Genomic DNA, 114145 nt, shown 5'->3' on the forward strand with positions numbered 1-114145 from the left:
TGTGGGGTCTCCCCATGCGAGAGTAGGGAACTGCCAGGCATCAAACAAAGCAGAAGGCCTCGTCGAAAGACGAGGCCTTTTGTCATTCTGGATCCAGCTAAACCCGACGATAAAAAAGGCCACCCATTGGGTAGCCTTAACAGGAAGCATGCGGCAATCAGTGAATAACCTGCGATAAAAACGCCCGCGTACGCTCTGATTTTGGCTGTGCAAAGAACTCATCGGGCGCTGCCTGCTCTACGATCTCACCGCGATCCATAAAGATCACCCGGTCCGCCACTGTGCGGGCAAAGCCCATCTCATGGGTAACGCACAGCATCGTCATACCCGACTGCGCAAGCCCAATCATGGTATCAAGCACCTCCTTCACCATCTCCGGATCCAGCGCCGAAGTGGGCTCATCGAAAAGCATGATTTTCGGCTTCATACAGAGCGAGCGCGCAATCGCGACGCGCTGCTGCTGACCACCCGAAATCTGCCCCGGAAACTTATGCGCATGCTCGGCAATCCGTACGCGCTCCAGATAGTGCATTGCCAGCGCTTCTGCCTCTTTCTTCGGCATTTTGCGCACCCATATTGGTGCCAGCGTGCAGTTTTGCAAAACGGTCAGATGGGGAAAGAGATTGAAGTGCTGGAAAACCATCCCCACTTCCTGGCGGATTTTCTCGATATTGCGAATATCCTCATTCAGCTCAATACCGTCGACCACAATACGTCCCTGCTGATGCTCTTCCAGGTGATTGATACAGCGAATGGTGGTCGATTTTCCTGACCCCGACGGGCCACAAAGTACAATCCTTTCCCCTTGCTTCACATGCAAATTAATATCTTTCAACACATGGAATTGCCCATACCACTTATTCACATTTTCGAGCGTGATCATCGCGTCGCCAGATTGCATTGTTGTATTACTCATCATCATCCTCAGTGCGGTGTACGCCCGGTGTTAAAGCGCTTCTCCAGATGCTGGCTATAGCGCGACATGCTGAAACAGAAAACCCAATAGACTAACGCAGCAAACACATAGCCTTCCGTCGACATCCCGAGCCAGGCGGGATCGACCGTCGCTTGCTGCACGCTGCTAAAGAGATCAAACAGGCCGATGATGATCACCAGGCTAGTATCTTTAAACAGCGCGATAATGGTGTTCACCAGACCCGGGATCACCAGCTTTAACGCCTGCGGCAGGATCACCAGCCCCTGCGTCTTCCAGTAGCCCAGCGCCAGCGACTCGGCCGCTTCATACTGCCCCTTCGGCAGCGCCTGCAAACCGCCGCGAACCACTTCTGCCACATAGGCGGACTGGAACAGGATCACCCCGACCAGCGCACGGATCAGCTTATCGATGGTGGTGCCTTCAGCCATAAACAGCGGCAGCATCACCGACGACATAAACAGCACGGTAATCAGCGGTACGCCGCGCCAGAACTCAATACACATCACCGACAATATCCGCACTACCGGCATCGTCGAACGTCGGCCCAGCGCCAGCAAAATCCCCAGCGGCAGGGCGCCGGCAATACCGACCGAGGCGATAATCAGCGTCAGCGTCAGGCCGCCCCACTGGCGTGTCTCAACGCGCTCCAGGCCAAGAAAGCCGCCAAACATCAGCCACCACACAACCAGCGGGTAGAGCACCACCCAGCAGGCAATGTAGCGTCCGCGTCGCGGCATCCCCTTCCAGAACATCGGCAGGATAGAGAGCAGGCCAACAATCAGCGCCAGGTTGATTCGCCAGCGCTGGTCGTGTGGGTAGAGCCCATACATAAACTGGCCGAAGCGTTGATGGATAAACACCCAGCAGGCGCCCGCTTTGGTGCAGTCCGCGCGAGTCGAGCCGACCCAGTTCGCCTGAAACAGCGCCCACTGCAGCAGCGGCGGAATAAGCTCCCACATCATCCACAGACAAAAGAGCGTCAGCAGCGAGTTTGACCAGCTTGAAAAGAGATTTTTACGCACCCACAGCAGCATGCCGTTATTTCCCGATGGCAGCGGGCGCGTGGAGGGCGACACAATAGCTTTTGTCATTATTAATCCTCAGCGCTCAATCAGGGCAATACGGCGGTTATAGATATTCATCAGCAGCGAAATGGAGAGGCTGATGAGCAGATAGATCGACATGGTAATGGCAATGGTTTCAATCGCCTGGCCGGTCTGGTTCAGCACCGTACCGGCAAACAGCGACACCATATCGGGGTAGCCAATCGCCGCCGCCAGCGATGAGTTCTTTGCAATATTGAGATACTGGCTGGTCAACGGTGGAATGATCACCCGCAGCGCCTGGGGAATAATCACCTGTCGCAACGTGACCGGATGAGGCAGCCCAAGTGAGCGCGCTGCTTCATGCTGCCCGTACGGCACCGACTGGATGCCGGCGCGAATAATCTCAGCGATAAACGCCGAGGTATAAACCGAGAGCGCGATAGTCAGCGCCGCCAGCTCCGGGATCAGCACCATGCCGCCGCGGAAGTTAAAACCGCGCAGTTGCGGAATTTCCCAATGCAGCGCCGCCCCGAACAGTGCATGCGCCATCAGCGGCAGCACAATAATCAGCCCCAGTGCAGCCGGCCAGGTTCGCCGCAACTGGCCGGTTTTGATCTGGTGCTTTTTATTGAAGCGGAACAGACCAACAATGAGTGCCGCCGCCAGCACCAGCGCACCGACAAAGGCAAGCATTCCTTCACCCATTTGCGGCGAGGGAATATAGAGGCCACGGTTGCTGAGAAAGACCAGCTCCATGGCATTTACCGCCTGGCGCGGGCCGGGCAGGTTGCGCAGGACCGCAAAGTACCAGAAGAAGATCTGCAACAGCGGGGGAATATTGCGGAACGTCTCGATATAGATCGTCGACAGCTTTCGCAGCAGCCAGTTTTCAGACAGCCTTGCAAGACCAAGGAAAAAGCCCAGCAGTGAGGCAAAGACAATACAGAGCGCCGAGACCAGCAGCGTATTGAGTAAACCGACCAGAAAGACCCGTCCGTAGGTATCACCCTGCTCATAATCAATCAGATGCTGAACAATGCCAAAACCGGCCGCGCGGTCGAGGAAGGCGAAGCCGGAGGTAATACCCCGGTTGTTGAGGTTAGTCACCGCGTTATGGAGCAGATAGAGGGCAACAACAACCACGGCGATAATCGCCAGGATTTGAAACAGCCAGGCGCGAACCGCAGGGTTTGAAAGGGAGAGCGCGCCTTTCACGGTTGGGCGGCGATGGGGCATAGAGAAAACCTCAGTAACCATAATTCTGGACTGGGCGTCACCGCAGAGTGACGCCCGTTACGGCAGTAGCGGATTAACGCACCGGTGGAGCGTACTGAATCCCGCCGTTGTTCCAGAGGTTGTTCTGGCCACGTTTAATTTTCAGCGGGCTTTCAGAACCGACATTACGTTCGAAGACTTCGGAGTAGTTACCGACCTTCTTAATAATGTTGTAAGCCCACTTGTTATCGAGTTTAAGATCTTTGCCGAAGTCGCCCTCTTTGCCGAGCAGGTGCGCCATATCCGGCGTAGCAGGGTTAGCCACTTTCTCATCGACGTTCTTCGAGGTAATGCCCATCTCTTCGGCATTCAGCATGGCGAAGAGCGTCCAGCGCACGATGGCGAACCAGTCATCGTCACCGCGGCGCACCACCGGCCCGAGCGGCTCTTTGGAGATCACTTCCGGCAAGACGATCCACTCTGCCGGGTTGCTCAGCTTGATCCGCAGCGCATAGAGTTGAGACTGATCGGAAGCCAGCGTATCGCAGCGGCCGGATTCCAGCGCCTTCGCCGACTCGTCAGAGCGGTCAAAGGTCACCGGGGTGTAGCTCATTTTGTTGGATTTAAAGTAATCCGCCACGTTCAGCTCGGTATCGGTCCCGGCCTGAATACAAACGGTTGCGCCATCAAGCTCTTTAGCGCTCTTCAGGCCCGCTTTGTTATGGGTCAGGAAGCCGATGCCGTCATAATAGGTCACGCCGGTAAAGGAGAGCCCCATACCGCCATCACGAGAAGAGGTCCAGGTGGTATTGCGCGAGAGCATATCCACTTCGCCGGATTGCAGCGCGGTAAAGCGCTCTTTCGCCGTCAGCGGGGTATATTTCACTTTGCTGTCATCGCCGAACAGGGCGGCGGCAACGCCACGGCAGATATCCACATCGATACCGGTAAATTTCCCGTTTGCATCCGCATAAGAGAAACCGGGCAAACCATCACTGATCCCGCACTGAACAAACCCTTTCTTTTTGACAGCATCAAGCGTTGTACCTGCGTGCGCCTGGTTGGCGACAGCAAACAGCACGCCGGCAGCGGCCAGGCTGGCGATCATCATCTTTTTCATAATGCATCCTGTGTGGCGAAAATTATCGTTATATGGGGCGTCCGGGTAACGCCTGAACCTGTCTGTGGCGAAGGCCGCAGTGGATATAGCAAAGGTGATGCCAGGTTGGTGTATGCAGGGTATTTAAGGAATCAAACAGGTTTCAGGATGAGTGTAGACAGGAAAGGAGAGAAGCAATGCCCCAGGCTGGTGCAAAAATAGAACGCACTCCACAAAATGGAGCAAAACAGCGTCTTTAATTCACTATTTATGCCAGACAAGTTTCGCAGGTGAATATAAGCATTAAATACGATGGGGTTGATTTGTGAAAGTAATCGCGTAAGAGAAACAACAGCGTCGGAATGGCATGATGAAATATAAAAAAGTGATGCCTGTAACCGGAATTGATGCACGTTTTTGATAGCAAAAGTGGCGAAATGAAAATTTACTGCACCGTTATAAAGCAAAAGCGCGGAAAACCGCGCTTAAGAGAACTATTTGGTGAGGGCCACAATACCGAGCGTTAAGCCAGCCAGGGCTGCCGCGCCGCCGGCGATAGCGCCTGCTGTTTCCCAGTTATCCTGCGTGGTGCCTTTCACACAGGTGTTGGTATGCACCAGGCGGCCCTGATCGTCATAGACCGGTACGCATGGTGAGTCGTGTGCACAGCCCGCGAGGAAGGTTGCCAGCAGGGCGACGGAGATCATTTTTTTCATTGTAATTACCTCTATGTAACCGCGACTCTTGATATCAACAGTCGCAATATCTGGTCAGTATCTATTGCTTGATTTTATCATTCAGCAAAACAGATTCATCGTGGCAATAATGTCCAGATATGTACTTTGTAAACTTGATGAAGTTAAAAAAGGTATTTAACTGAAATCGTGCAGAAATTATGGAGGCGAGATAAATAAAAGTGAGATTCAGAAAAAAGGAAGATAAAAGCGGGTGTTAAAAAGCGCAAACAGCGCTTAAGGGCATGAGAATAATCTAATTTGTCACTGACGTAAAATAAAAGCGCCCGCAGACGCTTTTATTTAATCCTTAAAATTCACTTTACCGTTTCGGCAGGGGCGAGGTTTTTCCCCTGAGCAGTAATCGTTTCTGCACTTACCGGTTTCCCCAGGAGATAACCTTGCAGAGTATTACAGCCCAGCTCGGTGAGAAATGCCTGCTGCTCCGCCGTCTCTACGCCTTCAGCCACCACTTTGAGGTTCAGCGTTCTGGCTAACGCGACAATCGCAGAGACAATCGTGGCGTCTTCGCCCTCCTGGCCCAGCTCGCGCACAAACGCGCGATCGATCTTCAGTTCGCACGCTGGCAGACGCTTAAGGTAAAGCAGGCTCGAATAACCGGTCCCGAAGTCATCAATTGACGCCTTCACGCCCGCATCGCTCAACTCGGTCAGCACCCGCACGCTCTCATCGGGGTTACTCATTGCCGTCGTTTCAGTGACTTCCAGAATCAGCTGCTCAGGCGGAACATGATGTCTGCTCAGCGTGCCCAGAATGGTTTCTACCAGCGCGCTATGCTCGAACTGTAACGTTGAAAGGTTAACGGCTATTGTCCAATCCATGTGCCCCTGCTCGCGCCATTTGCTGAGCTGGCGGCAAGCCTCATCTATTACCCAGTCACCAAGCGGGACAATCAGGCCGGTTTTCTCCGCCAGCGGCAAAAAGAGATCCGGGCTCAGCACACCCTGATGGGGATGATGCCAGCGCAATAGCGCCTCAAACCCGACAACCGGCCCGGAAGGCGCCTGGAATTTAGGTTGGTAGACGAGGCGGAACTCTTTACGCTCCAGCGCCATCCACAAATCATTCAGCAGCTGTAACTGGGTTTGCGCCAGGCGGTTCATGGAGGGCTGGAAAAAGTGATAGCCGTTACGACCCATATGCTTGGTGTGATACATCGCCGCATCGGCGTTGAACATCAACTCACGCTCATTTTTGCCATCGTCAGGATAGAGCGCAATACCGATACTGAGGGTCACCATCACATCATAGGGATCAATAGTAAAAGGGCGATCGACAGCGCGGATAAGTGAACTGGCGATCGTTGCGGCATCGTCCGGTGCGGCAATCTCTGCCAGCAGCACGAATTCGTCGCCACCAATGCGCGCCAGCGTATATTGCCCCTGCAGTTGCTGCGTGAGCCGCTCGGTCACCGCCACCAGTAACTTATCGCCGACATCATGTCCCCACGCGTCGTTAACCGTTTTAAAGCCGTCGAGATCCATAAACATCAACGCAAACGCGCTCTCTTCACGGCGCGCTTTATTGATCGCCTGCTCGATGCGATCTTCCAGCAGGACGCGGTTTGGCAGACGCGTTAAGGTGTCGTGCAGCGCCAGCCTCGCCAGCTCGCGGTTTGCTGCCGCAAGCGACGTGGCCAGCAGCGACGTCCGCGCCTGTAAACGGGCGTCGAACATCGAGACCAGTAAGGTAATGCCGAGCACGGAAAAGGCCATCATGCTGACCAGCACGGCAAGCCAGTTGTTATTGAAGCCGTGATGCACCATTGCAATGTGATGATGCTGGAAGGGGATCTGCGCCGCCATCATCCCGGTGTAGTGCATGCCGGTGATAGCCAGCCCCATTAAGATAGCTGCGCCAAAGCGCATAAGCGCAACTTGTGCCGCTTCGTGGCGCAGGCGGAAGGTGAGCCATAACGCAGCGAAAGAGGCCGCCAGGGCAATCACTATCGAGAGGGCGATCCACCCTTTATGCCAGACAATCGGCGGGGAAACCTGTAGCGCCGCCATACCGGTGTAATGCATCGCGGCAATGCCAAGCCCCATTACGACAGAGCCAGGAATAAGCCGACGCAAATGCAGCTTTGGCGCACTAACCAGCCACAGCGCAAACAGCGAGGAGCCAATGGCGATCGCCATCGATAAGCCGGTGAGAACGGGCTCGTAGCGCATGTTCATCGACATATTCATCGCCAGCATGCCGATAAAGTGCATCGCCCAGATACCGATGCCCATCGCCACGCCGCCGCCGCTCAGCCATACCCAGGATGAAGCACCACTGCTGGTGGAGACGCGTCCGGCCATGTTCAGGGCGGTATAAGAGGCCAAAATGGCTACAACAAACGAAACAACAACAAGGATATAGTCGTATTGGCTAACCAGCATGATGTCATCAACTCATTCACTAAGGGCGTTACGTATTGCTACGGTCGTAGAGGCGAAAAGGGCTGAGACATTATCACTGTCTGGGGAGGGCTCAAAACGATTTAAATCCCTGCGTAAATCAGGGCGATCGCTGCATTTTTACCAAATATCGCAGCAAGCAATCACTTAGAGAGAATCGCAGTTAACCAGTTTGAGTGGATTGACGGAATTCATATTGCGGCATTTATTAATGTCAGTGATCAGATACTCGATCCACTGCATGATTAAGCCATCCAGCGCAAAGATCGAGAGAGCGAAAACCAGCAGCCACCCATATTTGCGAATCATTCCGTCTCTCCCTTTTTTTGCAACCATTTGCGGAAAATATACACGATTTTGCGTTGAGGTAATGCCGATGAAAGCGCGCTTTTTAGCGTCATTTCAGGCAATAAAAAAGGCGCTTACCCATGCCGGTCAGCGCCTTTTTATCAATACCACTCACTGACGAATCAGTTCATGCCGTATTTTTTCAGTTTTTTACGCAGCGTACCGCGGTTGATGCCCATCATCAGCGCCGCGCGGGTCTGATTACCACGGGTGTATTGCATCACCATGTCCAACAGTGGCTGTTCTACTTCAGCCAGTACCAGCTCATAGAGGTCATTAACATCCTGACCGTTCAGTTGAGCAAAATAGTTCTTCAGTGCCTGTTTTACCGAGTCACGGAGCGGTTTTTGGGTTACCTGATCCTGAGAGTTAACGGTAGAAACGGTCAGTACGTCAGAATTTACGCGTTGTTCGAACATAGTTCTGTCAGCTCTTTATTTCTGTTTACGCAAAATTTTCGAAGTATGCCTCCAACGCCTCCAGCTGTTCGCTGGCATTCTCAATGGCGTTGAATGTGCGCCGAAACTGGTCATTCGGGGCGTGCTCCTGGAGATACCAGGAGACGTGTTTACGTGCAATTCGGTAACCTTTTGCCTGACCGTAAAAGTCATGCAGTTCCCGAACGTGCGCGCAAAGCAAGCGCTTAACCTCTGCCAGTGGCAGCGGAGCCAGCAGCTCCCCAGTGTCCAGATAGTGCTGGATTTCCCGAAAGATCCAGGGTCTTCCCTGAGCTGCGCGGCCTATCATCAGGGCATCCGCCCCCGTATAGTCGAGCACAGCTCTGGCTTTAAGCGGGTCAGTAATGTCGCCATTCGCGATAATCGGAATGGAAACTTTCTGCTTAACTGCCCGAATCGTGTCGTACTCAGCTTCTCCATTGAACAAACAGGCGCGGGTGCGTCCATGAATGGTCAGAGCCTGAATGCCACACTCTTCAGCCAGTTGGGCAATCTCTACGCAGTTACGGTGCTCAGGGGCCCAGCCTGTGCGAATCTTCAGGGTTACAGGAACATCCACTGCGCCAACCACCGCGGTGAGGATCGATTTCACCAAATCCGGGTGCTGCAACAGGGCGGAACCTGCAAGCTTGCGATTCACCTTTTTAGCCGGACAGCCCATATTGATATCAATAATTTGAGCGCCACTTTCCACGTTAATACGTGCGGCTTGGGCCATCTCTTCCGGGTCGCTGCCCGCAATTTGCACGGTGCGAATACCGGGCTCATCAATGTGCACCATCCGCAGTCGTGATTTGTCGCTTTCCCAAACCTGCGGATTAGACGACATCATCTCGGATACGGTTAAACCGGCTCCCATCTCGTAGCACAGCGTCCGGAAAGGTCTGTCAGTAATGCCAGCCATGGGCGCTGCGATCAGGCGATTTCTAAGCTGGTGGTGTCCGATGCGCATGAGTTAAGAAATGACCATACTGTGACTGCAAGGCGGCGTATATTACGCATTTTTTGCACGAGATGAAAGGCCAAACTTTGAGCAATCCACTGTTGTAGATCAAGGAATAGCCAGTCCTGGCGAGGCAAACAGGCATTACATCATAATTTTCATTGGGTTATAGCAAAGCTAAAATTTTTAGCTTGCTGATAAATTCACGAGATTTATCGTTTTTAATGGGGCAATAAGCAGCATAACTGCTGATTTTTAAGCCAAAAAAAAGCGGATTTTGCGAACCCGCTCTCATTTTTATGCTGGTATTTACAGGCTGCTACTCGACGACCAGCCGGCCATAAAGCTGCTGAGTAGGGCGGTTATTGGCGTGCCCGAGCGCAGATTTGAACTGGGCAAGCTGCTCAGAAGAGAGCGTCAGAGGCTGTTTCATTACCAGCCAGGTGACCCCTTCTGAACAGGGCGGCGTGGTCAGGGATCCGCTAAAGCGCCAGTAGGCCTTATCACGCGGCAGCAGCGCCGCCATATCGATGTGCTGCGCCGTTAGCGCTGTCGAGTCCCCGCGAGTGGGAAGATGCTGCGATAGCGCCGCCAGCTCGCGGTTAGCCGCCCCCGTTTCAAACAGCACCGCGACAACGGTGATATCGCCCTTTGCAGAGGTATGAACCAGGTGCATCTCCAGCGGGGCATGTTTGCCATGCAGGGTATGCTCACTGGGGGCGTGGAAGTGGAACTGCTGAAGGTGCGAGACAACTCCCGCCAGCTCTATGGTATTGAGGTTATCGATAAAATTGGCTTGCAGCGTATGGCCATTGTTTATCAGCAGCGCGGGGCTTTCACGGTAGTGGCTGCTAAGCGGTGAAAGGCGAGCAGTGACGATATTATCAATATCAATTGGTGACTGGTTTTTACCACTCTGGCAGGTCTGAAACTCGTGACTTAACTCACCCCAGTGTTCCGGCGAGGTTGCGCCTTCATAACTCCAGTGAGCGGAGCAGGCAAATAGAGGAAACAGGCTTGCCACAGCGAAGGCTGTTTTTACTATACGAAGTGACATAGTATTCATCCGATGAATGTTTGTAAATCAATGGCTTACCATCCGTTGATACAGCGGCGGCTCATTATAATCTTCACGGGGAATAAGTCACTACAAACGGCAGGGAAATAAAAAGCGTGGCCGGGAGGCCACGCTGTGGGGACTATTTTTTCTGACCCGTAATCCGGCACCACTCCTCTTTTTCAACCACCGGATCGAGGTTGAACAGGTTGGTATAGGCTTCACAAACGCTCTCTGCCTGGCTGGCAAGGATGCCAGACAGCCCCAGCAGCCCGCCCGCAACGGGCAGAACGCTAATCAGCGGTGCCAGCTCGCGCAGCGGGCCGGCGAGGATATTCGCGACCACCACATCGGCTTTCATCTCTGCGGGCTGATCGTCCGGCAGATAGAGTTCAAGGCGGTCTGAGACGCCGTTGCGCTCGGCATTATCGCGGCTCGCCTGGATCGCCTGCGGATCGATATCGATCCCGATCGCTTTCGCCGCACCCAGCTTCAGTGCCGCGATCGCCAGAATGCCGGAGCCGCAGCCAAAATCGATCACCGTTTTGCCGTTAAGATCGAGGCCGTCGAGCCACTGCAGGCAGAGCGACGTTGTCGGATGGGTGCCCGTGCCGAATGCCAGGCCGGGATCGAGCATCACGTTGACGGCGGTTTCATCCGGCACATCGCGCCAGCTCGGGCAGATCCACAGCCGCTCGCCAAAGCGCATCGGGTGGAAGTTATCCATCCACTCGCGCTCCCAGTCTTTATCTTCCAGCTGTTCAATTTTATGCGCGAACCCTTCGCCCAGCAGCGGATGAGAGGCGAGTTGGGCAACCACATCCGCCATCTCTGTTTCAGCATCGAACAGGCCGATCACATCCGTATCGCCCCACAGGCGGGTCTCGCCCGGCAGCGGCTCAAACACGGGGGTGTCGTGCGTGTCCTGGAAGGTAATGGAGACTGCGCCTGCTTCCATCAGAGCGTCGCTCAGATCTTCAGCATGCGCGCCGGTGGTGTTCAGTTTCAGTTGGATCCATGGCATGGCGTTACTCTTTATTGATTAGCAGAAAGGGAAGCAGCCTGCGGCACCGGGCGACCAAAACGGTTGCCGACCACAAAGGCTAACAAACTTAGCAGCAGCGAGGGCACAATCGGATGAAAGCCCAGGTACTGAATATTCAGGGTGGCGAGCACGGCATACAGCACGCCGCCGACAATCATGGCGCTGAGCGCACCTGCGGCATTTGCGCGCTCCCAGTAAAGCCCCAGCACCAGCGGCCACAGGAAAACGGCTTCAAGACCGCCGAACGCCAGCAGGTTCAGCCAGATGATCATCTCTGGCGGACGCCACGCTGCCAGCATCATCAGCACGCCGAGAATAAGGGTGGTTGCCGTCGAAATACGCTTCAGACTCGGCTCATGACGAATTTTAGTCGGCTGGGCGCTGAGCCACAGATCTTTAATGATGGTGGCAGAAGCCTGTAACAGATGAGCGTTGACGTTAGACATGATCGCCGCCATCGGCGCGGCGAGAAACAGCCCGGCCGCCCATGGTGGCAGCACTTCTACCATTAAGGTTGGGATCACCTGATCCGGCACCGACAGATGCGGCAGTACCGCCCGGCCCAGCGCGCCCGCCAGGTGCATGCCGAGCATCAATAGCGCAATCACAATGGTGCCGATAATAATGCCGCGATGCACCGATTTGCTGTCTTTATAAGAGATGCAGCGCACGGCGGTATGCGGCAGGCCAATCACGCCGAAGCAGACCAGCACCCAGAAGGAGGTCATAAAGGCCGGGGTGAGGATGTCGCTTGCGCCGTGCGGGCTGACCAGTTTCGGGTCGATCTGCCGCAGGGTATCCACCGCATGATGCAGGCCGCCCGCCGCATGGATCACGCCCGCCAGCAGGACAAGTGTGCCGATCAGCATCACCATTCCCTGCATGGTGTCATTCAGTACGCTTGCGCGAAAACCGCCAAACGCGGTGTAGAGCGCAATGGTGATGCCGAAAATCAGCAGGCCAGATTCATACTTGATACCGGCTGCGGTCTCCAGCAGGCGTGCGCCGCCGATAAACTGCACCGCAATCGCCCCGACAAAGGCCACCAGTAAACTGATGCTGGCAAGCCACACCACCGCCCGGCTCTGGTAGCGGGCCATCAACATATCGTTGAGGGTGATGGCGTTATAGCGGCGGGCAAGAATGGCGAATTTTTTGCCGAGGATACCGAGCGACAGCCAGATGGTTGGGACCTGGATCATCGCCAGCAGCACCCAGCCGAGACCGAATTTATAGGCAGCGCCCGGGCCGCCGATAAAGGAGCTGGCGCTGACATAGGTCGCCGTCAGGGTCATCGCCAGCACAAATCCGCCCATCGAGCGGCTGCCGAGGAAATACTCGCTCAGAAAGGTGCCGCTGCTGCGCTGACGCATAGCATAGAAGGAGAGGCCGAAAACGATGAACAGGTAGATCACCAGCACGGCAATAATTTCAGTTTGCATCCTTATCCTCCAGCGGGATATCACGGAAGATAAAACGCACCATCGCCCAACAGAGCAGCACAAACACCAGCGGCGTTAACAGGCAGGCCATCTCAAACCAGTGGGGTAAACCGGTGATGCCCTGCGCTGAATCCGGTATGTAAGCACACACTAACCAGGCAGCAAGATAGAGAAGGGTCAGCCACAGCGCCCAGCGGGCCTCAATGTGTGCCTGAACAAAACGGTTGTCCATTTTATTCCCTTGTGGATGAAGAAAGCGGGGATTGTACCTTAAGGAAAAGATGAGGGGAGAGAAAAAGAAAAAAGGCCGGAAGAACCGGCCTTTTGCGCGTAATCGCGATTATTTTTCCTGCAGACCGAGTTTCTTCTCCAGGTAGTGGATGTTGGTTCCACCGTGCTGGAAGTTCTCGTCGGACATAATGCGCATCTGCAGATCGACGTTGGTTTTAATCCCGTCGATGATCAGTTCCTGCAGCGCATTCTTCATACGTGCAATCGCCACATCACGGCTCTCGCCGTAGCAGATCAGCTTGCCGATCATGGAATCGTAATACGGCGGTACGGTATAACCGGCGTAGATATGCGATTCCCAGCGCACGCCAAAACCACCTGGCGCATGGAAGCGCGTGATTTTGCCCGGGCTCGGCAGGAAGGTGTTGGGATCTTCGGCGTTAATACGGCATTCGACCGCATGACCTTTGATCACCACCTCTTCCTGAGTGATGGAGAGCGGCTGACCGGCAGCGATACGCAGCTGCTCTTTGATCAGGTCAACGCCGGTGATCATTTCGGTTACCGGGTGCTCTACCTGAATACGGGTGTTCATCTCAATAAAGTAGAACTCGCCGTTCTCAAACAGGAACTCGAAGGTACCCGCACCGCGATAGCCGATATCAACACAGGCTTTCGCACAACGCTCACCGATGTAGCGGCGCAGTTCCGGCGTGATGCCCGGAGCCGGTGCCTCTTCAACCACTTTCTGGTGGCGACGCTGCATGGAGCAGTCACGCTCGGCCAGATAGATCGCGTTACCCTGACCATCCGCCAGCACCTGGATCTCGACGTGGCGAGGATTTTCCAGGTACTTCTCCATGTAGACCATGTCGTTGTTGAACGCTGCTTTTGCTTCCGCGCGCGTCATGGCAATGGACTGTGCCAGGTCGGCGTCTTTGCGCACAACGCGCATGCCGCGACCGCCGCCGCCGCCGGAGGCTTTGATGATAACCGGGTAGCCGATGCGTTTTGCATGGGCACGGTTAGCGTCAACGTCGTCGCCCAGCGGGCCGTCAGAACCCGGTACGCAAGGTACGCCCGCTTTCTTCATCGCGTTGATCGCAGACACTTTATCGCCCATCAGGCGAATAGTGTCGGCTTTCGGGCCGATAAAGATAAAGCCGGAGCGTTCAACCTGCTCAGCGAAGTTGGCGTTCTCAGAGAGGAAGCCATAACCCGGGTGAATCGCCACTGCGCCAGTGATTTCGGCCGCAGAGATGATCGCCGGGATATTCAGGTAACTTTTAACGGACGGTGCCGGACCGATACAGACCGTTTCGTCCGCCAGTAATACGTGTTTTAAATCGCGATCCGCCGTGGAGTGCACAGCGACGGTCTTAATGCCCAGCTCTTTACAGGCACGAAGGATTCGCAGTGCGATCTCGCCGCGGTTGGCGATAACAATTTTATCCAGCATGTGCGCCTCGTTACTCGATGACGACCAGCGGCTCGTCAAATTCAACCGGTTGGCCACTCTCGACCAGAATGGCTTTCACCACGCCTGATTTATCGGCTTCGATCTGGTTCATCATTTTCATCGCTTCAACGATGCAGAGGGTGTCGCCCACGTTAACTTTCTGGCCGATTTCGATAAAGGCTTTCGCATCCGGGCTCGGGGTGCGATAGAAGGTTCCGACCATCGGGGAACGTACGATGTGACCACTGATTTCTGCTGCGGCTGCCGGTGCTTCTACTGCGGCTGTCGTCGCGACAGCGTTCGCCAGGGCAGGCTGTTGTTGCATCATCGGCGCGGCATAAGCCTGCTGCATCATCGGGAAACTTGCGGCAGGTGCGCTGCGGCTGATGCGCACAGACTCTTCGCCTTCGGAAATTTCCAGTTCGGAGATGCCTGATTCTTCAACCAGCTCGATCAGTTTTTTAATCTTACGAATATCCATGAGTGGGTTCCGTACTCTTGTTTAGTGTGATTGTGACAGGCGTTTTACCGCCGTCTGTAAAGCGTATGAATAACCGTCCGCACCAAGCCCGCAGATAACGCCAACGGCAATATCCGAGAGATAGGAGTGGTGACGGAACGGCTCCCGCGCATGTACATTGCTGAGGTGAATCTCGATAAACGGGATATTCACCGCCAGCAACGCATCACGGATAGCAACACTGGTGTGCGTAAACGCGGCCGGATTAATCAGGATGAAGTCAGTTACGTCTTTAGCCTGATGAATACGGTCGATGATTGCGTACTCCGCGTTAGACTGAAAATGTGCCAGTTCCACATTAAGTGCCGCGCTTTCTGTACTCAAAGAATTAACAATCTCCTCAAGTGTCAGGGTGCCGTACTTCTCCGGCTCTCGCGTACCGAGCATATTCAGGTTCGGTCCGTTCAAAACCAATACATGGAACTTATCAGCCATTATGCTGCTATCTCCTGCGATTCTTCGGCAAAAAACAAAATATACCTTCGATTCGCGCTTGTCACCTTTTCGGAGCTTAAAAAAGTCCGATAAGCGAACCAAAGTCGCACATTATAACCATTTCGTTGCTTTTGGCAGCTAAATACTGGTCTTATCTGAGAAGATTCTAATTCATGTTACGGGAACGCGTCGCGAAAGGCGCTTTTTCTGCGGGGAACCGCGCAAAAACGGTGGCTAACGCCACCATTGGCGGAATTTTTTGTAACGCAACGCTAACAATACCAGCGCGGCAGCCGCGTAGATAACCGGCTGCGGGGAGAGGATCTTCACCGACCAAAGGTAGTGAACAGGTGCGAGGATCGCCACCAGATAGACGAAGTTGTGCAAAGTTTGCCAGCGTCTGCCCAGTTTACGCTGCGCCCACTGCGTCGACGTCGCGGCCAGCGCCAGCAAGATTAGCCAACTGATTGCGCCAAGGGTTAAATAAGGGCGGGTAACCAACTCTTGTCCGAGCAAAGCCAGGTTATTAATGCCCAGTTCCAGCAGCGTATAGCTCACCAGATGTAAGCTGGCCCATGCAAAGCACCACAGCCCAAGCAGCCGACGCGTACGGATCAGCAGTGGCTGTTTACCGTAGCGCGCCAGCGGAGTGATAAGCAGGCTGGCGAGCAGAAACTTCAGCGCCATTCTGCCGGTGAAATGTTGAATATCTTTTGCCGGATCGGCGCTGAAGTAGCCCTGGTTCGCTGCCCAGAAGAGCCAGAGCAGCGGCAGGAAACCAGCAAGATGTAGCGCAACTTTAAGCCAGGTGATCTGTTTTGCCGTTAACCGCACTTAGAAGTTCTCCCGCAAATCGAGACCGCGATAGAGGGAAGCGACCTCTTCACCGTAGCCATTAAACAGCAGCGTCGGCTGGCGTTTCACGTCCAGCGCGCCGCCCGAACCGATAAATCGCTCCGTTGCCTGCGACCAACGCGGGTGATCGACATGTGGGTTCACATTGGCATAGAAACCATACTCATTCGGCGCGGAGAGGTTCCACGTCGTCGGCGGGCGCTGGCTGGTGAGCTTGATACTGACGATAGACTTAATGCCTTTAAAACCATATTTCCACGGCACGGTGAGGCGGATCGGCGCTCCGTTCTGCGGCGGTAGCGCTTTGCCATAGACTCCAACGGTGAGCAGCGTAAGCTGATGCATCGCTTCATCTATACGCAACCCTTCTACATAAGGGTAGGCCAGCCCGCCGCCAATAAAGCGATCCTTCTGGCCCGGCATCTCATCGGGCGCATAACGTGTCTCAAAAGCGACATACTTCGCTTTGCTGGTGGGCTCCACCAGCGCCAGCAGTTTATGCAGCGGAAAACCAATCCACGGCACCACCATCGACCAGGCTTCGACGCAGCGCATGCGATAAATACGCTCTTCCAGCGGAAAGCGCGAAGTCAGCGCCGCATGATCGAGCGTCAGCGGTTTCGCCACTTCGCCATCAATGGTCAACGTCCAGGGAGCGGTCTTCATGCTGCCGGCATTGGCAGCTGGATCGGCTTTATCCAGCCCGAACTCATAAAAGTTGTTGTAGCCGGTAACCTTCTCTTCCGGCGTTAACGGTAGCTTACTTTGCCATTCGGCAGGCTGGGTGAATGTCAGCGGTTTGCCGGCCGGCGCTTTTGGGCGGTCATTGCCTTTAAACCAGTCAAGAAGATCGGCGTGCGCCACTGAAGGGAGTGTGGCGGCCGTTGCACCGATGCCGAGCATCTTTAATACCTGGCGGCGCTGCATAAAAAACACGGATTCAGCGGTGACATCTGCTTCGGTCAATTTTTTCTTCATTTACATCCTCTGACGGTGCCGCGGCTGGCGTAGGGAAAACTACGTTAACGCGAAGAAGAGCAAGTTAGCAATTAGTGAAAATTGCGTGTTAAAGACATTCTTTAAGCTTATTGATGATTGGAAAAAAATTTCTGAAGACTATACTCGCTGGGTGAAACGGTGTGCCATTTTCAGGCTTCACCGCAGTGCGCGCGCGTGTCGCGGCGAAGCTCAAAAGTTAGTGCTTACTATACAGACCTTCTTCAGGCGATATCGTTCTGTTCTTTACACGCGCGGAGTTAAATCAGGGATGCGATTAACGACGAAATTTAGTGCTTTTGTAACGCTTCTCACCGGGCTGGCGATTTTCGTCACGCTCATCGGCTGCTCACTCAGCTTTTATAACGCCATACAAGATAAAGTCGCCAACCGCGTCCAGGCCGTCGCTGCCGTTATCGACACCCGCCTGATCTCCACACCGCTTCCGCGCCTCTCAACGCAGCTTGATGAGATGATGGTGCCGGTCGATATCACCTCGATTGCCATCAAGCAGGGCCGCCATACCCTTTTAAGCCATACGCGCAAAGGGAGTTATCGCCCGGCGGGCAGTAACTCCGCCATGCGCGAGATTGAGATGCCGTCGATGAAGATCCCCGGCGTGACCTTCACGCTGGTCTATCAGGATCCGATGGCCAACTACTTCCGCTCAATGATGACCACCGCGCCGCTGACGGTGGCGATTGGTTTTATGATAGTCATTATTTTCCTCGCGGTGCGCTGGCTGCGGCGCCAACTCTCTGGCCAGGAGCTGCTCGAACTGCGGGCGACGCGCATTCTTAACGGTGAGCGCGGCGCACAGGTGCGCGGCAGCATCTATGAGTGGCCGTCGCGCACCAGCAGCGCGCTGGACGTCTTACTCACCGATATTCAGTTTGCCAGCGATCAGCGCAGCCGCATGGATACGCTGATCCGCTCTTACGCGGCGCAGGACACGCGCACCGGCCTCAATAACCGCCTCTTTTTTGATAATCAACTGGCAACACTATTAGAAGATCAGGAAAAGGTCGGCTCGCACGGCGTGGTGATGATGATCCGCCTGCCCGATTTTGACCTGCTGCGCGACAGCGACGGGCTTGCCTCTGCCGCCGAAGAGTATCTCTTTACCCTTATTAACCTGCTCTCCACCTTTATTATGCGTTACCCCGGCGCGCTGCTGGCACGCTATCACCGCAGTGACTTCGCGGTACTGCTTCCGCACCGCACATTAAAAGAGGCGGAGAGCATCGCCGGGCAGATCCTGAAAGCGGTGGATGGCTTGCCGCCGACCAAAATGTTGACCCGGGAAGACATTATGCATATCGGCATCTGCAGCTGGCGCGGCGGGCAGTCGACCCGGCAGGTGATGGAGCACGCGGAGGCGGCGGCGCGCAACGCGGTGCTGCAGGGCACCAATAGCTGGTCAGTCTATGACGACTCGTTACCGGAGCAGGGGCGCGGCAATGTGCGCTGGCGCACGCTGATTGAGCAGATGCTGAATCGCGGTGGGCCGCGCGTCTACCAGAAACCGGCGGTTAACCGCGACGGGCAAGTGCACCACCGGGAGCTAATGTGCCGCATTTTCGACGGCGAGCAGGAGGTGATCGCCGAAGAGTATATGCAGATGGTGCTGCAATTTGGCCTGTCAGAGGAGTATGACCGGCTGCAGATCACGCGCTTAATGCCGTTCCTCGGCTACTGGCCTGAAGAGAACCTCGCCATTGAGGTCACCGTCGAGTCGCTGATCCGCCCGCGCTTCCAGCGCTGGCTGCGCGATACCTTGATGCAATGCGAAAAATCGCAACGCAAACGGATTATTTTTGAACTTGCAGAGGCCGATGTGTGTCAACACATCAGCCGATTGCAGTCGGTCGTGCGATTGATCAATGGATTAGGCGCGCGCGTGGCGGTGGTTCAGGCGGGTCTGACGTTGGTCAGCACCAGTTGGATCAAAGCCCTGGATGTTGAGTTACTGAAGCTGCATCCGGGGTTGGTCAGGAACATTGAGAAGCGCACCGAAAACCAGCTGCTGGTACAGAGCCTTGTTGAAGCGTGTAAAGGCACACGAACCCGCGTCTTTGCGACCGGCGTTCGCACGCGCGGCGAATGGCAGATGCTGGTGGAGCGAGGCGTTGCGGGCGGACAGGGCGATTTCTTCGCGGCGTCCCAGCCGCTCGACACCAATGTGAAAAAATATTCACAAAGATATTCGGTTTGAACTGCTGTTTGAGTCGTTTTCACGTAGAATAACGCGCGCTGCCGTGGTCGGGGGGCGTGTGAGCCTGCCCGCCAGATTGTTGCAGTAAAAATGCCGGTTTGACCTTTGCCAGCTTGCAGGCGCAACGTGCCGGAACGACGGTTTTTTTACGCTTCCGGACAGAGTCATGTCGTTTTGCAACAAAGGAAACAAACTGCACTAATTTTCACCGTAGCTGAGACTTCTTGTGCCTTGTCGCTGCTGCGTGTGGTTGGTAAAGTAAGCGGATTTTTCTTTCCGCCCCAGCTTTCAGGATTATCCCTTAGTATGTTGAAAAAATTTCGTGGCATGTTTTCCAATGACCTGTCCATTGACCTGGGTACCGCGAATACCCTGATTTATGTAAAAGGACAAGGCATCGTACTGAATGAGCCTTCCGTAGTGGCCATTCGCCAGGATCGTGCCGGTTCACCGAAAAGCGTGGCCGCAGTCGGTCATGAAGCGAAGCAGATGCTTGGTCGTACGCCGGGCAATATCGCTGCAATCCGCCCGATGAAAGATGGCGTAATCGCGGACTTCTTCGTGACCGAAAAGATGCTGCAGCACTTTATCAAGCAGGTACACAGCAACAGCTTTATGCGCCCAAGCCCGCGCGTACTGGTCTGTGTGCCGGTTGGCGCAACGCAGGTTGAGCGCCGCGCGATTCGTGAATCCGCGCAGGGCGCTGGCGCCCGCGAAGTGTTCCTGATTGAAGAGCCGATGGCCGCCGCGATTGGCGCGGGTCTGCCGGTTTCCGAAGCGACCGGTTCTATGGTCGTTGATATCGGTGGTGGTACCACCGAAGTCGCCGTTATCTCCTTAAACGGCGTGGTTTACTCCTCCTCTGTCCGCATCGGCGGCGACCGCTTCGACGAAGCGATCATTAATTATGTGCGCCGCAACTACGGCTCGCTGATTGGTGAAGCCACCGCAGAACGTATCAAACACGAAATCGGCTCTGCCTACCCGGGCGATGAAGTGCGCGAAATCGAAGTGCGCGGTCGTAACCTGGCAGAAGGTGTACCGCGCGGTTTCACCCTGAACTCCAACGAAATCCTTGAAGCCCTGCAGGAGCCGCTGACCGGCATCGTTAGCGCTGTCATGGTCGCGCTGGAGCAATGCCCGCCGGAGCTGGCATCCGATATCTCCGAGCGCGGTATGGTTCTGACCGGCGGCGGCGCGCTGCTGCGCAACCTCGACCGTCTGCTGATGGAAGAGACGGGTATTCCTGTGGTAGTGGCAGAAGATCCCCTGACTTGCGTAGCGCGTGGCGGCGGCAAGGCGCTGGAAATGATCGATATGCACGGCGGCGACTTGTTCAGCGAAGAGTAATCCGCGTCAGATACGGGGCCTCGTGCTCCGTATCTGTCTGGCCTGAGAATACGCAAAGCCTATGAAGCCAATTTTTAGCCGTGGCCCGTCACTGCAGATTCGCCTGTTCCTGGCGGTTTTGGTGGCGCTTGGAGTCATCATCGCCGACAGCCGCCTCGGTACGTTCAGCCAGATCCGGACGTACATGGATACGGCCGTCAGCCCTTTCTATTTTATTTCCAATGGTCCCCGCGAATTATTAGACAGCGTGTCGCAAACGCTGGCTTCGCGCGATCAGCTCGAACTCGAAAACCGGGCGCTGCGCCAGGAGCTGCTGCTGAAAAACAGCGAGCTGCTGATGTTAGGGCAGTACAGGCAGGAGAACGCGCGGCTGCGCGAACTGCTCGGCTCGCCGCTGCGTCAGGATGAGCAAAAAATGGTCACCCAGGTGATCTCAACGGTTAACGATCCCTATAGCGATCAGGTGGTTATTGATAAAGGCAGCGTCAACGGCGTTTACGAAGGCCAGCCGGTGATCAGCGATAAAGGCGTTGTCGGCCAGGTTATCGCGGTTGCGAAAATGACCAGCCGCGTGCTGCTGATTTGCGATGCGACCCACGCGCTGCCGATCCAGGTGCTGCGTAACGATATCCGCGTCATTGCCGCCGGTAACGGCTGTACTGACGATCTGCAGTTAGAACATCTGCCGGCGAATACCGATATTCGCGTGGGTGATGTGCTGGTGACCTCCGGTCTCGGCGGACGTTTCCCGGAAGGCTATCCGGTTGCGGTGGTCTCCTCGGTGAAACTTGATACCCAGCGGGCGTACACGGTGATTCAGGCGCGTCCAACCGCCGGTCTGCAACGTTTACGTTACCTGCTGCTGCTCTGGGGCTCCGATCGCAACGGCGCTAACCCGCGCACGCCGGAAGATGTTCACCGCGTGGCGAACGAGCGTCTGCTGCAGATGATGCCGCAGGTGCTGCCTTCTCCGGACACCATGGGGCCGCCTGCACCGATGCCTGCGCCGGCGACCGGCTTAACCCAGCCGATGCCGCAACAATCGTCGGGAGGGCAGTAGTGGCAAGTTATCGTAGCCAGGGGCGCTGGGTCATCTGGCTCTCGTTTTTCATTGCGCTATTGCTTCAAATCATGCCCTGGCCGGATGACATCATCGTCTACCGGCCAAACTGGGTGCTGCTGATTCTGCTCTACTGGATCCTCGCCTTGCCGCACCGCGTAAATGTCGGTACGGGTTTCGCGATGGGTGCCATACTGGATCTCATTAGCGGATCCACCCTTGGCGTACGGGCGCTCTCCCTGAGCATCGTCGCCTATCTGGTCGCACTGAAATTTCAGTTATTCCGTAATCTGGCGCTCTGGCAACAGGCGCTGGTAGTAATGTTATTGTCGCTGGCAACAGAAGTGGTCGTCTTCTGGGCCGAATTTTTGGTGATCAACGTCTCGTTCAAACCAGAAATTTTCTGGAGCAGCCTGGTCAATGGCGTGCTCTGGCCGTGGATCTTCCTGCTTATGCGTAAGATCCGTCAGCAGTTTGCGGTGCAATAAAGGTTGATATGACAGCTATCTGGCTTGCTTCTGGTTCTCCCCGCCGTCAGGAATTGCTGACGCAGCTTGGGGTGTCGTTTGAGCGTATTGTTCCGGGTATCGAGGAGCAGCGGCAGGCCGGCGAGAGCGCCAGGCAGTACGTAGCGCGGCTGGCGCGGGAAAAAGCGCAGGCGGGCGTGGCGATGGTATCGCGCGATCTGCCGGTGCTGGGCGCCGACACTATTGTCATATTAAATGGGGAAGTGCTTGAAAAACCGCAGGACTCCTCGCATGCTCCCACTATGCTGCGTCAACTCTCCGGGCAGACTCACCAGGTGATGACCGCCGTCGCTATCGCGGACCGTGAGCAGGTGCTGGAGTGTCTGGTGGAAACCGAAGTGACCTTCAGAGCGTTATCAGAAAAGGATATTGCCGACTATGTAGCGAGCGGGGAACCGCTGGATAAAGCCGGTGCGTATGGTATTCAGGGGCTGGGCGGCTGCTTTGTCAGGAAAATTAACGGGAGCTATCACGCTGTCGTTGGCTTGCCGCTGGTGGAAACCTTTGAATTGCTGAGCAATTTCAACGCAGTGCGTGAAGGAAGAGATAATCATGACGGCTGAATTACTGGTCAACGTTACACCATCGGAAACGCGTGTTGCCTATATTGACGGCGGCATTCTGCAGGAAATTCATATCGAGCGCGAAGCACGGCGCGGGATAGTAGGCAATATCTACAAAGGTCGGGTCAGCCGGGTGCTACCGGGTATGCAGGCGGCTTTTGTAGATATTGGTCTGGAAAAGGCGGCGTTTCTACACGCCTCCGACATTATGCCGCACACCGAATGCGTCGCCGGTGAAGAGCAGAAGAACTTTACCGTGCGCGATATCTCCGAGCTGGTGCGCCAGGGCCAGGACCTGATGGTGCAGGTGGTGAAAGATCCCCTCGGCACCAAAGGCGCGCGTCTCACCACCGACATCACTTTACCCTCCCGTTACCTGGTCTTTATGCCGGGCGCCGCGCACGTTGGCGTCTCTCAGCGTATTGAGAGCGAAGCCGAGCGCGATCGCCTGAAAAAGGTGGTGGCGAGCTACTGCGATGAGCAGGGCGGGTTTATCATTCGCACCGCGGCGGAAGGGGTTTGCGAAGAGGATCTCGCCTCTGACGCGGCCTACCTGAAGCGCGTCTGGACGAAGGTAATGGAGCGCAAAAAGCGCCAGCAGACGCGTTATAAACTCTACGGCGAGCTGGCGTTAGCTCAGCGCGTCCTGCGCGATTTCGCCGATGCCCATCTCGATCGCATCCGCGTTGACTCGCGCCTCACCTTTGAAGCACTGCTGGAGTTTACCGCGGAGTACATCCCGGAGATGACCAGCAAGCTTGAGCACTACAGCGGCCGCCAGCCAATCTTCGATCTCTTTGATGTCGAGAATGAAATTCAGCGCGCGCTGGAGCGCAAAGTCGAGCTGAAATCGGGCGGCTACCTGATCATCGATCAAACCGAAGCGATGACCACCGTCGACATCAACACCGGCGCGTTTGTCGGCCATCGCAATCTCGACGACACCATCTTCAATACCAACATTGAAGCCACCCAGGCGATCGCCCGCCAGCTGCGGCTGCGCAATCTCGGCGGCATTATCATCATCGACTTTATCGATATGAATAATGAGGATCACCGCCGCCGCGTGCTGCACTCGCTGGAGCAGGCGCTGAGTAAAGACCGGGTGAAAACCAGCATCAACGGTTTCTCCCAGCTTGGTCTGGTGGAGATGACCCGCAAACGCACCCGCGAAAGCGTTGAACATGTGCTGTGCAATGAGTGCCCGACCTGTCACGGGCGCGGCACGGTAAAGACGGTCGAAACGGTGTGCTATGAAATCATGCGCGAAATCGTGCGCGTGCATCACGCCTACGACTCCGATCGCTTCCTGGTCTACGCCTCTCCGGCCGTGGCGGAAGCGCTGAAGAGCGAAGAGTCCCATGCGCTGGCGGAGGTGGAAATTTTCGTCGGTAAGCAGGTCAAAGTACAAATCGAGCCGCTCTATAATCAGGAGCAGTTTGACGTAGTCATGATGTAATTCGCGGCCATGCTGCGAAACAAGCGGGTCTGATAGGTTTGACAAGGAGAGAGGCGTGAGGCGACTGCCGGGGATATTACTGCTTACAGGCGCGACGCTGATCGTTATCGCGGCGCTGCTGGTAAGCGGGCTGCGCCTTGTGTTACCCCACCTTAATGAGTGGCGCGAGCCAATTCTGGCGCGCATCTCTGCACAAACCGGGCTTCCGCTTAAGGCCAGCGAGTTTCAGGCGCGCTGGCAAACCTTCGGCCCGGAGCTGGAGGTTCGCGATATTCAGGCCACGCTGAAAGATGGCGGCAGCGTTGAGGTAAAGCGCGTTACCCTGGCGCTCGACGTCTGGCAGAGCCTGCTTCACCTGCGCTGGCAGTTTCGCGATCTCACCTTTTACCAACTCGCGGTTAACAGCAATACCCCGCTTGAGAGCAGCGAAGAGGACAACACCCTCGGCAAAGATCGCATCAGCGATCTCTTTCTGCGCCAGTTCGATCACTTCGATCTGCGCGACAGCCGCGTAAGCTTTTTAACCCCCTCTGGTCAACGCGCCGAACTGGCGATCCCGCAGCTCACCTGGCTTAACGGCGACGATCGCCACCGTGCCGAAGGGCAGGTAAGCCTCACCAGCCTCACCGGGCAGCATGGCGTGATGCAGGTGCGTATGGATCTGCGCGATGACAACGGCCTGCTGAATAACGGCCGCGTCTGGCTACAAGCCGATGATATCGACGTCAAACCGTGGCTCAGCCAGTGGATGCAGGATAAGGTCGCGCTGACCTCCGCCCGCTTTAGCCTCGAAGGGTGGATGACGCTCAACAAGGGCGAAATTGAAAGCGGCGATGTGTGGCTGAAAAAAGGCGGTGCCAGTTGGCTGGGGAATAACACCACCCATCGCTTGACCGTCGACAACCTGACTACCCATATCAGCCGTCAGAAAGCGGGCTGGCAGTTTGACGTGCCGGTGACGCGCATTGCGATTGATGATAAACCCTGGCCGCAGGGCGCCCTCAGCTTTGCCTGGGTCCCGGCGCAGGAAGCGAAAGAGGCGAGCGATGAGCTACGCGTTCGTGCCACCAACCTTGAACTGAATAGCCTCGACGGGCTGATGCCGATTGCGCAGAAGATTTCCCCGGCGATGTATGACATCTGGAACACCCTGCAACCGGCGGGCAAGCTTGCGCGGCTGGCGGTCGATATTCCATTAAAAACGCCGGAAAAGAGCCGCTTCCAGGCGCGCTGGCAGGATCTCAGCTGGCATCAGTGGAAGCTGCTGCCCGGTATGGAGCACTTCGCCGGCACGCTTGAGGGGAGCGTTGAAAACGGGCGCCTAACCGCCGATATCTCACAGGCGAAGATGCCGTATGAGACGGTGTTCCGTGCGCCGCTGGAGATTGAAAAAGGGCTGGCCACGCTCAACTGGCAGAAGAACGAGCAGGGCTTCCAGCTGGACGGGCGCAATATTGATGTGCAGGCCACCGGGCTGCATGCGCGCGGGGATTTCCGTTATCTGCAACCGGAAGGCAAAGCGCCGTGGCTCAGCATTCTGGCCGGGATTAACGTCTCCGACGCCGGGCAAGCCTGGCGTTACTTCCCGGAAAACCTGATGGGCAAAGCGCTGGTGGATTATCTCAGCGGCGCAATTAAAGGCGGACAGACGGAAAACGCCACGCTGGTCTTCGCTGGTGACCCGAGCCTCTTCCCCTATAAGCATAATGAGGGGCAGTTTGAAGTATTGGTGCCCCTGCGTAATGCCACCTTTGCCTTCCAGCCGGACTGGCCTGCGCTGCAAAACCTCGACATTAGCCTCGATTTCCTCAATGACGGTTTATGGATGAAGAGCGACAAAGTGATGCTCGGCGGCGTGACCGCCAGCAAGCTGGCCGCTGCGATTCCGGATTACATCAAAGAGAAGCTGATCATTGATGCCGATATCAATGGGCCGGGCAAAGAGGTCGGCCCCTATTTTAAACAGACGCCGCTGCATGACTCGCTCGGCAGCGCGCTAGATGAGCTGCAAATTGATGGTGATGTGAGCGCTCGCTTACATCTGGATATTCCGCTGGATGGCGAGATGACGCTGGCCAAAGGCGAAGTCGCGCTGAAAAACAATTCGCTGTTTATCAAGCCCATCAGCAGCACACTGAAAAACCTCAGCGGCAAATTCAGCTTTGAGAATGGCAACCTGAAGAGTGAGCCGCTGACCGCCACCTGGTTTAACCAACCGCTGAACCTCGACTTCACGACTACCGAGGGCGCTAAAGCCTACGAGGTGGCGGTGAATCTCAACGGCAACTGGCAGCCATCACGTACCGGCGTACTGCCGGAGCAGCTTAACGATGCGCTGCGCGGTAACGTAACATGGAAAGGGGATGTTGGCGTGACGCTCCCTTACCACGGCGAAGCGAGCTATAAAGTTAACCTGGCAGGCGATCTCGGCAATATCGCCAGCACTTTACCACCGCCGCTTGAAAAGCGGGCAGGCCATGCGCTGCCGGTGAAGGTCAACGTGGATGGTAACCTGCACAGCTTTGCGCTGACCGGTAACGCAGGCGTGGATAATCACTTCAACAGCCGCTGGCTGCTCGGCAGCAAGCTGGCGCTCGATCGCGGCATCTGGACCTCGGAGAGTAAAACCACACCGCCGCTGCCGGAGCAGAGCGGGCTGGAGCTTAATCTGCCGCCGCTGGACGGCGCGCAGTGGCTGGCGCTGTTTAATCAGGGCGCAGCAAGCCATGTCAGCAGCAGCGCTTCGCTGCCGTCGCGCATCACGCTGCGCACGCCCGCCCTGACGCTCGGCGGGCAGCAGTGGAATAACATGAGCATCGTCTCGCAGCCGCAGTTTGCTGGCACCACTATTGACGCGCAGGGCCGCGAGCTTAACGCGACGCTGAAGATCAATAAAAACGCGCCGTGGCAGGCCGATATTCGTTATCTCTACTACAACCCGGCGAGCGCCGCGAAGACGAAAGATATCACTTCGCCAACCACGCTTTTCAGCGAGCAGCAGCGCATTGATTTCAGCGGCTGGCCCGATCTGCAACTGCGCTGTAAAGAGTGCTGGCTGTGGGGGCAGAAATATGGCCGTATCGAGGGCGATTTTGCTATTAAAGGCGATACGCTGACGCTGGCAAATGGGCTGGTCGACAGCGGTGTCGCGCGCCTCACCGCCGACGGCGAGTGGGTCAACCGCGCGGGCGGCGAGCGCACGTCCATTAAGGGCATTTTGCGCGGCGACAAGCTCGATTCGGCGATGGGCTTCTTTGGGGTACCGACGCCGGTGCGCGACGCGCCGTTCAACGTCAATTACGATCTGCACTGGCGCAGCGCGCCGTGGCAGCCGCAGGAAGCATCGCTCAACGGCATTCTGCGCACACGCCTCGGCAAAGGCAAAATCGATGATATCAGCACCGGACATGCCGGGCAGATCCTGCGCCTCTTCAGCGTCGATTCGCTGCTGCGCAAGCTGCGCTTTGATTTCAGCGACACCTTCAGTAATGAGGGCTTCTGGTTTGACTCCATTCGCAGCACGGCGTGGATCAAAGATGGCGTCCTGCACACCGATGACACGCTGGTCGACGGGCTGGAAGCGGATATCGCGATGAAAGGCTCGGTAGATCTGGTGCGTCGCCAGCTTGATGTTGAAGCGGTGGTGGCACCGGAAATCTCCGCGACCGTTGGCGTGGCGGCGGCGTTTGCCGTTAACCCGATTGTTGGCGCGGCGGTATTCGCGGCCAGTAAAGTGCTGGGTCCGCTGTGGAATAAAGTCTCCATTTTGCGCTACCGCATTACCGGCCCGGTAGACCAGCCGCAGATCAACGAAGTGATGCGCCAGCCGCGTGCCGACAAAAAGCAATGATTTGACGGCATCAGCGAATTGCCTCAAGCTCCTTGTATCGCACTTTTTTATTGCCCGATGTGGCGGCAACGACGAGAAAACATGATGAGTCTTAATCTGGTGAGTGAACAACTACTGGCAGCGAATGGCCTGAATCATCAGGATCTGTTTGCCATTCTCGGTCAACTGACCGCGCGTCGTCTTGACTACGGCGACCTCTATTTCCAGTCGAGCTATCACGAATCCTGGGTTTTAGAAGACCGCATCATCAAAGATGGTTCGTACAATATTGACCAGGGCGTGGGCGTGCGCGCCATCAGCGGCGAGAAAACCGGTTTTGCTTACGCAGACCAGATCAGCCTGTTGGCGTTAGAGCAGAGCGCACAGGCCGCGCGCACCATCGTCCGCGAAGAGGGCGACGGTAAAGTCAAAACTCTCGGCGCGGTTGAGCATCAGAGCCTCTATACCAGCATTGATCCGCTGCAAAGCATGAGCCGCGAAGAGAAGCTCGATATCCTGCGTCGCGTCGATAAAGTGGCACGCGCTGCCGACAAGCGGGTGCAGGAAGTGACTGCCAGCCTGACCGGCGTCTATGAGCTGATTCTGGTGGCGGCGACGGACGGCACGCTGGCGGCCGATGTGCGCCCGCTGGTACGTCTCTCTGTCAGCGTACAGGTTGAAGATGACGGTAAACGCGAGCGCGGTGCCAGCGGCGGCGGCGGTCGTTTCGGTTACGAGTGGTTCCTGCAAGAGGTGGATGGCGAAGTTCGTGCCGACGCCTGGGCGCACGAAGCGGTGCGTATGGCGCTGGTCAATCTCTCTGCCGTTGCCGCGCCTGCGGGCACGCTGCCAGTGGTGCTGGGCGCAGGCTGGCCGGGCGTGCTGCTGCATGAAGCGGTTGGTCACGGCCTCGAAGGGGACTTCAACCGTCGCGGCACTTCCGTATTCAGCGGCCAGATGGGGCAGCTGGTTGCCTCCGAGCTTTGCACCGTGGTCGATGACGGCACCATCGCCGATCGCCGTGGTTCAGTTGCCATTGACGATGAAGGGACGCCGGGCCAGTACAATACGCTGATCGAAAACGGCGTGCTGAAAGGCTATATGCAGGACAAGATGAACGCGCGCCTGATGGGCGTGAAGCCGACCGGTAACGGGCGTCGTGAGTCATATGCCCATCTGCCGATGCCGCGCATGACCAACACCTATATGCTGGCGGGAAAATCGACGCCGCAGGAGATTATCGAATCCGTGGAGTACGGCATCTATGCGCCGAACTTCGGCGGCGGCCAGGTGGATATCACCTCCGGCAAGTTCGTCTTCTCCACCTCCGAGGCCTATCTGATTGAAAAAGGCAAAGTGACCAAAGCGGTGAAAGGCGCGACCCTGATTGGCTCCGGCATCGAAGCGATGCAGCAGATCTCCATGGTGGGTAACGATCTGAAGCTCGATAACGGCGTTGGCGTCTGCGGTAAAGAGGGGCAGAGCCTGCCAGTTGGCGTGGGTCAACCGACGCTGAAGGTCGACAATCTGACCGTCGGCGGCACGGCCTAATCCTTACCGTTCACCCTCTTTGCGCAAAGAGGGTGAACGCTTTCACACCCTGCGCCCCTGCATGCTCTGGTAGACCTTCGCCACCTCGATAAAGTAATCCGTTAAATAGTTAATACAGACCTGCACTTTCAACGGCAGCTTATCTTTCTGCGTGTAGAGCGCGTAAACCGGGCGCGGATCCGACTGGTAGCGCGGGAGCAGGATCTCAAGCTGACCGCTGTTGATCTCATCGATCACCCACATCAGCGGCACGTAGGCGATCCCCGCGCCGGCGGTTAACCAGCGGGTTAAGGTCATCGGATCGTTGGTGACAAACCGCCCCTGTGGGATCAGGCGCGTGGCGATCCCTTCCGGGGCCACCAGCTCAAACTCATTATCCGGGCGCACGCTGTACTCCAGCCACGAGTGGTTCACCATATCGGCCGGTTTTTCCGGCGTGCCGTACTGGGCGAGATAGTTTTTGGCCGCGCAGACCACCATCGGCATGGTGCCGAGGCGGCGGGAGAAGAGGCTGGAATCCTGCAACGCGCCCACGCGGATCACCACGTCCAGCCCGTCGGCGATAAGATCCGGCGCCGGGATCCCCGTTACCAGATTCACCGACAGCCCCGGGTGCTCTTTCAGCATCTCGGCGGTCATTTTTGCCAGCACATTTTGCGCCATGGTTGAAGAGCTACCGATGCGCAGCGTGCCGATGGGCGTATTGTTAAAGGCGTAGAGCTGCTCGTGCACATCCTGCACCTCATGGAGCATCCTGCGACAGCCCTGATAGTAGATCTTTCCCGCTTCGGTCAGCCCAATGCTGCGCGTGCTGCGGTTCAGCAGCTTAACCTGCAGTTCATCCTCCAGCTTCGCCACGGTCTGGCTGATGGACGAAACGCTCATCTGCAACTGGCGGGCAGCGGCGGTAAATGAGCCCAGTTCCACCACTTTGGCGAACACCGACATGCGTTTTAAACGTTCCATTATTCACTCTGACTTAAAAGTGATTTAGATCACATAATATAGATAACAGCATAACAGTTACGCTAATATACTATCTATCCATAATATTCACGTCACTCTCGCCTGGCTCTCCTTGCCCTTTCCTGCGGTGGCGTACGAACGATTTATCACCTGCAAGCGTAAAAAAACCAAGGTCAACATGAGTCTGTTTCCCGTCATCGTGGTGTTCGGTTTGTCGTTCCCACCGATTTTTTTCGAGCTGATTTTGTCGCTGGCGATTTTCTGGCTGGTGCGTCGGATGCTGATCCCGACCGGGATCTACGATTTTGTCTGGCATCCTGCGCTGTTTAACACCGCGCTCTATTGCTGCCTGTTTTACCTGCTGTCGCGTTTATTTGTTTGAGGTAGAAGTGAAAACACTAACAAGAAATATCACCCGTACCGCGATCACCGTGGCGCTTGTTATCCTGGCGTTTATCGCCATTTTCCGCGCCTGGGTTTACTACACCGAATCTCCCTGGACGCGTGATGCGCGCTTCACCGCCGACGTGGTAGCCATCGCCCCGGATGTCACCGGGCTTGTCACCAGCGTCGATGTTCACGATAACCAACTGGTCAAACAGGGCCAGGTGCTCTTCACCATCGACCAGCCGCGCTACCAAAAAGCGCTTGAGCAGGATGAAGCCGATGTCGCCTATTACCAGGCGCTGGTCAATGAGAAGCGACGCGAAGCCGGCCGCCGCAACCAGCTAGGCATCCAGGCGATGTCGCGCGAAGAGATTGATCAGGCGAATAACACCCTGCAAACCGAACTGCATCAGTTAGCGAAAGCGCAGGCGACGCGCGATCTGGCGAAGCTCGATCTGGAGCGCACTACTATTCGTGCGCCGGCCGATGGCTGGGTCACCAACCTCAATGTTTATGCCGGTGAGTTCATCACCCGCGGCTCTACCGCCGTGGCGCTGGTGAAACAGAACAGTTTCTATGTGCTGGCCTATATGGAAGAGACCAAGCTTGAGGGCGTACGCGTCGGTTATCGCGCCGAGATCACGCCGTTAGGCAGCAATCAGGTGCTGAAAGGCACCGTCGACAGCGTCGCCGCCGGGGTAACCAACTCCAGCAGCACCAATGACAGCAAAGGGATGGCGACCGTCGACTCCAACCTTGAATGGGTTCGCCTGGCGCAGCGCGTGCCGGTGCGCATCCGTCTGGATAAACAGCAGGGCAACCTGTGGCCGGCAGGCACCACCGCAACCGTCGTGGTCACCGGCAAAACCGATCGCGACGCCAGCCACGATTCGCTGTTTCGTAAAATCGCCCACCGTCTGCGTGAGCTGGGGTAATCGCTATGGGGCTGTTCTCTATCGCCAGCCAGCATCTGCGCTTTGCCTGCAAACTGGCCGGCGCGGTAGTGCTGGCGCTGTTTGTCGGCTTTCACTTCCAGCTTGAAACACCGCGCTGGGCGGTGCTGACCGCGGCGATTGTTGCCGCCGGTCCCGCTTTTGCGGCAGGCGGCGAGCCTTATTCCGGCGCGATCCGCTACCGGGGTATGTTGCGTATCGCCGGGACTTTCATCGGCTGTATTGCCGGGCTGACCATCATCATTATGCTGATCCGCACGCCGCTGCTGATGCTGCTGGTGAGTTGCATCTGGGCGGGCTTTTGTACCTGGGTCTCTTCGCTGATACGCGTTGAGAACTCCTACGCCTGGGGGCTGGCGGGCTATACGGCGCTGATCATTGTTATCACCATTGAGCCCAACCCGCTGCTGGCACCGCAATACGCCGTGGAGCGCTGTAGTGAGATCGTGGTGGGGATTTTGTGCGCGATTGTCGCCGATCTGCTCTTCTCGCCGCGCTCGGTGAAGCAGGTGATTGACCAGGAGCTCGATAGCCTGCTGGTGGCGCACTACCAGTTGATGCAACTCTGTATCAAGCATGGCGACAGCGAAGAGGTCGATGCCGCCTGGGCGGCGCTGGTTCGCCGCACCGCCGGGCTGGACGGTATGCGCAGCAACCTGAAGATCGAATCCTCGCGCTGGGGGCTGGCAAACCGCCGTCTGAAGGTAATCAACACCCTCTCGCTGACGCTGATTACCCAGGCGTGCGAGACCTACCTGATTCAGAATACGCGCCCGGATCTGATCACCGATACCTTTCGCGAGCTGTTCGACGAGCCGGTCGAAACGGTGCAGGACGTGCACCGGCAGTTAAAACGTATGCGCCGGGTGATTATCTGGACCGGCGAGCGCGACACGCCGGTGACGCTCTACAGCTGGGTCGGGGCGGCGACGCGCTACCTGCTGCTTAAGCGCGGCGTGATTGGTAACACCAAAATCAGCGCCATCGAAGAGGAGGTGCTGCGGGGCGAAGCGGTGGTGAAAGCGGAGTCCGCCGAGCGCCACCACGCAATGATTAACTTCTGGCGCACCACGCTCTCTTGTGCCCTCGGCACGCTCTTCTGGCTGTGGACCGGCTGGACCTCCGGCAGCGGGGCGATGGTGATGATCGCCGTTGTCACCTCGCTGGCGATGCGGCTGCCCAATCCGATTATGGTGGCGAAAGATTTCGTCTACGGCATGTTGTGGGCATTACCGATTGGCGCGCTCTACTTCCTGGTTATTCTGCCCGCCACCCAGCAAAGCATGCTGCTGCTCTGTATCAGCCTTGCGGTGCTGGCCTTCTTTATTGGCATCGAAGTGCAGAAACGGCGGCTGGGATCGATGGCGACGCTGGCAGGCACCATCAATATTCTGGTGCTGGATAACCCGATGACCTTCAAGTTCAGCTTCTTCCTCGACAGCGCGCTCGGGCAGCTGGTGGGTGTGGTGCTGGCGATAACGGTGATCCTGCTGGTGCGCGATAACTCGCAGGCGCGCACCGGACGCGTGCTGCTTAACCAGTTTGTCTCGGCGGCGGTCTCGGCAATGACCACCAACACCGCCCGGCGTAAAGAGAACCACCTCCCGGCGCTCTATCAACAGCTCTTTCTGCTGCTGAATAAGTTTCCCGGCGATGTGGCGAAGTTCCGCCTCGCGCTAACACTGATCATTGCCCACCAGCGGCTGCGCGATGCGCCGGTGCCGATCAATGACGATCTCTCGGCCTTCCACCGGCAGTTGCGCCGCACGGCATCTGAGGTGATTGCCGCCGGATCCGATACCAAACGGCGTCGCTACTTTACCCAGTTGCTTGAAGAGCTGGCGGTCTATCAGCAGAAACTGCGCGAATGGAATGCCTCGCCGCAGGTGACGGAGCCGGTCGAGCGGTTAACCGGCATGCTACATAAGTATCAACACGCGCTAACCAGCAATTAATGACAAAGCCGACGCCCTAAGCGTCGGTTTTTTTATGACTATACTTCACAGGAGAATCAACACACCGCAGATCAGGAGAACTCATGAGCACGCAGGCATTGCAGGAGAGTGCGCTTTTTCAGACCGGTTATCTGGTCGATGGCGTCTGGAAAACCCTGGAGACCACCTTTGAGGTTCTGAACCCGGCCAGCGGCGAGGTGATCGCGCGCGTGGCGAAAGCGGGGAAAAAAGAGACCGAAGAGGCGATAGCCGCCGCGGCGCGCGCCTTTCCCGCCTGGCGGGCAAAAACCGCCAAAGAGCGCTCAACCATTCTCTATCGCTGGTATGAGTTGATTATCGAGAACAAAAGCTGGCTGGGGCGCTTGATGACCAGCGAGCAGGGTAAACCGTTGAAAGAGGCGGAGGGCGAAGTCGAGTACGCCGCCAGCTTTATTCAGTGGTTTGCCGAGCAGGCCAAACGCGCCAACGGCGAGATCATTCCGCCGGTTAAGCCGGGATCGCGCATTCTGGCGACCCGTGAACCTATCGGCGTGGTCGCGGCCATTACGCCGTGGAACTTCCCGATGGCAATGCTGACCCGCAAGCTTGGCCCGGCCCTGGCCGCAGGCTGCACCGGGGTGATCAAACCCGCCAACAATACGCCGCTGAGCGCCTTTGCGCTGTTAACGCTGGCGAAAAAAGCGGGTGTCCCGGATGGCGTGCTGAACGCGGTCGCTGGCACAACCTCTGAGATCAGCGATGCCATTATGGCAAGCCCGGAGGTGCGCAAAATCTCCTTCACCGGCTCAACGGCGGTGGGCAAAACGCTGGTGCGCAATGCAGCCGAGACGATGAAAAAGGTCTCAATGGAGCTGGGCGGCAATGCGCCCTATATCGTCTTTGACGATGCGGATATCGATGCCGCAGTGCAGGGCGCGGTGGCGAACAAGTTCCGCAACGCAGGCCAGGTGTGCGTTAGCGTCAACCGCTTCTATATCCAGGAGGGTGTCTATGACGCGTTTACCCGCAAGCTGAGCGAGGCGGTTAACGCGCTGAAAGTGGGTAATGGCATGGATGAAGGTGTGGTCGTCGGCCCGCTGATTGAGTCGTCCGCTGTCGATAAGGTACGTGAGCATGTTGAAGATGCGGTGGCGAAAGGCGCGAAAGTGCTGACCGGCGGCGAACCGCACGCGCTGGGCGGTAACTTCTGGCAGCCGACGGTGCTCGGTGACTGTAGCGATGGCATGAAACTGGCGCAGGAAGAGACCTTCCGCCCGCTTGCCGCCTGCTTCCGCTTTACCAGCGAAGAGGAGGTGATCAAACGCGCCAATGCCACGCCGTTTGGGCTGGCAGCCTACTTCTATACGCAAAACCTGCAACGGGTATTCCGCGTTTCGCAGGCGCTGGAGAGCGGCATGATCGGCGTGAACGAGTGCGCGGTATCGACCGAAGTCGCGCCCTTTGGCGGCGTGAAGGAGTCGGGTTTAGGCCGCGAAGGCTCCGTGCTGGGATTAGACGAGTTTATGGAAGTGAAAACGCTACATTTAGGCGGCTTATAAACAGTGGAACGGCAGATGATGGAGAGCATGAAAACCTACACCTTCGATTTCAAAGAGATCGCCGATCAGCGCGCCTTCTACCGCGATTTTTGTCGCCAGTTCGCCCTTGAGGAGGAGAAGGTGCACGATCTCGATTCGCTGTGGGATGTGGTAGTGGGGGAAGCGCTACCGCTGCCGCTGGAGATTGCGTTTATCCATCTGCCGGAGAAGAAGCGCCGCCGTTTCGGTGCGCTAATCCTGCTGTTTGATGAAGCGGAAGAGGAGCTGGAGGGCGCGCTGCATTTTAATGTGCGCTAGCCGTGCTCTATTTTCAGAATATATAAATATCACGCTGTGCTAGAGTTAATTCGCGGCAGGCAGAGAGCCTGTCGCGATAAATATAATAAGTAGGGGCTTATTACTATATTTTCAATGTAGAGCAATATTTTCTTCTATTACTAAACCAAAGGATGGTTAGTATGAAAAAGATATATTCGCTTGAAGTCACGCTATCACTCTGTTTATCTCTTTTTTTCCCTTCCTGCGCACTGCATGCGAAAGCGCGCATTGTTCAACGCTCCGTGGCGAATGCCGATATTCCTTATCAGACCTATCGTGATTTCGCGACCAATAAGGGGGCTTTTTATCCGGGAGCGCGGGATGTGCCCATTTATAATAAATATGGCCAGACGGTTGGCCTGTTAAATCAGGCACCGATGCCCGATTTCAGCAGCGTAAATAATAGATCGGGTATCGCTACACTTATTCACCCGCAATATGCAACGACGGTGCATCATAATCCCACGTCATATCTCAGCACCCTGGAATTTGGTCATTACCCTTATGAACTTGCGGACAGAGAGAGTATCCGGCTAAAGGACTTTAGCGTTATTCGCTTAAATAAAGTGGTCACGGAGGTGGCGCCCGCCACGATAGCCCCCTTAAACATGCCGCTCAAAACCCTGCATGACGAGGCGCGTTTTCGTCTCTTTTACCGCATGGGATCCGGCAGACAAAAAGTGAGCGATGCCTCGGGTAAGCGGAGCGATATCCAGGGGGCGTATCGTTTTCTCACTGGTGGGACCATCGGTCAGCCACGGATTAACCTTTATCAACTGTTAGTAATCAACTCCGGCGATGTTTTTGACCCTAAAAATGGTCCGCTGGCGAGCCACGGCGCACTGGGCGATAGTGGCTCCCCGCTCTACGCCTGGGATCGCCTGAACAACCAGTGGATCGTGGTCGGCGCATTAAGCATGCTCTATCTGGGGCCTATTGAGCAGACCGCGTACACCTTTGTTGACCCACAATTTATTCAGCAGACAAGGGATAAATATGCCAGTGCGGCGATAGAAAACCGGCAACGCAATGCGCTGTTTATCTGGCGATACGATGCGGCAACCGGGGCGGGCACGTTAACGCAGGGGAGAAGCACTTATGCCATGCAGGGTAAGGGCCCAGAGGGTACCAGTAGCGGTAACGATCTGACTTTTCGCGGCGCGAATGCTGTTCTGATGTTGCAGGATAGCGTCGATCAGGGCGCGGGAAGCTTAACCTTTTATGGCAACGCCAGCGTCTCGCCGATGGAGGCGCAGACGTGGATCGGTGGCGGCGTCAATGTCGCTGCCGGCGCAACGGTAAAATGGCTGGTGAACGGCACCGAAGGCGATAACTTGCATAAGGTGGGAAAAGGTACGCTGAGCGTTAACGCGCTGGGCATCAACCCTGGCGGATTGAGTATCGGTGACGGAACCGTGGTGCTCGCCCAGCGCCCCGATGCACAAGGCAGGGTGAAAGCATGCAGCCTGCTGCGCATCGTCAGCGGCAGGCCATTAGTGGTGCTTCGCGATGGTCAGCAGGTCGATCCCGACTCGATTACATGGGGCTTTCGCGGCGGCAGGCTGGACGTTAACGGCAATGCGCTCACCTTCCACCAGCTCAATGCCGAAGATTACGGGGCCGCGCTGATTAATCGTGCAGGAAAGCGGGCCGATATCCATCTGCGTTATCAGCGCGCGATCGACTCCATCCCAGTCTACGAGTGGTCTTACTCGCGAACCGGGCTGGTCGGCGAGCTGTATGGGTACCGTAATTCCAATACCGGCACTAATGATTACTTCATTCTTAAAACGCCTGAGTATGACTGGTTCCCGGACAATCAGCACAGCAATGAACATTGGGAGTTTGTCGGTCACGATCATCAGCAGGCGATCCGCACCCGTTATGAGCGCCTTAAAGATGAGGACTACATGTATCACGGGCAGCTGCGGGGAAACCTTAACTTCACTAACCGTGTCGCACCCGGAACGCGGGGCGCGTTGATTCTCGATGGCGCGGTCGACATAGCCGGCGATTTTACGCAGCAGTATGGCCGGCTGGTGTTTCAGGGCCATCCTGTTATCCACGCCTATAACACGCCGGAAATTATTGAAAAACTGCGTTCGCTGCGGGATTTTTCACTGCGCAGCGAGCCGGTCTCGTTTACGCAGCCTGACTGGGAGCGCCGCATCTTTCACGTCAATCGCTTAGTGCTCGATTATGCCTCGTTCGATCTGGCAAGAAATGCGTCACTGACCGGCAATATTGAGGCCAGAGGCTCGGCTATCACACTGGGTAGCGCTACGCCTTATATCGATATTAATGATGGCAATGGCGTGGTGAACGTGCCGCGCCGGGGCAGCTCAACGGGGGCGCTTGATGAGGAACTTAGCCGCTTCTGGGGGCACATTAACCTCTCCGCGCACTCGACGCTCGCCATTCGGGAGAAATTTACCGGCACGGTTTACGGACAGGATAGCCAGGTCACGGTTTCGTCGCGGGATGCGACCCTGGACGGATTCAGCCAGTTCAGCCAAACCCCGCTCACCCTTCTGGAGAATGCGCGGCTGACCGCAACGGGTGGCTGGAGCAGTGACGCTACGGTGAGCGTCGGCCCTTCCGCCTCGCTACTGCTGGCGGCCAATCCTGTCGCGCCGGGGCGCGTGACGCCAACACTCTATGCGCTCAAGAGCAGTGCAACCTATGAACTTAATGATGAAAGCACGCTTAACGTGGCCCCCTTTGCCTCGCTATGGGGACATATTCACGCCGTGGGCGAGGCGTTCATCCGCTTTGGTGAGAGTGATGTGCCGCGTCTTGTTGAGGGCGTGACACCCGGGCAGAAGGGGAGCGTGGCCAGGCTCTTTGGTTTTCAGAGCAGCTGGATTGGTTCACTCTCTGCGCCGCGCGCAAGTTTAAGCCTCAATGCGACGCGGTGGCAGCTACGCCGCGATTCCGGGGTCGGCAGGCTCTCAGCGTCGCGCTCGCTGGTGGGGCTTTCCGCTGGAAGACATCGCTTTAACACCTTAAGAATTGGTGAGTTAGAGGCCAGCGATACGGGGTTTGCCCTGCGTACGGATCTGCAAAGCAGCGATAAAATCGTGATTAGCCAGCGTGCGGCTGGGGGAAACAACGTTCTGTTTCTGGATGTGCTTAAACTCTCCCGACGCCTCCAGGGGCTGCATCTTCCGTTGATTACGGCCCCGCGCGGCACGCCTGCTTCGCTCTTTACGGCGGCAAAGGCGGTGAGGGGATTTAGCAAACTTGAGCCGATTATCAAACGGCAAGAGGATGCGCTAAACACACAGTGGGTTCTGACCGGTTTCCGGCAGACGCCCGATCCCGCCGCCGTTGCCAAAGCCAGACGCTTTTTTGCCATGAGTTATAAGCGGTTCATTACGGAAGTGAATAGCCTGAATAAACGCGCCGTGCAGTTGCGGGAAAAGGGCGGGCGTGCGGGAGCGTGGGCATTCACGCAACGCCATAACGGCACCGGCAAAGGGGGCGTAAGCCATCACGACGCCATGACCTGGTCGGGTATCGACAGAAAAAGCGCCTTGCCCGGCGCCGATCTCTATTCTGGCATCTATATGAGTTACGCCACCCAGCAGTTAAGTGGCGAGAGCATGCAGGGGAGCAGCCGCGATTTCGGCGCAGGCTACTACGCCACGTTGCTGAGCAAGTCTGGTCTCTATCTCGATGCGGGCGTGAAATATGTCCACTCGTTCAATCACGACTGGCTGGCATTCAGCGGTCTTAACGCACGGAATTACCGTACAAACAGCTGGTTAGGCGGCGTTGAAGCGGGGTATCACTATCCGCTGACCCGGCATGCCTACATCGAGCCGCAGGCGCAGGTTGTGCTGGGCAAGCTCTCTGGCGCCACGTTTCACTGGCACGATCGTGGTCTCCCTCTCTCCCTGCACCGGCAGAGCGCGATCCCGTGGGTGGGACGTACAGGGATCGTGGCGGGGGCGCACTTCTGCGATGATGATCGGGCGATTACGCTGCGGGCAGGGTGGCATTATGAGACGGAACTGCGGGCGGATGGCGATATCATCCTTCATGACGATGCAGGCAATATGCGGGTTAAGGCCGAACGTGACGGGCGCATACACTACCATGCCAGCGTTGATGGGCAGGTGAGCGATAACCTCCACATGGAGCTTGATGTTGCGCACTCAAGGTTTGGCAACATGGATGCGGAGCAGGCTATCAACGCGCAGGTTCACTACTATTTCTGATAAAAAAAAGCCCCTGCCAGGGGAGGCAGGGGCAAGTCGTCGGACAGACGACGAGGGTTTATTTGTACAGTTCAGCCGTCACGTGGGTATGAGAACCGGTGCGGGCTTCAATAATGCGGTAGCTGCTTGCGCCAGCCTGGTCGGCTTTCGCAGAGAGTTCCTGGCGGATATCCATCGGTACACCGGCAATCTGTGAAACAGAGACGGTGCCTACGGATTGCAGGTTGCTGGCCTGATCGCTGTTAACCAGCGTTGCGGCACTCGCGCCGAATGAGAGCAGGGAAGCAAGGCCAAGGGATGCGATAATCAGATTGCGTTTCATACTGTGTTCTCCTTAAGAGAGACTCAACGGCGAGAAGGGTTAAACGTCTTTTCTTATGCCTGGTGCCGTTGAGCGATTAATTCATAGGGTTTGGGGTAAAACTTATTTGTAGAGTTCTGCCGTCGCGTGCCAGCGGTCACCGCTGTGCGCTTCAATGATGCGGTAGGAGGATGCACCCTGCTCTTCCGCTTTTTTGCTCAGCTGCGCGTTCATGTCCATCGGTGAAGAGGCGATGGCGCCGACGGAGACGGTACCCAGAGACTGGCGGTCTTGCGCCTGGTCTGCATTGATCATGTCAGCGGCAAAGGCGCCGAATGAGAGTGCTGAGAGGATACCCATAGTTGCGATAGATGATTTGATATTCATAATGCTTACCTCGTCGTATTCTTTTCTTTGAATTTTTCCAGGGGCTCGTTTTGTGACCCCCATCACGAAATCAAGTATACACTAATCACGCGAATAATTAATACCAAGCTAATTATAACTACGCCGAATATATATAACGCACGGCGCTTTTTATAACCTGGCGGCATAAAAATTTTGCTTAAGGCGAAGAATTAGTTAACGAGGATTAATAAAATCAGCGAGATAGATTGCTTTGATTTTTTGTGCGGTGCTATCGGCTGCGGCAGGGTAATGAAACGAAAAATCGCACTATTTGTTAAATGATATGGGGTGGAAAGTCGCCTGAAAGGGAAGAAATGCCGAACATTCCCCCTCAGCGGGAACCGAGGGGAATGCGCGATTAAAGCTCTTGTTCGAAGAGGACGAGGATCGCTTCGTAGAGATCTTTAACGGTAAAGCCGCGGGCTGGCGTAGTGAAGATGGTGTCGTCACCGGCGATGGTGCCGAGGATCCCTTCCGCTTTACCCAGCGAGTCGAGCAGGCGCGCGATCAGCTGTGCGGCACCCGGACTGGTGTGGATAACCACTACCGCGTCGTTGTAGTCGATGTCCAGCACCAGGTTCTTCAGCGGGCTGGAAGTCGTCGGCACGCCCATCTCAATCGGCAGGCAGTAGACCATTTCCATCTTCGCGTTACGCGTGCGTACCGCGCCGAACTTGGTCAACATGCGTGAGACTTTAGACTGATTGATATTGTCGAAGCCCTCTTCTTGTAAGGCCTGGACAATTTCACCCTGGGAACTGAATTTCTCTTCTTTTAAAAGCGCTTTAAACGCCTTCACTAATTCTTCTTGTTTAGCCGAGCTTCGCATAAGTCACCCGTAATATGGCTGTGAAAACGACATTATTATGCATATTAATGAATTTTTATGCAAACATTCTGCAGATAAATATGCTGAAAAGTTATGGGGAAGGGCGCGGAGTTTAGCAAATTCTTTCGTTAAGGACATCAGCATGTGGCTTACGTCGCAAATAAGAGTAAAAAGTAAATTAAATGTTATAAATATGATGTTATTTTGGTGAATTCTACAGCTATATTATAAACTCGTTAAGTTAGTTGCTTAGCTTGCCGATCTGACGGTCATATTTAACCCTTTTATAAAATCGCTACAGTGGGCTGTGCCGCGTTATTTTGGCGCACTTATTGTCATAATTAGCAGGGTGAATTAAGGTCGCCGCAGCGGAGTAACAATATATTTAGCTAACCATAATAAGGAGTTTAGGATGAAAGTCGCAGTCCTCGGCGCGGCCGGCGGTATCGGCCAGGCGCTTGCCCTACTACTGAAAACACAACTGCCTTCAGGTTCAGAACTCTCCCTCTACGACATCGCACCAGTCACTCCCGGTGTCGCTGTAGACCTCAGCCATATCCCGACCGATGTAAACATCAAAGGCTTCTCCGGTGAAGATGCGACGCCAGCGCTGGAAGGTGCCGACGTGGTGCTGATCTCCGCAGGGGTTGCGCGTAAGCCGGGTATGGATCGCTCTGACCTGTTTAACGTGAATGCCGGTATCGTGAAGAACCTGGTGGCGCAGGTGGCAAAAACCGCGCCGAAAGCCTGTATCGGTATCATTACCAACCCGGTCAACACCACCGTCGCGATTGCGGCTGAAGTGCTGAAAAAAGCGGGCGTCTATGACAAGAACAAACTGTTTGGCGTGACCACGCTGGACATCATTCGCTCCAATACTTTTGTTGCTGAGCTGAAAGGTAAGAAACCAGCAGAGATTGAAGTGCCGGTAATTGGCGGGCACTCTGGCGTGACGATCCTGCCGCTGCTGTCGCAGATCCCGGGCGTGACCTTCAGCGAGCAGGAAGTTGCCGACCTGACCAAACGTATTCAGAACGCGGGCACCGAAGTGGTGGAAGCGAAGGCGGGTGGCGGTTCAGCAACCCTCTCCATGGGCCAGGCGGCTGCACGCTTTGGTCTGTCGCTGGTTCGCGCCCTGCAGGGCGAGAGCGGCATCGTTGAGTGCGCCTATGTTGAAGGCGATGGCGAACATGCGCGTTTCTTCTCGCAGCCGCTGCTGCTGGGTAAAAACGGCGTAGAAGAGCGCAAGGCGATTGGCCAGCTCAGCGCGTTTGAACAGCAGTCGCTGGAAGGCATGCTGGATACGCTGAAAAAAGATATCGAACTTGGTGTCGACTTCGTCAACCGCTAAGCGCGGCTGAAATGAGAAACCGGAGCCTGTGCTCCGGTTTTTTTATGGCCGTCAGTTGGTGGCCGGGTACTCCTGAATCGTGACGTGCAGCGTCAGCTTTTTGTCGTCACGCATCACTTCAACCGGGATCTCTGAACCAGGGCGGATCTCTGCTACCTGGTCCATGGTTTCCAGCGCAGATACCGCCGGCTTGCCGTTCACCGAGGTGATCACGTCATTGACCTGAATACCTGCCCGCGCCGCCGGGCCGTCTGGCGACACTTCATTAACCACAATCCCCTGAATCGGATCGATGCCGGTGCCCTGAGCGTGCAGCGGGGCAATCTCGCGTCCGCCAATACCGATATAACCGCGGATCACCCGCCCGTCACGGATAAGCTTGTCCATAATCTTGGTGGCCAGCTGGAACGGAATGGCGAAACCAATCCCCTCCGGCGTCTCGCCGTCGTTACTCTTATCAAACGACAGGGTATTGATGCCCATTAACTCGCCCAGCGAGTTGACCAGCGCGCCGCCGGAGTTGCCGTGGTTGATGGATGCATCGGTCTGCAGGAAGTTTTGCCGCCCGCTGGGGTTGAGGCCGATACGCCCGGTGGCGCTGATAATCCCCTGGGTAATGGTCTGCCCGAGGTTATAGGGGTTGCCGATTGCCAGCACTACATCGCCAATATGCGGCGTGCGCTTGGCATTGATGGGGATGACCGGTAGCCCGGAGTTGGCGTTCACTTTCAGCACTGCCAGATCCGTCAGGCTATCTGAGCCAACCAGTAAAGCTTCAAAGACGCGTCCATCCTGCAGGGCGACGATAATCTGATCCGCATCGTTGATCACATGCTTGTTGGTGATGATATAGCCGCGCTGATCCATGATGACGCCGGAGCCGAGGGTGCGGATTTCGAGGCGATCGTGCGTGGAGCTGTTCAGGCTACGGTTATAGACGTTGACCACTGCGGGCGCGGCGCGGCGCACGGCCGGGTTATAGGACGCAGGTGTCTCATCGGCGCTGTCTAACTGATGCGTCGCGAGCGGGTTATTCTGACGTAGCGACGGCATGGCGGCGATGATCAGGCCACCGACGACAACACCGATTGCAATCGAACGTAAAAGCTTCACATACATGATGGGATAGTCGTTAAAAGAAGGACCGCAGCAGCATACCATGAGTTATCCGGACATCACACGCAGCGGTGATGCCCGGACGAGGAAAGGGTTAACGCAGCAGCAGATAGATGCTGTCGTTACCCCGCACAATGTGCAGCGCCATTATCGACGGCTTGGTCTCCAGCACTTTGCGCATCTCGGCGATGGACTGCACGCGCGTACGGTTAACGCCGATGATCACATCATCTTTATGCAAGCCGGCCTGTGCCGCCGAGCTGCCTTTCTCAACTTCACCGACCCGGATGCCTTTGGTGCCATCCTTCAGCTGCCCGTCGCTCAACTCTGCGCCCTGCAATGCCGGCGAAATCAGCTCTGCGCTGGCGGAAGCGGAGGTGCTCTTATCCAGCGTCACTTCAACGTCGAGCGGTTTACCGTCTCGCAGCAGACCAAGCTTCACTTTCGCGCCCGGTTCAGTCGTGGCGATGCGCGAGCGCAGCTCCGCGAAGCTGTTTAGCGCTTTACCGTTGAGGCTGACAATCACATCCCCGGATTTAATTCCCGCTTTCGCCGAGCCGGAGTTGGGCAGCACTTCGCTGACAAACGCCCCGCGCTGCACATTCAGGTTAAAGGCTTTGGCGATATCGGCGCTCATCTCCGTGCCTTTAATGCCGAGCAGGCCGCGCTTAATCTCACCAAACTGAATCAGCTGGTGGGAGAGGGTTTGCGCCATATTGCTGGGGATAGCAAAGCCGATGCCGACGCTGCCGCCGCCGGGAGCGAGGATGGCGGTGTTAATGCCGATCAGCTCGCCGTTAAGATTGAGCAGCGCGCCGCCGGAGTTGCCGCGGTTAATCGAGGCATCGGTCTGGATAAAGTTCTCCAGCCCTTCGAGGTTAAGGCCGCTGCGACCGAGCGCCGAGACAATCCCGGACGTTGCGGTCTGCCCGAGGCCAAACGGGTTACCCACCGCGACGACAAAATCACCGACGCGCAGATTATCGGAGTCCGCAATGGCGATTTGCGTCAGGTTGCTGGGGTTTTGCAGCTGTAGCAGCGCGATGTCGCTCTGGTCATCGCCGCCGATCAGCTTGGCGTCAAACTCGCGACCATCATTAAGCTGCACGCTGATCTTTTGCGCCTGGTTGATGACGTGATTATTGGTCAGGACGTAGCCCTTTGCGGCATCAATAATCACTCCGGAGCCCAGCCCTTCAAACGGCTGCGGCTGTTGCGGCTGATCAGGCGCCTCATCACCGAAGAATTTTTTTAGCTCTTCCGGGACCTTCTGGCCCTGTACCGCCGTGCCTTCAACCTGCACGCTGACCACGGCAGGAAGCACTTTCTCAAGAACCGGCGCAAGACTGGGTAACGCCCCCTGGCCAGGCACCTGTGACGGCATCGCCGCCGTTGCCAACGGTGCCGAGAGAGATAAGCCGACACTTAACGCGATTGCACTCAACAGCTGGGTTTGTTTCTTCATCGATGCTGGCTCTCAGTAACCTGAAGTGGAAGGAAAGATGCCCAAAACAGAGTGATGTTATTGAAATTTCAACCGGGTAACAATGCGAAGAATGACTAAATGATAGCTGGAATGGGGAAGTTGCGACGGGCGCGGGGGACGCGCCCGTATAAATAAGGAGAGTGAGATGCCTTATTTGCGATTGGCGCGACCGCGCAGCAGACCCGATGCGCCTTCAGAGTAGTCACGCGGGATCTGTACCGGGGCCTGATCGTTGTTCGCTTCAGACTCTGACAGACGGTTGCGGAACGGATTCTCTTCCGCGGACATTTCCGGCAGCAGGCTGGAGGAGCTCTTCGCCATATGTTGATAGAGCTGACGATAGTCGTCCGCCATGTTGTCCAGAAGTTCAGCGCTGCGGGCAAAGTGGCTCACCAGCTCTTCGCGGTACTCTTCCAGTTCTGCTTTGTTTTTTTCCAGTTCATACTGCAAGGCCTGCTGTTGACGCAATTTCCGGTTTCCGAAACGCATGCCCACGGCACCAATAATAATGCCGACAACTAACCCAATTAGCGCGTATTCCCAGGTCATGACTTCTCCCATTGTTGTTCGATTCCGTAGGGGGTGGGCTGCAAGCTTCTTGCCTGCGCCGGAGAGTGCCACTATAACCGCTAAAGGTGCAGAAGTGGAATCCTGACGCTGCATCGCGTAGTGTAGAGCGGCCTTTTTTTCGTCAACCCTGTGGGGGCGGATCGATTTTCAAGGAACAACAATAACACCATGCAAAGCCTTTCCCCGACATCGCGATATCTTACTGCCCTGAAAGAGGGTAGCCATCAGCCGGACGATGTGCAAAAAGAAGCTGTCACCCGGCTGGATACGATTTATCAACAGTTGATTGCCGAACAGGAGCCCGCCGCACAGCAGAGCGGAGGCCTGATGGCGAAATTCAGCAAGCTGCTGGGCAAACGCGACAGCGCATCGCGCGAACCGGTGCGCGGCCTCTATATGTGGGGCGGCGTCGGGCGAGGCAAAACCTGGCTGATGGATATCTTCTATCACAGCCTGCCGGGCGAGCGTAAACAGCGTCTGCACTTTCACCGCTTTATGCTACGTGTGCATGAAGAGTTAACTTCGCTGCAAGGGCAGAGCGATCCGCTGGAGATTGTCGCCGACCGTTTTAAGGCGCAAACCGACGTCCTCTGTTTTGACGAATTTTTCGTTTCCGATATCACCGATGCGATGCTGCTTGGCGGATTAATGAAGGCGCTTTTCGCGCGCGGCATTACGCTGGTGGCGACCTCGAATATTCCGCCGGACGAGCTCTATCGCAACGGCTTACAGCGCGCCCGCTTTCTGCCCGCCATTGAGGCGATCAAGCAGTTTTGCGATGTAATGAACGTCGACGCCGGCATCGATTACCGCTTACGCACGCTGACCCAGGCGCATCTGTGGCTGTCGCCGCTTAATGAACAGACAACCCAGCAGATGGATAAGCTGTGGCTGGCGCTGGCGGGCGCAGCGCGCAGCCATGCGCCGGAGCTGGAGATTAACCATCGGCCGCTGGCGACGCTCGGCGTGGAGAATCAAACCTTAGCCGTCTCTTTCGCTACATTATGTGTTGATGCGCGCAGTCAGCATGATTACATCGCGCTGTCGCGCCTTTTCCACACCGTGATGCTGTTTGACGTACCGGTGATGACGACGCTGATGGAGAACGAGGCGCGCCGCTTTATTGCGCTGGTGGATGAATTTTATGAGCGCCACGTAAAGCTGGCGGTGAGCGCGGCAGCGCCGCTGCATGAGATTTACCAGGGCGAGCGGGTGAAGTTTGAGTTTCAGCGCTGTTTATCGCGCCTGCAGGAGATGCAGAGCGAGGAGTACCTGAAACGCGAGCATATGCCGTAATCCTTTTTTCATTGCCATCTGGCGCAGAAATCCAACAGCAAAAGACGAAAAGGGGTCGATCTTTGACCCCGACTTCTCTATAATCCTGCGACCCCACGTTACGGGAAAGTTTTTTTTCCCCAAAACTTTCTATGCGCCGGCATAGGCTATTCGAAGGGGTAGGTTTGCCGGACTTTGTCGTGTGAACCTCAACTGACAAACGTTTGGGTGTTCACCAACGTGAAACTAATTATTTGGGTAAGCTTTTAATGAAAACTTTTACAGCTAAACCAGAAACCGTAAAACGCGACTGGTATGTTGTTGACGCGACCGGTAAAACTCTGGGTCGTCTGGCTACCGAACTGGCTCGTCGCCTGCGCGGTAAGCACAAAGCGGAATACACTCCGCACGTTGATACTGGTGATTACATCATCGTTCTGAACGCTGAGAAAGTTGCTGTAACCGGCAACAAGCGTGAAGACAAAGTGTATTACCACCACACTGGCCACATCGGTGGTATCAAACAAGCGACCTTTGAAGAGATGATTGCCCGCCGTCCTGAGCGTGTGATTGAAATCGCGGTTAAAGGCATGCTGCCAAAAGGCCCGCTGGGTCGTGCTATGTACCGTAAACTGAAAGTTTACGCTGGCAACGAGCACAACCACGCGGCACAGCAACCGCAAGTTCTTGACATCTAATCGGGATTATAGGCAATGGCTGAAAATCAATACTACGGCACTGGTCGCCGCAAAAGCTCCGCCGCTCGCGTGTTTATCAAACCGGGCAACGGTAAAATCGTAATCAACCAGCGTTCGCTGGAACAGTACTTCGGTCGTGAAACTGCCCGCATGGTAGTTCGTCAGCCGCTGGAACTGGTCGACATGGTTGAGAAATTGGACCTGTACATCACCGTTAAAGGTGGTGGTATCTCCGGTCAGGCTGGTGCGATCCGTCACGGTATCACCCGCGCTCTGATGGAGTACGACGAGTCCCTGCGCGCTGAACTGCGTAAAGCTGGCTTCGTTACTCGTGACGCTCGTCAGGTTGAACGTAAGAAAGTCGGTCTGCGTAAAGCACGTCGTCGTCCGCAGTTCTCCAAACGTTAATTGTCCTCTGCTTCGGCAGAACGATTGGCGAAAAACCCGGTGCAAGCCGGGTTTTTTTATGGATAAAAATTGTGTTATCCACAGCAATCAATCGCTTATCTCCTCTTTTTCAGCATTTCCGGAATCCCCTCACCACAAAGCGCGCAAAATCTGGTAAACTATCATCCAATTTTCTGCCCAAATGGCTGGGATTGTTCGTTTTTTGTTTGTTTTTTGAACAAGAGAGACAGTGCGCGCGGGTAGCTAACTAACATCTGACCGGTCGATTAAGTCCGGTAGCAGTATTTCTGAATATACCTGGAGGTTTTCATGGCTGTCGCTGCCAACAAACGTTCGGTAATGACGCTGTTTTCTGGTCCTGTGGACATCTATAGTCATCAGGTCCGCATCGTGCTGGCCGAGAAGGGTGTCAGCTTTGAAATTGAGCACGTGGAAAAGGATAATCCTCCTCAGGATCTGATTGACCTCAACCCGAGTCAAAGCGTACCGACACTTGTAGATCGTGAACTCACCCTGTGGGAATCACGCATCATTATGGAATATCTGGACGAGCGTTTTCCGCACCCGCCATTAATGCCGGTTTATCCGGTGGCGCGCGGTGAAAGCCGTCTCTACATGCACCGCATCGAGAAAGACTGGTACTCGCTGATGAACGTCATCGAGAACAACAGCGGTGCGCAGGCCGATGCCGCCCGTAAACAGCTGCGTGAAGAGCTGCTGGCGATTGGCCCGCTGTTTACCCAGAAGCCTTACTTCCTGAATGACGAATTCAGCCTGGTTGACTGCTACCTCGCGCCGCTGTTGTGGCGTCTGCCGGTACTGGGCATCGAGCTGAGCGGCACAGGCGCGAAAGAGCTGAAAGGGTACATGACGCGCGTCTTCGAACGTGATTCTTTCCTTGCCTCTCTGACAGAAGCCGAGCGCGAAATGCGCCTTGGTCGGGGTTAATCATGGATTTGTCGCAACTGTCTCCACGCCGCCCGTATTTGCTGCGGGCCTTTTACGAATGGCTGCTGGATAACCAGCTGACGCCGCATCTGGTTGTTGATGTGACGTTGCCGGGCGTACGCGTGCCGATGGAGTATGCGCGTGACGGCCAGATCGTGTTAAACATCGCACCGCGTGCGGTGGGCAACCTGGAGCTGGGCAACGACGAAGTGCGCTTCAACGCGCGTTTCGGCGGTGTGCCGCGCCAGGTGGAAGTGCCGATGGCTGCCGTACTGGCCGTTTATGCCCGTGAAAACGGTGCTGGCACCATGTTTGAGCCAGAAACCGCCTACGACGAAGAGCTCGTCAGTCTCAACGATGATGGTGAGATGCCCGAGCAGGAGAACGAGACGGTGATGTCGGTTATTGACGGTGATAAACCCGATCATGCAGTGGATCAGGATAACGATCCGGACGACGATCCGCCGCCGCGCGGTGGGCGTCCATCACTGCGTGTGGTGAAATAACCTGAGAAAAGCAGAACCCCGGTTCTGCTTTTTTATTGCCCGCTGAATATGAAAAAGGAGGCCGCAGCCTCCTTTTTTTATCGTTGTCGCAAGATCACACTTCGAGATAGTTGAGGATGCCGTCTGCGGCTTTACGCCCTTCGGCAATCGCTGTCACGACCAGGTCGGAACCGCGAACGATATCGCCACCGGCGAAGATTTTCGGGTTGCTGGTCTGGAACGCGTTATCGCTCCCTTCCGGAGCAATCACGCGGCCCTGCGAATCGAGCTCAACGCTGTGCTTCGCCAGCCACTCCATGCTGTGCGGGCGGAAACCAAACGCCATTACCACCGCATCAGCCGGAACAACGTGCTCGGAGCCTGCAACGATCTCAGCACGGCGACGGCCTTTCTCATCCGGCGCGCCCATTTCGGTGCGCGCCATCTTCACGCCGCTCACTTTACCGTTGGCATTCACTTCAATCCCCAGCGGCTGCACGTTGAACTGGAACTCAACACCCTCTTCACGCGCGTTTTTCACTTCGCGGCGTGAGCCAGGCATGTTCTCTTCGTCACGACGATAGGCGCAGATTACGTGAGTGGCCCCCTGGCGCACCGAGGTACGTACGCAGTCCATCGCGGTATCGCCACCGCCCAGCACCACAACGCGTTTGCCTTCCATCGTGATATAGGGTTCTGACGGCGTTTCGCCATAGCCCATGATCTGCTTGGTATTGGCAATCAGGAACGGCAGCGCATCAAACACGCCCTGCGCATCTTCGTTTTCGAGACCACCACGCATCGACTGATAGGTGCCGACGCCGAGGAACACGGCGTCGTACTCTTTCAGCAGATCGTCAATCTGCACATCGCGACCCACTTCGGTGTTGAGCTGGAACTCAATGCCCATGCCGGTGAAGATCTCACGGCGGCGCGTCATCACCTCTTTTTCCAGCTTGAAGGCCGGAATACCAAAGGTCAGCAGGCCGCCAATCTCCGGATGACGGTCATAAACCACCGCTTTCACGCCGTTGCGAGTCAGCACATCCGCGCACGCCAGACCAGCCGGACCCGCGCCGATAATCGCCACGCGTTTGTCGGTCTGCTTCACGCCGGTCAAATCGGGACGCCAGCCCATCTCGAAAGCTTTATCGTTGATATAGCGCTCGATATTGCCGATGGTTACCGCGCCAAACTCATCGTTCAGCGTACAGGAGCCTTCACACAGGCGATCCTGCGGGCAGACGCGCCCGCACACTTCCGGCAGCGTGTTGGTCTGGTGCGACAGCTCGGCCGCCTCAAAAATACGCCCTTCATTAGCCAGCTTCAGCCAGTTCGGAATGTAGTTATGAACCGGGCACTTCCACTCGCAGTAGGGGTTGCCGCAGGCGAGACAGCGGTCAGCCTGCGCTTTCGCTTGCCCTTCCGAGAAGGGCTCGTAGATCTCGACAAAAGCAATCTTACGCAGCTTCAGCGGTTTCTTTGCCGGATCGACGCGCTGTAAGTCGATAAATTGGTAAACGTTCTGACTCATCTCAATTCCTTACTGCGCCTGCACGCGCAACTCTGCCGCGCTACGACTACGGTGACCCAACAGCGCTTTCACATCGCTGGACTTCGGCTTAACCAGGGCAAATTTGGCGGCAAAGGTCGGCCAGTTGGCCAGCATCTCTTCACCGCGCTGCGAGCCGGTGTGCTGTACATGCTCGGTAATCAACCCGCGCAGATGCTCTTCGTGGATCGCCAGATCGTCGACGCTCAGCACTTCCACCAGCTCCGGGTTCACGCGCTTGCGGAACTCGCCATCTTCATCCAGCACGTAGGCGAAGCCGCCGGTCATGCCCGCGCCAAAGTTGACGCCGGTTTTGCCGAGTACGCAGACGATACCGCCTGTCATATATTCACAGCCGTTGTCGCCAATGCCTTCAACCACGGTAATCGCACCGGAGTTACGCACGGCGAAACGCTCGCCCGCGCGGCCTGCGGCGTACAGACGACCGCCGGTTGCGCCATACAGGCAGGTGTTACCGATAATGCTCGCTTCGTGGCTACGGAACGCCGAACCGACCGGCGGACGTACCGCCAGCAGCCCGCCCGCCATGCCTTTACCGACATAGTCGTTGGCATCGCCGGTGAGGTAAAGCTCAACGCCGCCCGCGTTCCAGACGCCGAAACTCTGGCCTGCGGTACCGCTGAAGTAGGCTTTGATCGGATCCGATGCCAGGCCCTGATCGCCATGGGTCTGGGCGATATAACCCGAGAGCAGCGCGCCAACCGAGCGGTCAGTGTTGCGGATATCAAACCAGAAGGTTTTGCTCTGGCGCTCATCAACAAACGGTTTCGCCTGCTGCAACAGCTGGGCATTCAGCACGCCATTGTCGAACGGCGGGTTGCTCTCTGTGCAGTAGAGCGCTTTACCGGCGTGCGGTTCAGCGGTCTCCAGCAGTTTGGAGAGATCCAGCTTCTGCTGACGCGCGGTAAAGCCATCAAGCTCTTTCAGCAGGTCGGTGCGGCCAATCAGATCCACCAGGCGTTTCACGCCCAGTTGCGCCATTAGCTCGCGGGTTTCACGGGCGATAAATTCAAAGTAGTTGGTCACTTTGAACGGCAGCCCGTGGTAGTGATTCTTACGCAGCTTCTCATCCTGGGTTGCCACACCGGTTGCGCAGTTGTTGAGGTGACAAATACGCAGGTATTTACAGCCCAGCGCCACCATCGGGCCGGTACCGAAACCGAAGCTCTCTGCACCGAGAATCGCTGCTTTGATAATGTCCTGACCGGTTTTCAGACCGCCATCGACCTGCAAGCGAATCTTATGACGCAGACCGTTCGCCACCAGCGCCTGCTGGGTTTCCACCAGGCCAAGCTCCCACGGGCAGCCCGCGTATTTTACGGAGGAGAGCGGGCTTGCGCCGGTACCGCCGTCGTAACCGGCAATGGTGATCAGATCGGCATAGGCTTTCGCCACGCCGGTCGCGATGGTGCCAACACCCGGTTCGGAAACCAGTTTGACGGAGATCAGCGCCTTCGGGTTGACCTGTTTCAGGTCGAAAATCAGCTGCGCCAGATCCTCGATCGAGTAGATATCGTGGTGCGGCGGCGGCGAAATCAGCGTCACGCCCGGTACGGAGTAACGCAATTTGGCAATGTACGGGGTCACTTTATCGCCCGGCAACTGACCGCCTTCGCCCGGCTTCGCGCCCTGCGCCACTTTGATCTGGATAACATCAGCGTTCACCAGGTAGGCTGGCGTGACGCCGAAGCGACCGGAAGCGACCTGCTTGATACGCGACACTTTGTTGGTGCCGTAGCGCGCCGGATCTTCGCCGCCTTCGCCGGAGTTGGAGAAGCCGCCGAGGCTGTTCATCGCTTCCGCCAGCGCTTCGTGTGCTTCCGGGCTGAGCGCGCCGATAGACATCGCCGCCGTATCGAAGCGTTTAAACAGCTCTGTCGCCGGTTCAACGTCGTTAAGACTTACCGCTTCACTGCCCGGCGTAATGGCCAGCAGATCGCGCAGCGTTGCCGCCGGACGCTCGTTAACCAGCTTCGCGTACTGCTGATAGTCGCTGTAGTCGCCGCTCTCAACCGCTTTTTGCAGTGTGCGCACCACGTCCGGGTTATAGGCGTGGTATTCACCGCCGTGAACGTACTTCAGCAAGCCGCCTTGCTCCAGCGGTTTGCGCGCCAGCCAGGCACGTTTGGAGAGGTTCAACAGATCCTGCTGGAAGTCCGGGAAGCTGGCACCGCCGATACGGCTGACCACACCCTGGAAGCAGAGCTCGGTAACATCATCATGCAGGCCGACCGCTTCAAACAGTTTTGAGCAGCGGTAAGAGGCGATAGTCGAGATGCCCATTTTGGACATGATCTTGTACAGCCCTTTGTTGATGCCGTTGCGGTAGTTCAGCATCACCGTGCGGTAATTCTTCTCAATCGCTTTGCTGTCGATAAGCTTCGCCAGCGTCTCATACGCCAGGTAGGGGTAGATCGCCGTCGCGCCGAAGCCCAGCAGCACCGCAAAGTGGTGCGGATCGCGGGCGCTGGCGGTTTCAACAATGATGTTGGCGTCGCAGCGCAGGTTCTTATCCACCAGGCGCGCCTGAATCGCACCAACTGCCATTGGCGCCGGAACCGGCAGGCGGTTTTTGGCGATATTGCGATCGGAGAGCACCAGCAGAACGGTACCGGCGCGCACCATCGCTTCCGCTTTGTCGCACAGCGCTTTAATAGTCTCTTCCAGCGTCGTTGCCGTGGCGTCGAAGGTGATATCGAGCGTATCCGCGCGATAGTGCTCCTCGGTCATGGTGGTGAGTTGTTTGAAATCGGAGTAGAGCAGAATCGGCGATTTGAAGCTCAGACGGTGCGCCTGGCCTTCCGCTTCGCAGAAGACGTTCATTTCACGGCCGATACTGGTCGCCAGCGACATCACATGCGCTTCGCGCAGCGGATCGATAGGCGGGTTGGTCACTTGCGCAAACTGCTGGCGGAAGTAGTCATAAATGATGCGCGGCTGGCTGGAGAGCACGGCAAACGGCGTATCATCACCCATCGAGCCGACCGCTTCCTGGCCGTTCTCGCCCAGCACGCGGATCACCGAGTCCAGCTCTTCAAAGCTGTAGTTAAACTGTTTCTGGTAGCTGGTGAGCAGATCGTCATCCATCTCGCGGATGCCGACTTCATCGTCGGAGAGATCTTCAAACGGCACCAGGCGGCGGACGTTTTTCTCCATCCACTCTTTATACGGGTGGCGGCTTTTCAGATCGTCATCGGTCTCGGCGGAGTGCAGAATGCGCCCGCCGCGGGTATCGATAACCATCAGTTCGCCTGGCCCGACACGGCCTTTCTCAACCACTTCATCCGGCTGGTAATCCCAGATGCCCACTTCAGAAGCGCAGGTGATGAGCTTATCTTTGGTGATGACGTAGCGCGCCGGACGCAGACCGTTACGGTCGAGGTTACAGGCGGCAAAACGCCCATCGGACATCACGATGCCCGCCGGGCCGTCCCACGGCTCCATATGCATGGAGTTAAAGTCGAAGAAGCTGCGCAGATCCTGATCCATCTCCGGGTTGTTCTGCCAGGCTGGCGGCACCAGTAAGCGCATGGCGCGCACAATATCCATCCCGCCTGCTAACAGTAGTTCCAGCATGTTATCCATCGAGCTGGAGTCAGAGCCGGTTTCGTTGACGAACGGCGCAGCATCATGCAGATCGGGGATCAGCGGCGTCTGGAATTTGTAAGTACGCGCGCGCGCCCACTGGCGGTTACCGGTAATGGTGTTGATTTCACCGTTGTGCGCCAGATAGCGGAAAGGCTGCGCCAGCGGCCAGCGCGGCACGGTGTTGGTGGAGAAGCGCTGGTGGAAGAGGCAGATGGCCGATTCCAGACGCAGATCCGCCAGGTCCAGGTAGAAGCGCGGCAGATCCGCCGGCATACAGAGACCTTTATAGATGTTGACGAGGTTAGAGAGGCTACAGACGTAGAACTCTTTATCCTCCTGTAAACGCTTTTCAATGCGGCGGCGGGCAATAAAGAGACGGCGCTCCATATCACGCGGACGCCAGCCGGCCGGGGCGTTAACGAAAACTTGCTCGATACGAGGCAGTGAGGAGAGGGCGATTTCACCGAGTACGCCTTCGTTGGTCGGCACATCGCGCCAGCCAACGAGCGAGAGAGTCTCACGCTGAAGTTCTTCTTCTACAACACGACGCGATGCAGCCGCTTTTTCCGGATCCTGATTGAGGAACAGCATGCCGACGGCGTAGTTTTTGGCTAAGCGCCAGCCGCGCTCTTCGGCGACGATGCGGAAGAAACGGTCAGGTTTTTGCAACAGCAGGCCGCAACCGTCACCGGTTTTACCATCGGCAAGGATCGCGCCGCGGTGCTGCATGCGGGCCAGTGCGTGAATAGCGGTACGCACTACCTTGTGGCTAGGTTCGCCTTCTATGTGGGCGATCAGGCCGAAACCACAGTTATCTCTCTCAAGAGATTTATCGTACAACATATCAGTGAACCTCCCCAGGCTCTGCGAGAGCCCTCCCGATCGTTACGCACAGGCGCAGAAAGAGCATGGCGACGGGGCAATGGCCTCGTATGTCGCCCTCTTCATTTCCTTTTCGCATCGATTCACAAGTGTTGAGGACTTGCTTAAGAGGGAATCTCAATTACTGCATAAATATGATGAGCAGACTGCTCATCCAGAAAGCTTCCAGCGGATTTCCAACTTATCGGGAATCCGCACACAGGTCAAATGCCGAGCTTATTTATCCAAAAATGTGCTAACAGACATTCATCGTGTTGATTTAAAAGGATGTTTAATCAGTTTTACTTTCAGTTATGGCAGCATAATGCGCTGGGAGAGTGTGATCTGACTCACTGTAGTAAAGCGCTGTTTCCGCTCTTCTGTTCTGACCTGACTTTTATTAGCAGATTATTATCCTGCTTCTGTGACCAGTGCCGCATAATCTCACTGTTTTTCAGGTAGAGACCTATTTCTGCAAATTTACCTTTCAGCATAAGGAAAAGTAATCACCCTGAGGGTGAATGAAATAGCGGTTATGTTGACTGATTATGCAATGGATAAAGCTTTCCCGGGCGATTGATCCAGGTCATCGCCGATGAAAGCTAATAGTGGCAGGCTACGCCCTTTGATTTGGGCGGCCTTTCAGATTATGCAGTTACAGAAATTAGTCAATATGTTTGGTGGGGATCTTGCCCGGCGCTATGGCGAAAAAGTTCATAAGCTGACGCTGCACGGCGGCTTTAGCTGTCCAAACCGCGATGGCACGTTAGGCCGCGGCGGCTGTACTTTCTGCAACGTCGCCTCTTTTGCCGATGAGGCGCAGCAGTACCGCCCAATTGCGATGCAGCTTGCCGAACAGGCGCAGCGCGTTAACCGCGCCCGGCGCTATCTCGCCTATTTTCAGGCCTATACCAGCACCTGGGCGGAAGTGCAGGTGCTGCGCGAGATGTACCAGCAGGCGCTGAGCCAGGCCAATATGGTTGGGTTGTGTGTCGGAACGCGTCCCGACTGTGTGCCGGACGCGGTGCTGGATCTGCTGTGTGACTACCGCCAGCAGGGCTTTGAGGTGTGGCTGGAGCTGGGGTTACAAACCGCGCACGATAAAACTCTGCACCGCATCAATCGCGGGCACGATTTCGCCTGTTACCAAAATACCGCGCGGCTCGCCCGCGAGCGCGGCCTGAAGGTTTGTACCCATCTGATTGCTGGCCTGCCGGGCGAGCGGTTGCCGGATTGCATGGCGACGCTTGAGCGCGTGGTCGAAACCGGCGTCGACGGCATTAAGCTGCACCCGCTGCATATTGTGAAGGGCAGCATTATGGCAAAAGCCTGGGAAGCGGGGCGTCTGAACGCCATCGGGCTTGAGGAGTACACCGCCATTGCTGGCGAGATGATCCGCCACACGCCGCCAGAGGTAATCTACCACCGCGTTTCTGCCAGCGCCCGTCGTCCGACCCTGCTGGCGCCGCTGTGGTGCGAAAACCGCTGGACCGGCATGGTCGAACTTAACACCTACCTTACTGCACACGGCGGCCAGGGCTCGGCGCTGGGTCGCTGCTGGACGCCGCCCGCCTGAACCCGGGTCAACCACACATTATTGCCGCATTTTTCGCACAAGCTTCAACGCCTTGCTCAGAATTGAGTATTATTGAGCGGACTTGTTTAAGGAAAACGCTATGAAGCAAATCCGTTTACTGGCGCAATATTACGTCGACCTGATGATGAAGCTGGGTCTGGTGCGCTTTTCCATGCTGTTGGCGCTGGCGCTGGTGGTGCTGGCCATCGTGGTGCAAATGGCAGTCACGATGGTATTGCAGGGGCAGGTTGAGCGTATTGACGTGATCCGCTCTATCTTCTTTGGTCTGCTGATCACCCCCTGGGCGGTCTACTTTTTATCGGTGGTGGTTGAGCAACTTGAGGAGTCACGCCAGCGCTTATCGCGGCTGGTGGAGAAGCTGGAAGAGATGCGCGAGCGCGATCTTAAGCTCAACGTGAAGCTTAAAGACAACATCATGCAGCTTAACCAGGAGATCAGCGATCGCGAGAAGGCCGAAGCGGAGCGACAGGCAACGTTTGAGCGGCTGAAGATTGAGATGCAGGAGCGCGAGCAGACGCAGATCCAGCTCGAACAGCAATCCTCTTTCCTGCGCTCTTTCCTGGATGCCTCCCCCGATCTGGTCTTCTATCGCAATGAAGATAAAGAGTTTTCCGGCTGCAACCGTGCGATGGAGCTGCTCACTGGCAAAAGCGAAAAGCAGCTGATTCACCTCAAGCCGCAGGATGTCTACTCGGCGGAAGCGGCGCAAAAAGTGATTGAAACCGACGAGAAAGTCTTTCGTCATAACGTCTCGCTCACCTATGAGCAGTGGCTGGATTACCCTGACGGGCGTAAAGCCTGCTTCGAAATCCGTAAAGTTCCCTACTATGACCGCGTCGGTAAACGCCACGGGCTGATGGGCTTCGGGCGCGATATTACCGAGCGTAAGCGCTATCAGGATGCGCTGGAGCGCGCCAGCCGCGACAAGACCACCTTTATCTCTACCATCAGCCACGAACTGCGCACGCCGCTTAACGGCATCGTCGGTTTAAGCCGCATTCTGCTGGATACCGACCTGGCGCCTGAACAGGAGAAGTACCTCAAAACGATCCATGTCTCTGCGGTGACGCTGGGCAATATCTTCAACGATATTATCGATATGGATAAGATGGAGCGGCGCAAAGTGCAGCTCGATAACCAGCCGCTCGACTTCACCAGCTTCCTGGCGGATCTGGAGAACCTATCCGGGCTGCAGGCGCATCAAAAAGGGCTGCGCTTCGAGTTGGAGCCGACGCTGCCGCTGCCACACCAGGTGATCACCGACGGCACCCGTTTGCGGCAGATCCTCTGGAACCTCATCAGCAACGCGGTGAAATTTACCCGCGAAGGGCAGGTGACGGTGCGTGTGCGCTATGACGAAGGTGAGATCCTCCACTTCGAAGTACAGGACTCCGGGATCGGTATTCCGCGCGATGAGCAGGACAAAATCTTCGCCATGTATTATCAGGTGAAGGATAGCCACGGCGGCAAACCGGCCACCGGTACCGGTATCGGGCTTGCGGTGTCGCGCCGTCTGGCGAAAAGCATGGGCGGCGATATTACCGTCAGCAGCCAGCCTGGCAACGGCTCGCTCTTTACATTGACCGTTCATGCTCCTGCGGTGGCGGAAGAGGTTGACGACGCCTTCGAAGAGGATGAGATGCCCTTACCGGCGCTGCATGTGCTGCTGGTAGAAGATATCGAACTCAACGTGATTGTCGCGCGCTCGGTACTGGAGAAACTCGGCAACAGCGTCGATGTGGCGATGACCGGCGGTGCCGCGCTGGAGATGTTTGCACCGGGCGAATATGACCTGGTGCTGCTCGATATTCAGCTGCCGGATATGACCGGGCTGGATATTTCGCGCGCGCTCACCAGCCGCTATTCACGCGACGAGCTGCCGCCGCTGGTGGCGCTGACCGCTAACGTGCTGAAAGATAAGCAGGAGTATCTGGATGCCGGCATGGATGATGTCTTAAGCAAACCGCTGGCGGTGCCAGCATTAACGGCGATGATCAAGAAGTTTTGGGACGCCGGAGATGAGGAGGAGGAACAGGTGGCAACGATAGACAACGACAAAGCGCAAACTCTGCTGGATACCGCCATGCTTGAGCAGTATCTCGAGCTGGTTGGGCCGAAGCTGATTACCGATGGGCTGGCGGTGTTTGAGAAGATGATGCCGGGCTACCTGAGCGTGCTGGAGTCGAACCTCACCGCGCGCGACCAGAAAGGGATTGTCGAAGAGGGGCACAAAATTAAGGGCGCTGCCGGATCCGTCGGCCTGCGCCATCTGCAGCAGTTAGGCCAGCAGATCCAGTCCCCGGATCTTCCCGCCTGGTGGGATAATGTCGGCGAATGGGTGGAAGAGATGAAGCAGGAGTGGCGCAATGATGTCGCGGTGCTCAAAGCCTGGGTGGCAGACGCTGCAAAAAAATGACCCCGGATTAACCGGGGTGCGCGAATACTGCGCCAACACCAGGGAAACCGTGGCTGCGCCGTAATTTTTGGTTTTAATTGCAAGGGCGCAGTCTATTAAAATTCGACCACACGCACATAAGATAGCAAATCTTAAATGATTTGTTACAGCAATCAGTGAAATGTGTGAAGCAAGGCTTCCTTATCAAAATTTTTAGTTATTGACCGCAATTCGCAGAAAGGATGTTTGGCATGAAAAGAGTCGGCGTTGTTCTTAGTGGGTCTGGTGTGTATGACGGTTCCGAGATCCACGAAGCGGTAATTACCCTGCTGGCGCTTGCCCGCAACGGCGCAGAGGCTGTCTGTTTCGCGCCCGATAAAGCGCAAAGGGATGTCATCAATCACCTCACCGGCGAAAGCATGGCGGAAAGCCGCAACGTGCTGGTTGAGGCCGCCCGTATTACCCGCGGCAAGATCGCGCCACTGGCGCAGGCATCAGTAAACGATCTGGATGCGCTGATTGTTCCCGGCGGCTTTGGCGCGGCGAAAAACCTCAGCAGCTTTGCCAGCCTCGGCGGCGACTGCGCGGTGGATAACGATCTGAAAACCCTCGCGCTGGCGATGCACGAGGCTGGAAAACCGCTCGGTTTTATGTGCATTGCGCCGGCGACGCTACCGAAGATTTTCGACTTCCCGCTGCGTCTCACCATCGGAACCGATGTCGACACTGCCGAAGTTTTGGAAGAGATGGGCGCGGAGCACGTGCCGTGTCCGGTGGACGATATTGTTGTCGATGAAGAGAACAAAGTGGTGACTACCCCGGCGTATATGCTGGCGGAAGACATTGCCCAGGCGGCAACAGGAATTGAGAAGCTGGTGACGCGCGTGCTGGTATTGTGCGAATGAAGCGAGGCGGAGGCGGTACGCTGAAGGCCGCGCTGAAACGTCTTCTTCTGCGTGTTCTGTTAGTGCTGGTGGTCTTCTGGGGCGGCGGTATTCTGCTGTTCAGCATCTTACCCGTGCCGTTTTCCGCAGTGATGGTCGAGCGGCAGCTAAGTGCGTGGCTGACGGGGGATTTTAGCTATGTCGCCCACTCGGACTGGGTCAGCATGGATGAGATCTCACCGTGGATGGCGCTGGCGGTGGTTGCCGCTGAAGATCAGCGCTTTCCCGATCACTGGGGATTAGATGTGGAGGCGATCGAAAAAGCGCTCTCACATAATGAAAAGCATGAGAACCGCATTCGCGGCGCTTCGACACTGTCGCAACAGACGGTGAAAAACCTCTTTTTGTGGGACGGTAAAAGCTGGCTGCGAAAAGGGCTGGAGGCGGGCCTGACGGTAACAACTGAAGCGGTATGGACGAAACGGCGTATCCTGACGGTCTACCTGAATATTGCGGAGTTTGGTGACGGCATATTTGGTGTGGAAGAGGCGTCGCAGCGCTATTTTCATAAACCCGCGAGCCGGCTGACGATGTCGGAAGCCGCGCTGCTGGCGGCGGTGCTGCCGAACCCGATTCGTTATAAGGCGGCAGCGCCTTCAGGTTATGTGCGTAACCGTCAGGCGTGGATCATGCGCCAGATGCAACAGCTGGGTGGCGAAGGCTTTTTGCAGAGTAACAACCTGCACTGATTACTCTTCGTCGAACCCGGCGATAAACAGCGCCACCACCGCGGCCAGCGCTTCCTCTTCCTGAGGGCCGCTGGCTTCGACTTCAATTTGTCGGCCTTTGGCGGAATCCAGCATCAGCAGAGCGATCACGCTGCTGGCTTCCGCTTCGGTACCCTCTTCGTTACGCAGCAGAACTTCCGCGTCAAAGCCCTGTACCAGTTCAAACAGTTTCATCGCCGGGCGCGCGTGCATGCCCAGCTTATTGGTGATCTCAACGGTTTGTTTTACGGTCATGTTTTGCGTTTTTCCAGCGTACGGTGACGGGACTGCACGTTTTTGCCGCGCGAGCGGAAGTAGTCCGCCAGCTGCTCGGCGATATAGACAGAGCGGTGTTTACCCCCGGTACAACCGATGGCAACCGTCAGGTAGCTGCGGTTGTTGGTCTCCAGCATCGGCAACCAGAGCTCGAGGTAACTGCGCGTCTGGTAGATGAAGTTATGCACTTCGGTGTGCCTGTCGAGGAATGCAGCGACGGGCTTATCGAGGCCGGTCATCGGACGCAGTTTCGGATCCCAGTGCGGGTTCGGCAGGAAGCGCACGTCAAAGACGTAATCGGCATCGATAGGAATGCCGTGCTTGAAGCCGAAGGATTCGAAGACCATGGTCAGTTCGCGCTCGCGTTTGCCTAAAAGGCGTGTGCGCAGCATCTCTGCCAGCTCATGCACCGACATCTCTGAGGTATCAACAATCAGATCGGCACGCGAACGCAGCGGCTCAAGCAGATTGCTCTCTTCATCGATGGCGCTCTCCAGCGACAGGTTTTTGCTTGAGAGCGGATGCAGGCGGCGCGTGTCGCTGTAGCGGCGGATCAGGGTGTTGCGATCCGCATCTAAAAAGAGCAGCTGCGGCGAAAATGCCTCTGGCAGATTGCTCATCGCCTGCTCAAAGATCTCCGGCGACTCCGGCATATTGCGCACATCGATACTGACGGCGGCAGAGATCTGGCGATCGGCGAGGGTTTGCGCCAGCTCCGGCAACAGCACAACCGGCAGGTTATCAACACAGTAGAAACCCATATCTTCCAGTGCGCGTAGCGCCACGGATTTCCCTGAACCCGAACGACCACTGACGATCATCAGGACCATGGGTCATTTCTCCTCAGAACGACTGACAAGTAGAGTCTTACCCGGTTACGCATCGCCGCGCTCGCCTTCTGTCTGCGTGATGATCTCGTACAGCTCTTCATCACTCTGCGCGCCGCGCAGGCGCCGACAAATGGTTTTATCTGCCAGCCGCTTGGCGACCAGCGAAAGGGTGTGCAGATGCGTTTTGGTTTGATCTGCCGGCACCAGCAGGGCAAAGAGCAGATCGACGGGTTGATTATCGATAGCGTCGAAGGCAATCGGCGTTTCGAGTTGCACAAACACGCCGACGGCGCGCAGTGTATCTTCCTCGAGCTTGCCGTGGGGAATGGCGATACCGTTACCAATGCCGGTACTGCCCATTTTTTCACGCGTAAGAACCGCTTCGAAGACCACCTGCGGCGGCAGACCTAACTGTTTCGCCGCCAGCTCGCTGATAATTTCCAGCGCGCGTTTTTTACTCTGGCAGTGAACGCCGCTACGGGTACATTCCTGGTTAAGCACTGTGCTCAGTTGAAGAGCCGAATCGTTATTCATCATAATTTCACCTAAGCGACGCCGGAGCCAGCACCCAACCGGGTTGCGGTCGGGTGCAACGCGCCAGACGGACGCCCGGACAATTAGTGTTGTTTCAGTTTATCTTTATGCTTCGTGAGCTGCCGCGCCAGTTTATCAATTAAACCGTCAATAGCAGCATACATATCTTGTCCTTCCGCACTGGCATGCAGCTCGCCTCCATTCACATGCAGCGTGGCATCTGAAATGTGCGTCACCTTTTCCACTTTCAACACAACATAAACCTGATTAATCCTGTCGAAATAGTGCTCCAGCTTGGCGAATTTGCTGTTTAAAAACTCGCGCAGGGCATCGGTAATCTCAACGTTTTGTCCGGTGATGTTTAGCTGCATAGTGTCTTCCTTATCGGTTGGGTCACACCAGCTGTTTACGCTGGTTAGACGGCGGAATGGATAAAGATTCTCGATACTTCGCAACGGTTCGCCGCGCGACCATGATTCCCTGATTGGAAAGCAGCGTCGTCAGCTTACTGTCGCTCAGCGGTTTTGCAGGGTTTTCCGCGGCGATCAACTTCTTCACCAGTGCGCGAATAGCCGTGGAGGAGGCTTCGCCGCCGCCTTCGGTATTCACATGGCTGGAGAAGAAATACTTCAGTTCAAAAATGCCGCGAGGACTGTGCAGGTACTTCTGGGTGGTAACACGAGAGATAGTGGACTCGTGCATCTCGACGGCCTGGGCGATATCCGCCAGCACCATCGGTTTCATAAATTCTTCGCCCTGCTCAAAGAACGCCTGCTGCTGCTCGACGATGCAGCGGCTGACGCGCAGCAGCGTGTCATTGCGGCTCTCCAGGCTTTTGATCAACCACTTCGCTTCCTGCAAATTACTGCGAATGAACTGCGTATCGGCGTCGTTACGCCCGCCGCTGCCCATCGCTGCATACTGCTGGTTGATCTTAAGACGCGGAATGCTGTCGGCGTTAAGCTCAACCGCCCAGCGCCCGTTGTGTTTGCGCACCAGCACATCGGGGATCACATACTCTGGCTCGCTGGTCTGTATCGACTGCCCGGGGCGCGGATCGAGGGACTGGATCAGATTGACCGCCTCTTTCAGCACATCCTCTTTCAGGCGCGTCACGCGCATCAGCGAGCGGAAGTCATGATTGGCCAGCAGATCGAGATGATCGCAGATAATCAGCCGGGCCTCTTCACACCACGGTGTCGCTTTGGCGAACTGGGAGAGCTGAACCAGCAGGCAGTCGCGCAGATCGCGCGCGGCAACGCCAACGGGATCGAAACGCTGAACGCGCTTTAGCACCGCTTCGACTTCATCCATGCCGATCTCGTCGTTCCCCATGCTCTCGAGGATCTCCTCAAGCGTCACGGTGAGATAGCCGGTTTCATCTACGGCATCAACGATCGAGGTCGCAATGGCGCGATCCGTATCGGAGAAGGGGGTCAGCTCAACCTGCCACATCAGGTAATCCTGTAGCGACTGGGTGGTTTCGCCCTGGTAGATCGGCAGTTCATCATCAATATAATCGTTACTGCTGCCGGACGGCGTGCCTGCGGTATAGATCTCATCCCAACTGGCATCCAGCGGCAGTTCGTCAGGCATCTCTTTCTGTTCGAGTGCATCCGCGGTGTCCAGGCCATCTTTTTCCTGAACCTGTTCGCTATCCACTTCTTCGTGAAGATCGGTTTGTTCCAGCAGTGGGTTGCTCTCCAGCGCCTGCTGAAGTTCCTGCTGAAGTTCCAACGTGGACAACTGCAAAAGGCGAATGGCCTGTTGCAGTTGCGGCGTCATGGCTAGCTGTTGGCTAAGCCGTAGTTGCAAACCTTGCTTCATATTCAGAGCAGCACTCTCCGACAAAAAATGTCAATAAACCTTACCCTATCAGAGTCTGAAGTCTTCCCCAAGATATACGCGCTTAACATGTTCGTCTTCAAGGATTTGCTGCGGCGTGCCGTGGGCGATGAGATGCCCCTGGCTGACAATATAGGCGCGCTCACAAACGGCCAGCGTTTCGCGCACATTATGGTCGGTAATCAGCACCCCAAGCCCGCTGTCACGCAGATGCTCGATAATGCGTTTGATGTCGATAACCGAGATCGGGTCAACGCCCGCAAAGGGTTCATCGAGCAGGATAAATTTCGGGTTTGCCGCCAGCGCGCGGGCAATCTCGACGCGGCGACGTTCACCGCCGGAGAGCGCCTGGCCCATGCTGTCGCGCAGGTGATCGATATGGAACTCTTCCATCAGCTCGTTGGCGCGATCTTCACGCTGTTCCGCGGTGAGATCGTCACGAATTTGCAGCACCGCCATCAGGTTGTCATAGACGCTGAGGCGGCGGAAGATGGAAGCTTCCTGCGGCAGATAGCCGATGCCGCGGCGCGCGCGCGCATGCAGCGGCAGCAGGCTGATATCTTCATCATCAATAATGATGTTGCCGGCATCGCGCGCGACAATCCCGACCACCATATAGAAGGTGGTGGTTTTCCCTGCGCCGTTAGGGCCAAGCAAACCGACGATTTCACCGGAATTAACGGTCAGACTGACGTCTTCGACCACGCGACGGCCTTTATAAGCCTTGGCGAGATTCTTTGCAGTTAATGTTGCCATAACGGATTAGTTACTCTTCTTTTGCGCCGGGGCCGGGGCGGATTTATTACTCTTGTCCTGTAACTGCGACGGTACCAGCACAGTAGTCACGCGCTTACCTTTGTCGCTGAACGCCTGCATCTTCTGCTCTTTCACAAGGTAGGTGATTTTGTCACCAGCAATATTGCTGTCCAACTGCTCGAGATAGGCGTTGCCGGTCAGGATGACGAAATCTTTTTCCAGTTCGTAGTGCATTTGCGAGGCGTGGCCTTTAACCGGCTTACCGTTGTCCTGCATCTGATAGAAGGTGGCCGGATTGCCGTAACCGTCGATGATCTCTCTGCCTTGCTGACCGCCCGGGCGGGTGACCACGACCTTATCGGCGTTGATCTTAATCGTCCCCTGCGTCACCACGACATTGCCGGTGAAGGTGACAACATTCCCCTGCATATCCAGCGACTGCTGATCGGAGTCGATGTGGATCGGCTGGTCGGTATCCCCGGTCACAGCGAGCGCCGGAAGCGCGGCAGCGAAGAGCGTACCCGCCAGGAGAAGATTAAGGCTGCGTTTGTTTGTTTTGAATTTCATAGGAGCTTCTAACCTTTTCAATCAGCTCGGCGTTTTTGCTGCGTAAATTGCCGCGCATTTTCAGGCCGGTGGAATTAAATGTTGTTCCGTATAACGTAACCTGATCGTCTGAGAAAACATCCTGGGTGACCAGGTTGATCCGGGCGTTATCCGTGGTGATTCTGCGTAATTGTGCGTCCGCAGTCAGCGCGTTAACTTCGACATGTCCATAGAGGTAAAGCATTTTGTCGTCGGTGAGCTTTGCTTTATCCGACTTGATAGACCAGGTCGGAACTTTGTTCTCATCGAAGGTGGTTAACACCGGTTTGGCAAACCAGCTAACGCTATCGGCGGAGTAGTACTCCACATTCTGCGCGATCAGACGATAGTTCAGCGCGCCTTCCGGGCTGTAAACGACAGTATCCGTATGTTGGCTTTTATAAGTCGGATCTGAATTGTTCGCTGCGCTCTGTTCCGGCGCATCCTGAGTGGTGAAGTTGATACCAATCAGAACCAGTGCGACCAGCGCCAGCAGAATAATGACCCAACGTCTGGTTTTACTCATATTGATTGCCCTTTGGCTTCATCCAGCTTGCCCTGTGCCAGCAGCAGTAAGTCACACACTTCACGCACCGCGCCGCGACCGCCGTTAATCCGCGTCACGTAATCGGCGCGCGCGCTGAGCAGCGGGTGCGCATCGGCAACGGCCACGCTCAGGCCAATCTCCGCCATCACCGGCCAGTCGATCAAATCGTCGCCGATATAGGCGACCTGATCCGCCGTCAAATCGAGGCGTGCAAGCAGCTCCCGATAGGCGATCATTTTGTCTGATTGCCCCTGGTAGAGATGGGTGATGCCCAGCGTTTCGCAGCGATCTTCTACCAGTTTAGCGTTACGCCCGGTAATGATCGCCATCTCGATACCGGAGGTGAGGGCGCTGCGAATGCCATAACCGTCGCGGACATTGAACGCTTTTAGCTCTTCACCATTATTGCCCATATAGATGAGCCCGTCGGACAGCACGCCATCCACATCGAGGATCAGCAGGCGAATCTTCGCGGCTTTCTCCATGACTTGCGTGCTTACCGGCCCATAGCAGGTAGCAAGCGACGCGCCAGCATTACTCATTCTTATGTCCTTCTTTACACCACGCCCGCGCGCAGTAAGTCATGCATATGTAACACACCCAGTAACTGCTCACCATCGGCAACCAGTACGCAGGTAATGTGACGGGATTGCATCAGGTTAAGGGCATCGACTGCCAGCGTATTGGGCCGCACGCGCACGCCGCCTGGCGTCATCACATCGGCGATGCCGAGGCTGCGCACATCGGCGCCCATATCAAACACGCGACGCAGGTCACCATCGGTAAAGATACCTTCGATCTTCATCAGATCGTCGCAGATCACCGTCATACCTAAATTCTTACGCGTGATCTCCAGTAACGCATCACGCAGGCTGGCCTCTTTGCTGACGTGTGGGATCTCATCCCCGGTGTGCATGATGTCATTCACACGTAGCAGCAGTTTGCGGCCCAGCGCGCCGCCCGGATGGGAGAGGGCAAAATCTTCGGCGGTAAAGCCGCGCGCTTTCAGCAGCGCCACGGCCAGCGCGTCGCCCATTACCAGCGCTGCGGTGGTGCTGGAGGTCGGCGCCAGCCCCAGCGGGCAGGCCTCTTTCGGCACTTTTACGCATAAATGGATATCCGCCGCGCGCGCCATGCTGCTCTCAGGGCGGCTGGTCATGCAAATCAGCGCGACCTTGAGGCGCTTCAGCACCGGGATGAGCGCGAGGATCTCGTTGGACTCACCGGAGTTCGACAGCGCAATCACGACATCCTGCGGGCTGACCATACCCAGGTCGCCATGCGCGGCTTCACCGGGGTGGACGAAAAAGGCGGGCGTGCCGGTGCTGGCAAAGGTCGCCGCCATTTTCCGGCCGATATGGCCCGATTTGCCCATGCCCATCACCACGACTTTGCCAGCACAATAAGCGATGCTTTCGCATGCGCGGGTGAAATCTTCATTAATGTACTGATCCAGCTGTGCGAGGCCTTCACGTTCAATCGCCAGAACTTCTTTGCCGGCTTGTTGAAAGTCAAAACCCGGCTGCAAATCTATTTGCGACATAGTGCGTATCCGATTATCCCGTCAAAAGCGGCGACAGCAAGTAGAGCATCGCCAGCCATATGATAAACCCACCGAACAACAGCCCCCCGACAGCACGACTGATCTGCTTGCGTCGCCAGCAGATCAGCGCGAAAAGGGCGCTGACCAGCACCATTACCCCGTAATCGCGCGTGAACGCCATCGGGTTAAAGCTGCCTGGCGCAATCAGTGCCGGCAAGCCAAGCACGATCGCGATATTAAAAATGTTGGAGCCGATAAGGTTGCCGATGGCGATATCGTCTTCCCCTTTGCGCGCGCCCGCGATAGCGGTGGCAAGCTCGGGAAGGCCGGTACCGATGGCGATAACCGTCAGGCCGATAGTCAGTTCGCTGATGGCAAAGAAGTTCGCCACCACCGTGGCGTTATCCACCACCATGCGTGTCGCCATCGGCATGATAATCAGCGCGACGCCCAGCCAGAGGCAGGCAACCGACACACTTCCCTCTCGCGGCAGCTCGGCCAGCTGCTCGCGCGTCAGGCTATCATTACCCTGGCGTTCGGCCAGACGGGCGATTTTAACAATGAACACCAGCCATAGCACGGCTAATAACAGTAAAAAGATGCCGTCTATGGGCGTAAGCCGCCCATCATACAGCACGACGCCCGCCAGCAGGCTAGCTACTAAGGTTAACGGCAATTCACGGCGCAGAATATCGGAATGCACGGTAAAAGGGTGTAACAGCGCGGCAACGCCGAGGATCAGCAGGATATTGGTGATGTTCGATCCGATGGCGGTGCCGATAGCGAGATCGAGCTGGCCATGCAGTGAGGCGGCGACAGAGGTGATGATTTCCGGCAACGAGGTGCCAATACTGACCACCGTCATGCCAATAATTAATGGCGGAATACCAAGAGCGCGGCAAAGAATGGAGGCGGCAAACACCAGACGATCGGCACTGTAGACCACAAGAAGTAAACCAATTATCAATAGCGCCGTCGCTAAGAGCATCTAACGTCCTTTCTTCAGGTATAATTTTGCCGTTTCGCAGGCCGCTATACCGGGTTAAAACCGGAACTTCCGCGTAGCGTAATGATTCCTAATTTTGACTTTATGCGGCTCAAAAGTAAAACAAATGCCAGCTTTCGCTAACCTGGGCGGGTAATATTCTGTAAAAATGCTGGGTTCGTGATGATATCAAGCGTAATGCTTGCAGCCCATAGGGTGATAAGGAAGAGGAAATGAGCCAGACAGTGGCGAATTTGGTCGATGTTCGTGGCGTCAGCTTCTCCCGAGGCAACCGCCCGATCTTCGACAATATTTCACTGACCGTACCGCGCGGGAAAATCACCGCCATTATGGGGCCGTCAGGGATCGGTAAAACCACCTTACTGCGCCTGATTGGCGGGCAGATCCCGCCCGATAGCGGCGAAATCTTATTTGATGGCGAAAACGTGCCGGCCATGTCGCGTTCGCGCCTCTTCACCGTGCGCAAAAGAATGAGCATGCTCTTTCAGTCCGGCGCGCTCTTCACCGATATGAATGTGTTTGATAACGTCGCCTATCCGCTGCGCGAACATACCACTTTGCCACCGGCGCTGTTGCACAGCACGGTGATGATGAAGCTCGAAGCGGTCGGGCTGCGCGGTGCGGCGAAATTGATGCCCTCCGAGCTCTCTGGCGGTATGGCGCGGCGTGCGGCGCTGGCGCGCGCGATTGCGCTGGAACCGGATCTGATCATGTTTGATGAGCCCTTCGTCGGCCAGGATCCCATAACCATGGGGGTGCTGGTGAAGCTTATCTCTGAGCTGAATAACGCGCTGGGCGTCACCTGTATCGTTGTTTCCCATGATGTGCCGGAGGTGTTGAGCATCGCGGATTACGCCTATATTGTGGCGGACCGGAAAATTGTCGCCCACGGCAGCGCGCAGGGGCTGCAGGATAATAGCGATCCTCGCGTCCGTCAGTTCCTTGATGGCATCGCCGACGGGCCGGTTCCGTTCCGCTATCCTGCTGGTGATTACCAGCGCGATCTTTTAGAAACAGGGAGTTAATACACTCATGCTGTTAAATGCACTGGCTGCGCTTGGCCATCGTGGGATCAAAACGATCGCGACGTTCGGGCGTGCCGGGTTAATGCTGTTCAACGCCCTGGTTGGCAAGCCGGAGTTTCGCAAACACGCGCCGCTGCTGATCCGCCAGCTCTATAACGTCGGTGTGCTGTCGATGGTCATTATCCTCGTCTCCGGCGTCTTTATCGGCATGGTGCTGGGGCTACAGGGCTACCTGGTGCTGACAACTTACAGCGCGGAGACGAGTCTTGGCATGCTGGTGGCGTTATCGCTGCTACGCGAGTTAGGCCCGGTTGTTGCCGCGCTGCTGTTTGCCGGACGCGCAGGCTCGGCGCTCACCGCAGAGATTGGCTTGATGCGCGCCACCGAGCAGCTCTCCAGCCTCGAGATGATGGCGGTCGATCCTTTACGTCGGGTCATTTCGCCGCGTTTCTGGGCGGGCGTCATCTCTCTGCCGCTACTGACGGTTATGTTTGTCGCGGTTGGTATCTGGGGCGGCTCGCTGGTGGGCGTTAACTGGAAAGGGATCGACAGTGGTTTCTTCTGGACTGCGATGCAGAACGCCGTCGACCTGCGAATGGATCTGGTTAACTGTCTGATTAAAAGCGTGGTCTTTGCCATCACCGTGACCTGGATTGCGCTGTTTAACGGTTACGATGCGATCCCGACTTCGGCCGGGATCAGCCGCGCGACAACACGCACCGTTGTGCACTCCTCGCTGGCCGTTCTCGGTCTGGATTTTGTGCTCACCGCATTGATGTTTGGGAATTGAGTTCATGCAAACGAAAAAAAGTGAAATTTGGGTCGGCCTGTTTCTTCTGCTGGCGTTACTGGCGGGGCTCTTTATCTGCCTGAAAGCGGCAGATGTCGCCTCGATGCGTACAGAACCGACGTACCGCGTTTATGCCACCTTTGACAATATCGGCGGCCTGAAAGCCAATTCGCCGGTGCGTATCGGCGGGGTGGTGATTGGGCGCGTATCGGATATCTCTCTCGACCCGAAAACGTATCTGCCGCGCGTAACGCTGGATATCGAAGAGCGTTACAACCAGATCCCGGATACCAGCTCGCTGGCAATCCGCACATCAGGCCTGCTGGGCGAACAATATCTGGCGTTAAACGTCGGGTTTGACGATCCCGAGATGGGAACATCTATGCTTAAGGAAGGCAGCACAATTCAGGACACCAAGTCCGCGATGGTGCTGGAAGATCTCATTGGTCAGTTCCTTTACAACAGTAAAGGTGGCGACAATAAGAATTCAGGCGATGCGGCGGCGCAAAATGAAGGGAATACTCAACCTGCGCCGTCTGCGGATCAGACGCATTAACGAGGAGAAGTGACGCAATGTTTAAACGTCTCATGATGGTTGCTCTGCTGGTCGTTGCACCGTTGAGCTCGGCTTTGGCTGTTGATCAAAGCAACCCGTACACCGCAATGCAGGGGGCGGCGAAACAGACTTTCGATCGCCTCAAAAATGAACAACCGAAAATCCGCGCGAACCCGGATTACCTGCGTGAGGTGGTCGATCAAGAGCTGCTGCCCTACGTCCAGGTGAAATATGCCGGCGCGCTGGTGCTGGGCCGTTATTACAAAGAAGCGACCCCTGCGCAGCGTGATGCCTACTTCAAGGCGTTCCGCGAATATCTGAAGCAGGCATACGGTCAGGCGCTGGCGCTCTACCACGGCCAGACTTACCAGATTGCCCCGGAACAGCCGCTGGGCGATGCCACTATCGTGCCGATTCGCGTCACCATCGTCGATCCGAACGGTCGTCCGCCGGTACGCCTCGATTTCCAGTGGCGTAAAAACAGCCAGACCGGTAACTGGCAGGCTTATGACATGATCGCTGAAGGCGTAAGCATGATCACCACGAAGCAGAATGAGTGGAGCGATCTGCTGCGTACTAAAGGTATCGATGGCCTGACTGCTGAGCTGCAGTCTATCTCCCGCCAGAAAATTACCCTGGACGAGAAGAAGCAATGACCCAGCAGCTAAGCTGGTCGCGTGACGGCGAACGCCTGGTGTTGCTGGGCGAGCTGGATCAGGACGTGTTAAATCCTTTATGGGATGCGCGCGCAGAGGCGATGAAAGGGGTAACCACCATCGATCTGCAGGGCGTAACACGGGTTGATACCGCAGGCGTCGCGCTGCTGGTTCATCTGGTTGAACTCGGTAAAAAGCAGGGCACGGATGTGACGCTGCTGGGCGTAAGTGAGAATGTGAGCACCCTTGCGGCGCTCTATAACTTGCCGCAAAGTGCCTTGCCACGCTAATTTTTTCAATACGTTACTATTTAAAGCCCCGTCCAGAGAGTGGATGGGGCTTTTTGCTTATTTAAGACCGTCGCACTTTCCTCTAAGATGTGTGACTGTTTTCACTTTTAGATGATATTTACGCCCATGGAAAATCATGAAATCCAGACCGTGCTGATGGAAGCACTCTCTCTCCAGGAAGCCCACGTCACTGGCGATGGCAGCCATTTTCAGGTTGTCGCTGTGGGTGAAGTTTTTGACGGCATGAGCCGGGTCAAGAAGCAGCAAACCATCTATGGCCCGCTGATGGAGTACATCGCGGATAACCGCATTCATGCCCTGTCGATCAAAGCGTATACGCCGCAAGAATGGGCGCGCGATCGCAAACTCAACGGCTTTTGAGCGCTGGCGGTATGATCCGCCGCGCGTGTGAATTCTTAACAGAGATCAGATAAATGGATAAGTTTCGTGTACAGGGGCCAACGCGTCTCCAGGGCGAAGTGACAATTTCAGGTGCCAAAAACGCCGCACTGCCGATTCTTTTCGCCGCGCTGCTGGCCGAAGAGCCGGTCGAAATCCGCAACGTGCCGAAACTGAAAGATATCGACACGACCATCAAGCTGCTGAGCCAGCTCGGTACCAAAATTGAGCGTAATGGCTCGGTGTGGATCGATGCCAGCAAGGTGAACGTCTTCTGTGCGCCGTACGACCTGGTGAAAACCATGCGCGCTTCGATTTGGGCGCTGGGACCGCTGGTTGCCCGTTTCGGCCAGGGGCAGGTTTCGCTCCCGGGCGGTTGCGCGATTGGCGCGCGTCCGGTCGATCTGCATATCACCGGTCTTGAGCAGCTGGGCGCGGAGATTAAGCTGGAAGAGGGCTACGTTAAAGCCTCTGTCGACGGCCGACTGAAGGGCGCGCACATTGTAATGGACAAAGTGAGCGTTGGCGCGACGGTGACGATTATGTCCGCTGCGACGCTGGCTGAAGGCACCACCATTATCGAAAACGCCGCGCGCGAGCCGGAAATTGTCGATACCGCCAACTTCCTCAATACGCTCGGTGCCAAAATTACCGGCATGGGCACTGACCGCATCACCATCGAGGGCGTAGAGCGCCTTGGCGGCGGTGTGTATCGCGTGCTGCCGGACCGCATCGAAACCGGGACCTTCCTGGTGGCTGCGGCGATCTCCGGCGGAAAAATTGTTTGTCGCAACGCCCAGCCGGATACGCTGGATGCCGTGCTGGCTAAACTGCGTGACGCGGGTGCGGATATTGAACTGGGCGAAGACTGGATTAGCCTCGATATGCACGGTAAACGTCCGAAAGCCGTTAACGTGCGTACCGCGCCGCATCCGGGTTTCCCGACAGATATGCAGGCGCAGTTCACGCTGCTGAACCTGGTGGCTGAAGGTACCGGTGTGATCACTGAAACCATCTTCGAGAACCGCTTCATGCACATCCCTGAGCTGATTCGTATGGGTGCTCATGCAGAGATTGAGAGCAACACCGCGATTTGCCACGGCGTAGAAACGCTCTCCGGCGCGCAGGTGATGGCGACCGATCTGCGTGCATCTGCGAGCCTCGTGCTGGCTGGCTGTATTGCGGAAGGGACGACCTATGTCGATCGCATCTACCACATCGATCGTGGTTATGAGCGTATCGAAGATAAGCTCAGCGCGCTGGGCGCGAAGATTGAGCGTGTGAAGGGCGAATAACCTCTACACCATTAAAAAAGGGAGCGAAAGCTCCCTTTTTTTATCTGCGACATTTTTACGCTTCACTGCGTTTTTTCCTGATGAACTTGGTTTTATCAAGAAATGCGTGCGTGATGGGATCGTGGTAACGCGAAGGCCATATAACCCAGGGATCGGTATCCAGCGCCCGGGCAATAATCAACTCTCCCTTCGGCCAGGGTCGGGTCAGTGCATTGGCGAGGGTGGAGGAACTCAAGCCATTTTTTCGAGATTCAGCCGCCAGCGACGTACCCTTTTTTCGCAGCCCGGCAATAATATCGGCTTGATGCCAGTCGGTATATTTCGTTTCCATAACATCTCCCTGATGAGAATCGGTTTCAACCATTGTTCGCCAACAACGCAGATCACTATACGCATATGGGAATATTTGTTCTAAAAAGTTCAGGGAGATTGTTATGTTTTCAGATTATGCCAAGGCTTGCGCAGCAAGGATTCGGCGCCTGAAAAGGGATGTTATAAGAGCTTATTGGAACTTTCCCGCGATAAATCGCGGGAAACAGAGAGATTAACGATCGCGCTGAACGGCGATGTGGGCAAGGGCAATGAGCGCATCGCGCCACTCAGAGTGCGGGAGAACCTGCAGCGCGGCGATGGCTTTATCCGCCTCTTCTTCAGCACGGCGACGCGTCCACTCCAGCGACCCGCACTGCGCCATTGCTTCCAGAACCGGTTCCAGAAGATGGCGTCCGCTTCCCTGTTCAATCGCTTCACGGATCATCTGCGCCTGCTCAGGGGTACCGTTATGCATTGCATGCAGCAGCGGCAGCGTCGGTTTGCCTTCGTTAAGGTCATCGCCGGTATTTTTACCCAGCGTTTCGCCATCCGCGCTGTAATCGAGCAGATCGTCAATCAGCTGGAATGCAGTGCCCAGGTAGCGGCCATAATCCTGCAGCCCCTTCTCCTGTGCCTCTGAACAGCCCGCCAGTAAACCAGAACACTGAGCGGCCGCTTCGAACAGGCGCGCGGTTTTGCTGTAAATCACGCGCATATAGTTCTCTTCGGTAATGTTCGGGTCGTTGACGTTCATCAATTGCAGCACTTCGCCTTCTGCAATCACGTTCACCGCTTCTGACATCACCTCCAGCACCTTCAGCGAGCCGAGGCTGGTCATCATCTGGAATGCACGGGTATAGATAAAATCCCCGACCAGTACGCTGGCGGCATTACCAAAGGCGGCGTTCGCCGTTGCCTTGCCGCGGCGCATATCTGATTCATCCACAACGTCGTCGTGGAGGAGGGTTGCTGTGTGGATAAATTCGATTAATGCAGCGATGGTGACATGCGCGTTGCCTTCATAGCCAACTGCGCGCGCCGCCAGTACAGCGATCATCGGACGTATGCGTTTGCCGCCGCCGCTTACGATGTAATAACCCAACTGGTTGATTAATTTCACATCCGAGTTGAGTTGTTGCAGAATCGTCGCGTTCACACCCGCCATATCTTGCGCGGTTAACTCATTGATTTTTTCTAAATTCATCGCAAAAGCCGGGCTTTCAGTCCTGTTTACCACATATCAAAAGTGGGATAACAAAGGGTTACGGGTTTGAATAGTATTGTCGATTGTACTGAAAAAACGCGCCAGATAAACGTTACCTTACACGTTGTGTTTTTTTTCTGCGAGGAGTGACGATCACACTTGTCAACGGCTCGCAATTTGCGTAATATTCGCGCCCTATTGTGAATATTTATAGCGCCCTCTGAATTTATCAGGATAGGTGCGCGGAAGCGGAGTTTTATATGTACGCGGTTTTCCAAAGTGGTGGTAAACAACACCGAGTAAGCGAAGGTCAGACCGTTCGCCTGGAAAAGCTGGACATCGCAACTGGTGAATCTGTTGAATTCGCTGAAGTTCTGATGATCGCAAACGGTGAAGAAGTCAAAATCGGCGTTCCTTTCGTTGATGGCGGCGTAATCAAAGCTGAAGTTGTTGCTCATGGTCGTGGCGAGAAAGTTAAAATCGTTAAGTTTCGTCGTCGTAAACACTACCGTAAGCAGCAGGGCCATCGTCAGTGGTTCACTGATGTGAAAATTACTGGCATCAGCGCCTAAGACCTGAGGAGAGATTTAAATGGCACATAAAAAGGCTGGCGGCTCAACTCGTAACGGTCGCGATTCAGAAGCTAAACGTCTGGGCGTAAAACGCTTCGGCGGTGAAGCAGTTCTGGCAGGTAGCATCATCGTTCGTCAACGTGGTACTAAATTCCACGCTGGTTCCAACGTAGGTTGCGGCCGTGACCACACTCTGTTCGCTTTGACTGACGGTAAAGTTAAGTTCGAAGTTAAAGGCCCGAAAAACCGTAAATTCATCAGCATCGTTGCTGAATAAGTTTTTCGCGTCCCGGTAACGGAAGAAAGCCCCGCAACACGTTGCGGGGCTTTTTACATTAGAAGCCCGGCAAAATTCGGGCAGGGAAGAAGCATGAAACAGCAGGCGGGCATCGGTATTCTCCTGGCGCTGACAACAGCGATGTGCTGGGGAGCGTTGCCGATTGCAATGAAGCAGGTGCTGGAAGTGATGGAGCCGCCGACGGTGGTCTTCTATCGCTTTTTAATGGCGGGCATTGGTCTCGGTCTGATCCTGACCTGGAAACGAAAACTGCCGCCACTGCGTATTTTCCGCAAGCCTCGCTGGCTGCTGCTGCTGGCCATTGCCACCGGCGGGTTGTTTGGCAACTTCATATTGTTCAGCTCTTCTCTGCAGTATGTCAGCCCGACCGCGTCGCAGGTGATCGGTCAGCTCTCGCCCGTCGGTATGATGGTCGCCAGCGTCTTTATCCTCAAAGAGAAGATGCGTATCACGCAGGTGATTGGCGCGCTGATGCTGATAAGCGGTCTGGTGATGTTTTTTAACACCAGCCTGATTGAGATCTTCACCCGGCTGACGGATTACACCTGGGGCGTCATTTTCGGCGTCGGTGCGGCGACGGTGTGGGTAAGCTACGGCGTGGCGCAAAAAGTCCTTCTGCGTCGTCTGGCCTCCCAGCAGATCCTCTTTTTGCTGTACACTTTATGTACGCTTGCGCTGCTGCCACTGGCGAAACCCGCCGTGGTGTTCCAGCTGAGCGACTGGCAACTGGCCTGTCTGGTTTTTTGCGGGCTCAACACGCTGGTTGGCTACGGCGCGCTGGCGGAAGCGATGGCGCGCTGGCAGGCGGCGCAGGTAAGCGCGTTAATTACCTTAACGCCGCTGTTTACACTGTTTTTCTCAGATTTGTTATCAATGGCCTGGCCCGATGTTTTCGCCAGACCGATGTTAAACCTTGTCGGTTATCTCGGTGCGTTTGTCGTGGTTGCGGGCGCGATGTTTTCCGCTATTGGCCATCGTCTTTTGGGACGCAGGCGTAGTCGTGAAGTGGTCGTCACTGTGCCCCGCTCAGGCGAATGAGTTACGGAGAGTAAAATGAAGTTTGTAGATGAAGCTACGATTCTGGTCGTAGCGGGTGATGGCGGTAACGGCTGCGTAAGCTTCCGCCGCGAAAAGTATATCCCGAAAGGCGGCCCTGATGGCGGCGACGGTGGCGACGGTGGTGATGTCTGGCTGGAAGCGGACGAGAACCTGAATACCCTGATTGACTACCGTTTTGAAAAATCCTTCCGTGCAGAACGTGGGCAGAACGGCCAGAGCCGTGATTGCACCGGTAAACGCGGGAAAGATATTACGGTGAAAGTGCCGGTTGGTACGCGTGTGATCGACCAGGGCACCGGCGAAACCATGGGTGATATGACCAAACATGGTCAGCGCCTGATGGTCGCGAAAGGCGGCTGGCACGGTCTCGGCAACACCCGTTTCAAATCCTCGGTAAACCGTACTCCGCGTCAGAAGACAATGGGTACGCCGGGCGATAAGCGCGATCTGCAGCTGGAGCTAATGCTGCTGGCAGATGTCGGGATGCTGGGGATGCCGAACGCCGGTAAATCCACCTTTATCCGTGCGGTCTCCGCAGCGAAACCAAAAGTGGCGGATTATCCGTTTACCACGCTGGTCCCGAGCCTGGGCGTTGTTCGTATGGACAATGAGAAGAGCTTCGTGGTTGCCGATATTCCAGGGCTGATTGAGGGTGCGGCTGATGGCGCTGGCCTCGGTATCCGCTTCCTGAAACACCTTGAGCGCTGCCGCGTGCTGCTGCACCTCATCGACCTCGATCCGATCGACGGTTCCGATCCGGCAGAAAACGCCCGTATCATCGTCGGCGAACTGGAAAAATACAGCGAGAAGCTGGCTGCTAAGCCGCGCTGGCTGGTATTTAACAAGATCGACCTGATGGATAAAGAGGAAGCAGAAGCGAAAGCGAAAGCGATCGCCGAAGCGCTGGGCTGGGAAGATAAGTTCTACCTGATCTCTGCTGCCAGCCAGCAGGGCGTTAAAGACCTGTGCTGGGACGTGATGACCTTTATCATCGAAAACCCGATTGCGCAGGCGCAGGAAGAGCAGCAGCCGGAGAAAGTCGAGTTCATGTGGGATGATTATCATCGCCAGCAGCTCGAAGAGGCCGAAGCGTCTGAAGAAGATGACGAAGAGTGGGATGACGACTGGGATGAAGACGACGAAGAGGGCGTTGAGTTCATCTACAAACGTTAATCTCTGCTTCCTCCCCGCTTCGGCGGGGAGAAGAGATAAAAAAATGCCGGGTCAGCATGATGCTTCCCGGCATTTTTTATTAGTTGTTCTGATAGATATCTTTGTAGAGACGGCTTTCGAAACGCACCAGCGGAATACGGCGATTGCGCTGATCGGCGGGTTCAACCGCATATCCCGAAAGATACTGCACAAACGCCATTCGCTGACCGCTGGCGGTGGTAATAAACCCTGCCAGGTTGTAGACGCCCTGTAGCGAGCCCGTCTTCGCTGATACCTTACCGTCGACGCCCGCTTCATGCAGCCCTGCGCGGTATTGCAGCGAGCCGTCATAGCCTGCCAGCGGCAGCATCGAGATGAAGTTAAGCTCGGTATCATGCTGGGCGATATATTGCAGCACCTGCATCATGGTCGCCGGTGCGAGCAGGTTATGGCGCGAGAGGCCGGAACCATCAGCAATAATGGTGTTGCCCAGATCGACACCGGCCTGCTGGCGCAGGATCTGCCTGACCGCATCCGAACCCGCTCGCCAGGTGCCCGGCACGCCAAAGCGCGCATGGCCAATCATGCGAAAGACGGTATCCGCAATCATGTTGTCGGACTTCTTCAGCATGATCTTCAGCAGATCGTGTAGCGGCGCGGATTGTTTACTGGCAATAACGGTGCCGGGCTGATTGACCTGCGTCTGGCGCAGCAGCGTGCCGGTATAGGTAATGCCCGCCTGCGTTAGCTCCTGCTTGAGAATAGCCCCTGCATAGCTGGCACCATCCTGTATAGCGAAGGCGAGCGGCAACGGATCGGCGCGTTGAGGCAAACAGCCTGTTAACGTGAATCTGTTGAGATCGCCCGGCACTACATCCAGTTCGCAATATTGCGCTTCCGACGACCCGCGCGCCAGCGTGCGTACCTGGCTAAACATGTTCACCGGATAGTAAGAGGCGACCCGGATGTAGGCCAAATCACCCGCGTTTTGCGCGCTATACAGCGAAATCGAGAAACAGTTGCGATCGATGATGGCGGCGGCGGGCGGTGCGCTAAAGCACTGCGTCATATCGTTCCACGGCCAGCCCGGCGCTTTGTCATGACTGGCGAAAATCGAAGTATCGATGAGCACGTTGCCATCAATTTTTTGCACGCCTGATTTTTTAAGCGTTGCGACCATATTGCGAATATCCTGACGTTTTAGCGTCGGATCGCCACCAAATCGTGCAACTAAGTCGCCTTTTAGCGTACCGCCGTCGACAGAACCTTCGCTTTCCAGCGTGGTTGTAAAGCGAAAGTCCGGCCCCAGTTGTAAGAGTGCAGCCAGCGCGGTGATCACTTTCTGGGTGCTCGCCGGCAACGCCATCTGTTTGGCATGATAATCAATTTCGGGAGCCTCGGCGCCGACCTTCTGTACCATCAACGCCAGGTTGGCACCATCCGGAAGCTGGTTGATGTACTCGTCGACATTCGCGGCCTGAACATTCAGGGCTATACTGGTGGACAATCCGATGATAAAGCTGGGAAATCGCATAATCTCGCGCTAACAAGCTGGAAACAGGCCGACATACTACGGCGCATCGACCCGGAAAGTAAACGATGACCCACGGTGAACTTCCGGTTAAAATACGTATCAAATTGAAAAATTGCGCTGACCTGGGGCTTTGTCTCCGGGTCAGTTTTCTTTTGCTCCTGCCCGGCTGTTTACGCCTGAATGCGGGGAGGTAACGCTGACGGGGTGGGGGACTACTCCTAACAGGAATGTTTAAGAGGTATAACAAATGCAAGCTATTCCGATGACCCTACGTGGTGCAGAAAAACTGCGCGAAGAGCTGGAGTTTTTAAAAACCGTTCGTCGCCCTGAAATCATCGCCGCTATTGCGGACGCCCGCGAACATGGCGATCTCAAAGAGAACGCTGAATACCACGCCGCGCGTGAGCAGCAGGGCTTTTGTGAAGGCCGCATTAAAGATATCGAAGCGAAACTGTCGAATGCGCAGGTTATCGATATCTCCAAAATGCCAAAAAATGGCCGCGTCATTTTCGGTTCCACGGTCACCGTGCTGAACCTGGATAACGACGAAGAGCAGACTTACCGCATCGTTGGCGATGACGAAGCTGACTTTAAGCAGAATCTTATCTCGGTGAACTCGCCTATCGCACGAGGCCTGGTGGGGAAAGAGCAGGATGATGTGGTTGTCATTCGCACCCCTGGCGGCGAAGTGGAATATGAAATCATCAAGGTGGAATATCTTTGATTGCAGCGTCAGCGTTAATTGTTGACGGATTGTAAAGATAAGAAAAAGGCCGCATTGCGGCCTTTTATGAACTCCAGGAGCGTGGCATTTTGCTCATCTGCTGGCGGAAACCCCTCGTTTTACACTGATTTTGTGTTCAACTCAGGATATCCTTTAGCGCGGCAGCGAAATTTTACGCTCTGCGGTCGGGCGATAAAGCACCAGCGTTTTACCGATGACCTGGACATTACAGGCACCGGTTTCGCGAACGATAGCTTCCACGATCAAGGTCTTAGTTTCTCTCTCTTCAGAGGCGATCTTCACCTTGATAAGTTCATGGTGCACAAGCGCTTGTTCAATCTCGGCCAGTACCCCTTCGGTCAAACCATTGTTGCCAAGCATAACTACCGGCTTGAGCGGATGTGCCAGACCTTTCAGGTGCTGTTTTTGTTTAGTACTCAGATTCATCGTATATTTTGCTTACGTTGGGATTGAAAACGGGTCATTCTACCGCCATCTCCTCTGTATCGCCAAATTGCGCGTCGAAATTTCTCGGTGTCGCCGATGAAACCGGATGGAAAGTTAAATGACAGGTAAAAAGCGTTCTGCCAGTTCAAGCCGCTGGCTTCAGGAACACTTTAGCGATAAATATGTTCTTCAGGCGCAGAAAAAAGGGTTACGTTCCCGTGCCTGGTTTAAACTTGATGAAATACAGCAAAGTGACAAGATTTTTAAACCGGGGATGACCGTGGTTGACCTGGGTGCTGCACCCGGTGGATGGTCGCAATATGCGGTCACACAGATTGGTGGGAACGGGCGCATTATCGCGTGCGATCTTTTACCGATGGATCCAATCGTCGGCGTAGACTTCCTTCAGGGCGATTTTCGTGATGAATTAGTTCTGAAAGCGTTACTGGAACGTGTTGGTGACAGTAAAGTTCAGGTTGTCATGTCAGATATGGCGCCTAATATGAGCGGAACGCCAGCGGTTGATATTCCCCGCTCTATGTATCTGGTAGAGCTGGCGCTGGAGATGTGCCGCGATGTGTTAGCGCCAGGCGGTAATTTTTTAGTGAAAGTGTTCCAGGGCGAAGGTTTCGATGAGTACCTTACGGAAATTCGCTCCCTGTTTACGAAGGTTAAAGTGCGTAAACCGGACTCTTCGCGTGCTCGTTCGCGCGAAGTGTATATTGTAGCGACCGGGCGAAAATGATACCCCGTTGATTTCGGCCTTCGGTTTGAATGAAACGGGATATGTTGTATCCTGCCGCTGTTTTTAACACAGTTGTAATATGAGGTTAATCCCTTGAGTGACATGGCGAAAAACCTAATACTCTGGCTGGTCATTGCCGTCGTGCTGATGTCAGTATTCCAGAGCTTTGGGCCCAGCGAGTCAAATGGCCGTAAGGTGGATTACTCTACCTTCCTGCAAGAGGTCAACCAGGACCAGGTTCGCGAAGCGCGTATCAACGGACGTGAGATCAACGTTACCAAGAAAGATAGTAACCGTTACACGACTTACATCCCGGTCAACGATCCTAAACTGCTCGACAACCTGCTGACCAAAAACGTCAAGGTTGTGGGTGAACCACCTGAAGAGCCGAGCCTGCTCGGTAACATCTTCATCTCCTGGTTCCCGATGCTGTTGCTGATTGGGGTATGGATTTTCTTCATGCGCCAGATGCAGGGCGGCGGTGGCAAAGGCGCCATGTCGTTCGGTAAGAGCAAAGCGCGCATGCTGACTGAAGATCAGATCAAAACCACTTTTGCCGACGTCGCGGGCTGCGATGAAGCTAAAGAGGAAGTGGGCGAGCTGGTTGAATATCTGCGTGAGCCGAGCCGTTTCCAGAAACTGGGCGGTAAAATCCCGAAAGGCGTCCTGATGGTCGGTCCTCCGGGTACCGGTAAAACGCTGCTGGCGAAAGCAATCGCTGGCGAAGCGAAAGTGCCGTTCTTTACGATTTCCGGTTCTGACTTTGTTGAAATGTTTGTCGGCGTGGGCGCATCCCGCGTACGCGACATGTTTGAACAAGCCAAGAAAGCCGCACCGTGCATCATCTTTATCGATGAGATTGACGCCGTTGGCCGTCAGCGTGGCGCAGGTTTAGGCGGTGGTCACGATGAACGTGAGCAGACCCTGAACCAGATGCTGGTTGAGATGGATGGTTTCGAAGGCAATGAAGGCATTATCGTTATTGCTGCGACCAACCGTCCTGACGTACTGGACCCGGCGCTGCTGCGTCCAGGCCGTTTCGACCGTCAGGTTGTCGTTGGGCTGCCGGACGTTCGCGGTCGCGAGCAGATCCTGAAGGTCCATATGCGTCGTGTACCGCTGTCGCCGGATATTGACGCTGCGATCATCGCGCGTGGTACTCCGGGCTTCTCCGGTGCGGATCTGGCCAACCTGGTCAACGAAGCTGCGCTGTTTGCTGCGCGCGGTAACAAACGCGTTGTCTCGATGGTTGAGTTCGAAAAAGCGAAAGACAAAATCATGATGGGTGCGGAACGTCGCTCCATGGTGATGACGGAAGCGCAGAAAGAGTCTACCGCGTATCACGAGGCGGGCCATGCGATTATCGGTCGTCTGGTGCCGGAACACGATCCGGTACATAAAGTGACGATTATTCCGCGCGGTCGTGCGTTGGGCGTAACCTTCTTCCTGCCGGAAGGGGATGCGATTAGCGCCAGCCGTCAGAAGCTGGAGAGCCAGATCTCTACGCTCTATGGCGGTCGTCTCGCAGAAGAGATCATCTATGGTGTTGAGCATGTTTCTACCGGTGCGTCGAACGACATTAAAGTCGCGACCAACCTGGCACGTAACATGGTGACGCAGTGGGGCTTCTCGGACAAACTGGGTCCGCTGCTCTACGCCGAAGAAGAGGGCGAAGTGTTCCTCGGACGTTCCGTCGCGAAAGCGAAGCATATGTCTGATGAAACCGCGCGTATTATCGACCAGGAAGTGAAGGCGCTGATTGAACGTAACTACAATCGAGCGCGTCAGATCCTGAACGAGAACATGGATATTCTCCATGCGATGAAAGATGCTCTGATGAAATATGAGACCATCGACGCACCGCAGATTGATGACCTGATGTCTCGTCGTGATGTACGTCCGCCAGCGGGCTGGGAAGATCCAGGCGCGAATAACTCTGACAGTAACGGTACCCCACGTGCGCCGCGTCCGGTTGATGAACCGCGTACGCCGAACCCGGGCAATACCATGTCAGAGCAGTTTGGCGACAAATAAGCTTTCTGCAGTTGATGAACTGTCTGTAACGAAACCCTGGGGCCTGCTCCGGGGTTTTTCTTTTCTGTTCAACCGTAATACCTTCAGGGACTTCAGTCATGAAACTTCATGCCCAGGGCTCCACACTTGAGCTGTCTCATCCCCACGTGATGGGGATCCTCAACGTCACGCCGGACTCCTTTTCTGACGGCGGCAGCCACAACACGCTGATTGAGGCGGTCAAACACGCTAACCTGATGATTAACGCAGGGGCGACCATTGTGGATATCGGCGGTGAATCTACGCGGCCCGGTGCCGCTGAAGTGAGTGTTGAAGAGGAGCTGGCGCGCGTTATCCCGGTTGTGGAAGCGATAGCGCAGCGCTTTGAAGTGTGGATCTCGGTTGATACCTCGAAGCCTGAAGTGATCCGGGAAGCGGCACGGGCGGGCGCGCACATCATCAATGATATCCGCTCTTTGACGGAGCCCGGCGCGCTTGAAGCGGCGGCACAAACCGGATTGCCTGTCTGCCTGATGCATATGCAGGGTCAACCGAAGACGATGCAAGAAGCGCCAAAATATGAGGACGTCTTTGCCGACGTAAACCGCTTTTTTGTGGAGAATATTGCGCGCTGTGAACGTGCAGGGATCGCAAAAGAAAAATTGTTGCTCGACCCTGGGTTCGGTTTCGGTAAGAATCTCTCCCACAATTATGCGCTGCTTGCCCGATTAGGCGAGTTTCACCACTTCGGCTTGCCGTTGTTGGTAGGAATGTCGCGTAAAACGATGATCGGCCAGTTATTAAATGTCGGGCCCACTGAGCGGTTAAGCGGCAGCCTGGCATGTGCAGTGATTGCTGCAATGCAGGGTGCGCAGATTATTCGTGTCCATGATGTAAAAGAAACGGTAGAAGCTATGCGAGTGGTGGAAGCCACACTGTCAGCGAAGGAAAATAAACGCTATGAGTAATCGTAAATATTTTGGCACTGATGGCATTCGTGGCCGTGTTGGCGACGCACCTATCACTCCTGATTTCGTTCTGAAACTGGGCTGGGCGGCAGGCAAGGTGCTGGCCCGTCACGGCTCACGTAAAATTATTATCGGCAAAGATACCCGCATCTCGGGCTATATGCTGGAATCGGCACTGGAAGCCGGGCTGGCCGCAGCCGGTCTCTCTGCTTCCTTTACCGGTCCGATGCCGACCCCTGCTGTCGCTTACCTGACACGTACTTTCCGCGCGGAAGCGGGGATTGTGATTTCTGCTTCCCATAACCCGTTCTATGACAACGGGATCAAGTTCTTCTCCATTGACGGCACTAAACTGCCGGACGCGGTTGAAGAGGCGATTGAAGCGGAGATGGAGAAAGAGCTGACCTGTGTTGACTCTGCTGAATTGGGTAAAGCGAGCCGTATCGTCGATGCCGCAGGCCGTTATATTGAGTTCTGCAAAGCGACTTTCCCTAATGAGCTAAGCCTCAACAGCTTGAAGGTTGTGGTGGATTGTGCCAATGGCGCGACATACCACATTGCTCCGAATGTTTTCCGCGAACTGGGTGCTAAAGTTATTGCGATTGGCTGCGATCCGGATGGCGTCAACATCAATGAAAAATGTGGTGCGACGGATGTGCAAGCGCTGCAAGATCGTGTTCTGGCAGAAAAAGCGGATCTGGGCATCGCTTTTGACGGCGACGGCGATCGCGTGATCATGGTTGACCACGAAGGTAATAAAGTCGATGGCGACCAGATTATGTATATCATCGCGCGTGAAGGCCTGCGTCAGGGGCAGTTGCGCGGCGGTGCCGTCGGCACGCTGATGAGCAACATGGGCCTCGAACTGGCGCTTAAGCAACTGGGCATCCCGTTTGCGCGCGCAAAAGTGGGCGACCGCTACGTGCTGGAAAAAATGCAGGAGAAAGGGTGGCGCATCGGTGCGGAAAACTCAGGCCATGTGATCCTGCTGGATAAAACCACCACGGGTGACGGGATTGTTGCCGGGTTGCAGGTAGTCGCGGCAATGGTGCGTAACCATATGACGCTGCACGACCTTTGCAGCGGCATGAAAATGTTCCCGCAGGTTCTGGTGAATGTCCGCTTTACCGCTGGTAATGGCGATCCGCTGGAAGATGAGAATGTTAAAACCGTGATGGCAGAGGTTGAAGCGACGCTGGGGAACCGTGGTCGCGTGCTGTTGCGTAAGTCCGGCACTGAGCCATTAATCCGCGTGATGGTCGAAGGCGAAGATGAAGCGCAAGTTACCGCGCTGGCAAACCGCATCGCCGATGCGGTTAAAGCGGTTTAACGATCCGGTAAGTGGCTAAAAAGGCAGCTTTTGCTGCCTCTTTCTTCGCCATAATGCACGCTTTTGCTGTTTTTTTCCGCACTTGATAAAAAGCGTCAAAATTGCCCTTGCGAAGGTCATTCGCTTTGGTTAGTATTCACACCCGCTTCAGTGGGAAAGCATGAAACATCCCGCGTTATTGGTTTGAAGCATTGGCTGCGGCAACCCCGCAAGGAACAGGTTGATTATGTACGAAGCTCTTTTAGTAGTTTTCCTTATTGTGGCTCTGGCTCTTGTAGCTCTGATTATGCTGCAGCAAGGTAAAGGCGCTGACATGGGAGCCTCCTTTGGCGCTGGCGCGTCCGGTACGCTGTTCGGTTCAAGTGGTTCTGGTAACTTCATGACTCGTGCAACTGCTGTGCTGGCAACACTGTTCTTTATTATTAGCCTTGTGCTGGGCAACATTAACAGCAATAAAACCAATAAGGGAAGCGAGTGGGAAAACCTGAGCGCACCGGCCAAGAGTGAACAGACTCAGCCAGCAGCGCCGGCGAAGCCGACCAGCGATATCCCGCAGTAAGTTGTGAAGAAGTAAGTCGTGCCGAGGTGGTGGAATTGGTAGACACGCTACCTTGAGGTGGTAGTGCCCAATAGGGCTTACGGGTTCAAGTCCCGTCCTCGGTACCAATATTCCGAAAGAAAGACATCGAAAGATGTCTTTTTTTTCGTCTGTCGTTTGTGTGCCTGAAAAGTTTGGCTACTCAACCGACAATAAAAAAGCGCCCGCAGGCGCTTTTTGTGTTTCAGTGGCGGCGATTATTTCTTATCGCTGTGCTCCAGGTTTTCAACCTGCGGCAGGCCATTCCCTGACGTGGTGGAGATCAGGCCAGTCTGTACATAGTTGAACAGCTTGGCGCGAGTATCGGTGATGTCGAGGTTACGCATCGTCAGCTGACCAATACGATCGTCCGGTGAGAATACCGAGTCGCCTTTCTCCATGGTCAGACGCTCTGCCTGGTAGGTCAGATTGTCGGAAACCGTATTCAGAATTGAGTAGTCATTCCCGCGACGCAGCTCGAGCGTCACTTCGCCAGTAATAGCACTTGCCACCCAACGTTGCAGCGCATCACGCAGCATCAGCGCCTGCGGATCAAACCAGCGACCCTGATAGAGCAGGCGTCCAAGCTGACGACCGTGAGCATGATACTGCTCAATAGTGTCTTCGTTATGAATGCCGGTCAGCAGACGTTCGTAGGCGATATGCAGCAGCGCCATCCCCGGGGCTTCATAGATGCCGCGGCTTTTCGCTTCAATGATACGGTTTTCAATCTGATCGCTCATGCCCAGACCGTGACGGCCACCGATACGGTTGGCTTCCATCATCAGTTCGACATCGTCGCTGAAGGTTTTGCCATTCAGCGCGACAGGGTGGCCCTGTTCAAAACGTACGGTAACTTCCTCAGCCGGGATCTTCACGCTCTCATCCCAGAATTTCACGCCCATAATCGGGTTAACGATTTTGACGCTGGAGTTGAGGAACTCGAGATCCTTCGCTTCGTGGGTGGCACCCAGCATATTGGAGTCCGTCGAGTAGGCTTTTTCGGCCGACATTTTGTAGTCGAAGCCCGACGCGGTCATGAATTCGGACATTTCCTGACGGCCGCCCAGTTCGTCGATAAAGTCAGTATCGAGCCATGGTTTATAGATCTTCAGCTCAGCATTGGTCAGCAGGCCATAACGATAGAAACGTTCGATATCGTTGCCTTTATAGGTGCTGCCGTCACCCCAGATGTTGACGCCATCCTCTTTCATAGCCGCAACCAGCATGGTGCCGGTTACCGCACGACCGAGTGGGGTGGTATTGAAATAGGTTAAACCGCCGGTGGTGTTATGGAACGCCCCGCACTGAATAGCCGCGATGCCCTCAGCGACCAGCTGTTTACGACAATCGATCAGGCGAGCATTTTCCGCACCGTACTCTTTCGCGCGACGCGGGATCGCCTCATAGTCATCCTCGTCAGGCTGGCCCAGGTTGGCAGTATATGCATAAGGAACTGCGCCTTTCTGACGCATCCACAGCAGCGCTGCGCTGGTGTCCAGACCGCCTGAAAAAGCAATACCAATACGTTGACCTGCGGGAAGATGCTTGAGAATCGTTGTCATAAAAAAATCCCTGCTTGATAGACTGATGGTGAGAGACTTAACAGCCACGCCACGCTATTTACACCACTCATTCTTACTTCTTTAGTGAATGGTTATGCAAAATAAATGAGTTTTCATTTAATCATCTTTTGGCGCACACCGGAAGAGAGAAGCGCAATTTTCATTGTATAACTGAAAGAAAAAGCGGCATCTGTGCATAAAAACTCTCTTAATAATATGCAACAACGGCGAAGCACGTGATGCTATAGATGAGCGGTTGACACAACGCGATGTTTTTCAATATACTGCAAGCCGGTTTTACGTCCCGTCTTCGGTACCAAATCCCAGCATTATTTGCAAGTTGACGCTCAATCGAGTAAAATTTGCCACGTTTCAGGCGCGGGGTGGAGCAGCCTGGTAGCTCGTCGGGCTCATAACCCGAAGGTCGTCGGTTCAAATCCGGCCCCCGCAACCACTTTCCCTTAGTGTTCTTTTTCAAATATACTGTGAAGACTTAACGCCTTCTTTAGCGGGATTTGAAAAGAGTTCTTCCGGAAGGTTATCCAGGCCGCAGTTGCGGCTATAGGGTTCAGTTATTTAAAGCCCCGATTTATCGGGGTTTTTTGTTATCTGAGTACGAAATAACTGGGCTATATGCCCTTTTTTTATGTCTTGGGGGTGGACTTGTCCACATTAGAGCAAAAATTAACAGAGATGATTACGGCGCCGGTTGAAGCACTGGGCTACGAACTGGTCGGTATCGAATTTGTGCGTGGTCGCACATCTACGCTGCGCATCTATATTGATAGTGAAGATGGCATCAATGTTGATGATTGCGCTGATGTCAGCCACCAGGTCAGTGCGGTACTGGATGTCGAAGATCCCATTACCGTTGCGTATAACCTGGAAGTTTCCTCACCAGGTCTTGAGCGACCTTTGTTTACGGCTGAGCACTACGCGCGCTTTAAGGGCGACGAAGTTTCGCTGGTGCTGCGGATGGCGGTGCAGAACCGTCGTAAGTGGCAGGGCATCATTAAAGATGTCGATGGCGAAATGATCACCGTTACGGTCGAAGGTAAAGATGAAGTGTTCGCCTTGAGCAATATTCAAAAAGCGAACCTGGTCCCCCACTTTTAACAGTCTGGATTGAGGTGAAAGGCCCCCAATGAACAAAGAAATTTTGGCTGTTGTTGAAGCTGTTTCTAACGAAAAGTCGCTTCCGCGTGAAAAAATCTTTGAAGCGCTGGAAAGTGCTCTGGCTACAGCAACCAAGAAAAAATATGAGCAAGAGATTGATGTGCGTGTAAGCATCGATCGTAAAAGCGGTGATTTCGACACATTCCGTCGCTGGCTAATCGTTGAAGAAGTGACGCAGCCGACGCGTGAAATCACTCTCGAAGCGGCACGTTACGAAGATGAGAGCCTGAACCTCGACGATTACGTTGAAGATCAGATTGAATCCGTGACGTTTGACCGTATCACCACCCAAACCGCGAAGCAGGTTATCGTACAGAAAGTACGTGAAGCAGAGCGCGCAATGGTTGTCGATCAGTTCCGCGAACACGAAGGTGAAATCATCACCGGCGTGGTGAAAAAAGTGAACCGCGACAACATCACGCTGGATCTGGGCAGTAACGCTGAAGCCGTGATCCTGCGCGAAGATATGCTGCCGCGTGAAAACTTCCGTCCGGGCGACCGCATTCGCGGCGTGCTGTACGCAGTGCGCCCAGAAGCGCGCGGTGCGCAGCTGTTCGTTACGCGTTCCAAGCCGGAAATGCTGATCGAACTGTTCCGCATTGAAGTACCAGAAATCGGCGAAGAAGTTATCGAGATTAAAGCCGCAGCCCGCGATCCGGGTTCTCGCGCCAAAATTGCGGTGAAAACCAACGACAAGCGTATTGACCCGGTTGGGGCATGCGTTGGTATGCGTGGTGCCCGCGTTCAGGCCGTTTCTACCGAACTCGGCGGCGAACGTATCGATATCGTACTGTGGGACGACAACCCGGCCCAGTTCGTTATCAACGCAATGGCACCGGCTGATGTTGCTTCTATCGTGGTGGATGAAGATAAGCACACCATGGATATCGCTGTCGAAGCGGGCAACCTGGCGCAGGCGATTGGCCGTAACGGTCAGAACGTGCGTCTCGCGTCTCAGCTGAGCGGCTGGGAACTCAACGTTATGACCGTTGAAGATCTGCAGTCCAAGCATCAGGCTGAGGCTCACGCAGCGATTGATACCTTCACCCGTTATCTGGACATTGACGAAGATTTCGCCACTGTTCTGGTCGAAGAGGGTTTCTCAACGCTGGAAGAACTGGCCTATGTGCCAATCAAAGAGCTGCTGGAAATCGATGGCCTGGATGAAGACACCGTCGAAGCGCTGCGTGATCGTGCGAAAAGCGCACTGACTACTCTGGCGCTGGCGCAGGAAGAAAGCCTGGGGAATAAAGAACCGGCTGAAGACCTGCTGAACCTGGACGGTCTGGATCGTGCACTGGCTTTCAAACTGGCTGCTCGTGGTGTTTGTACGCTGGAAGACCTCGCTGAGCAAGGTGTGGATGACCTGAGCGATATCGAAGGGTTAACTGCCGACAAAGCCGGTGAGCTCATCATGGCCGCGCGTAATATTTGCTGGTTTGGTGACGAAGCGTAATAAACTGTAGCAGGAAGGAACAGCATGACAGATGTAACCGTAAAAACGCTGGCCGCTGAGATTCAAACCTCTGTGGACCGCCTGGTACAGCAATTTGCTGATGCAGGGATCCGCAAGTCTGCTGATGATTCAGTGACGGCGCAGGAAAAACAGACGCTGTTAGCGCATCTGAACCGTGAACACGGTTCTGCGCCTGATAAGCTGACGTTGCAGCGCAAAACGCGCAGCACATTAAATATTCAGGGCACCGGTGGGAAAAGTAAATCGGTGCAGATCGAAGTCCGTAAAAAGCGCACCTTTGTAAAACGCGATCCACAAGAGGCTGAACGTCTCGCTGCGGAAGAAGAGGCGATGCGTGAAGCGGAGGAGAAGGCCCGTCGTGAAGCAGAGGAAGCCGCTGAGCGAGAAGCCGAGGAAAAAGCCAAGCGTGAAGCCGAAGTGCGTCTGAAACGTGAAGCTGAAGAAAAAGCTAAACGTGAAAATGCCGAAAGCACGAAACGCGAAGCTGCGGAAAATAGCAAAGTGAGCAACCATCAAACTGACGAAGTGACCAGGGCAGCCCAGACGGAAAAAGCCCGTCGTGAATCCGAAGCGCAGGAACTTAAGCGTAAAGCGGAAGAAGAGGCTCGTCGTAAACTGGAAGAAAATGCACGTCGCGTAGCGGAAGAAGCCCGTCGAATGGCAGAACAGAACGAAGCAACCTGGACGGCAACGCCAGGCGAAGAAGAAGAGACGACCGGCGATTATCACGTCACCACCTCCCAGCATGCACGTCAGGCTGAAGATGATAACGATCGTGAAGTCGAAGGTGGCCGCGGCCGTACCCGTACCGCTAAAGCCCCGCGTCCGAAGAAAGGCAACAAGCACTCTGAAAGCAAAGCTGACCGTGAAGAAGCGCGTGCCGCGGTTCGCGGTGGTAAAGGCGGCCGTCAGCGTAAAGGTTCTGCACTGCAGCAGGGCTTCAATAAACCGGCCCAGGCCGTTAACCGTGACGTTGTGATCGGTGAAACCCTGACCGTCGGCGAGCTGGCTAACAAAATGGCAGTTAAAGGCTCTCAGGTCATCAAAGCGATGATGAAACTGGGCGCGATGGCAACCATCAACCAGGTCATCGACCAGGAAACCGCACAGCTGGTTGCGGAAGAGATGGGCCACAAAGTTATCCTGCGTCGTGAAAACGAGCTGGAAGAAGCGGTAATGAGTGACCGTGACACAGGGGCAGCGGTTGAACCGCGCGCGCCGGTTGTGACCATTATGGGTCACGTTGACCACGGTAAAACCTCGCTGCTGGACTACATTCGTTCAACGAAAGTGGCATCCGCTGAAGCGGGCGGCATTACCCAGCACATCGGTGCTTACCACGTCGAAACCGACAACGGCATGATCACCTTCCTGGATACCCCAGGCCACGCCGCGTTTACCGCAATGCGTGCCCGTGGTGCTCAGGCAACGGATATCGTTGTTCTGGTTGTCGCAGCAGACGATGGCGTGATGCCGCAGACTATCGAAGCTATTCAGCACGCGAAAGCGGCGAAAGTGCCGGTAGTTGTTGCAGTGAACAAAATCGATAAGCCGGAAGCCGATCCGGATCGCGTTAAAAACGAACTCTCTCAGTACGGGATCATTCCGGAAGAGTGGGGCGGCGAAAGCCAGTTCGTACACGTCTCCGCGAAAGCCGGTACCGGTATCGACGACCTGCTGGATGCAATCCTGCTGCAGGCCGAAGTTCTGGAACTGCACGCTGTCCGTAACGGCATGGCGAGCGGTGTTGTTATCGAATCCTTCCTTGATAAAGGTCGTGGTCCGGTAGCTTCCGTCCTGGTGCGTGAAGGTACGCTGCATAAAGGCGACATCGTACTCTGCGGCTTCGAATATGGCCGTGTCCGTGCGATGCGTGACGAGCTGGGTCGTGAAGTGACCGAAGCGGGTCCGTCCATTCCGGTAGAAATCCTTGGCCTCTCCGGTGTTCCGGCGGCGGGTGATGAAGCTACCGTGGTACGTGACGAGAAGAAAGCGCGTGAAGTTGCGCTCTATCGTCAGGGCAAATTCCGCGAAGTTAAACTGGCTCGCCAGCAGAAATCTAAGCTGGAGAACATGTTTGCTAACATGACCGAAGGCGAAGTGCACGAAGTGAACATCGTGCTGAAAGCTGACGTTCAGGGCTCCGTGGAAGCGATCTCCGACTCGCTGCTGAAACTCTCTACTGAAGAAGTGAAAGTGAAGATTGTTGGCTCTGGCGTAGGTGGTATCACCGAAACCGACGCCACGCTTGCAGCTGCGTCCAACGCTATCCTGGTTGGCTTCAACGTTCGTGCCGATGCCTCTGCGCGTCGCGTGATCGAAGCGGAAGGTCTGGATCTGCGTTACTACTCCGTCATCTATAACCTGATCGACGAAGTGAAAGCGGCGATGAGCGGTATGCTCTCACCTGAGCTGAAACAGCAGATCATCGGTCTGGCTGAAGTGCGCGATGTGTTCAAATCGCCGAAATTCGGCGCGGTTGCTGGCTGTATGGTTACCGAAGGCGTCGTCAAACGTCACAACCCGATCCGCGTCCTGCGCGACAACGTGGTTATCTACGAAGGCGAGCTGGAATCCCTGCGCCGCTTCAAAGATGACGTTAACGAAGTCCGTAACGGCATGGAGTGTGGTATCGGCGTTAAGAACTACAATGACGTACGTACCGGCGATATGATCGAAGTCTTCGAAATTATCGAAATCAAGCGCTCTATCGAATAATCGACGCATTAGCGCAACGTAGGCCGGGAGCAAAGCGCCACCCGGCAAGAGATATCTAAAGGGGCTACGGCCCCTTTTTAGTCTGGAGAAGTAATATGGCGAAAGAATTTGGTCGCCCGCAGCGCGTCGCTCAGGAGTTGCAAAAAGAGATTGCCACTATCCTGCAGCGTGAAATCAAAGATCCGCGCCTGGGCATGATGACCACCGTATCCGGTGTCGAAGTCTCCCGCGATCTGGCGTATGCCAAAGTGTTCGTGACCTTCCTGAATGACAAAGATGAAGAGTCGATCAAAGCGGGCATTAAAGCCCTGCATGACGCTTCCGGTTTTATCCGCTCCCTGCTGGGGAAAGCGATGCGTCTGCGTATCGTGCCGGAACTGACATTCTTCTACGACAACTCGCTGGTTGAAGGGATGCGCATGTCCAACCTGGTCACCAGCGTGGTGAAGCACGATGATGAACGTCGTGTGAACCCGGACGACAGCAAGGAGGACTGATGAGTCGTCCTCGTCGTCGCGGTCGCGACGTGCATGGCGTACTGCTGCTGGATAAGCAGCAGGGCGCATCAAGCAATGATGTCCTGCAGAAAGTAAAGCGCCTCTATAACGCCAACCGTGCGGGTCATACCGGCGCGCTGGATCCGCTGGCAACCGGCATGCTGCCGATCTGCCTCGGTGAGGCGACAAAATTTTCTCAGTATCTGCTCGATTCCGATAAGCGCTACCGGGTAATTGCCCGCCTTGGTCAACGCACTGATACATCGGATGCCGATGGCCAGGTCGTTGAAGAGCGCCCGGTGACCTTTACCGCCGCAGAGCTGGCGAGCGCACTGGAGAGCTTTCGCGGTAACACGCAGCAAATCCCGTCGATGTACTCGGCCCTGAAGTACCAGGGTAAGAAGCTTTACGAGTATGCGCGTCAGGGTATTGAAGTGCCGCGTGAAGCGCGCCCGATTACCGTGTATGAACTGCTGTTTATCCGCCATGAAGGGGATGAGCTGGAGCTGGAAATCCACTGCTCAAAAGGGACTTACATTCGCACCATCATTGACGATCTGGGCGAAAAGCTGGGCTGTGGCGCGCATGTTATCTATTTGCGTCGTCTGGCGGTAAGCCGCTACCCGATTGAGCGAATGGTGACGCTTGAGCAGTTGCAGGCGTTAGTCCAGCAGGCCGAGCAGCAGGAAATTCCTGCGGCAGAGCTGCTCGATCCGCTGTTGATGCCGATGGATAGCCCGGCGTCTGATTTCCCTGTTGTCAACATCCCCACCGTGGTTGCTGCCTATTTCAAAAACGGCCAGCCGGTGCGCGCTTCCACTACGCCGGCCGAAGGGCTGGTCCGCGTGACGGAAGGCGAAGAGGGCAAGTTTATCGGCATGGGCGAAATTGATGATCAGGGGCGAGTTGCGCCGCGTCGTCTGGTTGTTGAGTATCCTGCTGACTGACGGGCTTACCTTGCGGGAATGCCCGACTACGAGTAGAATATTGCCGCTTAACGCCGGGCTATGTATTTAACATACCCGGCGTTAAACCTGGGGGAGCTGAATTAGAGATCGGCACCCTGTCATTCTTATATCACTGGAGTTGAAAATGTCTCTAAGCGTTGAAGCTAAAGCAAAAATCGTTTCCGAGTTTGGTCGTGGTTCTAACGACAGCGGTTCTACCGAAGTTCAGGTTGCACTGCTGACTGCTCAGATTAACCACCTGCAGGGTCACTTTGCAGAGCACAAAAAAGATCACCACAGCCGTCGTGGTCTGCTGCGTATGGTTTCTCAGCGTCGTAAACTGCTCGACTATCTGAAACGTAAAGACGTTGCACGCTACACCGCGCTGATCGAGCGTCTGGGTCTGCGTCGCTAAGTCTGGCGAGTTTCAAGAAGGGGCCTTTACGGCCCCTTTTTTCAACCAGGCGGCAGCAATTGGCACTAAACTGATGTATTGTTGCCAGGTATGATCTTCATTGCAGAGGTTCGCGCGGCTAATGAGAGGCTTTATCCGCAATGGGCGGGTTAAGGTTGTCATTAGTCGCGAGGATGCAAGAAGGTCCGGTTTAATTATCAGCACGCCCTGGGTGTGCTGATGTTCATTAAGAAAGGATAGAATTTTGCTGAATCCGATCATTCGTAAATTCCAATATGGTCAACACACCGTCACGCTGGAAACCGGCATGATGGCCCGTCAGGCAACTGCTGCCGTGATGGTAAGCATGGACGACACCGCGGTATTCGTTACCGTTGTTGGCCAGAAAAAAGCAAAACCGGGTCAGGACTTTTTCCCACTGACCGTCAACTACCAGGAGCGTACTTACGCTGCCGGTAAAATCCCGGGTGGCTTCTTCCGTCGTGAAGGCCGTCCAAGCGAAGGCGAAACCCTGATCGCGCGTCTGATTGACCGCCCGGTTCGCCCGCTGTTCCCGGAAGGTTTCGTCAACGAAGTCCAGGTTATCGCGACCGTGGTTTCCGTTAACCCGCAGGTTAACCCGGATATCGTGGCGATGATTGGTGCTTCTGCTGCACTTTCTCTCTCTGGTATTCCGTTCAACGGCCCGATCGGCTCTGCGCGCGTTGGTTACATCAACGACCAGTATGTTCTGAACCCGACTCAGGAAGAGCTGAAATCCAGCAAACTGGATCTGGTTGTTGCCGGTACCGAAGCTGCTGTGCTGATGGTTGAATCCGAAGCAGAACTGCTGAGCGAAGATCAGATGCTGGGCGCGGTCGTTTATGGCCACGAGCAGCAGCAGATTGTTATTCAGAACATCAACGATCTGGTGAAAGAAGCGGGTAAACCGCGCTGGGACTGGCAGCCGGAAGTGGTCGACGAAGCGCTGAACGCGCGCGTTGCAGCGTTGGCAGAATCTCGTCTGAGCGATGCTTACCGCATCACCGACAAACAGGAGCGTTACGCTCAGGTTGACGTGATCAAATCTGAAACCATCGCGACGCTGGTTGCAGAAGATGAGTCCCTGGACGCTAACGAGCTGGGCGAAATCCTGCACGCTATCGAGAAAAACGTTGTTCGTAGCCGCGTACTGGCAGGCGAACCGCGTATCGATGGCCGCGAAAAAGATATGATCCGTGGTCTGGACGTTCGTACCGGCGTTCTGCCGCGTACTCACGGCTCCGCACTCTTTACCCGTGGTGAAACGCAGGCGCTGGTAACAGCAACCCTGGGTACCGCACGTGACGCGCAGAACATCGACGAACTGATGGGCGAGCGCACTGACAGCTTCCTGTTCCACTACAACTTCCCTCCGTACTCCGTAGGTGAGACTGGTATGGTCGGTTCGCCGAAGCGCCGTGAAATTGGTCACGGTCGTCTGGCGAAACGCGGCGTGCTGGCTGTTATGCCGGAAGCTGATAAATTCCCGTACACCGTGCGTGTGGTTTCTGAAATCACCGAATCCAACGGTTCTTCTTCCATGGCTTCCGTGTGCGGCGCATCGCTGGCACTGATGGATGCAGGCGTACCGGTGAAAGCCGCAGTTGCCGGTATCGCAATGGGCCTGGTGAAAGAGGGCGATAACTTTGTCGTTCTGTCTGACATCCTCGGCGATGAAGATCACCTGGGCGACATGGACTTTAAAGTGGCCGGTTCCCGCGACGGTATCTCTGCGCTGCAGATGGATATCAAAATCGAAGGCATCACCAAAGAGATCATGCAGGTTGCGCTGAACCAGGCGAAAGGTGCACGTCTGCATATCCTCGGCGTGATGGAGCAGGCGATTAACGCGCCGCGTGGTGATATCTCTGAGTTCGCACCGCGTATCCACACCATCAAGATCAACCCGGACAAGATCAAAGACGTTATCGGTAAAGGCGGCTCCGTTATCCGTGCCCTGACCGAAGAGACCGGCACGACCATCGAAATCGAAGATGACGGTACCGTGAAAATCGCGGCAACCGACGGCGACAAAGCGAAATTCGCGATTCGTCGTATCGAAGAGATCACCGCAGAGATCGAAGTGGGCCGTATCTACAACGGTAAAGTCACCCGTATCGTCGACTTTGGTGCGTTTGTTGCCATCGGTGGCGGTAAAGAGGGCCTGGTGCACATTTCTCAGATCGCCGATAAGCGCGTAGAGAAAGTGACCGACTACCTGCAGATGGGTCAGGAAGTACCGGTGAAAGTTCTGGAAGTTGACCGCCAGGGCCGTATTCGTCTAAGCATTAAAGAAGCAACTGAACAAACTCAGCCTGTTGAAGCGTCAGAAGCGCCGCAAGCAGAACTGGGCGAGTAAGGTTTGCCTTTGCCCTCCGCGCAGGCGGAGGGCTTATTCTCAGGCAGGACGCCATGTTTGCAGCCGGGGGACAGGACGTTCATCCAATTGTTGTCTTCGGGAGTAGGAAATGAAGCCTTTTTTGCGCTGGTGTTTCGTTGCGACAGCTCTAACGCTGGCAGGATGCAGCAACTCTGCCTGGCGTAAGAGCGAAGTCCTCGCGGTGCCATTGCAACCGACTTTGCAGCAAGAAGTGATTCTGGCACGCATGGAACAAATTCTTGCCAGTCGGGCTTTATCCGATGATGAACGCGCACAGCTTTTATATGAGCGCGGAGTATTGTATGATAGTCTCGGTTTGAGGGCGTTGGCGCGGAATGATTTTTCACAAGCGCTGGCCATCCGACCCGATATGCCTGAAGTATTCAATTACTTAGGCATTTATTTAACGCAGGCAGGCAATTTTGATGCTGCCTATGAAGCGTTTGATTCTGTACTTGAGCTTGATCCAACTTACAACTACGCGCACTTAAACCGCGGCATCGCTCTGCACTATGGCGGTCGTGATAAGTTAGCGCAAGATGATCTGCTGGCGTTTTATCAAGACGATCCTAATGATCCTTTCCGTAGCCTGTGGCTTTACATCGTTGAGCGGAAGCTCGATGAGCACAAGGCGAAAGAAGCACTGAAACAGCGCTTCGAAAAATCGGACAAGGAGCAATGGGGATGGAATATTGTCGAGTTCTACCTCGGTGACATTAGCGAATCTGAGCTAATGGATCGCCTGAAGGCGGACGCAACGGATAACACCTCGCTCGCTGAGCATCTCAGTGAAACCAACTTCTATTTAGGTAAGTACTACCTAAGTCTGGGGGATAAGGACAGCGCTACGGCACTGTTCAAATTAGCGGTTGCTAACAACGTCCACAACTTCGTTGAGCACCGTTATGCATTGTTGGAATTATCGCTCTTGGGCCAGGAGCAAGACGACCTGGCAGAATCGGACCAGCAATAGCTGACGACATAAACATCAGCCCGTAATCTTTTTTGATTGCCATCACCTTAACTGGTGAGGGCGTTGTTGTTCGTCAATACACCTACTTTGAGCCGGTTCACACTTTTCAATGAAAATTGCCAAATATTTTCACGATGAGTTATGTAGACTGGCCGCCAATGACATAGAGGCACTTGTACTACATGGCTGAATTCGAAACCACTTTTGCAGATCTGGGCCTGAAGGCTCCTATCCTTGAAGCCCTTAACGATCTCGGTTACGAAAAACCATCTCCGATCCAGGCTGAGTGCATTCCGCACCTGCTGAACGGTCGTGACGTGCTGGGCATGGCCCAGACTGGTAGCGGGAAAACCGCAGCGTTTTCTCTTCCGCTGCTCCATAACATCGATCCGGACCTGCGTGCGCCGCAGATCCTCGTGCTTGCTCCGACCCGCGAACTGGCGGTTCAGGTAGCTGAAGCGATGACCGATTTCTCTAAACACATGCATGGCGTGAACGTGGTTGCTCTTTACGGCGGCCAGCGTTATGACGTGCAATTACGCGCCCTGCGTCAGGGCCCGCAGATCGTTGTCGGTACGCCGGGACGCCTGCTGGATCACCTGAAACGCGGCACCCTGGATCTCTCCAAACTGAGCGGTCTGGTGCTGGATGAAGCCGACGAAATGCTGCGCATGGGCTTTATCGAAGACGTAGAAACTATCATGGCGCAGATCCCGGAAGGTCATCAGACCGCTCTGTTCTCCGCCACCATGCCGGAAGCGATCCGTCGCATTACCCGCCGCTTTATGAAAGAGCCGCAGGAAGTGCGCATTCAGTCCAGCGTGACAACTCGCCCGGACATCAGCCAGAGCTACTGGTCTGTCTACGGCATGCGTAAAAATGAAGCGCTGGTTCGCTTCCTTGAAGCAGAAGATTTTGATGCCGCGATCATCTTCGTGCGCACCAAAAACGCGACCCTGGAAGTGGCTGAAGCGCTGGAGCGCAACGGTTATAACAGCGCCGCGCTGAACGGTGACATGAACCAGGCTCTGCGTGAGCAGACTCTGGAGCGTCTGAAAGATGGTCGTCTGGACATCCTGATTGCAACCGACGTTGCGGCCCGTGGCCTGGACGTTGAGCGCATCAGCCTGGTTGTTAACTACGACATCCCGATGGACTCCGAGTCTTACGTTCACCGTATCGGCCGTACCGGTCGTGCGGGTCGTGCTGGCCGCGCCCTGCTGTTCGTTGAGAACCGCGAACGTCGTCTGCTGCGCAACATCGAACGTACGATGAAGCTGACCATTCCGGAAGTAGAGCTGCCGAACGCAGAACTGCTGGGCACTCGCCGTCTGGAAAAATTCGCCGCGAAAGTACAGCAGCAGCTGGAAAGCAGCGATCTGGACCAGTACCGCGCGCTGCTGGCGAAAATCCAGCCCTCTTCTGAAGAAGAGATGGATATCGAAACGCTGGCTGCCGCACTGCTGAAAATGGCACAGGGCGAACGTCCGCTGATCCTGCCGCCGGATGCACCGATGCGTCCTAAGCGTGAGTTCCGCGAGCGTGATGAGCGTTTCGAACGCCGTGGCGATCGTAACGACCGCAATGATCGTGGTCCGCGTACCGAACGTGCCGGTGAAGACCGTCCGCGTCGTGAGCGTCGCGATGTTGGTGATATGGAACTGTACCGTATTGAAGTGGGCCGTGATGACGGTGTTGAAGTTCGTCATATCGTTGGCGCAATCGCCAACGAAGGCGACATCAGCAGCCGCTACATCGGCAACATCAAGCTGTTCGGTTCTCACTCAACCATCGAGCTGCCGAAAGGCATGCCGGGCGAGGTTCTGCAGCACTTTACCCGCACGCGTATTCTCAACAAACCGATGAATATGCAGCTGCTGGGCGATGCACAGCCGCGTGAGCGCAGCGAACGCCGTCCTGGCGGCGGTGAGCGTCGTAGCTTCGGCGGCGGCGAGCGTCGTGAAGGTGGTCGCGGTCCGCGTCGTGATGGTGCAGCACCGGCTGGTGCAGGCCGTTTCAGCGGTGAGCGTCGTGAAAATCGCGGCCCGCGCCGCGAAGAAGGCACGACCCGTCGTCGTGACGCGTAAACCTTACGCTTCAAACGTAAAGTAATAGATACAGCCCCGATCGAAACGATTGGGGCTTTTTTTATCCGCAATGTACTCCTGTACTGGTACAATGCATCGGCTTTACTTTCGGCATACGCCATTACAGGAGAACGTTTCAGATGTCGACACTGACAACCACCCAGGCTTCCCCTTCGCTATTCGGCGGAGTGGTGATTATCGGCGGCACAATTATTGGCGCAGGCATGTTTTCCCTGCCGGTAGTAATGTCCGGTGCGTGGTTCTTCTGGTCGCTTCTGGCACTGGTGTTTACCTGGTTCTGCATGCTGCACTCGGGCCTGATGATTCTGGAAGCCAACCTCAACTACCGCAGCGGCGCGAGCTTCGACACCATTACCAAAGATCTGCTGGGCAAAGGGTGGAACCTGATTAACGGCCTCTCTATCGCCTTTGTGCTCTATATCCTGACCTACGCCTACATCTCGGCGAGCGGCTCGATCCTGCACCACACCTTTGCGGAAATGTCGCTGGATGTGCCGCCGCGCCTGGCCGGGCTGGGGTTTGCGCTGCTGGTAGCGTTTATCGTCTGGCTCTCAACCCACGCAGTCAGCCGCATGACGGCGATTGTGCTGGGTGCCAAAGTGATCACCTTCTTCCTCACCTTCGGCAGCCTGCTCGGGCATGTGCAGCCGGCAACGCTGTTTAACGTGGCGCAGGGTGATGCCTCTTACACGCCCTACCTGCTGATGACGTTGCCGTTCTGTCTCGCCTCTTTCGGCTACCACGGCAACGTGCCGAGCCTGATGAAATATTACGGCAAGGATCCGCGCGTGATTACCCGCTGCCTGGTCTACGGCACGCTGCTGGCGCTTGGGCTGTATGTGATTTGGTTACTGGTGACGATGGGGAATATTGCCCGTCCGGCGTTTATCGATATCGCGGCTAAAGGCGGCAATATCGATGTGCTGGTGCAGGCGTTGAGCGGGGTGCTGAACAGCCGTAGCCTCGATCTGCTGCTGGTGATCTTCTCTAACTTTGCCGTTGCCAGCTCTTTCCTCGGCGTGACGCTGGGGCTGTTTGATTACCTGGCCGATCTCTTTAAGTTTGACGACGCGCCGCTGGGGCGTTTTAAGACCGCGCTGCTGACATTCCTGCCGCCGATTATTGGTGGTCTGCTGTGGCCGAACGGCTTTTTATACGCCATTGGTTATGCGGGTTTAGCCGCCACTATCTGGGCAGCGATTGTGCCAGCGCTGCTGGCGAATGCGTCACGTAAACGCTTCGGCAGCCCGGCGTTTCGCGTCTGGGGCGGTAAACCGATGATTGTTCTGATCCTGCTTTTCGGCGCAGGCAACGCGGTGGTGCACCTGTTATCGAGCTTTAACCTGCTGCCGGTCTATCACTGATCAAACCCGGCCTGCACAATTATGTAGGCCGGATAAGCGCCAGCGCCATCCGGCATAAACACCGCACGATCCCGTAGGCCGGATAAGCGTCAGCGCCATCCGGCATAAAGACCGCACGATCCCGTAGGCCGGATAAGCGCAGCACCATCCGGCATAAACACCGCACCATCCCCGTAGGCCGGATAAGCGTCAGCGCCATCCGGCACAAAAGCCGGGCAACGTTCTAACCGAACAACGCCTCTTTCACCTGCATCGCCAGCTCAAACGAGTGCAGCCGCGCCTGGTGATCGAAAATCTGCCCGTTAACCATAATCTCATCCGCCTCGGTTTCCCGCAGGATCGACTCAAGACCGTGGCGCACTTTCGCTTTATCACCCACCAGCGACATGCTCAGCGCCTGCTGCACGCCATACTTTTCAGACGGCGACCAGAAGTTATCCATATTCTCAATCGGCGGCGGCAGCTGGCTCGTCTCACCCCGGCGCAGCTTCACAAACGCCTGCTGCATCGAGGTAAAGAGATACTCCGCATCGCGGTTGCTGTCGGCGGCGACAATATTGATGCACACCATCGCATAGGGTTTTTCCAGCCGCGCCGAGGGCTTGAATTGGGTGCGATAAAGATGCAGCGCCTGGAACAGCATATCCGGCGCAAAGTGTGAGGCGAAGGCAAACGGCAGACCCAATTGGGCGGCGAGCTGCGCACTGTAAAGGCTGGAGCCTAACAGCCACACCGGGATCTTCTCGCCGTAGCCCGGCACCGGGCGCACGTGCGGGTTCGGATCGTTGGCGTCAAACCAGTCGACCAGCTCCTTCACATCGCGCGGGAAATTATCAACATCGCCGCTCATATGGCGGCGCAGCGCCATCATGGTGCGCTGATCGCTGCCCGGCGCACGACCAAGCCCGAGATCGATACGTCCCGGATAGAGCGTATTCAGCGTACCGAACTGCTCGGCAATCACCAGCGGAGCGTGGTTCGGCAGCATCACGCCGCCAGAGCCGAGACGCAGGGTTTGCGTATTCGCCGCCAGGTAACCGATCAATACCGACGTCGCCGCACTGGCGATCCCGGTCATATTGTGGTGCTCCGCCAGCCAGAAGCGATCGTAACCGCGCTTCTCTGCCAGCTTCGCCAGATCGAGGGAATGGGTAAACGCGTCACGCGCGCTTGAGTTTTGTGGAATCGGCGCTAAATCCAGCACCGAAAACGCAACGGTTTTCTCAGACATAAACACTCACTTTGCTACAGCATCGTCATCAGATTGAAGGTCTTCTTCCAGCCTGGCGCAAGGAGCCGCGTCAGGCCAGAAAAGCTGCAACTTTCATACTGCATGAACGGGCGACGATTGCTGTTAACAAAGTGAGCCTTTTACGCCTCGAGCATCAGTCCCGGCAGCCTGCGCCAGTAGCCATTGCAGTCGCTGTTCGACGCCAGCGGCAGCGGCGCGCTGCCGGTTTCATTCGCTTTAAACGCCTCCAGCATGGTAAAGGTTTCACTCCCCATCGGCGAGAGCCGTACCACATCGACCAGCCCCTGCATCGAGGTCAGCTCATTACCGAGGTTGTAGACATAACCGCTCATGGTCTGAATGCCGTTGAGCACGAAAACCTGCTGATCCTCCTGGGAACGCATGCTGCGCCCGGTCGGGTATTTAATGCAGCAGGTTTCGCACTCATCCTTTGGCCGATTCTCCGAGCGCGCGGTAAAGCAGCGGGCAGAGTAGGCGAGAGGCAGATGGCCGTAGCTCAACACTTCGACTTCGAACTGCTGGCGAATACCGAGCGTTTCACACTGCTCGAGCAGGTTTACCAGCCAGTCGCGGGAGAGCTCCACCGGCATGCACCAGCGCACCATCCCCTGTTTAAGCAGTAAACGCAGGGTAACGGCGTTATAGCAGTTGAGGGCATGCCCGGCGACAAACGGCAGCTTGCGCTCGGCGCACAGATTCACGACCCCGAGATCGCTCGCCTCCAGCAGAAACTCGCCGTTATCAACATAGCGCTTCAGTTCGTTGAGCTCCGATGAGGCCTGCACCAGCGCGAGCGTTGAAATCACCACCTGTTTGCCGCTGTCGGCCAGCGCTTTCGCCATCGCCAGCCAGTCACCCACTTTGGTGGCGCGGCGTTTGCTGCACACCGCTTCGCCGAGATAGACCACATCAGCGCGGCTGTTTGCCGCCTGCTGATAAAACTCCTCAAGCGTCTCTTTTGACCAGTAGTAAAGCACCGGCCCTAATGAATATTTCATGGTTTACCTACTGCCATTTACGGTGATACGCGCCGAGGGTGGTCTGGGTGCCTTCTGACATGGCACCGAGTGTCTCCATCCACGCCGGCTGCGGCACAAAATCCTGCGGGGAGGCGATGCAGCGATCGATCGCCTGTCGCCACACTTTAGCCACCTGGCTGACATACGCCGGGCTGCGCTGGCGTCCCTCAATCTTCACCGAAGCGATATTCGCTGCCAGCAGATCCGGCAGCAGCTCAAGCGTATTGAGGCTGGTCGGCTCCTCCAGCGCGTGGTAGCGCTCGCCATCCACCCGATAGCGCCCTTTGCACAGCGTCGGGTAACCGGCATTTTCCCCCTCCTGATAGCGATCGATCAGCACATCGTTGAGGCGTGATTCCAGCCCCTGCGGCGTCTGCTGCCAGCGCACAAAGCGCGCCGGAGAGCAGGCACCGACGGTATTCGGCGACTCGCCGGTCAGGTAAGAGGAGAGGTAACAGCGCCCCTCGGCCATGATGCAGAGGCTGCCGAAGGCAAACACTTCCAGCGGCACCGGCGTCACACGAGCAAGCTGTTTGACCTGATGAATGGAGAGTACGCGCGGCAGCACCACGCGGGCGACATCAAAGTGACGGTGATAGAAGCGGATTGCCTCTTCGTTGGTCGCCGAGGCCTGCACGGAGACGTGACGCTCGATGTGCGGATAACGCGCGGCGGCATACTCCAGCATGGCGAGATCGGCCAGGATCAGCGCATCGGCACCAATCTGCGCCGCCATATCCACCGCGCGCTCCCAGCGCTGATAGCCATCCGGGTGCGCAAAGGTGTTGATAGCAATATGCAGCTTGCGGCGGTGCTGGTGGACGAAACTGACCGCTTCCTGCAGCTTCTTCTCGGTAAAGTTGAGTCCGGCAAAATGGCGGGCGTTCGTGTCATCTTTCAGGCCGATATACACCGCATCGGCACCGTTTTCGATGGCCGCTTTCAGTGCCGGTAGGTTCCCGGCAGGGCAGAGCAACTCCATAGTCTTTCCTGCAATCAGGGGCGCAGTGGCCCGGGCGTACCCCGAAGGGTCACTGAATTGTTAATGAACTGGGATTCTAGTTAACCTGTCAGCGACAATTTTTGATTTGAGGCAGTTAAATGCGTATTGATGACGGCAATAATCGTTGCCCATTTATTCCGTAATTGTTGATGTGCGCCGCTATGCACACGGCTGATTGTGGCAAAATAGCCCGCATTATCACTTCAGGGAGTCATCGTCGTGTTGGAAAAATTGCGCTCACAGCTTGTTCATCTTGGCCCGTCACTGCTTGCTTTTCCGGTGAAGCTGACGCCGTTTGTGCTTAAACGTCAGGTACTTGAGCAGGTGCTGCGCTGGCAATTCCAACAGGCGCTGGCGGAGGGTGAGCTTGAGTTTCTCGAAGGGCGCTGGTTAAGTATTCAGGTACGTGATATTGGCCTGACGTGGTATACCTCTGTTGAGGATGGGCAGATGATCGTACGTGAGTCTGCCGACGCGGATGTCAGCTTTAGCGCCGATGCCAGCGATTTACTGATGATTGCCGCGCGAAAACAGGATCCGGATACGCTTTTCTTCCAGCGTCGCCTGCTTATTGAAGGGGACACGGAACTGGGGCTGTATGTTAAAAACCTGATGGACGCCATTGAGCTGGAGCAGATGCCAAAACCCCTGCGGGTGATGCTGTTGCAGCTGGCGGATTTTGTTGAGGCTGGCCTGAAAGCGCCGCCTGCAACGACACAACCTTCTGTAGGTGAGCCATGCTGATTAGAGTTGAAATTCCCATTGATGCACCCGGTATCGATGCCCTGCTGCGCCGCAGTTTTAGCGGCGAAGCTGAAGCCTCTCTGGTGCACGATCTGCGCGAAGACGGGCTGATCACGCTGGGATGCGTTGCCACGGACGATGAAGGGCAGGTGGTCGGCTATGTGGCATTTAGCCCGGTCGCTGTCGCAGGAGAGGAGTTACAGTGGGTCGCGCTCGCGCCGCTGGCGGTAGACGAGGCTTACCGTGGTCAGGGCATCGCCCGCCAGCTCGTCTATGAAGGGCTGGATTCCCTCAATGAATTTGGCTACGCCGCTGCGGTAACGCTGGGTGATGCGGATTTCTACCAGCGTTTAGGCTTTGAGCGCGCCTCGCAGTACGATTTACGCTGCGCCTGGTCGCAAAGCGACGCCGCATTCCTCGTCCATCGCCTGGCTGACGACGCCTTCAATGGCGTCAGTGGTCTGGTGGAGTACAGCGATCACTTCAATCGCTTTTAACCGCTGACGTCAGCAGTGTTTCCCGCAGCGCCTCGAAGATGCCCTCTCCGGCAACGAGGCGCTCTTTCTGGTGCTTGGTCAACTGCTTAATGCGGTACTCAAGGCGTAGCGCCAGCGAACGCTCACCAACCTGCGCCGAAAAGACCAGTTCCAGCGCGCCCTTACCGCGCAACGCTTTTGCTCCCTTTCCCGTTTGATGCTGCGTAAAACGCCGCGCGACATCGGTGGTAATACCGGTGTAGAGCAGGTTGTCGCGCGTACGGATGAGATAGAGAAACCAGGGCGTCATGGCAATCTTCGCTGTGTTAAGGTGGGCGAAAAATAGCATGAGAAGGAGAAAAAATGGAGTCCCTTGCGGCGATTAACCGCTGGCTGGCAAAGCAGCATGTCGTGACCTGGTGCGTGGCAAAAGAGGGTGAACTCTGGTGCGCCAATGCGTTTTATATTTACGATCCGCAGGCCGTCGCCTTCTATGTGCTGAGCGAGGATAAAACGCGCCATTCACAGATGACAGGTATACAGGCTAAGGTTGCCGGTACGGTTAACGGGCAGCCGAAAAGCGTCGCGTTGATTCGCGGCGTACAGTTTTCCGGTGAGATAAAACGGCTGGAAGAGGCGGAAAGCGCGGTGCTGCGCGAACGCTATAACCGACGCTTTCCGATAGCCCGCGCGCTGTCAGCCCCGATGTGGGAGATTCGCCTTAGCGAAATCAAATTCACCGACAACACGCTGGGGTTTGGCAAAAAGTTTCACTGGTTACGCGACTCAGGCACCGAGTAGACGCAGCGCTTCGCGGTTAAATGCCGGTAAGTCATCAGGCGTACGGCTGGTGACCAGCTGATCTTTATCGATTACCACTTCCTGGTCGAAGAACTCCGCACCCGCGTTTTTCACATCAATCACAATCGGTTTCACCGCCGTCAGCTTGCGGCCGCGAATAACATCAGCGCTGATCAGCAACTGCGGGCCGTGGCAGATGGCGAATACCGGTTTACCGGAGTCAACAAACTGGCGGGTAAAGGTGACAAAGCGATCGTCGCCGCGCAGGGAGTCAGGGGAGTGTCCGCCTGGTAACAGCAGGGCGTCAAATTCATCCGGGCTCACCTCATCAATGGCTTTATCGATCTTAACTTTTGCCTCGCCCTGTTTGCCGGTGACGGTTTTTCCGGCCTCTTTCTCAATCGTCACAACCTCATGTCCGGCCTTGCGATACGCTTCTGCCGGAGAGGTGAATTCTGAATCTTCAAACTCGTCGGTGATCAAGACCGCTATTTTCTTGCTCATACTTCCTCCGTTGTTTTGGCTTCAGAAAGGGAGTTATCCATACTGTAACTCACCAGTAACCGTAAGCCTGGTTCACGAGGCTGACATTGCAAGGCAGATTCGTCTGTAAAGGAGAAGGGATGGAGCGAGTATTAATCACCGGCGCGACCGGTTTAGTGGGCGGGCAGCTGCTGCGGTTGCTGATGGCGCAATCGGGCGTCAACGCCATCTATGCGCCCACGCGTCGCCCACTGCAAAGTGCCGAAGGCGTCATAAACCCGCACGACCCGCAGCTCAGCGATGCGCTGGCGCAGGTCACCGAACCGGTTGATACGGTCTTCTGCTGCCTCGGCACCACGCGGCGCGAAGCGGGCAGTAAAGAGGCGTTTGTGCTGGCCGATTACACGCTGGTGGTGGACACGGCGTTAACTGGTCAGCGGCTGGGTGCCAGGCAACTGCTGGTGGTGAGCTCGATGGGCGCTAATGCGCATTCGCCCTTTTTCTATAACCGGGTGAAAGGGGAGATGGAAGCGGCGCTTATTGCTCAACAGTGGCCATCGTTGACGCTGGCGCGTCCGTCGATGCTGCTCGGCGAACGTGAGAAGAAGCGCGCTAACGAATCGCTGCTGGCACCGCTTTTTCGTCTGCTGCCGGGTAACTGGAAGTCGATCTCCGCGCAGGATGTCGCCCGCGCGCTGCTGGCTGCGGCGCATTCTGGTGACAATCGCGGCGTTGAGATTATCGAATCGGCCCAGCTGCGGGCGATGGCAGCGCAGAGCCCGTTTGCAAAATAGCAATTCAGGCGTACTATGCCGGGGCTAAAAACTACACTATCCCCGGGGCATGTTATGGCTGGTCAGTCTTCACCTCAGGCGGCGACACCGATCCAATGGTGGAAACCCGCGCTGTTCTTTCTTGTTGTTATTGTTGGTCTCTGGTTCGTGAAATGGCAGCCTTATTACGGCAAAGCCTTCACCGCCGCCGAGACGCACAGCATTGGTAAATCGATTCTCTCCCAGGCTGATGCCAGCCCGTTTAAGGCGGCGCTGGATTACGCCATGGTCTATTTCCTCGCCGTCTGGAAAGCCGCCGTGCTTGGCGTACTGCTCGGTTCGCTGATTCAGGTGCTGATCCCGCGCGACTGGCTGCTGCGCACGCTTGGTCAGCAGCGCTTTCGCGGCACGCTGCTCGGCACGCTCTTCTCTTTGCCGGGCATGATGTGCTCCTGCTGTGCGGCACCCGTCGCGGCCGGTATGCGTCGCCAGCGTGTTTCAATGGGCGGTGCGCTCGCCTTCTGGATGGGTAACCCGCTGCTTAACCCGGCCACGCTGGTGTTTATGGGCTTTGTCCTCGGCTGGCACTTCGCCGCCATTCGCCTGGTGGCAGGGCTGGTGACGGTGCTTGGCGTTGCCATGATCGTGCAGACCGTGGTTAAAGAGAGCCCGCAGCAGGCGGAAGCCGTGGATATCACGCTGCCGGAGCCGCAGGGCAGCTTTATGTCACGCTGGGGCCGGGCGCTGTGGCAGCTCTTCTGGAGCACTATCCCGGTCTATATTCTCGCCGTGCTGGTACTTGGCGCAGCGCGCGTCTGGCTCTTCCCCCATGCCGATGGCGCGGTGGATAACACGGTACTATGGGTGGTGGCGATGGCGATTGCCGGCTGTCTGTTTGTCATTCCAACGGCGGCCGAGATCCCGATTGTGCAGACCATGATGCTGGCGGGAATGGGCATGGCGCCTGCGCTGGCGCTGCTGATTACGCTGCCGGCGGTAAGCCTGCCGTCGCTGGTGATGCTGCGCAAATCCTTCCCGGCAAAAGCCCTGTGGTTGACCGCCGCGCTGGTGGCGGTGTGCGGAATGTTGACCGGCTTTATCGCGCTGGTGTAACGCGTGAAGTGAAAGAAAAAAGCCCGGTTGATACCGGGCTTTTTCATTATTTAAGCAGGGTAAAGGCGGTGGTGACGTGCTTGACGCCGCTGACCCGGCTGGCGATATCCGCCGCGGCCTGGCCTTCACGCGCGGTCACCAGACCCATCAGGAACACTTCGCCGTTCTCGGTGGTGACTTTCACGTTAGAGGATTTCACCTGATCGCTGCCGAGCAGCTGCGAGCGCACTTTGGTGGTTATCCAGGTATCGGACGAAGCCGTTCCCAGACCAATCGGCTGGCCCGGACGGATCTCGTTAAAGACTTCCGTTGCGCCTTCCACGCCGATGGCAATCTGTTTCGCCCGTGAAGAGAGTTCGGTGTTCGGCGCCTGGCCGGTCAACAGCACTTTCCCCTGATAGGCGGTGACGTTAACACGCGCCTCTTTCTTCAGCTGCTGATCTTTCGACAGTGCGCTGTTGACGCGCAGCTCCAGGGTGCCGTCATCCACCTGGGTGCCAACGGTGCGGGGATCCGTCGCGGCTTTGGTGCCAACGGCGGCAGACCCGACCACCACTGCGCCAACGCAACCCTGTAGCAGCAGTGCGGAAATAAGGACTGCGAGGGGCGTAAATGCCTTCATGTGTACTCCTTAATCATCCTGGTGAGGAAAAAGCGTGTTATCAATCAAATCGCACAAGCAATTCACCGTCAGCATGTGCATCTCCTGGATGCGCGCGCTGCGGTGAGAAGGAATACGAATTTCCACATCCTGCGGGCCCAGCAGGCCAGCCAGCTCGCCGCCGTCATAACCGGTCAGCGCGATGATCGACATATCACGCGTCACGGCCGCTTCCACGGCTTTTACGATATCGCGGCTGTTACCCCGGGTGGAGATCGCCAGCAAAATGTCGCCGTTATGGCCCAGGGCGCGCACCTGCTTGGCATAAATCTCGTCATGCAGACGGTCATTCGCTATCGCGGTTAAGACCACATTATCGGTATTAAGTGCAATGGCAGGTAAACTGGGGCGCTCTGTTTCAAAACGGTTGATCATGCTGGCAGCAAAATGCTGTGCGTTGGCGGCGGAGGTGCCGTTGCCACAACAGAGGATTTTGTTGCCGTTGAGCAGGGAGTGCACCATTGTCATGGCTGCGCGGGAAATCGCATCGGGCAGCGCTTCCGCAGCTGCAATTTGAGTTTGAATGCTTTCCGTAAAGCAGACTTTAATTCGTTCGAGCACGGTAATCCCTATGATTGAGCAATTATGCGTGGCCGCCAAAGGCGTTCTGTAGCCACTCAACGTCATTTCCGGTGAAGGCTACCACATCAAACCGGCAATCCACAGTATCAAAACTCCCATTGTGCCGGGCAAGCCACAAATGGGCGGTATGCAGCAGTTTGCGCTGCTTGGCGAGGGTTACGCTGCTTGCCGCGCCGCCAAAACGCGCCGAGGCGCGGTAGCGCACCTCGACGAAGACGGTGGTGCTACCGTGGCGCATAATCAGGTCGATTTCGCCGCCGCGCTCGCGCACGTTGGCGGCGATAAAACGCAATCCCTTGCTCTGCAGAAAACGGCGCGCCTCCATCTCCCAGGCGTCGCCGCTCTGTTTGCGGGTTAGTTTGCCGGGACGATCTGCCCCTGCTGGTATTTGAGCCATGACAACTTCCTGTTGATCACGCAATCCTGGGTGGCGGTGAGATCGCCGGTGTTGCCGTTCAGCTCAAAGCCCGGCACCTGACGCATTTGCGAGAAGTTATTCGCCAGCGACCAGGCATCCGCGCCCATCGCATAGAGACGCGCCAGCGAGTAGTCGTTATTCACACTGCGCAATGCTTGCTGCATCAGGGAAGGATTCGCGCCTGCGAGCATCGGGATCTCATTGTATTGCAGCCCTTCCATCTCAAGGCGGAAGTCCGGCCCTGCGCCGCCCTGCGCGCTGCGCGAGCTGGCATAGAGCATCACACCGCTCTGGCTGCCGGTGCGCAGGGTGATCATCGGTTTGATCAGCGCAATTTCATCCTGCGTCGCCAGAATGTAGACCGCATCAACTTTGCCGCCGCCGCTAATCTGCGCATCGCTCGGCGGTGCCGGAATATTGAGGCCGCCAATGGTCACGCCCTGCTGCTGCGGCAGGCTGGCGGAGACCGGACTGCCGGTCATTGAGATGCCGGAGCGGCCATTCAGCCCCATACGCAGCTCGGCGGTGGAACCAAATTTCTGCGCCAGCACAACGCCGCCGCCGATTTTCTGCCACTCGTCAGCAAACGCGGTGCTGACGCGATCGCCCAGCGCACTGCGCGGGATCAGCAGCAGCGGTGCCTGACGCCCCTGATCGTGAATATGGCGCGCCGCGTCTCGGGCTTCATCTTCCGGCGACAGGGCGAAGTAGCAGATGTTCGGGCGGTTCTCAACCTGCTCCGGCTGGTTAAGCGCCAGCACATTGAGCGTGGTATGGCTGCGCATCAGCTCTTCAACGTGGTTTTTCAACAGCGGGCCAACGACGATGCTTGCGCCATCCTGCTGCACCTGGTTGAGGATCTGATCCATCGGCTGCGCGCTGGTGTCGTAGATTTTCAGCTCCGCGCCGGCGTTAGATTGTGCGGTAACGGCAACGGGCTGAGAGGTTGTGGTTTGTGGTGGCGTCGCCGCAGGTGTTTGCTGCGCGCTTTCAGCAGGCTGCTGGTTATTGGCGGCTGGCTGCTGTGCATTTTCCGCAGGCTGCGTTTCATCGGCAGGGGCGCTTTGCGCCGCGCTATCCGGTGCCTGTACCGGCTGGGCATTCGGTGCAGCAACGTTCGGCTGTGCCTCGCCACTGGTCAGGTCGGCAACATTCGCCTGCGAAGGGCTGACCACGTCAGAGGTGGCGGCCTGCGCCACCTGCTGCGGAACCGCCGGGCCGGAGACCGGGGAAGCGCCGTTTTTCGCCGCTTCAAAACCCTGCTGAATAGCGCGACCAAACACCGCCGCCTGGCCGTTTAACGGCAGCAGCAGGGCGATTTTACTGGTCGATGCCGGTTTGAAATTTTGCAGATTGGAGAGCTGAGTCGGCAGCATTTTCGCCGCCGGGTTCTGCGGGTAGCGGGTCTGCCAGTCGCTGATGCCAGCTTTGAGCATTTTGGCATCGTTGCGGTTGTCGAACCACATACGCTGCAGATCGAGCCAGCCCTGTAGGGTCACTTCATCGGCGTTGATCACCAGCGTTCTCGCCTGATCCTGGGTCATGGAGGAGAGCGCCTGCCATGTAGCATCAATATTTTTCTGCTGCTCTTCCGGCGTCGTCAGCAGCGGCTGGCGGGCGATAAGGGCGCGCAG

109 protein-coding genes and 2 tRNA genes (1 of these 111 cut by a window edge) are annotated in these 114145 nt (G+C 55.8%); 59 read left to right on the plus strand and 52 right to left on the minus strand.

Going from position 1 to position 114145, the window contains the following annotated elements:
* Nucleotides 1–157 precede the first annotated feature (157 nt).
* From IAE48_RS14375 to msrP, 18 genes are all read right to left on the minus strand, one after another.
* A complete protein-coding gene (locus IAE48_RS14375; RefSeq protein WP_054803019.1) occupies nt 158–916 on the minus strand; it encodes an amino acid ABC transporter ATP-binding protein in 759 nt (252 codons plus the stop codon).
* 8 nt (nt 917–924) lie between these two features.
* Entirely contained in the window at nt 925–1971 is a 1047-nt protein-coding gene (locus tag IAE48_RS14380; protein ID WP_370569028.1) for an amino acid ABC transporter permease, read from the minus strand.
* A 66-nt stretch (nt 1972–2037) separates the two neighbouring features.
* Nucleotides 2038–3219 (minus strand): amino acid ABC transporter permease, encoded by a 1182-nt coding sequence (locus tag IAE48_RS14385; protein ID WP_200134803.1) that lies wholly within the window; start codon nt 3217–3219, stop codon nt 2038–2040.
* 73 nt (nt 3220–3292) lie between these two features.
* Entirely contained in the window at nt 3293–4318 is a 1026-nt protein-coding gene (locus IAE48_RS14390; RefSeq protein ID WP_200134804.1) for an amino acid ABC transporter substrate-binding protein, read from the minus strand.
* Between the two features lie 473 nt (nt 4319–4791).
* Nucleotides 4792–5013 (minus strand): lipoprotein, encoded by a 222-nt coding sequence (locus tag IAE48_RS14395; protein WP_023480815.1) that lies wholly within the window; start codon nt 5011–5013, stop codon nt 4792–4794.
* Nucleotides 5014–5348: 335 nt separating this feature from the next.
* Nucleotides 5349–7436 (minus strand): bifunctional diguanylate cyclase/phosphodiesterase, encoded by a 2088-nt coding sequence (locus IAE48_RS14400; RefSeq protein ID WP_200134805.1) that lies wholly within the window; start codon nt 7434–7436, stop codon nt 5349–5351.
* 165 nt (nt 7437–7601) lie between these two features.
* Entirely contained in the window at nt 7602–7763 is a 162-nt protein-coding gene (locus IAE48_RS14405) for a DUF2556 family protein (RefSeq protein ID WP_042713125.1), read from the minus strand.
* 161 nt (nt 7764–7924) lie between these two features.
* The gene (fis, locus tag IAE48_RS14410) at nt 7925–8221 is read right to left on the minus strand and encodes a DNA-binding transcriptional regulator Fis (protein WP_000462905.1); all 297 of its coding nucleotides are present in this window, start codon (nt 8219–8221) and stop codon (nt 7925–7927) included.
* Between the two features lie 25 nt (nt 8222–8246).
* Nucleotides 8247–9212, minus strand: coding sequence for a tRNA dihydrouridine synthase DusB (gene dusB / locus IAE48_RS14415; protein ID WP_034813628.1), 966 nt, complete (start codon nt 9210–9212; stop codon nt 8247–8249).
* Between the two features lie 310 nt (nt 9213–9522).
* Nucleotides 9523–10260 (minus strand): carbonic anhydrase, encoded by a 738-nt coding sequence (locus tag IAE48_RS14420; RefSeq protein ID WP_200134806.1) that lies wholly within the window; start codon nt 10258–10260, stop codon nt 9523–9525.
* 142 nt (nt 10261–10402) lie between these two features.
* The gene (gene prmA / locus IAE48_RS14425) at nt 10403–11284 is read right to left on the minus strand and encodes a 50S ribosomal protein L11 methyltransferase (RefSeq protein WP_042713123.1); all 882 of its coding nucleotides are present in this window, start codon (nt 11282–11284) and stop codon (nt 10403–10405) included.
* An 11-nt stretch (nt 11285–11295) separates the two neighbouring features.
* Nucleotides 11296–12747: a sodium/pantothenate symporter gene (panF, locus tag IAE48_RS14430; protein ID WP_023480847.1), complete on the minus strand. Its 1452-nt coding sequence runs from the start codon at nt 12745–12747 to the stop codon at nt 11296–11298.
* Nucleotides 12737–12979: a YhdT family protein gene (locus tag IAE48_RS14435; protein WP_200134807.1), complete on the minus strand. Its 243-nt coding sequence runs from the start codon at nt 12977–12979 to the stop codon at nt 12737–12739. Before IAE48_RS14435 ends, panF begins: the two co-directional genes overlap by 11 nt.
* 108 nt (nt 12980–13087) lie before the next feature.
* Nucleotides 13088–14437, minus strand: a complete 1350-nt coding sequence (gene accC / locus IAE48_RS14440) for an acetyl-CoA carboxylase biotin carboxylase subunit (protein ID WP_023480919.1) — start codon at nt 14435–14437, stop codon at nt 13088–13090.
* Nucleotides 14438–14447: 10 nt separating this feature from the next.
* Complete coding sequence (gene accB, locus IAE48_RS14445) at nt 14448–14918, minus strand: acetyl-CoA carboxylase biotin carboxyl carrier protein (RefSeq protein ID WP_023480963.1); 471 nt, start codon at nt 14916–14918, stop codon at nt 14448–14450.
* A 21-nt stretch (nt 14919–14939) separates the two neighbouring features.
* Nucleotides 14940–15392, minus strand: coding sequence for a type II 3-dehydroquinate dehydratase (gene aroQ, locus IAE48_RS14450; RefSeq protein WP_042713122.1), 453 nt, complete (start codon nt 15390–15392; stop codon nt 14940–14942).
* A gap of 234 nt (nt 15393–15626) precedes the next feature.
* Nucleotides 15627–16226 carry a protein-methionine-sulfoxide reductase heme-binding subunit MsrQ gene (gene msrQ / locus IAE48_RS14455; RefSeq protein WP_200134808.1) on the minus strand — a complete coding sequence of 200 codons (600 nt, stop codon included), beginning with the start codon at nt 16224–16226 and terminating at the stop codon, nt 15627–15629.
* Nucleotides 16227–17225, minus strand: a complete 999-nt coding sequence (gene msrP, locus IAE48_RS14460; RefSeq protein WP_200134809.1) for a protein-methionine-sulfoxide reductase catalytic subunit MsrP — start codon at nt 17223–17225, stop codon at nt 16227–16229.
* Between the two features lie 289 nt (nt 17226–17514).
* Here msrP and csrD point away from each other — a divergent pair, with 289 nt between their 5' ends.
* The 8 genes from csrD to tldD all read left to right on the plus strand — a co-directional run bounded on the left by csrD (nt 17515) and on the right by tldD (nt 29797).
* On the plus strand, nt 17515–19458 hold the full coding sequence (csrD, locus tag IAE48_RS14465) for an RNase E specificity factor CsrD (RefSeq protein WP_200134810.1): 1944 nt from the start codon (nt 17515–17517) through the stop codon (nt 19456–19458).
* A gap of 306 nt (nt 19459–19764) precedes the next feature.
* A complete protein-coding gene (gene mreB / locus IAE48_RS14470; protein WP_006818047.1) occupies nt 19765–20808 on the plus strand; it encodes a rod shape-determining protein MreB in 1044 nt (347 codons plus the stop codon).
* A gap of 61 nt (nt 20809–20869) precedes the next feature.
* The gene (mreC, locus tag IAE48_RS14475) at nt 20870–21868 is read left to right on the plus strand and encodes a rod shape-determining protein MreC (protein ID WP_200134811.1); all 999 of its coding nucleotides are present in this window, start codon (nt 20870–20872) and stop codon (nt 21866–21868) included.
* Nucleotides 21868–22356 (plus strand): rod shape-determining protein MreD, encoded by a 489-nt coding sequence (mreD, locus tag IAE48_RS14480; protein ID WP_023480801.1) that lies wholly within the window; start codon nt 21868–21870, stop codon nt 22354–22356. The genes mreC and mreD overlap by 1 nt, the downstream gene beginning before the upstream one ends.
* A gap of 8 nt (nt 22357–22364) precedes the next feature.
* Nucleotides 22365–22958: a nucleoside triphosphate pyrophosphatase gene (locus IAE48_RS14485; RefSeq protein ID WP_200134812.1), complete on the plus strand. Its 594-nt coding sequence runs from the start codon at nt 22365–22367 to the stop codon at nt 22956–22958.
* Entirely contained in the window at nt 22948–24417 is a 1470-nt protein-coding gene (rng, locus tag IAE48_RS14490; RefSeq protein ID WP_076769264.1) for a ribonuclease G, read from the plus strand. Before IAE48_RS14485 ends, rng begins: the two co-directional genes overlap by 11 nt.
* Nucleotides 24418–24472: 55 nt before the next feature.
* On the plus strand, nt 24473–28267 hold the full coding sequence (yhdP, locus tag IAE48_RS14495) for an AsmA2 domain-containing protein YhdP (RefSeq protein ID WP_200134813.1): 3795 nt from the start codon (nt 24473–24475) through the stop codon (nt 28265–28267).
* 84 nt (nt 28268–28351) lie between these two features.
* Nucleotides 28352–29797, plus strand: coding sequence for a metalloprotease TldD (gene tldD / locus IAE48_RS14500; RefSeq protein WP_200134851.1), 1446 nt, complete (start codon nt 28352–28354; stop codon nt 29795–29797).
* A gap of 42 nt (nt 29798–29839) precedes the next feature.
* On the opposite strand, the gene aaeR is transcribed toward tldD, so the two are convergent.
* A complete protein-coding gene (gene aaeR, locus IAE48_RS14505) occupies nt 29840–30763 on the minus strand; it encodes an HTH-type transcriptional activator AaeR (protein WP_094422282.1) in 924 nt (307 codons plus the stop codon).
* 178 nt (nt 30764–30941) lie between these two features.
* Between aaeR and aaeX the strand changes: the two genes are divergently transcribed.
* The 6 genes from aaeX (at nt 30942) to IAE48_RS14535 (ending at nt 40137) form a co-directional block, all read left to right on the plus strand.
* Entirely contained in the window at nt 30942–31145 is a 204-nt protein-coding gene (gene aaeX, locus IAE48_RS14510; protein ID WP_023480966.1) for a p-hydroxybenzoic acid efflux pump operon protein AaeX, read from the plus strand.
* Between the two features lie 7 nt (nt 31146–31152).
* Entirely contained in the window at nt 31153–32085 is a 933-nt protein-coding gene (gene aaeA / locus IAE48_RS14515; protein WP_200134814.1) for a p-hydroxybenzoic acid efflux pump subunit AaeA, read from the plus strand.
* 5 nt (nt 32086–32090) lie between these two features.
* Entirely contained in the window at nt 32091–34058 is a 1968-nt protein-coding gene (aaeB, locus tag IAE48_RS14520) for a p-hydroxybenzoic acid efflux pump subunit AaeB (RefSeq protein ID WP_094422280.1), read from the plus strand.
* A gap of 83 nt (nt 34059–34141) precedes the next feature.
* Nucleotides 34142–35596 (plus strand): NAD-dependent succinate-semialdehyde dehydrogenase, encoded by a 1455-nt coding sequence (locus IAE48_RS14525; RefSeq protein WP_200134815.1) that lies wholly within the window; start codon nt 34142–34144, stop codon nt 35594–35596.
* Between the two features lie 27 nt (nt 35597–35623).
* Nucleotides 35624–35893: a hypothetical protein gene (locus IAE48_RS14530; RefSeq protein WP_042717730.1), complete on the plus strand. Its 270-nt coding sequence runs from the start codon at nt 35624–35626 to the stop codon at nt 35891–35893.
* Nucleotides 35894–36054: 161 nt separating this feature from the next.
* The gene (locus IAE48_RS14535) at nt 36055–40137 is read left to right on the plus strand and encodes a S6 family peptidase (protein ID WP_200134816.1); all 4083 of its coding nucleotides are present in this window, start codon (nt 36055–36057) and stop codon (nt 40135–40137) included.
* Nucleotides 40138–40195: 58 nt separating this feature from the next.
* Here the strand turns inward: IAE48_RS14535 and yhcN (IAE48_RS14540) are convergent, their stop codons facing one another.
* The 3 genes from yhcN (IAE48_RS14540) to argR form a co-directional block, all read right to left on the minus strand.
* Nucleotides 40196–40459, minus strand: coding sequence for a peroxide/acid stress response protein YhcN (yhcN, locus tag IAE48_RS14540; protein ID WP_200134817.1), 264 nt, complete (start codon nt 40457–40459; stop codon nt 40196–40198).
* Nucleotides 40460–40561: 102 nt separating this feature from the next.
* Entirely contained in the window at nt 40562–40825 is a 264-nt protein-coding gene (yhcN, locus tag IAE48_RS14545) for a peroxide/acid stress response protein YhcN (protein ID WP_023480826.1), read from the minus strand.
* A gap of 379 nt (nt 40826–41204) precedes the next feature.
* Complete coding sequence (argR, locus tag IAE48_RS14550; protein ID WP_023480960.1) at nt 41205–41675, minus strand: transcriptional regulator ArgR; 471 nt, start codon at nt 41673–41675, stop codon at nt 41205–41207.
* A gap of 412 nt (nt 41676–42087) precedes the next feature.
* Between argR and mdh the strand changes: the two genes are divergently transcribed.
* Nucleotides 42088–43026, plus strand: coding sequence for a malate dehydrogenase (gene mdh, locus IAE48_RS14555; RefSeq protein ID WP_042715833.1), 939 nt, complete (start codon nt 42088–42090; stop codon nt 43024–43026).
* Nucleotides 43027–43077: 51 nt separating this feature from the next.
* Here the strand turns inward: mdh and degS are convergent, their stop codons facing one another.
* From degS to zapG, 3 genes are all read right to left on the minus strand, one after another.
* Nucleotides 43078–44145 (minus strand): outer membrane-stress sensor serine endopeptidase DegS, encoded by a 1068-nt coding sequence (degS, locus tag IAE48_RS14560; RefSeq protein ID WP_023480784.1) that lies wholly within the window; start codon nt 44143–44145, stop codon nt 43078–43080.
* 91 nt (nt 44146–44236) lie between these two features.
* Nucleotides 44237–45607, minus strand: coding sequence for a serine endoprotease DegQ (gene degQ / locus IAE48_RS14565; RefSeq protein WP_200134818.1), 1371 nt, complete (start codon nt 45605–45607; stop codon nt 44237–44239).
* Nucleotides 45608–45778: 171 nt separating this feature from the next.
* Nucleotides 45779–46177: a Z-ring associated protein ZapG gene (zapG, locus tag IAE48_RS14570; protein WP_023480758.1), complete on the minus strand. Its 399-nt coding sequence runs from the start codon at nt 46175–46177 to the stop codon at nt 45779–45781.
* 189 nt (nt 46178–46366) lie between these two features.
* On the opposite strand from zapG, the gene zapE reads away from it, so the two are divergent.
* The 5 genes from zapE to sspB all read left to right on the plus strand — a co-directional run bounded on the left by zapE (nt 46367) and on the right by sspB (nt 50033).
* The gene (zapE, locus tag IAE48_RS14575; RefSeq protein WP_094422272.1) at nt 46367–47494 is read left to right on the plus strand and encodes a cell division protein ZapE; all 1128 of its coding nucleotides are present in this window, start codon (nt 46367–46369) and stop codon (nt 47492–47494) included.
* Between the two features lie 248 nt (nt 47495–47742).
* Entirely contained in the window at nt 47743–48171 is a 429-nt protein-coding gene (rplM, locus tag IAE48_RS14580) for a 50S ribosomal protein L13 (protein ID WP_023480976.1), read from the plus strand.
* A gap of 15 nt (nt 48172–48186) precedes the next feature.
* On the plus strand, nt 48187–48579 hold the full coding sequence (gene rpsI / locus IAE48_RS14585; protein WP_023480836.1) for a 30S ribosomal protein S9: 393 nt from the start codon (nt 48187–48189) through the stop codon (nt 48577–48579).
* A gap of 309 nt (nt 48580–48888) precedes the next feature.
* Entirely contained in the window at nt 48889–49527 is a 639-nt protein-coding gene (gene sspA, locus IAE48_RS14590; protein ID WP_023480809.1) for a stringent starvation protein SspA, read from the plus strand.
* Nucleotides 49528–49529: 2 nt separating this feature from the next.
* Nucleotides 49530–50033: a ClpXP protease specificity-enhancing factor gene (gene sspB, locus IAE48_RS14595; protein WP_023481029.1), complete on the plus strand. Its 504-nt coding sequence runs from the start codon at nt 49530–49532 to the stop codon at nt 50031–50033.
* A gap of 94 nt (nt 50034–50127) precedes the next feature.
* On the opposite strand, the gene IAE48_RS14600 is transcribed toward sspB, so the two are convergent.
* Both IAE48_RS14600 and gltB read right to left on the minus strand, forming a co-directional pair.
* Entirely contained in the window at nt 50128–51546 is a 1419-nt protein-coding gene (locus IAE48_RS14600) for a glutamate synthase small subunit (protein WP_054802965.1), read from the minus strand.
* Between the two features lie 9 nt (nt 51547–51555).
* Entirely contained in the window at nt 51556–56016 is a 4461-nt protein-coding gene (gltB, locus tag IAE48_RS14605) for a glutamate synthase large subunit (RefSeq protein ID WP_200134819.1), read from the minus strand.
* 667 nt (nt 56017–56683) lie between these two features.
* Between gltB and IAE48_RS14610 the strand changes: the two genes are divergently transcribed.
* The 4 genes from IAE48_RS14610 to mtgA all read left to right on the plus strand — a co-directional run bounded on the left by IAE48_RS14610 (nt 56684) and on the right by mtgA (nt 61659).
* The gene (locus tag IAE48_RS14610; RefSeq protein WP_200134852.1) at nt 56684–57610 is read left to right on the plus strand and encodes a TIGR01212 family radical SAM protein; all 927 of its coding nucleotides are present in this window, start codon (nt 56684–56686) and stop codon (nt 57608–57610) included.
* Between the two features lie 100 nt (nt 57611–57710).
* Entirely contained in the window at nt 57711–60047 is a 2337-nt protein-coding gene (arcB, locus tag IAE48_RS14615; protein WP_200134820.1) for an aerobic respiration two-component sensor histidine kinase ArcB, read from the plus strand.
* Nucleotides 60048–60277: 230 nt separating this feature from the next.
* Complete coding sequence (gene elbB, locus IAE48_RS14620) at nt 60278–60931, plus strand: isoprenoid biosynthesis glyoxalase ElbB (RefSeq protein WP_200134821.1); 654 nt, start codon at nt 60278–60280, stop codon at nt 60929–60931.
* Nucleotides 60928–61659: a monofunctional biosynthetic peptidoglycan transglycosylase gene (gene mtgA / locus IAE48_RS14625; protein ID WP_200134822.1), complete on the plus strand. Its 732-nt coding sequence runs from the start codon at nt 60928–60930 to the stop codon at nt 61657–61659. The genes elbB and mtgA overlap by 4 nt, the downstream gene beginning before the upstream one ends.
* On the opposite strand, the gene npr is transcribed toward mtgA, so the two are convergent.
* The 11 genes from npr to IAE48_RS14680 all read right to left on the minus strand — a co-directional run bounded on the left by npr (nt 61660) and on the right by IAE48_RS14680 (nt 69581).
* Nucleotides 61660–61932: a PTS phosphocarrier protein NPr gene (gene npr / locus IAE48_RS14630; protein WP_023481048.1), complete on the minus strand. Its 273-nt coding sequence runs from the start codon at nt 61930–61932 to the stop codon at nt 61660–61662.
* Nucleotides 61929–62783 carry an RNase adapter RapZ gene (gene rapZ, locus IAE48_RS14635; RefSeq protein ID WP_023480906.1) on the minus strand — a complete coding sequence of 285 codons (855 nt, stop codon included), beginning with the start codon at nt 62781–62783 and terminating at the stop codon, nt 61929–61931. Before rapZ ends, npr begins: the two co-directional genes overlap by 4 nt.
* 45 nt (nt 62784–62828) lie before the next feature.
* Nucleotides 62829–63320, minus strand: coding sequence for a PTS IIA-like nitrogen regulatory protein PtsN (gene ptsN / locus IAE48_RS14640; protein WP_023480947.1), 492 nt, complete (start codon nt 63318–63320; stop codon nt 62829–62831).
* Nucleotides 63321–63400: 80 nt separating this feature from the next.
* Complete coding sequence (hpf, locus tag IAE48_RS14645; RefSeq protein ID WP_054802969.1) at nt 63401–63688, minus strand: ribosome hibernation promoting factor; 288 nt, start codon at nt 63686–63688, stop codon at nt 63401–63403.
* 22 nt (nt 63689–63710) lie between these two features.
* Nucleotides 63711–65144, minus strand: coding sequence for an RNA polymerase factor sigma-54 (gene rpoN / locus IAE48_RS14650; RefSeq protein WP_200134823.1), 1434 nt, complete (start codon nt 65142–65144; stop codon nt 63711–63713).
* Nucleotides 65145–65192: 48 nt separating this feature from the next.
* Nucleotides 65193–65918 carry an LPS export ABC transporter ATP-binding protein gene (gene lptB, locus IAE48_RS14655; RefSeq protein WP_023480831.1) on the minus strand — a complete coding sequence of 242 codons (726 nt, stop codon included), beginning with the start codon at nt 65916–65918 and terminating at the stop codon, nt 65193–65195.
* Between the two features lie 6 nt (nt 65919–65924).
* Nucleotides 65925–66485 (minus strand): lipopolysaccharide ABC transporter substrate-binding protein LptA, encoded by a 561-nt coding sequence (gene lptA, locus IAE48_RS14660; RefSeq protein ID WP_200134824.1) that lies wholly within the window; start codon nt 66483–66485, stop codon nt 65925–65927.
* The gene (lptC, locus tag IAE48_RS14665) at nt 66454–67029 is read right to left on the minus strand and encodes an LPS export ABC transporter periplasmic protein LptC (protein WP_042713872.1); all 576 of its coding nucleotides are present in this window, start codon (nt 67027–67029) and stop codon (nt 66454–66456) included. Before lptC ends, lptA begins: the two co-directional genes overlap by 32 nt.
* Nucleotides 67026–67592, minus strand: a complete 567-nt coding sequence (gene kdsC / locus IAE48_RS14670) for a 3-deoxy-manno-octulosonate-8-phosphatase KdsC (RefSeq protein WP_023480796.1) — start codon at nt 67590–67592, stop codon at nt 67026–67028. The genes lptC and kdsC overlap by 4 nt, the downstream gene beginning before the upstream one ends.
* Nucleotides 67593–67606: 14 nt before the next feature.
* The gene (gene kdsD / locus IAE48_RS14675) at nt 67607–68593 is read right to left on the minus strand and encodes an arabinose-5-phosphate isomerase KdsD (protein ID WP_023481006.1); all 987 of its coding nucleotides are present in this window, start codon (nt 68591–68593) and stop codon (nt 67607–67609) included.
* Between the two features lie 13 nt (nt 68594–68606).
* Nucleotides 68607–69581: a calcium/sodium antiporter gene (locus IAE48_RS14680; RefSeq protein ID WP_200134825.1), complete on the minus strand. Its 975-nt coding sequence runs from the start codon at nt 69579–69581 to the stop codon at nt 68607–68609.
* A 230-nt stretch (nt 69582–69811) separates the two neighbouring features.
* On the opposite strand from IAE48_RS14680, the gene mlaF reads away from it, so the two are divergent.
* The 7 genes from mlaF to murA all read left to right on the plus strand — a co-directional run bounded on the left by mlaF (nt 69812) and on the right by murA (nt 74610).
* Nucleotides 69812–70624 carry a phospholipid ABC transporter ATP-binding protein MlaF gene (mlaF, locus tag IAE48_RS14685; protein WP_042713878.1) on the plus strand — a complete coding sequence of 271 codons (813 nt, stop codon included), beginning with the start codon at nt 69812–69814 and terminating at the stop codon, nt 70622–70624.
* 7 nt (nt 70625–70631) lie between these two features.
* Nucleotides 70632–71414 (plus strand): lipid asymmetry maintenance ABC transporter permease subunit MlaE, encoded by a 783-nt coding sequence (gene mlaE / locus IAE48_RS14690; RefSeq protein ID WP_023480856.1) that lies wholly within the window; start codon nt 70632–70634, stop codon nt 71412–71414.
* Nucleotides 71415–71418: 4 nt separating this feature from the next.
* Complete coding sequence (mlaD, locus tag IAE48_RS14695; RefSeq protein WP_023480973.1) at nt 71419–71970, plus strand: outer membrane lipid asymmetry maintenance protein MlaD; 552 nt, start codon at nt 71419–71421, stop codon at nt 71968–71970.
* A gap of 17 nt (nt 71971–71987) precedes the next feature.
* The gene (gene mlaC / locus IAE48_RS14700) at nt 71988–72626 is read left to right on the plus strand and encodes a phospholipid-binding protein MlaC (protein ID WP_023481036.1); all 639 of its coding nucleotides are present in this window, start codon (nt 71988–71990) and stop codon (nt 72624–72626) included.
* On the plus strand, nt 72623–72916 hold the full coding sequence (mlaB, locus tag IAE48_RS14705) for a lipid asymmetry maintenance protein MlaB (protein WP_042713885.1): 294 nt from the start codon (nt 72623–72625) through the stop codon (nt 72914–72916). The genes mlaC and mlaB overlap by 4 nt, the downstream gene beginning before the upstream one ends.
* A gap of 126 nt (nt 72917–73042) precedes the next feature.
* Nucleotides 73043–73297 (plus strand): BolA family iron metabolism protein IbaG, encoded by a 255-nt coding sequence (gene ibaG / locus IAE48_RS14710; RefSeq protein ID WP_023480818.1) that lies wholly within the window; start codon nt 73043–73045, stop codon nt 73295–73297.
* Nucleotides 73298–73350: 53 nt separating this feature from the next.
* Complete coding sequence (gene murA / locus IAE48_RS14715; protein ID WP_054802972.1) at nt 73351–74610, plus strand: UDP-N-acetylglucosamine 1-carboxyvinyltransferase; 1260 nt, start codon at nt 73351–73353, stop codon at nt 74608–74610.
* 55 nt (nt 74611–74665) lie between these two features.
* On the opposite strand, the gene sfsB is transcribed toward murA, so the two are convergent.
* On the minus strand, nt 74666–74941 hold the full coding sequence (gene sfsB / locus IAE48_RS14720) for a DNA-binding transcriptional regulator SfsB (protein WP_023481038.1): 276 nt from the start codon (nt 74939–74941) through the stop codon (nt 74666–74668).
* A 213-nt stretch (nt 74942–75154) separates the two neighbouring features.
* Complete coding sequence (gene ispB, locus IAE48_RS14725; RefSeq protein ID WP_023481026.1) at nt 75155–76126, minus strand: octaprenyl diphosphate synthase; 972 nt, start codon at nt 76124–76126, stop codon at nt 75155–75157.
* Between the two features lie 260 nt (nt 76127–76386).
* On the opposite strand from ispB, the gene rplU reads away from it, so the two are divergent.
* From rplU to cgtA, 4 genes are all read left to right on the plus strand, one after another.
* Nucleotides 76387–76698: a 50S ribosomal protein L21 gene (rplU, locus tag IAE48_RS14730; RefSeq protein WP_003025032.1), complete on the plus strand. Its 312-nt coding sequence runs from the start codon at nt 76387–76389 to the stop codon at nt 76696–76698.
* 19 nt (nt 76699–76717) lie between these two features.
* Nucleotides 76718–76975, plus strand: a complete 258-nt coding sequence (gene rpmA, locus IAE48_RS14735; RefSeq protein WP_017457338.1) for a 50S ribosomal protein L27 — start codon at nt 76718–76720, stop codon at nt 76973–76975.
* Nucleotides 76976–77068: 93 nt separating this feature from the next.
* Nucleotides 77069–78034 carry a DMT family transporter gene (locus IAE48_RS14740; RefSeq protein ID WP_023480720.1) on the plus strand — a complete coding sequence of 322 codons (966 nt, stop codon included), beginning with the start codon at nt 77069–77071 and terminating at the stop codon, nt 78032–78034.
* Between the two features lie 15 nt (nt 78035–78049).
* The gene (gene cgtA / locus IAE48_RS14745) at nt 78050–79228 is read left to right on the plus strand and encodes an Obg family GTPase CgtA (RefSeq protein ID WP_200134826.1); all 1179 of its coding nucleotides are present in this window, start codon (nt 78050–78052) and stop codon (nt 79226–79228) included.
* Nucleotides 79229–79307: 79 nt separating this feature from the next.
* On the opposite strand, the gene dacB is transcribed toward cgtA, so the two are convergent.
* Nucleotides 79308–80741: a serine-type D-Ala-D-Ala carboxypeptidase gene (gene dacB, locus IAE48_RS14750; protein WP_200134827.1), complete on the minus strand. Its 1434-nt coding sequence runs from the start codon at nt 80739–80741 to the stop codon at nt 79308–79310.
* 247 nt (nt 80742–80988) lie between these two features.
* Here dacB and greA point away from each other — a divergent pair, with 247 nt between their 5' ends.
* Nucleotides 80989–81465: a transcription elongation factor GreA gene (gene greA, locus IAE48_RS14755; protein ID WP_023480955.1), complete on the plus strand. Its 477-nt coding sequence runs from the start codon at nt 80989–80991 to the stop codon at nt 81463–81465.
* A 153-nt stretch (nt 81466–81618) separates the two neighbouring features.
* On the opposite strand, the gene yhbY is transcribed toward greA, so the two are convergent.
* A complete protein-coding gene (gene yhbY, locus IAE48_RS14760) occupies nt 81619–81912 on the minus strand; it encodes a ribosome assembly RNA-binding protein YhbY (protein ID WP_042712846.1) in 294 nt (97 codons plus the stop codon).
* A gap of 118 nt (nt 81913–82030) precedes the next feature.
* On the opposite strand from yhbY, the gene rlmE reads away from it, so the two are divergent.
* The 6 genes from rlmE (at nt 82031) to IAE48_RS14790 (ending at nt 87634) form a co-directional block, all read left to right on the plus strand.
* Nucleotides 82031–82657, plus strand: a complete 627-nt coding sequence (gene rlmE, locus IAE48_RS14765) for a 23S rRNA (uridine(2552)-2'-O)-methyltransferase RlmE (RefSeq protein ID WP_094422249.1) — start codon at nt 82031–82033, stop codon at nt 82655–82657.
* 102 nt (nt 82658–82759) lie between these two features.
* Nucleotides 82760–84691: an ATP-dependent zinc metalloprotease FtsH gene (gene ftsH, locus IAE48_RS14770; RefSeq protein ID WP_054802973.1), complete on the plus strand. Its 1932-nt coding sequence runs from the start codon at nt 82760–82762 to the stop codon at nt 84689–84691.
* Between the two features lie 98 nt (nt 84692–84789).
* Nucleotides 84790–85638: a dihydropteroate synthase gene (gene folP, locus IAE48_RS14775; RefSeq protein ID WP_128482035.1), complete on the plus strand. Its 849-nt coding sequence runs from the start codon at nt 84790–84792 to the stop codon at nt 85636–85638.
* A complete protein-coding gene (glmM, locus tag IAE48_RS14780; RefSeq protein ID WP_200134828.1) occupies nt 85631–86968 on the plus strand; it encodes a phosphoglucosamine mutase in 1338 nt (445 codons plus the stop codon). The genes folP and glmM overlap by 8 nt, the downstream gene beginning before the upstream one ends.
* A 226-nt stretch (nt 86969–87194) precedes the next feature.
* Entirely contained in the window at nt 87195–87527 is a 333-nt protein-coding gene (secG, locus tag IAE48_RS14785) for a preprotein translocase subunit SecG (protein WP_054802976.1), read from the plus strand.
* Between the two features lie 20 nt (nt 87528–87547).
* A tRNA-Leu gene (locus tag IAE48_RS14790) sits at nt 87548–87634 on the plus strand.
* A gap of 129 nt (nt 87635–87763) precedes the next feature.
* Here IAE48_RS14790 and argG read toward each other — a convergent pair.
* A complete protein-coding gene (gene argG, locus IAE48_RS14795; protein WP_200134829.1) occupies nt 87764–89110 on the minus strand; it encodes an argininosuccinate synthase in 1347 nt (448 codons plus the stop codon).
* A gap of 377 nt (nt 89111–89487) precedes the next feature.
* Between argG and IAE48_RS14800 the strand changes: the two genes are divergently transcribed.
* From IAE48_RS14800 to mtr, 12 genes are all read left to right on the plus strand, one after another.
* Nucleotides 89488–89564 (plus strand) — tRNA-Met (locus tag IAE48_RS14800).
* 209 nt (nt 89565–89773) lie between these two features.
* Nucleotides 89774–90226 (plus strand): ribosome maturation factor RimP, encoded by a 453-nt coding sequence (gene rimP / locus IAE48_RS14805; protein WP_017457352.1) that lies wholly within the window; start codon nt 89774–89776, stop codon nt 90224–90226.
* A 28-nt stretch (nt 90227–90254) separates the two neighbouring features.
* Entirely contained in the window at nt 90255–91742 is a 1488-nt protein-coding gene (gene nusA, locus IAE48_RS14810; protein ID WP_023480893.1) for a transcription termination factor NusA, read from the plus strand.
* 24 nt (nt 91743–91766) lie between these two features.
* Nucleotides 91767–94481, plus strand: coding sequence for a translation initiation factor IF-2 (gene infB / locus IAE48_RS14815; RefSeq protein ID WP_023480825.1), 2715 nt, complete (start codon nt 91767–91769; stop codon nt 94479–94481).
* 95 nt (nt 94482–94576) lie between these two features.
* Nucleotides 94577–94978: a 30S ribosome-binding factor RbfA gene (gene rbfA, locus IAE48_RS14820; protein WP_023480926.1), complete on the plus strand. Its 402-nt coding sequence runs from the start codon at nt 94577–94579 to the stop codon at nt 94976–94978.
* Nucleotides 94978–95925 carry a tRNA pseudouridine(55) synthase TruB gene (truB, locus tag IAE48_RS14825; protein WP_200134830.1) on the plus strand — a complete coding sequence of 316 codons (948 nt, stop codon included), beginning with the start codon at nt 94978–94980 and terminating at the stop codon, nt 95923–95925. Before rbfA ends, truB begins: the two co-directional genes overlap by 1 nt.
* A gap of 145 nt (nt 95926–96070) precedes the next feature.
* The gene (rpsO, locus tag IAE48_RS14830) at nt 96071–96340 is read left to right on the plus strand and encodes a 30S ribosomal protein S15 (RefSeq protein ID WP_017457357.1); all 270 of its coding nucleotides are present in this window, start codon (nt 96071–96073) and stop codon (nt 96338–96340) included.
* Nucleotides 96341–96584: 244 nt separating this feature from the next.
* Nucleotides 96585–98720, plus strand: a complete 2136-nt coding sequence (gene pnp / locus IAE48_RS14835; protein ID WP_094422237.1) for a polyribonucleotide nucleotidyltransferase — start codon at nt 96585–96587, stop codon at nt 98718–98720.
* 109 nt (nt 98721–98829) lie between these two features.
* Entirely contained in the window at nt 98830–99714 is an 885-nt protein-coding gene (nlpI, locus tag IAE48_RS14840) for a lipoprotein NlpI (protein WP_023481039.1), read from the plus strand.
* A 109-nt stretch (nt 99715–99823) separates the two neighbouring features.
* On the plus strand, nt 99824–99904 hold the full coding sequence (gene yrbN / locus IAE48_RS24335) for a protein YrbN (RefSeq protein WP_124971232.1): 81 nt from the start codon (nt 99824–99826) through the stop codon (nt 99902–99904).
* Nucleotides 99897–101801, plus strand: a complete 1905-nt coding sequence (locus IAE48_RS14850) for a DEAD/DEAH family ATP-dependent RNA helicase (RefSeq protein WP_094422235.1) — start codon at nt 99897–99899, stop codon at nt 101799–101801. Before yrbN ends, IAE48_RS14850 begins: the two co-directional genes overlap by 8 nt.
* Before the next feature lie 140 nt (nt 101802–101941).
* Nucleotides 101942–103186: a tryptophan permease gene (mtr, locus tag IAE48_RS14855; protein ID WP_094422233.1), complete on the plus strand. Its 1245-nt coding sequence runs from the start codon at nt 101942–101944 to the stop codon at nt 103184–103186.
* A 223-nt stretch (nt 103187–103409) separates the two neighbouring features.
* On the opposite strand, the gene IAE48_RS14860 is transcribed toward mtr, so the two are convergent.
* The 3 genes from IAE48_RS14860 to IAE48_RS14870 form a co-directional block, all read right to left on the minus strand.
* Nucleotides 103410–104417, minus strand: a complete 1008-nt coding sequence (locus IAE48_RS14860) for a luciferase-like monooxygenase (RefSeq protein ID WP_200134831.1) — start codon at nt 104415–104417, stop codon at nt 103410–103412.
* Between the two features lie 140 nt (nt 104418–104557).
* A complete protein-coding gene (locus tag IAE48_RS14865) occupies nt 104558–105436 on the minus strand; it encodes a U32 family peptidase (protein WP_200134832.1) in 879 nt (292 codons plus the stop codon).
* A gap of 7 nt (nt 105437–105443) precedes the next feature.
* A complete protein-coding gene (locus tag IAE48_RS14870; RefSeq protein ID WP_094422227.1) occupies nt 105444–106439 on the minus strand; it encodes a peptidase U32 family protein in 996 nt (331 codons plus the stop codon).
* Nucleotides 106440–106679: 240 nt separating this feature from the next.
* Between IAE48_RS14870 and IAE48_RS14875 the strand changes: the two genes are divergently transcribed.
* A complete protein-coding gene (locus IAE48_RS14875) occupies nt 106680–107204 on the plus strand; it encodes an SCP2 domain-containing protein (RefSeq protein WP_023480822.1) in 525 nt (174 codons plus the stop codon).
* Nucleotides 107198–107701, plus strand: coding sequence for a GNAT family N-acetyltransferase (locus IAE48_RS14880; RefSeq protein ID WP_200134833.1), 504 nt, complete (start codon nt 107198–107200; stop codon nt 107699–107701). The genes IAE48_RS14875 and IAE48_RS14880 overlap by 7 nt, the downstream gene beginning before the upstream one ends.
* Here IAE48_RS14880 and IAE48_RS14885 read toward each other — a convergent pair.
* Nucleotides 107688–108029, minus strand: coding sequence for a GIY-YIG nuclease family protein (locus tag IAE48_RS14885; RefSeq protein ID WP_076769244.1), 342 nt, complete (start codon nt 108027–108029; stop codon nt 107688–107690). The two genes, IAE48_RS14880 and IAE48_RS14885, sit on opposite strands and share 14 nt — an antisense overlap.
* A 14-nt stretch (nt 108030–108043) precedes the next feature.
* Here IAE48_RS14885 and IAE48_RS14890 point away from each other — a divergent pair, with 14 nt between their 5' ends.
* Nucleotides 108044–108481: a YhbP family protein gene (locus IAE48_RS14890; protein WP_200134834.1), complete on the plus strand. Its 438-nt coding sequence runs from the start codon at nt 108044–108046 to the stop codon at nt 108479–108481.
* On the opposite strand, the gene IAE48_RS14895 is transcribed toward IAE48_RS14890, so the two are convergent.
* Entirely contained in the window at nt 108467–108985 is a 519-nt protein-coding gene (locus IAE48_RS14895; protein WP_200134835.1) for a type 1 glutamine amidotransferase domain-containing protein, read from the minus strand. The genes IAE48_RS14890 and IAE48_RS14895 overlap by 15 nt on opposite strands.
* Before the next feature lie 119 nt (nt 108986–109104).
* Between IAE48_RS14895 and IAE48_RS14900 the strand changes: the two genes are divergently transcribed.
* Both IAE48_RS14900 and IAE48_RS14905 read left to right on the plus strand, forming a co-directional pair.
* Nucleotides 109105–109758, plus strand: a complete 654-nt coding sequence (locus IAE48_RS14900) for an NAD(P)H-binding protein (RefSeq protein WP_200134836.1) — start codon at nt 109105–109107, stop codon at nt 109756–109758.
* Between the two features lie 54 nt (nt 109759–109812).
* Complete coding sequence (locus tag IAE48_RS14905) at nt 109813–110850, plus strand: permease (RefSeq protein WP_200134837.1); 1038 nt, start codon at nt 109813–109815, stop codon at nt 110848–110850.
* Nucleotides 110851–110896: 46 nt separating this feature from the next.
* On the opposite strand, the gene dolP is transcribed toward IAE48_RS14905, so the two are convergent.
* The 4 genes in view from dolP to IAE48_RS14925 are tightly spaced (at most 22 nt apart) and all read right to left on the minus strand, a layout consistent with a single transcriptional unit that may run on beyond the window.
* Nucleotides 110897–111472: a division/outer membrane stress-associated lipid-binding lipoprotein gene (gene dolP, locus IAE48_RS14910; RefSeq protein ID WP_023480922.1), complete on the minus strand. Its 576-nt coding sequence runs from the start codon at nt 111470–111472 to the stop codon at nt 110897–110899.
* Nucleotides 111473–111481: 9 nt separating this feature from the next.
* On the minus strand, nt 111482–112072 hold the full coding sequence (gene diaA / locus IAE48_RS14915; protein WP_023481027.1) for a DnaA initiator-associating protein DiaA: 591 nt from the start codon (nt 112070–112072) through the stop codon (nt 111482–111484).
* Nucleotides 112073–112094: 22 nt separating this feature from the next.
* Nucleotides 112095–112490: a YraN family protein gene (locus IAE48_RS14920; protein WP_023480805.1), complete on the minus strand. Its 396-nt coding sequence runs from the start codon at nt 112488–112490 to the stop codon at nt 112095–112097.
* A protein-coding gene (locus tag IAE48_RS14925) for a penicillin-binding protein activator (RefSeq protein ID WP_200134838.1) crosses the window boundary here: on the minus strand, nt 112448–114145 show its 3' portion. 462 nt of this gene lie beyond the right edge of the window; only the last 1698 of its 2160 coding nucleotides appear in the window; its start codon lies off the right edge, out of view; its stop codon occupies nt 112448–112450. The genes IAE48_RS14920 and IAE48_RS14925 overlap by 43 nt, the downstream gene beginning before the upstream one ends.

This window comes from Kosakonia sp. S57 (assembly GCF_016516575.1).
GTDB classification, from domain to species: Bacteria; Pseudomonadota; Gammaproteobacteria; order Enterobacterales; family Enterobacteriaceae; genus Kosakonia; species Kosakonia cowanii.

Bases quoted from the DNA above. Each gene is read 5' to 3' on its own strand.
- IAE48_RS14375 (WP_054803019.1), bottom strand. From the start codon at position 916: ATGAGTAATACAACAATGCAATCTGGCGACGCGATGATCACGCTCGAA.
- IAE48_RS14380 (WP_370569028.1), bottom strand. From the start codon at position 1,971: ATGCTGCTGTGGGTGCGTAAAAATCTCTTTTCAAGCTGGTCAAACTCG.
- IAE48_RS14385 (WP_200134803.1), bottom strand. From the start codon at position 3,219: ATGCCCCATCGCCGCCCAACCGTGAAAGGCGCGCTCTCCCTTTCAAAC.
- IAE48_RS14390 (WP_200134804.1), bottom strand. From the start codon at position 4,318: ATGAAAAAGATGATGATCGCCAGCCTGGCCGCTGCCGGCGTGCTGTTT.
- IAE48_RS14395 (WP_023480815.1), bottom strand. From the start codon at position 5,013: ATGAAAAAAATGATCTCCGTCGCCCTGCTGGCAACCTTCCTCGCGGGC.
- IAE48_RS14400 (WP_200134805.1), bottom strand. From the start codon at position 7,436: ATGCTGGTTAGCCAATACGACTATATCCTTGTTGTTGTTTCGTTTGTT.
- IAE48_RS14405 (WP_042713125.1), bottom strand. From the start codon at position 7,763: ATGATTCGCAAATATGGGTGGCTGCTGGTTTTCGCTCTCTCGATCTTT.
- fis (WP_000462905.1), bottom strand. From the start codon at position 8,221: ATGTTCGAACAACGCGTAAATTCTGACGTACTGACCGTTTCTACCGTT.
- dusB (WP_034813628.1), bottom strand. From the start codon at position 9,212: ATGCGCATCGGACACCACCAGCTTAGAAATCGCCTGATCGCAGCGCCC.
- IAE48_RS14420 (WP_200134806.1), bottom strand. From the start codon at position 10,260: ATGTCACTTCGTATAGTAAAAACAGCCTTCGCTGTGGCAAGCCTGTTT.
- prmA (WP_042713123.1), bottom strand. From the start codon at position 11,284: ATGCCATGGATCCAACTGAAACTGAACACCACCGGCGCGCATGCTGAA.
- panF (WP_023480847.1), bottom strand. From the start codon at position 12,747: ATGCAAACTGAAATTATTGCCGTGCTGGTGATCTACCTGTTCATCGTT.
- IAE48_RS14435 (WP_200134807.1), bottom strand. From the start codon at position 12,979: ATGGACAACCGTTTTGTTCAGGCACACATTGAGGCCCGCTGGGCGCTG.
- accC (WP_023480919.1), bottom strand. From the start codon at position 14,437: ATGCTGGATAAAATTGTTATCGCCAACCGCGGCGAGATCGCACTGCGA.
- accB (WP_023480963.1), bottom strand. From the start codon at position 14,918: ATGGATATTCGTAAGATTAAAAAACTGATCGAGCTGGTTGAAGAATCA.
- aroQ (WP_042713122.1), bottom strand. From the start codon at position 15,392: ATGGCTGATAAGTTCCATGTATTGGTTTTGAACGGACCGAACCTGAAT.
- msrP (WP_200134809.1), bottom strand. From the start codon at position 17,225: ATGAAGAAAAAATTGACCGAAGCAGATGTCACCGCTGAATCCGTGTTT.
- csrD (WP_200134810.1), top strand. From the start codon at position 17,515: ATGCGATTAACGACGAAATTTAGTGCTTTTGTAACGCTTCTCACCGGG.
- mreB (WP_006818047.1), top strand. From the start codon at position 19,765: ATGTTGAAAAAATTTCGTGGCATGTTTTCCAATGACCTGTCCATTGAC.
- mreC (WP_200134811.1), top strand. From the start codon at position 20,870: ATGAAGCCAATTTTTAGCCGTGGCCCGTCACTGCAGATTCGCCTGTTC.
- IAE48_RS14485 (WP_200134812.1), top strand. From the start codon at position 22,365: ATGACAGCTATCTGGCTTGCTTCTGGTTCTCCCCGCCGTCAGGAATTG.
- rng (WP_076769264.1), top strand. From the start codon at position 22,948: ATGACGGCTGAATTACTGGTCAACGTTACACCATCGGAAACGCGTGTT.
- tldD (WP_200134851.1), top strand. From the start codon at position 28,352: ATGAGTCTTAATCTGGTGAGTGAACAACTACTGGCAGCGAATGGCCTG.
- aaeR (WP_094422282.1), bottom strand. From the start codon at position 30,763: ATGGAACGTTTAAAACGCATGTCGGTGTTCGCCAAAGTGGTGGAACTG.
- aaeX (WP_023480966.1), top strand. From the start codon at position 30,942: ATGAGTCTGTTTCCCGTCATCGTGGTGTTCGGTTTGTCGTTCCCACCG.
- aaeB (WP_094422280.1), top strand. From the start codon at position 32,091: ATGGGGCTGTTCTCTATCGCCAGCCAGCATCTGCGCTTTGCCTGCAAA.
- IAE48_RS14525 (WP_200134815.1), top strand. From the start codon at position 34,142: ATGAGCACGCAGGCATTGCAGGAGAGTGCGCTTTTTCAGACCGGTTAT.
- IAE48_RS14530 (WP_042717730.1), top strand. From the start codon at position 35,624: ATGAAAACCTACACCTTCGATTTCAAAGAGATCGCCGATCAGCGCGCC.
- IAE48_RS14535 (WP_200134816.1), top strand. From the start codon at position 36,055: ATGAAAAAGATATATTCGCTTGAAGTCACGCTATCACTCTGTTTATCT.
- yhcN (WP_200134817.1), bottom strand. From the start codon at position 40,459: ATGAAACGCAATCTGATTATCGCATCCCTTGGCCTTGCTTCCCTGCTC.
- yhcN (WP_023480826.1), bottom strand. From the start codon at position 40,825: ATGAATATCAAATCATCTATCGCAACTATGGGTATCCTCTCAGCACTC.
- argR (WP_023480960.1), bottom strand. From the start codon at position 41,675: ATGCGAAGCTCGGCTAAACAAGAAGAATTAGTGAAGGCGTTTAAAGCG.
- mdh (WP_042715833.1), top strand. From the start codon at position 42,088: ATGAAAGTCGCAGTCCTCGGCGCGGCCGGCGGTATCGGCCAGGCGCTT.
- degS (WP_023480784.1), bottom strand. From the start codon at position 44,145: ATGTATGTGAAGCTTTTACGTTCGATTGCAATCGGTGTTGTCGTCGGT.
- degQ (WP_200134818.1), bottom strand. From the start codon at position 45,607: ATGAAGAAACAAACCCAGCTGTTGAGTGCAATCGCGTTAAGTGTCGGC.
- zapG (WP_023480758.1), bottom strand. From the start codon at position 46,177: ATGACCTGGGAATACGCGCTAATTGGGTTAGTTGTCGGCATTATTATT.
- zapE (WP_094422272.1), top strand. From the start codon at position 46,367: ATGCAAAGCCTTTCCCCGACATCGCGATATCTTACTGCCCTGAAAGAG.
- rplM (WP_023480976.1), top strand. From the start codon at position 47,743: ATGAAAACTTTTACAGCTAAACCAGAAACCGTAAAACGCGACTGGTAT.
- rpsI (WP_023480836.1), top strand. From the start codon at position 48,187: ATGGCTGAAAATCAATACTACGGCACTGGTCGCCGCAAAAGCTCCGCC.
- sspA (WP_023480809.1), top strand. From the start codon at position 48,889: ATGGCTGTCGCTGCCAACAAACGTTCGGTAATGACGCTGTTTTCTGGT.
- sspB (WP_023481029.1), top strand. From the start codon at position 49,530: ATGGATTTGTCGCAACTGTCTCCACGCCGCCCGTATTTGCTGCGGGCC.
- IAE48_RS14600 (WP_054802965.1), bottom strand. From the start codon at position 51,546: ATGAGTCAGAACGTTTACCAATTTATCGACTTACAGCGCGTCGATCCG.
- gltB (WP_200134819.1), bottom strand. From the start codon at position 56,016: ATGTTGTACGATAAATCTCTTGAGAGAGATAACTGTGGTTTCGGCCTG.
- IAE48_RS14610 (WP_200134852.1), top strand. From the start codon at position 56,684: ATGCAGTTACAGAAATTAGTCAATATGTTTGGTGGGGATCTTGCCCGG.
- arcB (WP_200134820.1), top strand. From the start codon at position 57,711: ATGAAGCAAATCCGTTTACTGGCGCAATATTACGTCGACCTGATGATG.
- elbB (WP_200134821.1), top strand. From the start codon at position 60,278: ATGAAAAGAGTCGGCGTTGTTCTTAGTGGGTCTGGTGTGTATGACGGT.
- mtgA (WP_200134822.1), top strand. From the start codon at position 60,928: ATGAAGCGAGGCGGAGGCGGTACGCTGAAGGCCGCGCTGAAACGTCTT.
- npr (WP_023481048.1), bottom strand. From the start codon at position 61,932: ATGACCGTAAAACAAACCGTTGAGATCACCAATAAGCTGGGCATGCAC.
- rapZ (WP_023480906.1), bottom strand. From the start codon at position 62,783: ATGGTCCTGATGATCGTCAGTGGTCGTTCGGGTTCAGGGAAATCCGTG.
- ptsN (WP_023480947.1), bottom strand. From the start codon at position 63,320: ATGATGAATAACGATTCGGCTCTTCAACTGAGCACAGTGCTTAACCAG.
- hpf (WP_054802969.1), bottom strand. From the start codon at position 63,688: ATGCAGCTAAACATCACCGGACAAAACGTTGAGATTACCGATGCCCTG.
- rpoN (WP_200134823.1), bottom strand. From the start codon at position 65,144: ATGAAGCAAGGTTTGCAACTACGGCTTAGCCAACAGCTAGCCATGACG.
- lptB (WP_023480831.1), bottom strand. From the start codon at position 65,918: ATGGCAACATTAACTGCAAAGAATCTCGCCAAGGCTTATAAAGGCCGT.
- lptA (WP_200134824.1), bottom strand. From the start codon at position 66,485: ATGAAATTCAAAACAAACAAACGCAGCCTTAATCTTCTCCTGGCGGGT.
- lptC (WP_042713872.1), bottom strand. From the start codon at position 67,029: ATGAGTAAAACCAGACGTTGGGTCATTATTCTGCTGGCGCTGGTCGCA.
- kdsC (WP_023480796.1), bottom strand. From the start codon at position 67,592: ATGAGTAATGCTGGCGCGTCGCTTGCTACCTGCTATGGGCCGGTAAGC.
- kdsD (WP_023481006.1), bottom strand. From the start codon at position 68,593: ATGTCGCAAATAGATTTGCAGCCGGGTTTTGACTTTCAACAAGCCGGC.
- IAE48_RS14680 (WP_200134825.1), bottom strand. From the start codon at position 69,581: ATGCTCTTAGCGACGGCGCTATTGATAATTGGTTTACTTCTTGTGGTC.
- mlaF (WP_042713878.1), top strand. From the start codon at position 69,812: ATGAGCCAGACAGTGGCGAATTTGGTCGATGTTCGTGGCGTCAGCTTC.
- mlaE (WP_023480856.1), top strand. From the start codon at position 70,632: ATGCTGTTAAATGCACTGGCTGCGCTTGGCCATCGTGGGATCAAAACG.
- mlaD (WP_023480973.1), top strand. From the start codon at position 71,419: ATGCAAACGAAAAAAAGTGAAATTTGGGTCGGCCTGTTTCTTCTGCTG.
- mlaC (WP_023481036.1), top strand. From the start codon at position 71,988: ATGTTTAAACGTCTCATGATGGTTGCTCTGCTGGTCGTTGCACCGTTG.
- mlaB (WP_042713885.1), top strand. From the start codon at position 72,623: ATGACCCAGCAGCTAAGCTGGTCGCGTGACGGCGAACGCCTGGTGTTG.
- ibaG (WP_023480818.1), top strand. From the start codon at position 73,043: ATGGAAAATCATGAAATCCAGACCGTGCTGATGGAAGCACTCTCTCTC.
- murA (WP_054802972.1), top strand. From the start codon at position 73,351: ATGGATAAGTTTCGTGTACAGGGGCCAACGCGTCTCCAGGGCGAAGTG.
- sfsB (WP_023481038.1), bottom strand. From the start codon at position 74,941: ATGGAAACGAAATATACCGACTGGCATCAAGCCGATATTATTGCCGGG.
- ispB (WP_023481026.1), bottom strand. From the start codon at position 76,126: ATGAATTTAGAAAAAATCAATGAGTTAACCGCGCAAGATATGGCGGGT.
- rplU (WP_003025032.1), top strand. From the start codon at position 76,387: ATGTACGCGGTTTTCCAAAGTGGTGGTAAACAACACCGAGTAAGCGAA.
- rpmA (WP_017457338.1), top strand. From the start codon at position 76,718: ATGGCACATAAAAAGGCTGGCGGCTCAACTCGTAACGGTCGCGATTCA.
- IAE48_RS14740 (WP_023480720.1), top strand. From the start codon at position 77,069: ATGAAACAGCAGGCGGGCATCGGTATTCTCCTGGCGCTGACAACAGCG.
- cgtA (WP_200134826.1), top strand. From the start codon at position 78,050: ATGAAGTTTGTAGATGAAGCTACGATTCTGGTCGTAGCGGGTGATGGC.
- dacB (WP_200134827.1), bottom strand. From the start codon at position 80,741: ATGCGATTTCCCAGCTTTATCATCGGATTGTCCACCAGTATAGCCCTG.
- greA (WP_023480955.1), top strand. From the start codon at position 80,989: ATGCAAGCTATTCCGATGACCCTACGTGGTGCAGAAAAACTGCGCGAA.
- yhbY (WP_042712846.1), bottom strand. From the start codon at position 81,912: ATGAATCTGAGTACTAAACAAAAACAGCACCTGAAAGGTCTGGCACAT.
- rlmE (WP_094422249.1), top strand. From the start codon at position 82,031: ATGACAGGTAAAAAGCGTTCTGCCAGTTCAAGCCGCTGGCTTCAGGAA.
- ftsH (WP_054802973.1), top strand. From the start codon at position 82,760: ATGGCGAAAAACCTAATACTCTGGCTGGTCATTGCCGTCGTGCTGATG.
- folP (WP_128482035.1), top strand. From the start codon at position 84,790: ATGAAACTTCATGCCCAGGGCTCCACACTTGAGCTGTCTCATCCCCAC.
- glmM (WP_200134828.1), top strand. From the start codon at position 85,631: ATGAGTAATCGTAAATATTTTGGCACTGATGGCATTCGTGGCCGTGTT.
- secG (WP_054802976.1), top strand. From the start codon at position 87,195: ATGTACGAAGCTCTTTTAGTAGTTTTCCTTATTGTGGCTCTGGCTCTT.
- argG (WP_200134829.1), bottom strand. From the start codon at position 89,110: ATGACAACGATTCTCAAGCATCTTCCCGCAGGTCAACGTATTGGTATT.
- nusA (WP_023480893.1), top strand. From the start codon at position 90,255: ATGAACAAAGAAATTTTGGCTGTTGTTGAAGCTGTTTCTAACGAAAAG.
- infB (WP_023480825.1), top strand. From the start codon at position 91,767: ATGACAGATGTAACCGTAAAAACGCTGGCCGCTGAGATTCAAACCTCT.
- rbfA (WP_023480926.1), top strand. From the start codon at position 94,577: ATGGCGAAAGAATTTGGTCGCCCGCAGCGCGTCGCTCAGGAGTTGCAA.
- truB (WP_200134830.1), top strand. From the start codon at position 94,978: ATGAGTCGTCCTCGTCGTCGCGGTCGCGACGTGCATGGCGTACTGCTG.
- rpsO (WP_017457357.1), top strand. From the start codon at position 96,071: ATGTCTCTAAGCGTTGAAGCTAAAGCAAAAATCGTTTCCGAGTTTGGT.
- nlpI (WP_023481039.1), top strand. From the start codon at position 98,830: ATGAAGCCTTTTTTGCGCTGGTGTTTCGTTGCGACAGCTCTAACGCTG.
- yrbN (WP_124971232.1), top strand. From the start codon at position 99,824: ATGAAAATTGCCAAATATTTTCACGATGAGTTATGTAGACTGGCCGCC.
- IAE48_RS14850 (WP_094422235.1), top strand. From the start codon at position 99,897: ATGGCTGAATTCGAAACCACTTTTGCAGATCTGGGCCTGAAGGCTCCT.
- mtr (WP_094422233.1), top strand. From the start codon at position 101,942: ATGTCGACACTGACAACCACCCAGGCTTCCCCTTCGCTATTCGGCGGA.
- IAE48_RS14860 (WP_200134831.1), bottom strand. From the start codon at position 104,417: ATGTCTGAGAAAACCGTTGCGTTTTCGGTGCTGGATTTAGCGCCGATT.
- IAE48_RS14865 (WP_200134832.1), bottom strand. From the start codon at position 105,436: ATGAAATATTCATTAGGGCCGGTGCTTTACTACTGGTCAAAAGAGACG.
- IAE48_RS14870 (WP_094422227.1), bottom strand. From the start codon at position 106,439: ATGGAGTTGCTCTGCCCTGCCGGGAACCTACCGGCACTGAAAGCGGCC.
- IAE48_RS14880 (WP_200134833.1), top strand. From the start codon at position 107,198: ATGCTGATTAGAGTTGAAATTCCCATTGATGCACCCGGTATCGATGCC.
- IAE48_RS14885 (WP_076769244.1), bottom strand. From the start codon at position 108,029: ATGCTATTTTTCGCCCACCTTAACACAGCGAAGATTGCCATGACGCCC.
- IAE48_RS14890 (WP_200134834.1), top strand. From the start codon at position 108,044: ATGGAGTCCCTTGCGGCGATTAACCGCTGGCTGGCAAAGCAGCATGTC.
- IAE48_RS14895 (WP_200134835.1), bottom strand. From the start codon at position 108,985: ATGAGCAAGAAAATAGCGGTCTTGATCACCGACGAGTTTGAAGATTCA.
- IAE48_RS14900 (WP_200134836.1), top strand. From the start codon at position 109,105: ATGGAGCGAGTATTAATCACCGGCGCGACCGGTTTAGTGGGCGGGCAG.
- IAE48_RS14905 (WP_200134837.1), top strand. From the start codon at position 109,813: ATGGCTGGTCAGTCTTCACCTCAGGCGGCGACACCGATCCAATGGTGG.
- dolP (WP_023480922.1), bottom strand. From the start codon at position 111,472: ATGAAGGCATTTACGCCCCTCGCAGTCCTTATTTCCGCACTGCTGCTA.
- IAE48_RS14920 (WP_023480805.1), bottom strand. From the start codon at position 112,490: ATGGCTCAAATACCAGCAGGGGCAGATCGTCCCGGCAAACTAACCCGC.